Origin of the sequence: Pseudomonas graminis, from assembly GCF_013201545.1 — a bacterium.
GTDB lineage: Bacteria > Pseudomonadota > Gammaproteobacteria > Pseudomonadales > Pseudomonadaceae > Aquipseudomonas.
This window is the reverse complement of the sequence record NZ_CP053746.1, coordinates 4,616,198-4,731,540: the sequence shown is the minus strand read 5'-3', so window position 1 is coordinate 4,731,540 and position 115,343 is coordinate 4,616,198. Positions and strand designations below refer to the sequence as shown.

Here is a 115,343-nt window from a genome sequence, read left to right as displayed (position 1 = left end):
GCGACGGGTAAGGCCTTTGGATTTTTCTGTCATTCAGGGCTCCTGCAAAACCACGCCCCCACAGGCCATTGGGGAATGGTCCGTGCCGGGACTATGCTCTGCGTTCTTTATCACGGGTATTGCCGCGCATACGATGTGCACGGCAAGTGGCTCATGGCGGGGTGTGACATTGGGTCTCTGGCAGGCCAGCGCGCGAATGGCGCACGCTAGGCGGGGAATTGCCGCAACTGATCATCATCTTTTCACGCCACCTGCCATGGTAGATGTGTTGCGAGTTATTGCCACGGCTGATTTGCGCAAATGACTGTTACCGATTGCGTAACAGTCAGGCCATGCTCACGCAACAATGGGCCTTCAATGGGCCTCCGCGGAGCCTCGTTCGTATCGTTAAACCGCGTCATCTGAACAGGCCCGCCAGAACTGAGGCGCGCGTGTTCCTGGCCTGCGCGTAATCGCGCAACGGCGTGAATCTGACAGAATCTTCATGAAGGGGAGCCCGTCCCCAGAGCCACTTATTGGTATGGTGCACGCCATTTGCGTCCTGCATCTTCACGCGGGGCGCTGACTGTGCCGTTCATCTTTTCACCGAGTAGCGACAGAAATGCCCGATCCCATACCCTTAAAAGACCACGAGAAGGAAACCCGGCTGGTCAACAAACGCCTGATCGCCTGCGCCGTTTTCGTGGCCATGCTCAGCGTCGCGCTGGTGTGCCGCATGTACTTCCTGCAAGTCACCGAATTCGCCTACCACTCCACCATCTCCGAAAACAACCGCGTCCACGTGCTACCGATTCCGCCGGAGCGCGGGCTGATCTTCGACCGTAACGGCGTGATCCTCGCCGACAACCGGCCCAGCTTTAACCTGACCATGACCCGCGAGCGCGCAGGGGACTGGCACGCGGTAATCGACGAGCTGATGCAGATCCTCAACCTGCCAGACGAGGACCGGATCATCTTCGACAAGGCGATGAAGAACTCGCCCCACCGCTTTGTGCCGGTAACCCTGCTCTATGAGCTGACCGAGGAGCAGATCGCGCTGCTGGCGGTCAACCAGTTCCGCCTGCCGGGGCTGGACGTCGAGGCGCAGTTCGTTCGCCATTACCCGCTGGCGGAACACTTCGCCCATTCCATCGGCTACGTCGGCCGAATCAACGAGAAGGAAGCGACCCAGCTCGACCAGGTCGAATACCGCGGCACACAGTCCATCGGCAAGACCGGCGTCGAGCGGTTCTACGAAAGCGAGCTGCACGGCCATGTCGGCTATGAAGAAGTGGAAACCAACGCCCAGGGCCGCGTGTTGCGGGTGCTCAAGCACACCGATCCGGTGGCGGGCAAAAACATCACCTTGAGCCTGGACATCAAGCTGCAAGAGGCGGCGGAACACGCGCTGGGGGATCGTCGCGGCTCGGTGGTCGCCATTGATCCGGCCACCGGCGAGGTCCTGGCGATGGTCAGCAAGCCGAGTTTCGACCCGAACCTGTTCGTCACCGGCATCAGCTTCAAGGAGTATTCCGCGCTACGTGATTCCGTCGACCGGCCGCTGTTCAACCGCGTGCTGCGCGGGTTGTACGCGCCGGGCTCGACGATCAAGCCGGAGGTGGCGATTGCCGGCCTGGACAGCGGCGTGATCACGCCGTCGACGCGGGTATTTGACCCGGGCTATTTCCAGCTGCCGGATTTCGATCACAAGTACCGCAACTGGAACCACAGCGGCGATGGCTGGGTGGACCTTTACGCGGCAATCATGCGCTCCAACGACACCTACTTTTATGACCTGGCGCACAAGCTGGGCATCGACCGACTGCACGATTACCTGACCATGTTCGGCATCGGCCAGAAGGTCTCCCTGGACATGTTCGAAGAATCGGCGGGCCTGATGCCGTCGAAAGAATGGAAGCGCATCACCCGCCGTCAGGCCTGGTTCCCGGGGGAAACGGTGATCCTCGGCATCGGCCAGGGCTACATGCAGGTCACGCCGCTGCAACTGGCGCAGGCAACGACGCTGATCGCCAGCAAAGGTGTGTGGCACCGCCCGCACCTGGCCAAGGAGATCGGCGGCGTGGCGCCGGTGGACGAGCATCCGATGCCGAACATCGTGCTGCGTGATTCCCACGAATGGGATCAGGTCAACACTGGCATGCAAGCGGTGATGCACGACCCGCGCGGTATCGCCCGCGCGGCCGCGCAAGGTGCGCAATACCGCATCGCCGGCAAGAGCGGCACCGCGCAGGTGGTGGCGATCAAGCAGGGCGAACGCTACAACCGCAACAAGACCCTGGAACGGCACCGGGACAACGCTTTGTTCGTCGGTTTTGCGCCGGCGGCCAGTCCCAAGATCGTCGTCGCGGTGATGATCGAGAACGGCGAGGCGGGCGGTCGCGTGGCCGGTCCCGTGGTGCGGGAAATCCTTGATGCCTGGCTGCTGGATCAGGACGGCCATCTGAAACAGCAATACGCCACGCCGAGTGTCACGCCGATCAATCCGAAGGTGCAGATCGCCGCGCCGAACAAGCCTGCGGGCCAGCCGCCGGTGTGAGGTGTCCTCACTGTACCGTTCGGCAGGAGCGCCACCCCCCGGTCCCTCCCTGGAGGTTTGCGATGTCCTTGATGTGGGCTGACATTCCGCCATCGAAAGGGCGACACTTGACCTGTGGGAGCGAGCTTGCTCGCGAAGCCTTTGGCGCGGGCACTGCAAGCACAGCATGCCCCACGAATCCTTAGAAGCACTGAACTGTCCCCGGCGCAACAGGTCGATTTGAGACCACGCGTGGGGTCTGTTTCGGCCTCGCGCGCCAATTCGACTCGACAAGGAATTTGCCCCATGTCCAGCAGAACCATCGCCGACTACCTCGCCCAAACCCTCGCCGCAGCCGGCGTCTCGAAGATCTGGGGCGTCAGCGGCGACAGCCTGAACGGGCTGACCGACAGCCTCCAGCGCCTGGGCAAAATCAAGTGGATGCACACCCGCCACGAAGAAGTCGCGGCGTTCGCGGCCGGTGCGGAAGCAGCGTCCACCGGCAAGCTGGCGGTGTGCGCGGGCAGTTGCGGTCCGGGCAACCTGCATTTGATCAACGGCCTGTATGACTGCCACCGCAGCGGTGTGCCGGTTCTCGCTATCGCCGCGCAGATTCCATCTTCCGAGATCGGCCTGAACTACTTCCAGGAAACCCACCCCACCGACTTGTTCAAGGAGTGCAGCCACTTCGTCGAAACCGTCAGCACCCCTGAGCAGCTTCCGCGGGTGCTGGAGCGGGCGATGCGCGCGGCCATCAGCCAGCGCGGCGTCGCGGTAATCGTGGTGTCCGGTGACGTCGCCCTGAGCGCAGCACCGGACATCAAGCCAGAATGGGTCGATCACGCCCCGGCGCGGGTCATCCCGGCGGAAGCCGACCTGCAACGTCTGGTGGACCTGCTGGACAAATCCAAGGCCGTGACCATTCTCGCGGGCGCCGGCTGTGCCGAGGCCCACGATCAGGTGGTCGCGCTGGCCGAGAAACTCTCGGCGCCGGTGGTTCACGCCCTGCGCGGCAAGCAGTACATCGAATACGCCAACCCCTTCGACGTGGGCATGACCGGGCTGATCGGCTTCAGCTCCGGCTACCACGCGATGATGGCCTGCGACACCCTGGTGATCCTCGGCAGCAGCTTCCCGTACCGCAATTTCTACCCGGAAAAAGCCAAGGTCATTCAGATCGATATCGACCCGACCGCCATCGGCCGTCGCGTGCCGGTGGCCCTCGGTCTGGCCGGCGGCATTGCAGAGACCCTCGACGCCGTACTGCCGCGCCTCAAGCCCCACATCGACCGCAAATTCCTCGACAAAGCGCTGGATCACTACGCCAAGTCCCGCGAAGAACTCGACGAACTGGCCACGCCATCGGGCCATGGCGAGCCGATTCACCCGCAGTACCTGACACGCTTGGTCGACGCCTACGCCGATCCGGACGCGATCTTCACCGTCGATGTCGGCACCCCGACGTTGTGGGCCGCGCGTTACCTGACCATGAACGGCAAGCGCTCGCTGCTGGGCTCCTTCAACCACGGCTCCATGGCCAACGCCATGCCCCAGGCCCTGGGCGCGAAAGCGGCCTTCCCGCAACGGCAAGTGGTGGCGCTGTGCGGTGACGGCGGCTTGTCGATGCTGATGGGCGACCTGCTGTCGATCCGTCAGTTGAACCTGCCGGTCAAGCTGGTGGTGTTCAACAACAGCTCGTTGGGTTTTGTGGCGATGGAAATGCAGGCGGGTGGTTACGTGCCCCACGACACTGACTTCGACAGCACCAATTTTGCCAACATCGCCATTGGCGCGGGCATTCTGGGGATTCGCGTGGAGGACTCGGCAGACCTGCCGAATGCGCTGAAGAAAGCCTTCGAGCATCCGGGACCGGTGGTGGTGGATGTGGTGACCGCGAAACAGGAGCTGGGTATGCCCCCGAAAATCAAACTCGCCCAGGCGAAAGGCTTCAGCCTGTTCATGCTTAAGGCGGTAATGAACGGTAAAGCGGACATGGTGCTGGAACTGGCGAAGACCAATTTGCGCTGATCGATGTAGGTCATGGGGCCGCTGATACATCGCACCCATGGCGGGAACGCATAGCCCTGTAGGACCGGCTTCAGCCGGGAAGGCGTCAGTCGATACACCGAACATCGAGGGTGTTCACGCTGGCCTCTTCCCGGCTTAAGCCGGTCCTGCCAATTGACCGGTTTACCCCTGTAGGACCGGCTTTAGCCGGGAAGACGCCAGCTGTTGCCCCCAATATTTTCAACCCGCCATAGCCTCATTTTTGCCCCCCAATCGGGCATTTTCCCTCACCCTCGCACCACCCTGAATCACCAAAATCCCCCGCCAGAAATCTCTTAAAATAATCATTGTGCCATCTCGAGACAGGATGTTATGTTGCTAACATCCTGTTGCAAAATGACCGTCGGATAACATTATCCCGGTCCACGCAACCCGGCTCCACCAGCGGAATTCCCATGGAAAAGCGTCCCTTCCTCGATGCACTGGAACAGCGGTTCAGCGACCTGACGCCCACCGGCAAACGCATCGCCGGGTACCTGCTGGCCAATCCGCAGAAGCTGCCGTTCGAGACCGCTGACAGCATCGCCCAGCAGACCGGTACCACCGGCATTTCTGTCGGGCGGTTTCTGCGCTCGCTGGGCTATCGCAACATTGACGATGTTAAACAGAGCCTGCGCGGTGACAGCGCCAGTCCGTGGGTGATCACTGATCGACTCGGCGCTTTTCGCGAAGAAAACACCCAGGGCGATGCACTGGAACGTTCGATGAACCGCGAGCTGGAAGCCATCCAGCGGGTCTACGCGCTGGCTCGGAGCGAAACCTTCGCCCATATCGTTGATCGGCTGCACAGCGCCGACGCCGTATTCATCGTCGGCATCCAGACCACCCGCGGCATCCTCAACGCGTTTTTCAGTCATCTGGAGTACATCCGGCCCAAGGTCTATTACGTCGACGGCTTGTCCGGCACCTACGCCGAATCACTGAACTCGCAATTTGAAAACCCCTACGCCGTAATTGCCGACTTTCGCACCTATTCCGCCGTCACGCGGATCTTCTGCGAAGTCGCCCATCAGCAGAACGTCGGGCTGGCCTTCATCACCGATTTTCACTGCCCGTGGGCGCGGGATTACCCGAGCGACCTGCTGCAGCTGGACGCCGACGTGGGGCAATTCTGGGATTCCCTCGCGCCGCTGACGTGCCTGTTCAATTTGATGGTGTCGGCGGTGGCCGAGCGCTATGGCGATCGCCTCGACCAGAGGCTGGCGAAGAACCGCGAGCTGCAACAACTGTTTGGCCAGTTTGAATAGATAAGGACTCCCGGCTAAAGCCGGCTTCACAAGGGCAACAGCTTCCCGGCTGAAGCCGGTTCTACGGGAGTAAGCCGGGCCCGCTAAATGACTCGCGCTTTTAGTAGGACCGGCTTCAGCCGGGAAGCTCCACCCCCTCAACGCATGATGAATGAACACGCTGATCTGGAGTGTCGTTACGTGAATAGCCCCCTCGTCGAAGTCGACGCCCACGCGCTGCAGGTCGAGGTCGACTTGATCTACGCCGGTGTCGACAACCTCGCCGGCAAGCGGATTTACCAGGACCCACGCTGCCTGCTGCATCGCGACGCCGAGCGCTGTCTGCGCAAGGCCAGCGCCCTGGCGCGCCAGGCCGGGTTGCGCCTGCGCATCTTCGACGCCTATCGCCCGGGGTACGCGCAGTACCTGCTCTGGCAGGCGCTGCCCAATCCGGAATACGTGCGCGATCCCGGCCTGGGCTCCCACCACACCCGAGGCGTGGCAGTGGACCTGACCCTGATCGATGCCAGCGGCCAGCCCCTCGACATGGGCACCAGTTTCGATGACATGCGCGAGCAGTCCCATCAGTTCTTCGCCGACCTGCCCGCCGACATACAGCGCAATCGCCTGCTGTTGCTGGGGATCATGCTGGCGGCAGGCTTTACCTACATCGACAGCGAGTGGTGGCATTACGAACTGCCGGACGCCGAGAACTACCCGCTGATCGACGACGGCTCAATCCAGCCCGCCACCTGAACACGCGAGACGCAAGACGCAAGACGCAAGACAAGACAGGACACACGAACAACCGACCGGGACAACCACGAATCCCGGCTGAATCTGGCGCCACCCGACCTCGCAAGGGCAGGGTGCGCCATTTCGCAGGCCTGACGCCTGTGAGCTTGAACTGCCCGGTATAGCTTCAATAACAAACCTGACGAACTTTCAAACATCGAACGATCAAGGAACCGGCATGAAATCAATCGTTACCCCCCGCACCCTGGCGATGGCAGTCCTCTGCACTGCGATGGGCCTCGGCGCCTGGCAATCTGCCAGCGCAGCCGTGGCCCAGGACACCCTGATGATCGGCAAACCCTCCGACCCGCAGACCCTCGACCCGGCCGTGACCATCGACAACAACGACTGGACCGTGACCTACCCGGCGTACCAGCGGCTGGTGACCTACAAGGTCGAAAACGGCAAGGGCAGCACCGAAGTGGCAGGGGAGCTGGCCAGCAGCTGGACCACCTCGGCGGACAACCTGACCTGGGAATTCAAGCTCAAGCCTGGCAACAAATTCGATGACGGTGCCGAGGTCAACGCCGAAGCGGTGAAGTTCTCCTTTGACCGGGTGATGAAGCTCAAGCAGGGCCCGTCCGGCGCCTTCCCCGAGGACATGGCCGTGTCGGTGGTCGATCCGCTGACCGTGCGCTTCACCCTGAAAGCGCCGTACGCGCCGTTCCTCTCCACGCTGGCCCACAACGGCGCGGCGATCATCAACCCGGACGTGGCGAAGAAAACCGAAGGCGCGGACGCCTACCTGTCCAACCACACCGCAGGTTCCGGGGCGTTCAAGCTGGTCAACTGGCAGAAAGGCCAGGCCCTGACCATGGAGCAGAACAGCTACTACGCCGGCCCCAAGCCGACCCTGAAAAAGGTCGTGGTGAAGATCATCGGCGAGGCGTCCGTGCGGCGTTTACAGCTGGAACACGGTGATCTGGACATCATCGAAGACATGCCCGAAGACCAGCTCGAAGCGCTGGCGAAAAAATCGGGCATCGTTGTCGGCGATTACCCGTCGCTGCGGGTGACGCTGCTGTACCTCAACACCCAGAAAGCGCCGATGAACAACCCGGATGCGCGGCGGGCCATCGTCGAATCCCTGGATTACGACGGCATCATCAACGGCATCCTGAAAGGCAAGGCCAAGCCACTCAATGGCCCGATCCCCCAGGGCATGTGGGCCTATGACGAGAAGCTGCCGGCGTTCAAGCAGGACATGGACAAAGCCAAGGCCGATCTGGCGAAAGTGTCGCCGAAGGTCAGCAACCTGACGTTCATGTACTCCGACAAGGACCCGAACTGGGAGCCGATTGGTCTGACCCTGCAAGCCGGTCTGCAACCGCTGGGCGTGAACCTCAAGCTGGAGAAACTCGCCAACGCCAGCATGCGTGAGCGCCTGGGCACCGGTGACTTCGACATCGCCATTGGCTCGTGGAGCCCGGACTTCGCCGACCCCTACATGTTCATGAACTTCTTCTTCGACTCGAAGCTGAAGGGCCTGGCCGGTAACCGTTCCTTCTACGACAACCCGGCGGTGGACAAACTGATTCGCGAATCGGCGACCACCAACGACATGGCCAAGCGCACCGATCTGTACCAGCAGGCGCAGAAGATCGTGCTCAACGACAGCGTCTACGCCTACCTCTATCAGAAGGCCTACACCTTGCCGATGAGCGAGAAGGTCAAGGGCTACGTGTTCAACCCGATGCTGGAACAGGTGTTCAACGTCGGCACGATCACCAAGTAAGCGCTGCATCCCGTAAATCGCTGTGACTCACAGGGCCCTGCAAGGGAGGCGGGGCCCGGTGAAGCAGCGCTGTGTCCGCGAGCTGTTTCGCGTTATTGATCGACTGCGTGACCGAGGTGCCCCATGGCCTTCCTGAATATGCTGCGCAAACGCCTGGGCGGCCTGCTGCTGGTGGTGTTCGGCGTTTCTCTGATTACCTTTTCCATCTCGCACCTGATTCCGGGCGACCCCGCGCGACTGATCGCCGGGGACCGCGCCACCGACGCCATCGTCGAAAACATCCGCCATCAGTTGGGGCTGGATCTGCCGCTGTATCAACAATACGGCCGCTACATGCTTGACCTGCTGCACGGCGACCTGGGCACGTCGATTCGCACCCATCGCCCGGTGCTCGAAGATTTGCAGGCGTTCTTCCCGGCCACGCTGGAACTGGCGCTGGCGGCGCTGACCCTGTCGATTCTGGTGGGCGTGCCGTTGGGCGTGCTTTCGGCGGTGTACCACAACCGCTTCATCGACCAGGTCGCGCGAACCCTGGCGGTGACCGGGATTTCGACCCCGGCGTTCTGGCTGGGGCTGGGCCTGATCGTGCTGTTTTACGGTCACCTGAACTGGCTGCCCGGCAGCGGGCGCCTGGATGAAGGCCTGGACCCGCCCCGGACCGTCACCGGTTTTTACCTGATCGATACGCTGCTGGCGGGCGACACCGGGCTGTTCTTCAACGCCGTGCAGCACTTGATTCTGCCGGCCATCACCTTGGGCTTCGTCAACCTGGGCGTGGTGGCGCGGCAGATTCGCTCGGCGATGCTCGACCAGCTCGGCGAAGATTACATCCGTACCGCTCGCGCCTACGGCCTGTCGAAATGGGCAGTGATTCTGCGCCACGCCTTGCCCAACGCGCTGATTCCCTCGGTGACGGTATTGGGACTGACCCTGGGCGATCTGCTCTACGGCGCGGTGCTCACGGAAACCGTGTTCGCCTGGCCGGGCATGGGCGCGTACGTGGTCAAGTCGATCCAGTCGCTGGATTTCCCGGCAGTGATGGGGTTCGCGATCATGGTTTCCTTCATTTATGTGCTGCTGAACATGGCGATCGATCTGCTGTACCGCCTGATCGATCCGCGCATTGGCGAGGTCAACTGACATGACGACTCCGATCACCGCGCCCGCCGTGGCGCCACTGCCGGCCGCCTCGCGTTGGCTGGACAAATGGGCGTATCTGGCCCATCAGATTCGCCGCAGTCCACTGACCATGGCCGGGCTGCTGATTACCGTGATGGTGCTGCTGGTGATGGCCTTTGCGCCTTGGCTCGCGTCCCATGATCCCAACGCGCTGAACCTCACTCAGCGTCTGGCCGCGCCGTCCGCCGCCCATTGGTTCGGCACCGACGAAGTGGGTCGCGATCTTTTCAGCCGCGTGCTGTACGGCAGCCGGCAATCCGTCGGCGTCGGCCTGTTCGTGGCGTTCGCTTCGTGCTTTGCCGGCGGCTTGCTGGGCTGTATATCCGGGATCATCGGCGGGCGTTTCGACGGGCTGATCATGCGCCTGATGGACATCATGTTGTCGGTGCCGTCGCTGGTGCTGATCATGGCCCTGGCTGCGGCGCTGGGCCCGAGCCTGTTCAACGCCATGCTGGCGATCACGCTGGTGCGGATTCCGTTCTACGTACGGCTGGCCCGTGGGCAGGCCCTGAGCATCCGCCAGATGGGTTACGTCAAGGCGGCCGAAACATTCGGCGCCGGACGATGGCACATGGTCATCTGGCACGTGGCGCGCAATGCCATGCCGCCATTGCTGGTGCAGCTGAGCCTGGACATCGGCAGCGCCATCCTCATGGCCTCGGCCCTGGGCTTCATTGGCCTGGGCGCGCAACAGCCGACGGCAGAGTGGGGCGCCATGGTCGCGACCGGGCGCAACTACATCCTCGATCAATGGTGGTACTCGACCTTTCCCGGCGTGGCGATTCTGATCACCGCCACCGGTTTCAACCTTTTGGGCGACGGCGTGCGTGACTTGCTCGACCCACGGCAGCGGGGGAAATGACCATGCAGGCTTCCGTTCAACAACCTCTGCCCGAGCAGGCCCCGGTGCTGGTCATCGACGACCTGCGCATCGAATTTCCGGCCTACAGAAGCACGGTCAACGCGCTCAATGGGGTGTCGCTGCACGTCAATCCCGGCGAGATCGTCGGGGTGATCGGCGAGTCCGGTTCGGGCAAGTCGGTCACCGCGATGCTCAGCCTGCGCCTGCTGCCGGAGCGCTCTTACGAAGTGAAAAGTGGCAGCCTGAGTATTCTCGGCCGCGACATGCTCACCGCCAAAGAGAAGGACCTGTTGAGTGTGCGTGGCCGCGACGCCGCCATGATCTTTCAGGAGCCCATGACCGCGCTCAATCCGACCCGCCGCATCGGTCGGCAGATGCTCGACGTGATCATCCATCACCAGCGCCTGAGCAAGGCGGACGCCAGGGCCAAAGCCATCGCGTTGCTGCGGGACATGCACATCGCCGACCCCGAGCAGGTGATGAACAGTTACCCTTTCGAACTTTCCGGCGGCATGCGTCAGCGGGTGATGATCGCTCTGGCGTTCTCCTGCGACCCGCAGTTGCTGATCGCCGACGAGCCGACCACCGCGCTGGACGTCACCGTGCAGCGGCAAGTGCTGTTGCTGCTGCGGGAAAAGGCCCGTGCGCGGGGCACGGCGATTTTGCTGATCACCCACGACATGGCGCTGGTGTCGCAGTTCTGCGATCGGGTCTACGTGATGTACACCGGCGCAGTGGTGGAGCAGGGCGTCACCGCGCAGGTGATGGCCGACCCGCGACACCCGTACACCCAGGGTTTGCTCAGCGGGTTACCGGAGATGGTCGAGCCGGGCCAGGACCTGAAGACCATTCCCGGGCAGGTGCCCAATCTCTCGGCGCTGCCAGAGGGCTGCACCTTTCTTGATCGCTGCGCCTTCGCCACGGCCCAATGCCTGCAGCGCCCGCCGATGCAGATCATCGATGCCGCCGCAGACCGCAAAAGCGCCTGCTGGTTGAGCGCGCCGTTACACATCACCGCACAGGAGTCGCGGCCATGACCCTTCCAGCTCTGCAGACATTGCCCGGCCAAAACCCGACCATCCTCGGCCTGCAAGACGTGCGCGTGCATTACCCCATGGGCAAGGACTGGCTCGGTCGCCCGAAAGCCCTGGCCCATGCCCTGAACGGTATTGATCTGCAGGTCCGCGCCGGCGAAACCCTCGGCGTGGTCGGTGAATCCGGCTGCGGCAAAAGCACCCTGGCGCAGTTGTTGATGGGCTTGATCAAGCCGACCTCGGGCCGGCTTGACTGGGTCTATAACAGCGACAAAGAACGCAGCAGCAACGTGCAGATCGTGTTTCAGGACCCGCAGTCGTCCCTCGACCCGAGGCTACCGGTGTGGAAAGTGATCACCGAGCCGTTGTTCGTGCAGCGATCGGCGCCGCGTCAGGAAATGCGTGGCATCGCGGAGAAGGTGGCGGCCCAGGTGGGTATTCGCACGGAATACCTTGATCGCTTTCCCCATCAGTTTTCCGGCGGGCAGCGTCAGCGGATCGCCATTGCCCGGGCGTTGTCGTCCAACCCGGACATCATCGTGCTCGATGAGCCGACGTCGGCACTGGATATTTCGGTGCAGGCGCAGATCCTCAACTTGTTGGCGGAGCTGCAGCGCAGCCGGGACCTGACGTACATTTTGATTTCCCACAATGTGTCGGTGGTGCGGCATATGGCCGACCGGGTGGCGGTGATGTACCTGGGGCAGATTGTGGAGTTGGGTACGGCGGCGGAGGTGCTGGAGCGACCGCGTCATCCGTATACGCAGCTGTTGCTGGAGGCGGTGCCGCGTCTGGGGGGGGCGGTGGACGACGCTCAGGTGTCGGCGCCGACCGAGCTGCCGGGCAATCGGACGTTGCCGACGGGGTGTTTTTTCCGGGATCGTTGTCCGAAGGCAACCTCGGGTTGCGAGCGGCCGCAGGCGTTGTTGCCGGCGAGGGGGGCGGTGGCGGGGGAGCGGGTGCGGTGTCATCTGGAGTCGTGATGATGCGTGCTGCGCAGGGAGATCAAGAGCATCTGCCTGACGGCAGATCAATATCTTTAAGATCCCAAGCATCTGCCTGGGGGCAGACTGTTTCGCCTTCGGCGAGTTACTTGATAAAGCCCCGCTCTCGATTTTAAAGAGCAGCCAAGGGCTTGTGCTCCTGGTTGGGCCCCTCCTGCGTCTGGGTTCCTTCACTCCGGTCTCGCTCCGTGGGCCCGCGCCGAACGGACATCCATGTCCTGACGGCGCTCTCGCCGCATCCCTGCGGCTCGGCCCACTCCGCGAGACCTGCGTTCAGCCTGCACCTAAGTCGCGATTGGCGGTGTCTAGGCGTTATGTGTATGAAGATCAAGATCAAAAGCTTCCCGGCTGAAGCCGGTCCTACATCGCGCGCGGTCTGTTAGTGGGACCGGCTTTAGCCGGGAAGGGGCAGGTGTGGGCAACGGGGTTGTTTCGAGCTGACACCCGGACGTCCGATCGTTCCCACGCTCTGCGTGGGAACGCATTCCCTGACGCTCCGCGTCATATGGCTGCGCGAACACGTCGGCAATTCATCGCGCCCATATTCGACGTCTGTTAGTTAAGCCGTATATAAACAACGGTCTTTATTGGATCCACTACTTGAACTAACGTCCCGCAATTGTATTGAAGTTCAACTATTTCTCCTCCTAAAGAACAGCACTCAATTTTCATCGGTAACCGGCCCTAAACTCCCTGGGTTTGCAGCCGAAACATCTTTCAGGCCGTGCCTTCTCTTTCCTGCTGCACCCGTGCAAAGCGCAGCGCACCTATCGGCATCGCACTCTTGTCGCTGTCATCTCTGTTATGGACACACGCATATGATCAAACGTCTGGGTTTCAGCAGAAAAATCCTGCTGGCCGCTGCACTCATCGTGGTAGTTGCTTTCTCGTGTTTCATTCTGGTGAACGATTATCGCCAGCGCGAAACCCTGAAAAACAGTGTCGCCTCCGAACTTCAACAGTTGGGCAGTCTGACCACGCAAAACATTCAAACCTGGCTCGACAGCCGCACGCAGTTGCTCAACTCCATGGCTCAGCAGATCGCTGTGGACGGTCCGGCGCTCGGCAGTTTGCAGCGTGCGATCGGTTTGCCGGTCTACCCGGACAATTTCCAGCTCAGTTATTTCGGGAGCAAGGACGGGGTGATGTTTTCCGTGCCTGCGGGTAATCGTGCGGCGGACTATGACCCGCGAGCCCGTGGCTGGTACAAGGCGGCGGATGCGGCTCAGGGCATTATCGTGACCGAGCCGTACATCGCCGCGTCGTCGGGCAAGCTGGTGGTGACGCTGGCCACACCGGTGCGCCAGCAGGGGCAGATGATCGGCGTCGCGGGCGCGGACATTTCCCTGGACGCGATCAGCAAGACCATCAACTCGCTGAGCTTTGGCGGCCATGGCTATGCGTACATCGTCAGCGCCGACGGCAAGATTCTGATTCACCCGGACAGCAAGCTGATCCTCAAGAACGTCAGCGAGGCCTATCCGAACGGTGCGCCGACCATAGCGCCGGGCGTGGCGGAAATCGAGTCCGGCGGCAAGGCGCAGATCATCTCGTTCACCAAGGTGGAGGGGCTGTCGTCGGCGAGCTGGTACGTGGCGCTGGTGCTCGACCGCGACGCGGCCTACTCAATGCTCAGCGAATTCCGCTCTTCGGCGATTCTCGCCATGGTCATTGCTGTGGCGATCATCATGGTGTTGCTGGGGCTGTTGATCCGCGTGCTGATGCAGCCGTTGCACCAGATGGGCCGGGCGATGCAGGACATTGCCGACGGGGAGGGTGACCTGACCATGCGTCTCGCTATCGTGTCCCAGGATGAGTTCGGCGCGCTGGCGCAGTCGTTCAACCGCTTTCTGGAGCGTATTCACGGCTCGATCCGCGAAGTGGCGTCGACCGCCGGGCAACTGGGTGAAGTCGCGGCCCGTGTGGTCGGGGCCTCGAACTCGTCGATGGGGAATTCCGATCAGCAGACCAGCCGCACCAGCAGCGTGGCCGCCGCGATCAACCAGCTCGGCGCCGCCGCCCAGGAAATCGCGCAGAACGCCGCGCTGGCGTCGCAGCATTCCAGCGAAGCCACGCAGTTGGCCAGTGAAGGTCAGGGCGTTGTCAGCCAGACCATCAAGGCGATGAACCAGCTGTCCGAGAAGATCAGCGAGTCGTGCGCCAATATCGAAACGCTGAACAACAAGACTGCAAACATCGGTCAGATTCTGGAAGTGATCACCGGCATTTCCCAGCAGACCAACTTGCTCGCGCTCAACGCCGCCATTGAAGCGGCGCGGGCAGGGGAAGCGGGGCGTGGTTTTGCGGTGGTGGCAGACGAGGTGAGGAACCTGGCGCACCGCACCCAGGATTCGGCGCAGCAGGTGCAGGGCATGATCGAGGAGTTGCAGGTCGGCGCCCGTGATGCGGTGATCAACATGACCGAGAGTCAGCGCCAGAGCGAGAACAGTGTGACCATCGCCAATCAGGCCGGCGAACGCCTCAACAGCGTGACCCGCCGGATCAGTGAGATCGACGGGATGAACCAGTCGGTGGCGACCGCGACCGAGGAGCAGACGGCGGTGGTGGAGTCGATCAATGTCGACATTACGGAGATCAATACGCTGAATCAGGAAGGGGTCGATAACCTGAAATCGACGCTCGATGCCTGTGCTCATCTGGAGCACCAGACGGCGCGGCTGCAGCATTTGGTGGGGACGTTCAGGATCTAAATGGCTGATCAAGATCAAGGGCGTCGGCCTAACGGCCTCTGTTTCGCCTTCGGCGAGTTACTTGGAAAAGCACCCCAAGTAACCAAGGGTGCCTGCTCCTGGTTGGGCCCGACTTCGTCGGGTTCCTTCACTCCGGTCCCGCTCCGTGGGCCCGCCGCCATCCGCCATCCATGGCGGGGGGCGGCTCTCGCGGCATCCATGCCGCTCGGCCCACTCCGCGAGACCTGCGTTCAGCCTGCACCCAAGTCGCGATTGGCGGTGACTGAACTATTTGTGTTTGAAGATCAGGATCAAAAGCAGATCAAAAGCTTCCCGGCTAAAGCCGGTCCCACTAGGTACGAGGTGATCGTTCCCTACGCTCCGCGTGGGAATGCATCCCCTGACGCTCCGCGTCACAGGTCTCACTGACGGGATGCGGTGATCTTGTGGGACCGGCTTCAGCCGGGAAGAGGCCAGTCTTTACGCCCTCAATCCCGCAGCGTGACATCCAACGCTTTCCAGGCTAAAGCCAGTCCCACTCACTGCATCGGGCTGTGCCAACGGACCAACGGCACGAATTATTTATTTCAGCCCTGCCAGAACCCTTCCCATCCCGCCTTCAACATCCGCGCAACTTGTCTAGCCCGCACAGCCGCTAGACCGCCCTTTAACGTCCTGATGTCCACAAAACCCCCGAAAAATCCCGCATCAAACCGTCTCCGAAGTGAAACGCCGCCGTCATCGTCGATTCATGGAACTGCCACAGGCTGCCCCTAATGTCACTCGCACCGAACGCGGCCATGGACGGTCGTGCGGCTGATCATTCACCCCCGGCAGGACGCTGGAATCACAAGACCAGAGAAGCCCATGACCGCAGCCATCCACGTCGACCGCCTGAACAAGACATTCGTCCGCAAGACCGCTTTGGTTGACCTTGCATTGTCTATACAACACGGGGAAATGGTGGCGCTGATCGGCGCTTCCGGTTCCGGCAAATCCACCCTGTTGCGCCATCTGGCCGGGCTGGCCTGCTGTGATCGCAGCAACGGCGGCAGCGTTCAGGTGCTGGGCCGGGAAGTGCAGGCTTCGGGCCGGCTCAACGGCAAGGTGCGCCGTTTGCGTGCCGACATCGGCTACATCTTTCAGCAGTTCAATCTGGTCAATCGCCTCAGCGTCCTCGACAACGTCCTGCTCGGTTGCCTCGGTCGCATGCCGCGTTGGCGCGGCAGTCTCGGGCTGTTCAATGCCGAGGAAAAAGCCCGCGCCATGGCCAACCTCGACCGCGTCGGCCTCGCCGATCTGGCGCCGCAGCGGGCCTCGACGCTGTCCGGCGGCCAGCAGCAGCGTGTGGCCATTGCTCGTGCGCTGACCCAGCAGGCCGAAGTCATTCTGGCTGACGAGCCTATTGCCTCCCTCGACCCCGAGTCCGCGCGCAAGGTCATGGAAATCCTCGCCGACATCAATCGCCGGGACGGCAAGACCGTTGTCGTCACCCTGCATCAGGTGGATTACGCCGTACGTTATTGCCCGCGTGCCGTGGCACTGAAGGGCGGGCGTATTCACTTCGACGGCAACGGCAGCGAGCTCAACGGCCAGTTCCTCAATGACTTGTACGGCGCCGACGCTGACACCAGCCTGATGTTCGACGGCACGGCACGGGACAGCGAACGACCGTCGCGGCTGATGATGGCCCGCGCCTGACTCAGGTGGCGGCACCGGTAACAAAACCACTCAACCCCACACCCAAAACCAGCTCCGGGAGTTCCCCATGTTGAACCGTATCGGGCGCGTGTTCGCGTCTGCCGCTGTCGTCGCCGGTTGCCTGATGGGCACTGCGCAGGCCGATGACAACGTCATCAACTTCGGCATCATGTCCACCGAGTCGTCGCAGAACCTGAAGAGCGTCTGGCAGCCGTTCATCGACGACATGACCAAAAAGACCGGGCTGAAAGTCAACGCCACCTTCGCTTCCGACTACGCCGGCCTGATCCAGGGCATGCGCTTCAACAAGGTCGACGTGGCCTGGCTCGGCAACAAGGCCGCCATTGAAGCGGTGGACCGTTCCGGCGGCGAAATCTTCGCCCAGACCGCTGCCGCCAACGGCGCGCCCGGCTACTGGAGCGTGATCATTGCGCGCAAGGACAGCCCGATCAATTCAGTCGAGGACATGCTCAAGCACGCCAAGGAACTGACCTTCGGCAACGGCGACCCGAATTCCACCTCGGGCTATCTGGTGCCGGGTTACTACGTGTTCGCCCAGAACCACGTCGACGCCGCCACCGCCTTCAAACGCACGCTGAACTCCAGCCACGAAGTCAACGCCCTCAGCGTGGCCAAAGGGCAACTGGACGTCGCCACCTTCAACACTGAGAGCTGGGACCGCCTGGAAGTCACCCAGCCGGACAAGGCTGCGATGCTCAAGGTGATCTGGAAATCGCCACTGATCCCGGCCGACCCGATGGTCTGGCGCAAGGGCCTGTCCGACGCGGACAAGAACAAGATCCGCGATTTCTTCGCCAACTACGGCGACACCGACGAAGAAAAGGCCGTGCTGAAAAACATGCAGATGGGCAAGTTCCTCAAGTCCTCGGATGACCAACTGCTGACCATCCGCCAGCTCGAGCTGTTCAAGCAGAAGACCGAAACCACCGCCAGCACCACCCTCAGCGCTGAAGAAAAGGCCACCCGCCTGAAAGACATCGACGCCGGGCTGACCAAGCTGCAGGACCGTATTTCCGAGCTGGAAAAACAAGGCACCGCCAAGGCGGGTTGATGCACGGGGCGCGCTGCAGCTCGAGGGCCCAGCGCGCCAGTCATGACGCTTCACCCGATCGCAACTGGATTCTTTATGACCACTCACGCTGCTTACATCCAGGCCGCTGGCAAGCGCAGCTGGCCGCAATACCTGGGCTGGGGCCTGTTCCTGGCGATGATGGCCTGGGCCTGGCACGGCGCGGAAATGAACCCGCTGGCGCTGTACCGTGACTCCGGCAACATGGCGACCTTCGCCGCCGACTTCTTCCCGCCCGATTTTCACGAATGGCGCGCGTACCTCAAGGAAATGATCGTCACGGTGCAGATCGCCCTCTGGGGCACGCTGCTGGCGATCGTCTGCTCGGTGCCGCTGGGCATCCTTTGCGCCGACAACATCACGCCGTGGTGGATTCATCAACCGCTGCGCCGGGTCATGGATTCGTTCCGCTCGATCAACGAAATGGTCTTCGCCATGCTCTTCGTGGTGGCGGTCGGCCTCGGCCCATTCGCCGGCGTGCTGGCGTTGTGGATCAGCACCACCGGCGTGCTCGCCAAGCTGTTCGCCGAAGCGGTGGAAGCGATTGATCCAGGCCCGGTCGAAGGCGTTCGAGCCACCGGCGCCAGTGCCTTGCAGGAAGTGATCTTCGGGGTCATCCCGCAGGTGATGCCGCTGTGGATTTCCTACGCGCTGTACCGATTCGAATCCAACGTGCGCTCGGCGACGGTGGTGGGGATGGTCGGTGCCGGCGGGATCGGCGTGATCCTCTGGGAAAACATCCGCGCCTTCCAGTTCACCCAGACCTGCTCGGTGCTGCTGGTGATCATCGTGGTGGTGAGCGTCATCGACATATTCTCCCAGCGCCTGCGCAAGCAGTTCATCTAATGACCACGACAGGAGAGGGTGCGAACCCTTTTTTTTAGCCATGCAGTTGTCTAGACAATCCGAACCGCTTCACCGAGAACCCATGTACCTCGAACTGGCGCAAACCCTGCGCCGTGAACTTGACCGCTACACCGCCGGCGAATACCTGCCCGCCGAAGTGCAGCTGGCCGCGCGCTTCGAGGTCAACCGGCATACGGTTCGCCGGGCCATCGACGAACTGGTCCGCGAAGGCAGCCTGCTGCGCCGCCAGGGCAAAGGCACCCAGGTGCTGGGCCGGCCGCTGGTGTACCCGGTTGCTGCCGGCAGTGCCTACAGCGAATCCCTTGCCGCGCTCGGCCACGGCGTCGAGGCGGTGCTGCTGCAACGCCGGCATTGCACGGCAACGGTGGAGGAGGCCGCGCATCTGGGCCTCGAACCCCACGCGCCGCTGATCGAACTGCAAACCCTGCGGCGCCTCGACGGCCAGCCGGTCTGCCTGATTCGTCACCGCTACTGCGCCACCCGCGCGTCGTTGATCGCCGACTACGTCAGCGGCTCGGTGCGCCAGTTCCTCACCGAACGGCAGTTGCCGTTGACCCGCACCTTCAGCCTGATCGGCGCGCGCCTGCCCAGTCGCGAAGAAGCCAGTGTGCTGCTGATGCCGCGTCATCTGCCGGCGCTGACGGTGCTCACCCTTTCCCATGATGCGCACGGAAACCCGGTGGAGATTGCCCATTCCACCAGCCGCTCCGACCGCTTCCAGTATCAGATCGTCACCTGACGGAGATGCCCTTGATGACTGCGACACCCGTTTCCTCCACCGCGCCCGACGCTGCAGCCCCCGAACTGTCCGCCCGCCAGCACTGGATCGGCGTGCTCTCGCGCAGCCGCCGCGCCGAACTGCAGGCCCACGAAGCCGCCTTGCGTGACGCCGACTACCAACTGATTCGCGCGCCGGAAATCGGCATGACCCTGGTGCGTGGTCGCATGGGCGGCAGCGGTGCGCCGTTCAACGTCGGCGAGATGACCGTGACCCGTTGCGTGGTGCGCCTGGCCGACGGCCGCACCGGCTTCAGCTACCTGGCCGGGCGTGACAAGGCCCACGCCGAACTCGCCGCTCTGGCCGACGCCCATTTGCAGGGCGCCCAACAGGCCCACTGGATCAGCGACCTGATCGACCCGCTGGCCCGCGCGCAAGACCTGCGCCGGGCCCAACAACAAGCCGAAACCGCCGCGACCAAAGTGGACTTCTTCACCCTGGTCAGAGGAGAAAACTGATGAGCACCTCTCTCGCAACTGAATCCTTGCCCGCGTCCTTGCTGCAGCCGGCATTCACCGATCCGGTGCTGGATGCCCAGCGCAGTTTTCGCGCCGCCCTCAAGGCGCTGGCCGGCCCCGGTGTAGCGCAAAGCCTGCTCGCCACGCAAACCCCGCCGCACCTCGAAGGCCTCGCTGCGGCCAGCCACGCCCTGTGCCTGGCCTTGCTGGACATCGACACGCCGCTGTGGCTCGCGCCCACGTTCGACACCCAGGCCATTCGCGCCAACCTGACCTTCCATTGTGGTTGCCCGATCGTCAGCGATCGGCAGAACGCCCGCTTCGCGCTGCTCGACGACAGCCAGTTGCACGACCTCAGCGGTTTCGACCTGGGCAATGATCGCTACCCCGACCAGTCCTGCACACTGCTGGTCCAGTTGCCGAGTCTGCAGGGTGGCACGCAACTGGCCTGGCGCGGGCCGGGCATCGAAAGCAAAAACCACGTCAGCCTGCCGTTGCAGGAAGCGTTCTGGCAGGAGCGGGAATCGCGCAATGACTTCCCCCGCGGGATCGACGTGTTCTTCGTCGCCGGCAGCGAATTGCTCGGTTTGCCGCGCAGTACTCAAGTGCTGTTCAAGTCCCAGCCTTCGAGTCTTCAACCCTCAAGAGGAGCGGCCTGATGTACGTTGCCGTCAAAGGTGGCGAACAGGCCATCGACAATGCCCACAAACTGCTGGCGAAACAGCGCCGGGGCGACCCCTCGGTTGCCGAGCTGGGCGTGGAACAGATCCGTCAGCAATTGCCCCTGGCCGTCGCCCGGGTGATGACCGAAGGCTCGCTGTACGATGCCGAACTCGCGGCGCTGGCGATCAAGCAGTCGGCCGGCGATCTGGTGGAAGCGATCTTCCTGCTGCGCGCCTACCGCACCACGCTGACGCGCTTCAGCGCCAGCCTGCCCATCGACACCTCGGACATGCAGCTCAACCGGCGACTGTCGGCCACGTTCAAGGACGTGCCGGGCGGGCAGCTGTTGGGACCGACCTTCGATTACACCCATCGCTTGCTGGATTTCACCTTACTGGCTGAAGGCGAATTCCCTGGCCCTGAAAGTCAGGCCGACGCGGCGGTCCAGGACTGTCCGCGGGTGTTGGGATTGCTGGCGAAAGAAGGCCTGATCAAGGAAGAACAGGACACCGGCGCGCCGGTCGCCGACATCACCCGTGAGCCGCTGGAGTACCCGGCCAGCCGCGCCGAGCGCCTGCAAGCGCTGGCCCGGGGCGACGAAGGTTTTCTGTTGGCACTGGGCTATTCGACTCAGCGTGGCTACGGCCGCAATCATCCGTTTGCCGGCGAGATTCGCGTCGGTGAAGTGGAGGTGTGGATCGAGCCGGAAGAGCTGGGCTTCCCGATCTCCATCGGCGCCATCGAAGTGACCGAGTGCGAGATGGTCAACCAGTTCGTCGGGTCCGCCACCGAGCTGCCGCAATTCACGCGCGGTTACGGCCTGGCCTTCGGGCACGCCGAACGCAAAGCCATGGGCATGGCGCTAGTGGACCGCTCGTTGCGCGCCGGTGAGTACAGCGAGGAGATCGTCTCGCCGGCGCAGCAGGAAGAGTTCGTGCTCGCCCACTGCGACAACGTCGAAGCCGCCGGTTTCGTCTCGCACCTGAAACTGCCGCACTACGTGGACTTCCAGGCCGAACTGGAACTGATCCGCAAACTGCGCACGCCCTCCAGGGAGCAGGCCCAATGAATGCCGCCACGCCGCCACGCCCACAGCCTTTACCATCGACGCCGAGAGATGAGGCGTACAACTTCGCCTATCTGGACGAACAGACCAAACGGATGATCCGTCGCGGCCTGCTCAAGGCCGTGGCCATTCCCGGCTATCAAGTGCCCTTCGGTGGCCGCGAAATGCCGCTGCCCTATGGCTGGGGCACCGGCGGGATGCAACTGACCGCCGCGATCCTTGGCGCCGAAGACGTGCTCAAAGTCATCGATCAGGGCGCCGACGACACCACCAACGCCGTGTCGATCCGCCGCTTCTTCGCCCGCACCGCCGGTGTCGCCACCACCGAACGCACTCCCGAGGCGACGATCATCCAGACCCGTCACCGCATCCCGGAAACGCCGCTGCACGCCGACCAGATCATGGTCTATCAGGTGCCGATCCCCGAGCCGCTGCGCTTCATCGAACCGTCGGAGACCGAGACCCGCACCATGCACGCGCTGAATGATTACGGCGTCATGCACGTCAAGCTTTACGAGGACATCGCCACCTTCGGCCACATCGCCACGGCCTACGCCTACCCGGTGACAGTCGACGAGCGCTACGTCATGGACCCGTCGCCGATCCCCAAATTCGACAACCCGAAACTGGACATGAGCCCGGCGCTCATGCTGTTCGGCGCCGGTCGCGAGAAGCGTCTGTATGCGGTGCCGCCGTTCACCCGCGTCACCAGCCTGGATTTCGAGGATCACCCTTTTAGAGTGCAGAAGTGGGAACACAATTGCGCCATTTGCGGCAGCCAGGATTCGTTTCTCGACGAGCTGATCCTCGACGATCAGGGCACCCAGAGCTTCGTCTGCTCGGACACCGACTACTGCGCGCAACGGGTCAGTCAGGGGAGGGCCGTCCAATGAACGCTGCTCAACGGATCAACCGTGAAGCAATCACTGATTGCACCCAGCCGCTGCTGAAGGTGCGTGGCCTGACCAAGCTGTACGGCCCGGAGAAAGGCTGCCAGGAGGTCAGTTTCGAGCTCTATCCCGGCGAGGTGCTGGGCATCGTCGGCGAGTCAGGCTCGGGCAAGTCGACGCTGCTGTCCCTGCTCAGCGGCCGTTGCGCGCCCGACCGCGGCGTCATCGATTACCGCCTCGCCGACACCCACAAAAGCGCCGGCCAATGGCTGGATCTGTACAGCGCCAGCGAGGCCGAGCGCCGCACCTTGCTGCGCACCGAGTGGGGCTTCGTTGAGCAGAACCCTCGGGACGGCCTGCGCATGGCGGTATCGGCCGGCGCCAATATCGGTGAGCGGCTGATGGCCCAGGGCGTGCGCAATTATCAGGCGCTGCGGGCGGCCGGGCTGGACTGGCTCAATCAGGTGGAGATCGACCCGGCCCGCATCGACGACCTGCCGCGGACCTTTTCCGGCGGCATGCAACAACGTTTGCAGATCGCCCGAAATCTGGTGTCCGGCCCAAGGCTGGTGTTTATGGACGAACCCACCGGCGGCCTCGACGTGTCGGTGCAGGCGCGTTTGCTGGACCTGATGCGCGGGCTGGTGCGCGAGCTGGACCTGGCGGTGGTGATCGTCACCCACGACCTGGCCGTCGCCCGCTTGCTTGCCGACAGGCTGATGGTCATGCGCCGTTCTCACGTGGTGGAAACCGGCTTGACCGATCAGATCCTCGACGACCCGCAACATCCGTACTCGCAGCTGCTGGTGTCTTCAGTGCTGCAGCCATGATCCGACTTTCGGGATGCCTTCAATGAACACGCTGATCGAGGTCCGTGACCTCTCGAAAACCTTCACCCTGCACCAGCAGAGCGGCGTCGTGCTCAACGTGCTGCGCGGCCTGAATTTCTCCGTCGGCGGCGGCGAATGCCTGGTGCTCCACGGTCATTCCGGCGCGGGCAAAAGCACGCTGCTGCGCACCTTGTACGGCAACTACCTGCCGGCCGGCGGCAGCATTCGCGTGCAGCACCAGGGCGAGTGGATCGAGCTGGTCGGCGCTGCGCCGCGCGAGGTGTTGCAAGTGCGCCAGCACACCCTCGGCTACGTCAGCCAGTTTCTGCGGGTGATTCCCCGCGTCGCCACCGTCGACGTGGTCATGGAACCGGCCCTGGCCCGTGGCTGGAAACGCGAGGACGCCCAGGCCCGCGCCGAGCATCTGCTCGCCCGGCTGAACATTCCCCAACGGCTGTGGCAGCTGGCGCCGGGGACGTTTTCCGGCGGCGAGCAGCAGCGCGTCAACATCGCCCGCGGCTTCATGGTGCCGTGGCCGGTGATGCTGCTGGACGAGCCTACCGCTTCGCTGGACGACGGCAATCGCCAGGTGGTCCTTGAATTGATCCATGAAGCGAAAAGCGCCGGCGCTGCGGTGATTGGCATCTTCCACGACCGACTGGCCCGGGAAGCGGTGTCCGACCGCCACCTGGACATGACCCCGCCAGATGTCGACCTGCAACCCTCGATGGCCTCAAGCCCGAAGGAGACCGAACAATGCTGAACGAACAGATCCTGACCCACGCCAAGATCGTCACCGCCGAGCGCGTCTTCACCGGTACCCTGGTGCTGCGCGACGGGTTGATCAGCGAGGTGGACGACCGCCTCAGCCAGTTGCCCCAGGCGCAGAACCTCAACGGCGATTACCTGCTGCCGGGGCTGGTCGAGCTGCACACCGATAACCTGGAAAAACACCTGAGCCCGCGCCCCGGTGTGGACTGGCCGTCGGCCTCGGCGGTGATGAGCCACGACGCGCAAATCATCGCGGCGGGCATCACCACCGTGTTCGACGCGCTGTCCATCGGCGACGTCAATCCCAAGGGCAAGCGCATGCAGCAACTGCCGGGCATGGTCGACGCGATCGCCAAGGCCAACGCCGCCGACATGACCCGCGCCGAGCACCGCCTGCACCTGCGCTGCGAGGTCTGCCACCCCGACACCCTCAGCGTGTTCCGCGACCTGGTCGAGCAACCGCTGGTGCAGCTGGTGTCGGTGATGGACCATTCGCCGGGCCAGCGCCAGTTCGCCCTGGAATCCAAGTACCGTGAGTACTACATAGGCAAGTACCACCTGAGCAGCGAGCAAATGGACGCCTTCATCGTCGAGCAGGTCGCCAATTCGAAGACTTACAGCGACCGTTATCGCCGGGCCATCGTCGACATCTGCCTGCCCCGTGGGTTGTCGGTGGCCAGCCACGACGACGCCACCCTGGCTCACGTGGAAGAGTCGGCGGGTTACGGCATGAGCATCGCCGAGTTCCCGACCACCCTCGAAGCCGCACAGGGCTGCCGGCGTATGGGTATGAGTGTGTTGATGGGCGCCCCTAACATCGTTCGCGGCGGCTCGCACTCGGGCAACATTGCGGCGGCGACATTGGCCGAAGAAGGGCTACTGGATATTCTCTCCAGCGATTACTATCCGGCCAGCCTGTTGCAGGCGGCATTCACCCTGGGCGCCCAGTTGGATGCAGCGGATGACTCGGCAGGCGCCGGGCTGGCGCGTGCCGTGACCACGGTGAGCCTGGCACCGGCCCGTTCGGCGGGCTTGCACGATCGCGGCGAGATTCGCGTCGGCCTGCGCGCCGACCTGATCCACGCCCGGGCTATCGGCACACTGCCAATCATTCAACAAGTCTGGCGACAAGCGAAGAGGGTGTTCTGATGGCAGGCAGGTTGATCTATCTCATCGGGCCGTCGGGTTCGGGCAAGGACAGCCTGCTGGACGCGGCCCGCGAGGCGTTGGCTGCGCGGGACTGCCGCATCGTGCGTCGGGTCATCACCCGTTCGGCGGAAGCCAAGGGCGAAGCGGCCCAGGCCGTCAGCGTCGAGGGCTTCGAGGCGCTGCAGGCCCAGGGTGCGTTTGCCTTGAGCTGGTCCGCCAACGGCCTGCATTACGGCATCCCGAAAGAGATCGATCAATGGCTGGCCGACGGGCACGACGTCCTGGTCAACGGTTCGCGCGGGCACCTGCCCCAGGCGCGGTTGCGTTATCCGTCGCTGTGGGTTGTGCTTCTGACCGTGGATCAGGGGGTGTTGCGGGAGCGCTTGCTCAGTCGGGCGCGCGAGTCGGCCGAAGACATCGAAACCCGGCTGGCGCGCAACGCGCAATTCGCTGACGACCTGCAGGTGAGCGATCCGTCGCTGATCGTCCTCGACAACTCCGGCGCCCTGGAGCAGACGGTCGCCCGACTGTTGCAGCGACTGGAGCGCGCCCCCGCATGCGCCTGACCCTGTTGGGCACGGGGGATGCGCGGCAAGTGCCGGTTTACGGCTGCGAATGCGCGGCCTGTCGCGCCGCCCATGCCGACAAACGCCTGCGCCGCCGCCCGAGCTGCGCGCTGGTGGAGCTGGGGGAACAACGCTGGCTGATCGACAGCGGCTTGCCCGACCTGACTGAACGCTTCCCGCCGCGCAGCCTAAGCGGCATCCTGCAAACCCACTACCACGCCGATCACGCCCAAGGCCTGCTGCACCTGCGCTGGGGCCAGGGTCTGGTGATCCCGGTGCATGGCCCGGTGGACCCGGAAGGGTTGTCGGACCTGTACAAGCACCCCGGCATACTGGATTTCAGCCAGCCGTTCATGCCCTTCGAAAGCCGGTCGATGGGCGAACTGCAAGTCACCGCGCTGCCGCTGCTGCATTCCAAGCCAACGCTGGGTTATCTGCTGGAAGGCGGAGGGCGGCGCATCGCCTATCTCACCGACACCGTCGGCTTGCCCCACGACACCCAGAGCTTTTTGCAGCGCGAGGCACTCGACGTGCTGGTCCTGGATTGCTCCATGCCGCCCCAGCCGCAAACGCCGCGCAACCACAATGATGTGAATGTGGCGCGGCAGATCATTGAAGCGCTCAAGCCCGCGCAAGCGTTGCTGACCCATGTCGGGCATACGCTGGATGCGTGGCTGATGGAGCATGCCGCTGAACTGCCCGACCATGTTCGGGTGGCGCGGGACGCCATGGAGGTCTGACCGGGGCGCGGGGGCTGACTTTTGGCGAGTCATCCTATGACCTCCTGTCGCTCAGGTCGCTTAAACGCCTGTCCGGCTTCAACTTTTGCCTGTCACGGCCGTTGCAAATGTAGCCCTACATTTCCTTCGGAGCTTGACCATGTCTTTGATTCCCCGCCGTATTGCTGGACGAATGACCCTGGGGATCCTGACATTGCTGATTCTCACGGCGGTGGCGATTTTCGCGGTCATGACCCTGGGCGGCAAACCCCAACTGGTGGCCGCCGGCACCGAGTCGGCGGAGCAGTCAGCCAGCGCCATTACCCGTCAGTTGGCGCTGCCACTGAGTCGCATCGAGGGGACCGCTGCTGCCATGGCGCTGCTGGCGGAGACACTGCCCCACGAAGAAACCCTGTACATGAGCAATTTCCCCGGGCTGATCGACAGCCAGGGGGATTCCGCCATCGCCGGTGGCGGCGTGTGGCCGGAGCCCAACGCCTTTGCCGCAGGCACCGAGCGGCGCAGTTTTTTCTGGGCACGGGACACCAGCAACCGACTGGACTTCTCTGACGAATACAACCAGGCCAAAACGCCGCCTTATCAGGCTGAGTCCTGGTACACCGGGGCCAAGTCTTCACCGGCAGGGCATTGCGTCTGGTCCGACGCCTATCAGGACCCGGTCAGCGGCGTGGCAATGACCACCTGCAGCGTCCCTTATCGGGCCCAGGGCGCGTTCGCCGGTGTGGCGACCATCGACCTGAAGCTTGACGGTCTGGCGGCCTTCCTCAAAGACAAAGGCGGCGTCACCGACGGCTACGCATTTGCGGTCGATCCTTCGGGGAATCTGCTGTATTTCCCCGATGCGAAAGGCACCAAGGGCCTGTTGACCATTACCGGATTGAGCCAGGAGCAACCCTGGTTGAAGCCGGTGGCTGATCAGCTCGCGAGCAACACCTCGGCCCTCTCGACCCTGAGGATTGAGCACGACGGTCGGCTCAACGGCCCGGCCTACGTCACCCTGGCGACCATGGCCGGCACCGGATGGCGCATTGGCCTGGTAACCCCGGAAGCCCGCGTCGTCGGCCTGGCCGACCGCCTCACCGGACAAATTCTGCTGTTCCTGTTGCCGCTGTTGGGCATGCTGCTGGGTCTGGCCTGGCTGGCAGGCAAGCGGCTATTGGCGCAACTGGAGGAAACCACCGCGCAGATATCGAGTCTGGGCCAGGGCGGTCAGATCGATACTCAACTTGCGATTTTGCGCGCCGACGAGATAGGCGCGCTGCGTGAGTCGGTCAACCGCTACGCCGGTTCGCTGCGCGACATGCTGCACCGCATCGCCGAGGAGTCGGTGTCTCTGGAACGCCAGGCCAACGAGCTGGCGCAGTTGTCCCAAGGCGTCGCCGAGCGGGCCGAATCCCAGCGCCAGGACAACACCTTGCTGGCGACTGCGATCACCGAGATGTCGGCCAGTGCCAACGAAGTCGCCCAGAACACCACGGACTGCTCCGACACCGCCCGCCGTTCCCTGGGCGATGCGCAGAAAAGCCAGGATCAGGTCAACAGCAACAGCCAGTCCATCGAAGTACTGGCAACGGACATTGCCGGCGCGGCGGGCGCCATCACCCAGTTGGGCGATGACATCGAGCGCGTGGGCAGCGTGCTGGAAGTGATCAAGTCGATCTCCCAGCAGACCAACCTGCTGGCCCTGAACGCCGCCATCGAAGCGGCGCGGGCAGGCGAGCAGGGGCGTGGTTTTGCGGTGGTGGCGGATGAGGTGCGCACACTGGCCGGGAGAACCCAGGCCTCGGCGAACGAAATTCAAGAGATGATCTCGCAACTGCGTCAGGCCTCCAGTGCGGCGGTGTCGACCATGCAGAACGGCGCCCAGCGCACCCGAGAATCGGTGCAGCAAGCGGTCAATGTCGCCGCCACACTGGGCACCACCGTCTTCAGCTTTGATGACATCGTCCAGCGCGCCCATCAGATCGCCGTGGCCGCCCAGGAGCAAAGCCATGTCACCCATGAAATCAACGAACTGGCTGTGCGCATCCACGCCTCCAGCGAACAAGGCGCCCGGGACGCCGGCACCCTGCGCGAGCTGGGCAAAGGCATGCAGTCGATCTCCGGTCGCCTGGGTGCATTGAGCCGCGGTGGCAACCAGGCCTGAGGCGCCTGTCTCAGGCCTCATCACCGGTGGCCATACCGGCGTCTTCCCGGCTAAAGCCGGTCCTACATGTGTATGCGGTCAGTAGGACCGGCTTCAACCTGGGATGGACGCGGAGCGTCCCGGGATGCATACCCACGCGGAGCGTGGGCACGATCAGACAGTGAGGGTGCGTGCATTCAGCGGAAATGGTGATGGCCACACCGGCCTCTTCCCGGCTAAAGCCGGTCCCACTAACACACCGCGTGCGGTCAGCGATCCTGTGGGACCGGCTTCAGCCGGGAAGCTCTTGATCTGCTTTTGATCTTGATCTTCATACACAAAAGGCTCAGTCACCGCCAATCGCGACTTGGGTGCAGGCTGAACGCAGGTCTCGCGCAGTGGGCCGAGCCGCATGGATGCGGCGAGAGCGCCGTCAGGGCATGGATGCCCGTTCGGCGCGGGCCCACGGAGCGAGACCGGAGTGAAGGAACCCTGACGAAGGAAGGGCCAAACCAGGAGCAGGCACCCTTGGTTACTTGGGGTGCTTTTCCAAGTAACTCGCCGAAGGCGAAATAGTCTGCCCCCAGGCAGACGCCCTTGATCTTGATCTGGCTCTAGATCTCGATTTGGCTTCAAGCCTGGCCGCGGCAATTAAGCACATATCTCCAATCCAGCCGCGCCACAAACGACTACGCTCAACCTTCCCCCCGCATCCACTCCAGAGGACCGCATCCCATGACCACCCTGACCCTCAAAGACGGCACCGAATTCTTCTACAAAGACTGGGGCGCCGGCCAACCGATCGTCTTCTCCCACGGCTGGCCCCTCGACGGCGACGCATGGGATGCACAAATGCTCTTCCTCGGCCAGCACGGCTACCGCGTCATCGCCCACGACCGCCGCGGCCACGGGCGCTCCGGCCAGACCTGGGAAGGCAACGACATGGACACCTACGCCGACGACCTCGCCCAACTGTTCGAAGCCCTGGACCTCAAAGACGCCATCATGATCGGCCACTCCACCGGTGGTGGCGAAGTCGCCCGCTACATCGGCCGTCACGGCACCGCCCGCGTTGCCAAAGCCGTCCTGATCGGCGCCGTGCCACCGATCATGCTCAAAACCGACGCCAACCCCGAAGGCCTGCCCATGGAAGTCTTCGACGGCATCCGCGCCGGCTTCACCGCCGACCGCTCGCAGTTCTTCAAGGACCTCGCCGTGCCGTTCTTCGGCTTCAACCGCGACGGCGTGAAAACCTCCCAGGGCGCCATCGACTCGTTCTGGTCCATTGGCATGCTCGGCAGCGTCAAAGCAGAGTTCGACTGCATCAAGGCGTTCTCGGAAACCGACTTTACCGAAGACCTGAAAAAGATCGACGTGCCAACCCTGATCCTCCACGGCGATGACGACCAGATCGTTCCGATCGTCGCGTCCGGCTATAAGAGTCACGAATTGGTCAAAGGCTCGACACTGCACGTGGTCAAGGGCGGCGCTCACGGCATGTGCAACGTGCAGCCGGAAGAGATCAACGAGATTCTGCTGGGCTTCATCAAGGGCTGATCAGCCTGTTCAACAGAGGCTGGCGGTCTCAAGCTGGAGGCTGCCAGGCTTCTCATCAACGCCAGGTCAGCTCATGAACAAGGGCGTATTCAGCCGCCCGTCATGTTCATGAAGCGCACCACCTGCACATCATCGTTGAGCTCGAAGTTGTGCTTCCACGGCTTCAGCTGCATGGCGCTGACGATGGCTTTCTCCAGCTTTTCCGGCTGACCCGGATTGGCCCGCAGCACGGCTTTCAAATCAGCCGAATGCTCATTGCCGAGACACAGCAGCAGACGACCTTCCACCGTGACCCGAACCCGATTGCAGGTCGCGCAGAAGTTGTGGCTGTGGGGCGAAATGAAGCCGATGCGGATGTGCGGTGCTTCCGCCACGCGCCAGTAGCGCGAAGGCCCGGACGTGGTTTCGGTCGAATGCACCAGGGTGTAACGCTCGGCGATGCGTTCACGCACCTGCTCGCTGGAGTAGAACGACTCGGCGCGGCTGTGCTCGCTGATCGTGCCCAGGGGCATTTCTTCGATGAACGTGATATCGACCCCACGATCAATCGCAAAGGCCACCAGATCATTGATCTCGTGGTCGTTGCGGCCCTGCATGACCACGCAGTTGAGCTTGGTGCGCTCGAAGCCGGCCGCGTTGGCGGCGTCGATCCCGGCAATGACCTTGCTCAGCTCACCCGTGCGGGTCAATTCCTTGAAGCGAGCCGGGTCGAGGCTGTCGAGGCTGATGTTGAGGCGCTTGAGGCCGGCTTCAAACAGCGGCACAGCGAGTTTGTCGAGCTGCGAGCCGTTGGTGGTCATGCACAGTTCGCGCAGGCCGGGCAGGGCAGCGATGCTGCGCACCAGCCCGACGATGCCGGAGCGCACCAGTGGCTCGCCGCCGGTCAGACGAATTTTTCGGGTGCCCAGCGCGACGAAGCGCTCAGCCAGCTGGTGGATTTCTTCGAGGGAGAGAATCTGCTGACGCGGCAGGAACGTCATGTCCTCCGCCATGCAATACACACAGCGAAAATCGCAGCGATCGGTCACCGACATGCGTACGTAATCGACCTTGCGTGAATAGCTGTCCATCAGGACTCGATCTGACATTGATTACTCTCGACAGCGTGAAGCGTGGCAGAAACAGGGTGCGCGATTCGCGATCCGAAGCGCGCGGCTGCAGCGTTAAATCTTGCTACCGGTCTGCTGCTCGATGGCCGCAGCAGTGACGCCGGTTGCCGAAGCCTGAATGGCTTTCGAATAGGACACGTAATACGCGAGCCCGACAAAAATTGCACCCCCCACGGCGTTACCCAGGAACACCGCAACGAAGTTTTCAACGAATTCGGTCCAGCTCAGGGCATCGGCAAAGATCGCCGCCGGGATCACGAACATGTTGGCGACCACGTGCTGGAAGCCGATGGCAACAAAGGCCATGATCGGGAACCACATGCCGAGGATCTTGCCGGTCACGTCTTTGCTCGCATACGACAACCAGACCGCCAGGCACACCAGCCAGTTGCAGCCGATGCCGGAAATAAACGCCTGAGCGAAGTCGGCGCTGACCTTGGCCTTGGCGATGGCCAGGGTTTTTGCCAGGTACGCGCCTTCCGTCAGGCCCAGCACATGGCCGAAGAAGTAGGCGACGAACAGCGCGCCCAGCAGATTCGCCAAGGTCACCAGCGCCCAGTTGCGCGCCACCGCCGACAGCGAAATACGCCCGGCGAACATGGCGGTCGGCAGGCTCATCATGTTGCCGGTCAGCAACTCACCGCCGGCCAGGATGACGAGAATCAGACCAATCGGGAACACCGCCGCGCCCATCAGGTTGCCCAGTGACGCCCAAGGCGCCGGGATCATGGTGCTGACGTGGATGTCCAGCAGAAAGCCCAGGGCGATGAACGCGCCGGCGAGAAAGCCCAGCACCAGAATTGCCGGGGTCGGCAGGTGGGACTTCTTCACGCCGGCTTCAATGGTGATTTCGGCGATCTGCTGCGGTGTATTGATGGACATAGGCTTTCAGGCTCGCAAGCGATGAACCGTGCCGCGGCTCAACGAGCCGTGACGCGTAAACAAAGGAGGGGTCAAGCATCCGGGCTTGGTGCGCGGGGTGTCAGCCGACACGGCGCCGATCCCTGATGGGCACGCTGCTGCGACGTTAAACCGCAGGGCAGTCAGCGCCCAAAAGACCTGATCAATTCGTGAGCACGCTACCGATCAGGGTGTTAAGCGTCCAATCGCTTGTTCCGATAGCATCATCGACGCTGTCTATCACAAGGTTTTCAGGCAACGGGGCCATCCCTCTGGAATTAAAGCGGCATCGTCCCTGGTCAGTCTTTGCTGGCCCGAGCGATGCTGCGTTCGTATCGCTCCAGCAACGGTTGAATACTGATGCCGTGCAGCAGGATGCTCAACGCCACCACGGACAACGTCAGGCTGATGGTGGTGTGAACGGCCTCAGCGGGGAGGCCATGGGTCAACGCATAGCAAAGGTAGTACAACGTGCCGATGCCGCGAATGCCGAACCAGCCGACCAGTGCCTTTTGCGGCCGGCTTAGCAGTTTGCCACTGATCAGCAGCCAGACGCTCAACGGCCTGATTACGCAGAACAACGCCAAGCCCAGGCCAACGGCGCGCCAGTCCCAGTAAGTGGCGAGGGCCGCGCCAAGGAGGGTGATCAACAGCACCTCCATTGCGCGCTCTACCAGACTGCCGAAGACCATCATGTCGCCCATCATCACGCCGGCCGCCAGTTGGCTGTCGGAGAGTGAATCGCGATCGCCCATGATCGCCGACTCCGGGTCGCTGTGGGTGTGGCCCACCACCGGGATCGCCACATGCTCCGACGGCACCTCAGACTGGGTGGCGTTGGACTCGGCATGACGCATGCCGATGCCCGCCGCGAATACCGCCAGAAATCCGTAAGCGCCAAGGCCTTCGGCGCTGACGTAGGCAATGGCAATCAGCGCCAGGGCGAGGAAGTCGTTGGGCGACAACGTGCTGTCGGCGTTCTTGATGCGCAGGTAGATCATCAGGTGGCCCACGCCTCGGCCCAGGCCGTAACCGAGCATCAGCCCGACCGGCACGCCCCAGATGATATTTTTCAGCAGCCAGCCCTGGGTCCAGTCGAAATCCGAAAAACCGTGGGTGATGAACATCAGGGCGAAAATCACGAAGGGGAACGCAGTGCCGTCATTAAGCCCGGCCTCTCCGGACAGGCCGAAGCGCACCCGGTCCAGGTCCTGGGCGCTGTTGACCTGCACCAGGCCGGCCAGCACCGGGTCGGTAGGCGAGAGCATGGCGCCGAGCAACAACGAGATCGGCCATGACAGGCCGAACAAGTAATGGGCGGTCAGGCTGACACCGGCAATGGTCGCCAGCATCACCGGTCCGGCCAGCAGGTACGCCGAATACCAGCCGCTACGGTGCAGGGGCAGGCGCAGCTTGATGCCGGTGTTGAACAGGGAAAACAGCACGGCGATTTCGGTGAGGCGTTCGAGCCAGTGGCGGGCGTCGCGCACGTCGAGCTGCGCAATGTCCAGGCCCCAGGGGCCAATCGCGGCGCCAAACGCCAGACACACCGCCGACGTGGTGACCGGCAGCCAGCGCAGGTAAGAAGAAGTCAGTGCCAGCAGCATCAGCAGGACACCGAAGACGGTCATGCAAAGAATGAAGCTCATGCGAATTCGTCATCAGTCAAAGGGCGGGAATGACTGTGTGACTGTAGTAGGCAGGGATAGTTGAAACAAATGTGGGATGGATTCGCGACCGGCGCGGGACCCCGGATGCCCGGGGCATGGTTGGGCCCACTGGCTGCAGGCGATCGCCTTGTGGGACCGGCTTTAGCCGGGAAGAGGCCAGCGCATACCCCATCCATTTTTCGGTGTGGCATCCGACGCCTTCCCGGCTAAAGCCGGGCCCACTTAAATCGCGCCTACCGCTCGATCGACCGGCTCCACCGGGCGTTCCATTCCGGGCGGACCTGGTTGACCTGGTCCCAATCAATGGTCACCGCGGTTTCCAGGTATTTGTTCATGGCTTCCACCTGACCGCGAGTCTTGTCGGTGGTCGGGGTTTTCGGGTTGGACGGGATCTGGTCGCCCATTTCCAGCGCCGGCGCCTGGGCTTCCGGGGTCAGCAGGAAGGCCGCGAGCTTTTGCGCCAGTTCCGGCTGGTCGTTGTTGGCGATGGTGCATTCGGCCACGTTCAACACCACAGCGCCTTCCTTCGGCGGCGCGTATTCCACCGGCACGCCCTTGAGCTTGAGCGCGGTGACCTGGGTCGGCGTCAGCGGGAACAGCGCCGCTTCGCCGGTCTGCACCATCTCCGAGATCTTCGCCGAGCTGGCGATGTACTCCAGCACGTTCGGCCCGACGGTCTTCGGCCACGCCTTGAAACCCGGCTCGACGTTGGTTTCGTTGCCACCCTGCAGCCGGTTGAACATCAGAAAACCATGCAGCCCGAACGTGGAGGAGGCCAGCGACTGGAACACCAGCTTCTCCTTATACTTGGGGTCCGCCATGTCAGCCCAGGACGTCGGCGCGCTCCAGCCGTTGTCCTTGAACATCCGGGTGTTGTAGGCCAGCCCGGTGACACCCAGGCTGACGGCCACGGCTTCTTCCTTGATCTTGCCCTTGGCCGGAATGTCCGCCAGGCTCGCGCTCGGGTTCAACTTGCCGCACAGGCCCATGGAAATGGCCCGGTACATGATGCCGTCGTCGAGGAACATCACGTGCATCTGTGGGTTGTCCTTGCTGGCCTGCGCCTTGGCGAGGATGTCCGAGGACGTGCCCGGCACAATCACCACCTTGACGTTGTTGGCCTTCTCGAACGCTGGCAGCACGTGGTCGGCGTACAACCGCTCCATGGTGCCTCCGTTCATGCCCAGATACAGCGTCGGTTCGGCCTGTACGGGCATCGAAGCAAGAAACATAGCGAACGGCAGGCAAGACAAGCCGGTCTGGGCAACACGTTTCATGTGAATCATGGGTTCGACCTTCCTCTGAGCAATGGAATGACGTTATCGGTGCCGGACGGCACGACGATGGCAGGCGATGAAGTGTGCGATGGCGATTGAAAGCGGGTAATCGAGAACGGGCTCAGATCAATGTTCGAAGCCCCGGCACCGACGATCTGCGCCAGGGCCTCGCCCGCCGCCGGGCCAATCTGAAACCCCGAGCCGGCAAAACCGAAACCGTGCAGAAGGCCGGGTTGGGTCGAACTGGGCCCCAGGACCGGCTCGCGGTCGGGCAAATAACCTTCGGTGCCGCTCCAGGTGCGAATGGCCTGGGCACCGGCCAGCGGCGGATACAGTTCAACGGCGTTGCGCAGGATCTCCAGAATCGCCGCCTGACCGGGCCGCGCAGTGGCCGGGTCCAACGGAAATCCCTGGCCGCCGCCCAGCACGCAATTGCCCCGCGCCACCTGTCGGGCATAAATCCCGCCGCCCTCGACGCCGGTGCTGACGTCCATGAACATCGGCAGCGGTTCGGTCACCAGCATCGCCGGATGGCCCGCGCGCATGGGCACCGGTTCGCCGAACTGCCGGGCCAGCTGAGCCGCCCACGCCCCGGCGCAATTGAGCAGCCACGGCGCGCGAAAGCTCAGGCCGCCGGCGGTCTTCACCAGAAAAGACTGCCCGTTATGGCTGACCTCGCTGACGTGGGCCTGCTCGAAGGTCTGGGCACCGGCGCGGCGTGCGGCAGCGGCGAATGCCGGCGAGACGAGGCGCGGATTGGCATGGCCGTCGTCGGCACATAACGAAGCCCCTACGGCCACATCGCCAGCCCATGGGAAGCGCGCGCGCAACTGGGCGTGATCGAGCAGCTGCAATTCCATTCCGAACCCGCGAGACGCCTCCTCATACGCGACCAGCGCGGCCATGTCTTTGTGGCTGCGCGCGAGCTTGAGATGCCCGGAGCGCACGTATTCGCCGTCAGTGCCGATGAACGCGCGTAGGTCTCCCCAGATTTCATGGGCGCGCTGGGACAGCGGCAGTTGCGACAACGGCCGACCCTGGCGCCGCACGCCGCCATAATTGACGCCGCTTGAGTGGGAGCCGAAAAAGTCCCTTTCCAGCAGCGCCACGCGTTTGCCGCTCAGGGCGAGGAACAGCGCCGCCGACGCACCGACAATCCCGCCGCCCATCACCACCGCATCCACTTCAACGGGCTGGCTCATTGTTCTGCCTCCACGCCAAACGGCAACGGCTTGATCGGCGCCTGCCCGCGCAGGCGACCGACGCTGGCGATGTCCCGCCCTGACGCCTGAGCGACGATTTCCGTCGCGGCCAGCCCGCACATGCGCCCCTGACAGCGGCCCATGCCGACCCGGCACATGGCCTTGACCCGGTTGATTTCCCAATGACCCTCGGCCACGGCCTGACGGATGTCGCCGGCGCTGACTTCCTCGCAGCGGCACACGGTCAGGCTGTCCGGCGCCTTGGCCGCCCAGTCTTCGGGGAAGGGGAACGCGGTTTCCAGTCCCTGGCGAAAGCGCTGGATGGCTTCCAGTTGCCGCTGCAATTCAACGCTGCGGGCGCGGTCGACGGGGTGACCCATGTCGCCCAACAAGGTCAGCGCCGCCAGTTCGCCAGCCATTTCCGCAGCGTCGGCGCCCATGATCCCGGCGCCATCACCGGCCAGATAAACCCCGTCGACGCTGCTGCGGCCGGCGGCGTCGCGGGTGGGCAGCCAGGCACGATTCAATGGGCTCCAGCTGAACGTGCAGCCCAGCAGATCGGCCAATTGGGTTTCACTGCGCAGGGCGTGGGCGAAAGCGACGGCGTCACAGGCGAGGTTTTTGAGCTGATTGCCCTGTTGCCAGCTGACCCCGCTAACCCGGTGCTCGCCCTGAATGTCATGCAGATGAACGCCCTGATGCACCCGGATGCCGTGGGCGGTCAGCCAGGCGCGGTAATAAAGCCCCTTGGCCAGCGTCGACGGTTGCCCGAGCAGCGCGGGCAGGGCGCGGGTCTGGGCGGAAAACGGCGAGCTGTCGAGCACCGCCGCCACCGTCGCGCCGGCTTTGGCGTATTGATACGCCACCAGATACAACAGCGGCCCGCTGCCGGCGAAGACCACGCGCTGACCGATGGCGCAGCCCTGAAACTTCAGCGCGATCTGGGCTGCGCCGAGGCTGTAGACGCCGGGCAACGTCCAGCCTGGCACCGGCAAGATCCGGTCGGTGGCGCCGGTGGCAACGATCAGGTGCTTGAACGGCACTTGGGCCGCGCGGCCATTGCAGAGGGTGTCGAGGGTGCGGGCCTCGGCGTTCCACACCAGCGTCTCGGGGCGGTAGTCGATCTCGCGTTGCAACTGATCGAGGGTGGCGTGAACCGACGCGGCTTTGCCTGCTTCGAAACCGTACAGCGCCTTCGCCGACCGCTTGAAGTTCTCCGGCTGGCGGCGATAGACCTGACCGCCGCCGCGCAGGCTTTCATCCAGCAGGCAAGGGCGCAGGCCGTGGGCAAGCAGCGTCTGCGCCGCGCGAATCCCGGCTGGGCCGGCGCCGACGATAACGGTGTTCATGGCTTGAAGGGTCGGCGCATTCATACGCTGCGCCCCGGTTCGCGACTCACGTACACGCCGGCTTCGAGCATCGTCGAACAGGCGCGCACCCGGCGACCGTCGCCCAGTTTCACCCAGCAGTCCTGACACGCGCCCATCAGGCAGAAACCGGCCCGGGGCTCACCGCTGAAGTCGCTGCCGCGCAGCGAGTCCTCCGCCGTCAGTACCGCCGTGAGCAAGGTATCGCCCTGCAAACCACTGGCCGGCTGGCCGTCGAGGGTAAAGGCGACCACGGCGCGATCGCGTTCGGCCAGTCGTTTCAGCAATGCCATGGCGCGCGCTCCCTGAGACAGATGTCAATGGATGAAAGATTCATCAATGCCTCCCCACCAGCACACGGTCCAGGCCATACACCCGGTCGAGAATGATCATAGTCGCCGCCGTAAGGGCGATGACCAGCGCCGAGACCGCCGCCATCATCGGGTCGATGGATTCGGTGGCGTACACGTACATGCGCACCGGCAGGGTCTGGGTCGACGGCGAGGTGACGAAGATCGACAGCGTCACTTCGTCGAAGCTGTTGATGAATGCCAGCAGCCAGCCTCCGGCGACGCCGGGCAGGATCATCGGCAGGGTGATCAGACGAAACAGCGTGAAGCGGCTGGCACCGAGGGATTCGGCCGCTTGCTCGGCGCTGCGGTCCATGCCGATGGAGGCGGCGATCACCAGGCGCAGCACGTACGGCGTGATCACCACCACGTGGGCGAACATCAGCCAGACAAAACTGCCGTTCACCCCCATCAGCGCGAACAGGCGCAGCATTGCCACCCCCAGCACCAGATGGGGAATGATGATCGGCGACAGGAACAGGCCGTTGAGAAAGTCGCGGCCGGGAAAGCGGTAGCGGGTGATCGCCAATGCCGCCGGCACGGCAATCAACGTCGCCAGGGTGGCCGCGACCACCGCCAGAATCAGGCTGTTGTAGAACGACTGAATGAAGTCGGCGCGCTCGAACACCGCCCTGAACCAGCGCAGGGAAAACCCGTGCCACGGCAGGCTCAAGGTGTTTTCCGGGGTAAACGCCACCAGGCAGACCACCACCAGCGGCGCGAGCATGAAAACCACCACCAGGGCATGAAACGACAGGGCCAGAGGACCGTTTTTGGACATGGCTCATTCCCCCAGGGATTTTTTGTAGCGGCCTTCGACCAGCCGGTTCCACGACAGCATGACCAACAGGTTGATCAGCAGCAGCGCCACGGCAATCGCCGCGCCCATGGGCCAGTTGAGTTCCGAGAGGTATTGGTCGTAGACGACGGTGGCGACCATCTTCAGGCGGCGCCCGCCGAGCAGGCCGGGGATGGCGAACGAACTGGCCGACAGGCCGAAGACGATCAACGTGCCTGACAGCACGCCCGGCATCACCTGGGGCAACACCACCATCCGCATGACTTGTGCCTGGGTGGCACCAAGGGACAGCGCGGCCTGTTCGGCGGAGGCGTCGAGTTTCTGCAGCGAGGTCCACACCGGGATGATCATGAACGGCAGCATCACGTGGACCAGCGCCAGAATCACCGCGAACGGCGTGTACAGCATTTTGATCGGACGCCCGCCAAGGGCCTGGATCGCCTGATTGATCAAACCGTCGGCGCCCAGCAGCAGGCTCCAGCCGAACGCCCGCACCACCACCGAAATCAGCAGCGGCGTGAGGATCAGGATCAGGAAAATGGAACGCCACGGGGTGCCCATGCGGCTGAGAATGTAGGCCTCGGGCACGCCGATCACCACGCACAGCAGGGTCACCAGCGCGCTGATCCAGAAGGTCCGCAGGAAGATCTCGTAGAAGTAGGCATCGGTGACCAGATTGGCGTATTGGGCCAGGGTCCATTCACCGCCCTTGACCCCGACTTCGTAGTCGAACACGTTGAACGACAGTACCAGCGTCAAGGCCAATGGCAGCACCAGCAGGCCGAAGAACAACGCCAGGGCCGGGGCCGACAGCAGATAACCGCGTCCGGTGTCGCGCAGCACACTCATGCCGGCACCTCGTCGACGCTGAGCACGCGCAGCAGATCCGACGGCCAGTCCAGCCCCACCGCGAAGCCTTCGTTCATCGGCGCGTCGCCATCATTGCGGCGCACCACGGTGATTTCGCCGATGGGCGTTTCGATGCGGTACAGCCACTGGCTGCCGAGGAAGTAGCGCATGACCACGCGTCCTTGCAGACGGCCGGTCCCCGCAGGCACCAGGTCGATTTTCTCCGGGCGCAGGCTCAGCACCAGTTGGCCGTCGCCGGGCTGATGGCGCACCTGGGGGGCGCCGCTGGCATCGCGATCGCCGCGCAGCAGATTGGCCTTGCCGACGAAGCCGGAGATGAAACGCGTACGCGGGTGTTCGTAGAGGTGGTAGGGCTCGTCGATCTGGGTGATGCGCCCGGCCTGCATGACCACGACGCGGTCGCTGATGGACAGCGCTTCGGCCTGGTCGTGGGTGACCATTAGGGTGGTGATGCCGACTTCGCGCTGGATGCGCCGGATCTCGAACTGCATTTCTTCGCGCAGGTTGGCGTCGAGGTTGGACAGCGGTTCGTCCAGCAGCAACACCGGCGGCTCGATCACCAGCGCCCGTGCCAGAGCGACCCGCTGACGCTGGCCGCCGGACAGCTCGCGGGGGTAACGCTCGGCATGGGGCGTGAGGCGCACCAGCTCCAGTACCCGGGAGACGCGATGCTCGATGTCGGCGGCGGAGACTTTGCGCATCTTCAGGCCGAAGGCGACGTTGTCGCGCACGGTCATGTGCGGGAACAGCGCATAGGACTGGAACACCACCCCAAGCCCGCGACTGGCCGGCTTGGCGTGGGTGATGTCGCGGCCGTCCAGCAAGATGCGGCCGGCGCTGACATCAACGAAGCCGGCGATCATTTGCAGGGTGGTGGTTTTGCCGCAGCCGGAGGGGCCGAGCAGGGAGACGAACTCGCCTTGCTCCACCGAAAGGTCAGTGGCCACGACGGCATCGACGGGGCCGTAGCGCTTGCACAGTGCCTGGAGCTGAAGAAAAGCCATGGCTGCGTTCCACCTTTTTTCGTGCGCACCGGAGGCACGCTTTTTTATGGGCAGATGCGAAGAGAAGTGCTGCGGGTGGTCGTGGACGCTGGCGCTCGATCACTGTCGGCTGCCGCTGTTATTCAAATCGCCCTGTGGACTGATCCTAGGCCCAAGAATAGGATGCGCTCAACGAGCAATTTCATTGAGTGAGTAGTTTTTTCGGATTCATTCATTCAGCGAAAATAGATTGGGAAACGCGCTACATGGATTTCACTGAGCGGAATGGCGTCGAGAAAGAAACGGGTGTCGGGGCGGTCTCTCGCCTGTTTGCCGTGCTGCGGGCGCTGGGCGATTGTCCCGATGGCAGTGAGCGCGTGACGCAACTGGCGCAGAAGGTCGGCCTGTCGCAACCGACCACCCACCGCTTGCTGCGCAGCCTGATGGACGAAGGCATGGTTGAGCAGGACCTGCGCAGCAAGCGCTATCGACTGAGCCTGGAGTTCTTTGCCTTGGCGGCGCGCGCCGGGCAGTCCGGCAACCTGCGGGACGTGGTGCGGCCGAGCCTGTTGCGGTTATCGGCCTCGTTGGGAGATTCGTTGTTTCTGCTGGCGCGTAGTGGTTTCGACGCGGTGTGCCTTGACCGCAGCGAAGGTCCATACCCGATCCGCACCTTCACCGGCGACATCGGCGGCCGCGTGGCGCTGGGCGTGGGGCAGGGCAGTCTGGCCATCCTGGCGTATCTGCCGGAAGAAGAACGCGAGACCGTGATCCGCTACAACCTGCCGCGCCTGCGGGATTTCCACCTCTACGACGAAGTGATGCTGCGCTCGGAAATCGACACGGTGCGGCGTACTGGCTACGCCGCGCGCAACACCGGCGTGCTGGAAGGCATGGCAGGGTTGGCGGTGCCGATTCTCGACCGCGACGGCCGGGCGGTGGCGGCGTTGAGCGTGGCGACCATCAGTGATCGTCTCAGTGCAGATCGCATGCCCACGGTGGTGGACATGCTCAAGCGCGAGGCAACGGCGATCAGCCAGAAGATAAATCCCTTCGATCCGGTGCTGCGCCGCCCCTCCCAGGTGTTCGGTCAGCGGGAGTGATCGCTGCTTCCTGAGCACTCATCTGAATCCCGTTTAGCGCGTTTCGACAACCGTTTGACGGGGCTGAAAGGCAGATCGTTGACGCTTTCCAACCGCCCGTCGGCTGCGCCGGGCTCTCCTTCAAGAAGCCCTGCGCGGGGTCGAATCAATCTGTGTAGGCGCCTCGCTTTCGGATCGATCCGACGCGATGGCACAGGGATGTGGCAAGCCGCAAAAACTCCGGGTGATCCTCGGAGCAGGTTGTCCTCCCTTTTGAGATCCCCGTATGTCGAAATCCCTGAGATTGCAGATCCTCGCGCTGCTCAGCGGCAGCCTCGTGCTGGTCGTGCTGATTGCCCTTGCGTGTTTCCAGTTCCTCTCCAGCAACGTACACGCCTACCGCGGTCTGCTTGAAGGGCCTTTGCACGCCTCGCAACTGGTCGATCAGGCCAACCTGCAATTCAAGGTTCAGGTGCAGGAGTGGAAGAACGTGCTGTTGCGCGGCAAGCAGCCGGCCGACCGCGATAAATTCTGGGCGCAGTTCGAGGACCAGGAGCGTCAGGTGCAGGACACGCTTGGGCAACTGAGCGCCGTGAATGGCCTGGACAGCACGACCAAGACCCAGATCGATGCCCTGCGCACCGAGCACCGCACGTTGGGTGCCGCGTATCGCAAGGGCCGTGATGCTTATATCGCCTCCGGTGGTGATCCGGTCGCCGGTGACATGGCCGTGAAAGGCGTCGACCGCGCGGCCAGCGAGCAGATGACCGGCCTGGTGGCCGGCCTGCGCAAACAGAGTGACGAACAGTCGAAAATCCTCAGCAGCACGGCCGACCAGACCATCCTGATCGGCACGCTGGTCATGCTTGCCTCGGCGTTGCTGGTGGGCGTGCTGACGCTGTGGGTGGTCAACCGCAACATCGTCGCGCCGATCAGCATGCTCATCGAATACGTTGCGCAGTTGAGTCAGGGCAAGTTCAGCGACCGTGTCAGCATCACCCGCCAGGATGAACTCGGGCGTCTGGCCGTTGCGGCCAATACCCTGAGGGATTTCCTCGCCGACACCTTTACCCGCCTCAAGCGCAGCACCACCGACCTGGACAGCGCCGGCGGCGAACTGAAAGCGATCGCCGCGCTGATGGCCCAGGGCACCCATGAGCAATTCGAGCGTACCGATCAGGTGGCGACGGCGATGACAGAGATGTCTGCCACCGCCCAGGAAGTCGCACGCCATGCCGCTCAGGCGGCTCAGGCCGCTGACGAAGCGGACCGCAGCTCTCAGGAAGGCAGCAAGGTGATGGGCGCGACCATCACCGCCATTACCCAGATGCGCACCGAAATCAGCAATACCGCTGACGTCATTCGCCGTCTGGAAGCCGACAGCGGCCGGATCGGCAAGGTACTGGAAGTGATTCGCGGCATCGCCGAGCAGACCAACCTGCTGGCGCTGAACGCGGCCATCGAAGCGGCCCGTGCCGGCGATGCCGGGCGCGGTTTTGCGGTGGTCGCCGATGAAGTGCGCACGCTGGCCCAGCGCACCGCGGCCTCGACGGCGGAAATCAACCAGATCATCAGCTCGGTGCAGACCGGCGCGGTGGACGCTGCCCAGGCGATTGAAAGCGGCCAGGCCCGCAGCCAGGAAAGCGTCGATCAGGTAGCGCTGGCAGGCTCCTCGCTGGAACGCATTACCTCGGCCGTCGAAGCCATCCGCGACATGAACCGGCAGATCGCGACGGCGGCGGAAGAGCAGACGTCCGTGGCCGAAGACATCTCCCGCAACCTGACCGAGATCACCGCCATTGCCACCACCAATCAGGACAATGTCCAGCGCACCCAGACCGCGAGTCAGAATCTGCATGTGTTGTCGGTGGGCTTGAATGACGTGATCTCGCGGTTGAGTGCCTAGCGCTCAACCACGTTGTCACTGCTGAAGCGCGCTCCTACAGGTTCGTGCGGGTTCTCACCATCCGGGCCGGACGCAGATCAACTGTAGGAGCAATCGGAGGTTACGACGGTCGCGAATGCGGTAGGTCTGTCACACCACCATTGCCTGACCCAACGCATTCGCCAGCAAGCCGGCTCCTGCTGAGATCGCGTCGTGCGGTCACCTTTCAGCCCTGGCGAAACACCAACGCTTTCAAGCCACCCCCTTCCTCGGCATCGGCGAATTCGGGCGGGTTTTCCAACCGCTCGACAAACCGCAATCCTGGCGCTTCGCGGGTCACGCCTTCGATGAGAAAGTCAGCGCCCAGCAACGGGTCGTTCATGCAGGCCAGCACAGTGCCTTCCGGCGTCAACAGCTCCGGCAGCTGACGCAGCACCCGCTGGTAATCCTTGGTCAGCAAAAAACTGCCTTTCTGAAACGACGGCGGATCGATGATCACCAGGTCATACGGCCCGGTGCTTTTCACCTTGCCCCAGGACTTGAACAGTTCGTGGCCGAGAAACGTCACCTTGCTCAGGTCATGGCCATTAAGCCGGTGATTGTCGCGGCCGCGACTCAGCGCCGCCCGGGACATGTCCAGATTGACCACAAAATCAGCGCCCCCTTCGATCGCCGCCACCGAGAACCCGCACGTGTAGGCGAACAGGTTCAGCACCCGTTTGCCCGCCGCATTGGCCCGCACCCAATCGCGCCCGTAACGCATGTCGAGGAACAACCCGGTGTTCTGTTTTTTGCCGAAGTCCACGAGGTAACGCAGGCCGCCCTCGGTCAGGGTCCATTCCTCAAGCACCTCGCCCAGCAGCGCTTCAGTGTGGCTGTCCGGCAGATAACGGTGCTGCAGCAACAGCGTATGGGCGCGGGATTGCTGCCAGGCGGGTGACTTGATCAGCGTGAACAACCGCTGCTTCAGGGCCTCCAGCTCATCGGCGGCCGGTGCCTTGAACAGCGACACCAGCACCACACCCTGCATCCAGTCGACGGTCAGCTGTTCCAGCCCGGGCCAGCGTCGGCCACGGCCGTGAAACAGCCGGCGTGTTTCGGCGGGCGCGTCGGCGAGGGCGGTGTGAAGGTGGGAGTCGAGCAGGTCGAGGGCGTCGGCATTCATCGGTGGCGGGCAGGTCGGCAGTGGGAAAGGGCGGCATTCTAGACCAATCGCCGGGCCAGCGTTCGGCGCCCCGGCGCTGGAAGTGAACGCGCAAGAAAATGCCCCGAGCCGGGTTGGACAGGCCGACCGCTTCACGGGCAAGCTTCGCTCCCTCCGCGTTCTGATCTGGAAGAGGAAATGCCATGGCCGACAAATTAATCGTGCGCGACGCCCGTGAGTCCGACATGCCCGCTGTGCAAGCGATCTACGCCCATCATGTGACTCACGGCACTGCCAGCTTCGAGCTGGAACCGCCGACGCTTGCGCAAATGCTGCAGCGCCGCGCCGACATCTGCGCCAACGGATTGCCGTATCTGGTCGCCGAGCGCGAAGGTGAAGTGGTGGGTTACGGTTATGCGACGCTGTACCGGCCGCGGCCGGCCTATCGCTTCACGGTGGAAGATTCGGTTTACGTGCGCGAAGGCATGGCCGGGTTCGGGATTGGTCACGCGTTGCTGGCGGCGGTCATCCAGCAGTGCACCGAATCGGGCCGACGGCAGATGGTGGCGATCATCGGCAACAGCGAAAACGTCGCATCGATTCGGCTCCATGCGCGACTGGGCTTCCGCCAGGTCGGCGTATTTGAGTCCGTCGGCTTCAAGCACGGCCGCTGGCTGGACACGGTGATCATGCAGCGGGAATTGGGGGAGGGCGCGAGCACCATCCCCGACCGTTGATCCGGTCGATCAGGTAGCCGCCGCGCCATGCAGATGATCATCCGCCACGCGCTCGCCGGTTTCCGGCACCGCCAGCCATAGCAGCGCAAACGCCACGGCGGCAATCGCCGCCAACGTCAGAAACGCCGCGCTGTAGCCCGCCTCGCGTACGACCAGTCCGGCCAGGCCGTTGCTCAGCGCCGCGCCCAGGCCGAACACGGTCGAAATAGCCCCGAGGCTGACATTGAAGCGCCCGGTGCCGCGGGTCAGGTCCTTGACCACCAGCGGCAGCAGCGCGCCAAACGCCCCGGCGCCGATGCCGTCGAGCAATTGCACGCCCACCAGCCAGTAGGGGTTATCCGACATGACATACAGCACGCCCCGCAGCGGCAGAAAAATGAAGCCCGCCAGCAACAGGGGTTTACGCCCCCACACGTCGGCCTTGGCGCCCACCAGCCAGGCCACCGGCACCATCACCAGCTGCGCGGCGACGATGCAGGCCGAGGTCAGCGGCGTGGCGAGGTTGACGTCGATTTGCGAGAGTTTCTGACTCACCAGCGGCAGCATCGCCGCATTGGCCAGATGAAACAGCCCGCAGCAAATAGCGAACATCAACAGGGGCCGGTTGTGCAGCAATGCTGCCCAGCCGCTGGGTTGATCGTGGGCCTGGACGTGGGCGGGGTCAAAGCCGCGGGCGACGTCATGATCGATCGCCGACGCATCGACGAATGCCACGGCGACAATGCTCGCCAGGGCCATGAATGCCATCAGGTAGAACACCGCAATCGGCCCGAACAGCCATGAAAAGATGCCGGCCAGCAGTGCGGCGCAGGCATTGCCGGCGTGATTCCAGGTTTCGTTGCGTCCGGTCCGGCGGGTAAAGGCTTTCGGCCCGGTGATCCCCAGGGAAATGGCCGCGATGGCCGGGGCGAACACGGAGCCGGCAATGGCGCTGATGCTCTGGGTGATCGCCACCCAGGTAAACGAGTGAATGAACGGCAGCACCAGGCAGCCGGCCGTCACCAGCAATGCCGCCACAATGACAACGAGCCGCTTGCTGCGGGTGCGGTCAATCAGCGCACCCGCCGGGGTTTGCGTGACCAGCGCGGCAATGCCGGCGAGGGTCATGACCAGCCCGATGCTCGCCGGGTCCCACTTATGGACGGCCAGCAAATAGATCGCGAGATACGGCCCAAGGCCGTCGCGCACATCCGCCAGAAAGAAGTTCAGACCGTCCAGAGAACGGTTGTTGCGCTGATCGGATGGGTTGCTCAAGGTCGGCCTCACTCTGGGGATGCGCAAGCGAAACGGCTGCGGCATTGCTAAATGACCCGGCGCCGTGGCAATGGTTCTTTACTCGGTTTTCTGGACGGTTTCTTCGCGCCGTTCACGCCCACTGTTGCGTCGCAGGTAACGGACTTTCTCGTCACGGCATTTGAATCGGCGCCGGTGCAGGCATAAGCTTCGCGCCATTGATATCGCCGGACGTGTTGGCTCCGGCGATCTCCCGGATATTCTTGACTCAGGAACCGCCATGTCCAGTCTGTTTCCCGCTGCCCGTCCACGCCGTCTGCGCAGCAACGAAAACCTTCGCTCGCTGTTTCAGGAAAGCGAATTCACCCTGAATGATCTGGTGTTGCCGATCTTCGTCGAAGAAGAAATCGACGACTTCGTGCCCATTAACAGCATGCCCGGCGTGCAGCGCATCCCCGAGTCAAAGCTGGCCCAGGAAGTCGAGCGCTATGCCCGCGCCGGCATCAAGTCGGTGATGACTTTCGGCGTGTCCCACCACCTGGACGCCACCGGCAGCGACACCTGGCAGGAAAACGGCCTGGTCTCGCGGATCTCGCGGACCATCAAGTCCGCCGTGCCGGAAATGATCGTGATGTCTGACACCTGCTTCTGCGAGTACACCGACCACGGCCATTGCGGCGTGATGCACGGCGGCCATGTCGACAATGACGCGACCATTGAAAACCTTGGCAAGCAGGCGGTGATGGCAGCCCGTGCCGGCGCTGACGTGATTGCCCCATCAGCCGCGATGGACGGCCAGGTAAAGGCCATCCGTGCCGCCCTCGACGCCGCCGGTTTCACCCAGACGCCGATCATGGCGTACTCGACCAAGTTCGCCTCGGCGCTGTACGGCCCGTTCCGCGAAGCCGGCGGCTCGGCCCTGAAGGGTGACCGCAAAACCTACCAAATGAACCCGATGAACCGCCGCGAAGCCCTGCGCGAATCGCTGCTGGACGAGGCTGAAGGCGCCGATGCGCTGATGGTCAAGCCGGCTGGCGCGTACCTGGACATCATCCGCGACATCCGCGAAGCCTCGAACCTGCCACTGGCGGCGTATCAGGTCAGCGGCGAGTACGCGATGATCAAGTTCGGCGCCCAGGCCGGCGCCATCGACGAACACCGCGTCGTGCGCGAAACCCTCGGCGCGATCAAACGCGCGGGTGCGGATCTGATCTTCACGTACTTTGCGATGGATTTGGCGCTCAGCGGGATCTGATTTCCGCTTATTGGAGATAGTGTGGAAGCAGCTCGCGGTTTTGGAACATGCTGCGGACCTGTGGGAGTGACCGGGTGTTATGTGGGTCACAGTTCCGGGACACGCCGCAGATTTTGTGGGAGTGAGCTTGCTCACGAATTGGCCGTCACATTCCGCAGAGGTCTGTCGGCTGAAGCACCCTTCGCGAGCAAGCTCGCTCCCACATTAATCGCATCCCGGCAGTCCCGTTTGGGTCCTTCCAAACTCACGCCGCCGTTCTGCCCGGTGCCTCAGGCTGCACATGGGCAGCCTGCCACGCATCCAGCCCGCCGATGAGCGCTTTGCCCCGGGTCAGGCCGTGGGCGTGGAGCTTTTCCGCCAGCAATGCCGCCGACAGCTCATTCGGGCAGGCGCAATAGAACACCATGTCGACATCCCCCAGGCGCTCGATCCACGGCGCGATGGGTTCCTCGAGACTGATCGACACCGCTCCCGGTATGCCTTCGACAACGGCCGCATGAAAACTCGGCCGCACGTCGATGACCACCGGCGCATCCACGGTGTCGCGCAGGGCCAGCAGCTCGGGAACAGTGATGCGCGGTATTCGTGCCGTGCGCGCCTTGAGCCGACGCCGCTTGGAGTACTTCCAGCCAATGAACAGCCCCAGCACCGCCAGTACGCTGACGATGGCGACCGGGATGTAGCCGCTCAGCCAGTCGAGCATGGGGATCAGCGCGTCACTGAACAGCATGCCCAACAGCAGCGCCGAACCCGCCCAGATAAATGAACCGGCCAGGGAATAGCGCACGAACACCCCGATCGGCGTGGCGTTCATGCCGGCCACGGTGGTGACCAAGGCGCCCGCGCCGGGCAGGAATTTCGACAGTAGCATTGCCCTGGGCCCAACACGCTCGTAGACGGTCAGCCCCTGACGAATGCAGGTGTCCTGGGACAGGGAAATCTTGCAGATGGTCTTGAGCAGCACGCCGCCATAACGCTTGCCGGCCCAATACCACAGCCCATCGGCGATCAGGCAGGCGACCATCGCCACCAGCACCCCGGCGCCCAACAGCGGCTTGCTCTGCATGGCCAGCGCCCCGGTCACGATCAGGGTCGGGTAGGCCGGCACCGGCAAGCCGATCTGCTCCAGCAGCACGTTGACGAACACCAGCAACAGCCCGTGGCTTTCATTCAGCTGCTGCAGTTCGTTCATGGCGGTGCCTGTTCGGAAGGTTCAGGGAGTGAAAAAGCGGTGGCCGTACCGTCGCCGAACAGCGCTTTTGTGTCAACGCTGAATGGCTTTGGCCGGGGAACGTTTCATAGGCCGCGTCGATGGCAGCGATTGCCATGGCTGATTTCCGTCCAGCCGCCTTGCGCTCTAAAATCGACCCCTCAGCAATCAACAGACCTTAGGGAGCAATTCATGGCTATTGAAATCGGAATCAACGAGCAGGACCGTGCAGAGATCGTTGAAGGACTGTCGCGACTGCTTTCCGACACCTACGTGCTGTACCTGAAAACCCACAACTTCCACTGGAACGTGACCGGCCCGATGTTCCGCACGCTGCACCTGCTGTTCGAAGAGCAATACACCGAACTGGCGACGGCGGTGGACTCCGTTGCCGAACGCATTCGAGCCCTGGGCTTCCCGGCGCCAGGCACTTATTCCACCTATGCGCGGTTGTCGTCGATCAAGGAAGAGCCGGGCGTGCCTGTGGCGACTGACATGATCCAGCAACTGGTTGAAGGGCAGGAGGCGGTGGTACGCACCGCGCGCGAACTGTTTCCGCTGCTGGAAAAGGTCAGCGACGAGCCGACTGCCGACCTGCTGACCCAGCGCATGCAAGTCCACGAAAAAGCCGCGTGGATGCTGCGCTCGCTGCTGGAGGGTGACGGGTTCATCGGCTGACATCCCCGTTGCGGCCGAATGCCAATTCCCGGCTGAAGCCGGTCCCACTAAGGCGCCGCGGTCAGTTGTGTAACTGCGATCATGGTAGGACTGGCTTTAGCCGGGAAGGCGTCGGAGGCCACACCGCAAGATTTAGGGTGCCCACACTAGCCTATTCCCGGCTAAAGCCGGTCCCACTAGGGCGCTGCGGTTACCCGTAGATACTCTGTTCCCGATCAAGCTTTTTGCAGATGTTTTTCGCTGAAAAGCTTGGCCGTATTGAAGTCTTCGCCGCTGCGCATGCAAGCCCACAAACCTGTCAGGTATTTACGCATCACCGCGCAGATCGCTTGCATCTTACGTTTGCCTCGGCCCACCAGAGCCTCGTAAAAACCCTTCACATAGGGATCGCAGCGGATCGCAGTCAGCGCTGGCATGTACATTGAACAGCGTAAGTAAGCGTTGCCGCATTTGCTGAGCCTGCCAGGCTTGTCGATGCTCGTTCCAGACTGAGTCAGCCGTACATCCAGCCCTGCATGGCGGCTTACCTGGCCTGACTTCAAGGTCGTTGGCAGGGTCGCCATTTCGGCAAGCGCGGCCAGCGTGGAGACCTCGCCCATGCCGGGGGCCGCCAGCATATTATCGAACTGACCTTGCAGCACCGGACAGCTGGCAACCAGATCCAGTCCAGCCTTTCTGAAGCGTTCAATACGCTTGTCAAAGGCTGCGATGGCCTCTTCTTCGTCTTCGATCAGCAGTGCCGAGGACGTGTCAGTCGCCTTAAGCGCGTGCAACTCATTTTTCGCCTGGGTACGGTGGTCGACCAAACGATTGATGTGCCGGCCGATAGCCCGCAGCTCAAGCTGGGCGGAAGTTGGCGGAGTCCACAAGCTAGGCGTCATACGCTCGCCATATTCGGCAAGCAACTGGGCATCGATTGCATCCGTCTTGCTGTGCTGAAGCTTCAGCCTGGCAAAATTACGGGAGCTTTTCGGGTTAATCACCGACACCGGCAAACCCGCTGCACTCAGCTCTATCGCCAGATCCAGGTAATAGATACCGGTGGCTTCCATGACAACGCTGAGCGGTTTGAGGGCCAGGAGTTTCTTGACGGCAGCCTTGCGGCCTTTAGGTGTTTGAGCAATTACCCACGCGCCGGCTGATCGACCCTTATCGCGCCATCCCATAGCCGTCGTGCGTGAACCAACATCAAGACCGACGTGAATAGCCATGGCTTTCATCTCCAGAAAAACTGGGTAATGATGGCTCTGGTTCCCCTGACCTCGAACTTCATGCCGCTGCAACCTTGTAATGCGAAGTCCGACTTGTCGGCTTCTCGATACTCTACGTGGTGGGCAATGAGGCGGGGGGACCTCTCTACGGACAAGGTCAGGATTAACGTCTGCCTTAGGGACCGATCGGTCTCCCCCAGAACACATCTTTTTGGTTATGCATCCAGAAGACTAGCGAGTCTGAGCGGGTGTGTGAGAAACATACAAGGACCGGCTTCAGCCGGGAAGGCGTCAGAGGCCACACCGCAAGATTTAGGGTGCTCACACTGGCCCATTCCCGGCTAAAGCCAGTCCCACAGAAACACGGCGTCCACCGTTGCAACCCTTTAACTCATCGCTTCTGCAACCATCCCAGAAAATTATTCTTCTTGATCACCGCCGGTTTGCGCATCAGCACATGCTGGGTGCCTTGCTGGCGGACCGCTTGCAGCTTGTTCAACGCCATGACGATTTCAACGCGCTGTTCCATGGCCTGCCGGGTGGCGGTTTTGTCGATGCGGTAAACGACGCAGGAGGTGAGGGCGGTGAAGCGCGCCTGGGACGGCGTGTCGGCCAGCACACTCTGTTCACCCATCACTTCGCCCGGGCCCATGCGCCCGGCTTCCACCATCTCGTTGCCGTCCTTGACGCTCGCCGACACCACGCCTGTGGCAATCACCAGCAAGCCGTCGGTGATCTCATCGACTTCGATGATCGTCTGCCCGGCGGTGTATTCCCGAGCGACCATGCTCTGAGCCAGGTGGTCCTTTTCTTCGGCGGTGCTGGTGCGGAACACCTTGACCTCGTCCAGCAACGCCCGCGGCCGAGACATCGCTTCGGCGGTGGTTTCCGACTGCCAGGCGATGCCCGCCGCTTCCAGATGCCGATAGGCCAGATCGAACAGCAGATTGCGCACATCGCTCTTGTTGTTCAGGTCGCTGATGAACCCGGTGACCGCGTATTCAATGGTGGTGGGGCTGGTTTCCTTGACCACTGCGCGAGGCTTGGGCGTCTGCAGCAGAGCGCTGCAGCCCTGCAGCGCACGCTCCAGCGCATCAAGTACCCGGCGCGGGCGAATGTGCGGCGACATCATGATGTTGATCGACACGCCATGAATATGGACCGGTCGGCTCAAATTGACGATCTTGGCTTTGGCCGCCACGGAATTGGGAATGACCACCATGGTGCCGACGCCCGTGAGCAAATGCGTGGCGCGCCAGTCGATGTCCATGACTTTGCCTTCCATGCCGTCGATGGAGATCGAGTCGTCGACCTGATACGGCTTGGTGGTGTTGAGGATGATCCCGGAGAACACGTCGCTCAGCGTGCTCTGCAGGGCCAGGCCGACGATGATCGCCATCGCCCCGGACGTCGCCAGCAGCCCCTTGACCGGGAGCTGCAGCACATAACCCGCCGCGGCCACGATGGCGATCAGGAAAATCACCGCGCCGATGACTTCCTGCAACAGCCGACCACTGTGGCCCACGCGACTGGTCAGCGCCAGACCCAGAACCACGGTGAGGGTACGTGCGGCGTAGAGCCACCAGACGATCGCCAGCGCCGTGGCGCCGAATTGGAGGGCGCTGTCGTCAGGCCAGGCCGGCGCTTCCAGCGGGCTCACCCCGGCATTGATGATCACCAGGCTGTAGGCGACGAATGCCGCCAGCCGCGTGGCGATGCGCGCCAGCCGGTTGCGGTCGGCCAGCAAGTGCCAGGCCAGCGCGTCGGCGAGCAACAGAAGCAGGCTCCACGCCAGCGAATAGTGAGGGACGACGGTCGACATGAAAGATATCCGCAGGAAAAGTGCAGGGGCTAACGTGCAGGGCCTGGCTGGCCCGCGCGAATGCGCGCGCTCAATGTAGGCATGACCATGGACGATGTCTATAACCGATGGGGCCTGGTGATCCTGCAAAAAAAACGCGTTGCTTCAAGCACAATGCTTCAAGACCATTACCCACGGACAGCGCAGTATCGGACGCCTCTCTTTCTCCGATTCGAGGCATCTCCATGCGCTCATCCGTTCTCCCGCTCGCCCGTTCCGTCGCTCTCGGAGTCGCCTTGTGCTCTGGTCTGGCCTTCGCTCAAGCGCCCGCCCAGCAGAAAACCCAGGTGCCCGGTTATTTCCGTCTGGCTGTCGGCGACTACGAAGTCACGGCGCTGTTCGACGGCTACAACGACCTGTCGCCCAAGCTGCTCAAGGGCATGAAGCCTGAAGCAATCCGCGCCTTGCTGGCCCGCCGCGACATCGACACGCCGGGCGTGCAGACCGCGTTCAACGCGTTCCTGATCAACACCGGCGAGCACCTGATCCTCGTCGACACCGGCGCCGGCCAATGCATCGGCGAGACGGCGGGCATGCTTTCGCAGAACATCAGGGCCGCCGGGTATCAGCCGGATCAGGTCGACACCATTCTGCTGACCCACATGCACCTGGATCACGTCTGCGGCCTGGTCGACGCCGAAAAGAAACCGGTGTTCGCCAATGCCACGGTGTACGCCGCCAAACCCGAAGCCGATTACTGGCTGGACCCCACCGCCATCGGCCGGGTGCCGGAGCAGGCCAAGGCCTACTTCAGGATCGCCCAGGAGTCCACCGCACCCTACGTCGCCGCAGGCCGGTTCAAGACCTTCGCCCCGGGCCAGTCGCCGGTGCCGGAAGTCAGCACAGCGCTGGAGGCGGGGCACACGCCGGGCAGCACGACGTACCAATTCAGCTCCAGAGGCCAGACCATTCTGTTCATCGGCGACCTGATCCACAGCCTGGCCGTGCAGTTTGATCACCCGGCGGTGAGCATCGCTTTCGACGAGAACAGCCAGAAGGCCATCGCCAGCCGTGATCAAGTATTCACCGAGGCGGCCAGCAAGAAGATCTGGGTGGCCGCCGCGCACCTGCCATTCCCCGGCACCGGTCACATCGTCGCCATCGACAAGCACTTCCAGTGGGTGCCGGTCGAGTACGGCCCGTATCAACGCGCGGCCCATGTGCCGTTGCTGGAATAGTCTGAGTTGCGGGCGCCGAGGCGGCTGCAACTTTGAGCACAGCCGTACAAGTCTCGGTGGATTTAAGGGCTAGTCTGAGCAGAGGCCGGCCGGCGAGAAATCAGGGGGGTGACATGAGGCGTGGGACGCTTTACCGGGCAGCATCGTTGATCGTCGTCGCCGGCCTGATCGTCTGCGCGGCAATGCTGTGGCGCCCCTCGATCGACCCGCTGGCTCAGGCGCCGGCGGTCGATGAGGCCAGCGCCCGCCGTGGCGCGCGGGTGGCGGAGCAGGGCGATTGCGCGGTCTGCCACACGCGCCCCGGCGGTGCGTACATGGCAGGTGGGCTGCCACTGGTGACGCCCTTCGGTACGTTGTACACCACCAACATCACCCCCGACCGCGACACGGGCATAGGCAGCTGGCCGCCTGAAGCATTTGTCCGCGCCATGCGTCACGGCGTTTCCCGCGACGGCCACTTTCTCTATCCGGCGTTTCCCTACGTCCACTACAGCAAGATGTCCGATGGCGACATCAGCGACGTATACGCCTACCTCATGAGCGTCGATCCGGTCTCGGCCCGTGCGCCGGAAAACCACATGATGTTCCCGATGAATTTCCGCCCGCTAGTGTCATTCTGGAACCTGCTTTTTTTGCGTGACGATCGCCTGACCGACCTGCCGGATCGCTCGGCGCAATGGAATCGCGGGCGCTATCTGGTCGAAGGCGCGGGGCATTGTTCGTCCTGCCACACGCCGCTCAACTTCATCGGTGGGGAGAAGGGCAGTGAGCATCTGGGTGGCGGTCTGGTGGACGGCTGGAATGCACCGGCCCTGACCGGTATGGCACAGCGCAGCAACCCGTGGACCGCCGAGCAGTTGGTCACCTACCTGCGTGCCGGCGTCGCCGGACATCACGGCGCAGCGGCCGGGCCAATGCTGCCGGTCAGCCTGAGTCTGGCGCAACTGCCTGAAGCGGACGCTCAAGCCATCGCCGATTACCTCCTCAGCCTGGACAGCAACAGCCTGGACAGCAACACGCCGTCATCCGGTCCGGACTGCGAGGCAACAGGCGCAGCGTCAGCAGGTGCTGCGAGCCGTGTATCGGCGCCGGCGTTGGCTCAGGGCGAAGCGCTTTTCGCCGGGGCCTGCGCGGGCTGTCACGGCGGCGGGGCGCCCATGCGCACGATCGACGGACGGCCGGGCCTGAGCGTGGTGTCGGCGGCTACCGCAAGCGACCCGCGAAACCTGATCAAGACGATTCTCGATGGCATCCCGATGTCAGACCGGGCGCCCAGTCATTACATGCCGCCGTTCGCCGACACCCTCGACGACGCGCACATCGCCGCGCTCGCCGGTTATCTGCGCAATCAGGCGTGTGGCGCCGCGCCGTGGCGCGATCTGCAACAAACGGTCAACACGCTTCGTCAGGAGGGTCAGTCGAAATGATCACGCTGAACGTCAATGGCACGGATCATTCGCTGGACATCGATCCGGACATGCCACTGCTCTACGCGCTGCGCAATTACCTGCAACTCAACGGTGCCAAATATGGCTGCGGCCTTGGGCAGTGTGGCGCCTGCACGGTGATGGTCGAAGGCAAACCGGTCTTTTCCTGTCTGCTGCCTTCGGGCGCCGCCACAGGCCGGGCGGTCAAAACCGTCGAAGGCCTGGGCAGTGCCGACAAGCCCGGGCCGTTGCAACAAGCGTTTATCGACAACCAGGCCGCGCAGTGCGGTTATTGCATCGCCGGCATGATCATGCGCGCCCAGGCGCTGATCGATACCGTCGCAGCGCCCACCGACGAGCAGATACGTACGCATATGGCGCCGAACCTGTGCCGCTGTGGCACGCACCTGCGGATTTTCGCCGCGATCAAGGCCACGCTGGCGGCCAGGGTGAACCCATGAAGCACGGCGAGGAGAGGGTCGACCAGGGCCGGCGGGCGTTCATCATCAACGGCGCGCTGGTGGTGGGGTTCGCGATGGTGCCGGGGGCGGGGCGCGCATTTGCCGACACCGAGGTCGACACCCTGGGCACACAGGTGCTGGCGCCGGATCTGCCTGGCAGCCTGCGCACCAATCCGTTCCTGGACGCCTGGATTCGGATCGACGAGCAGAACGTCATCACCGTCTACACGGGCAAGGTGGAGTTGGGCACCGGTGTGAAGACGGCTTTGCTGCAAGTGGCGGCAGAACGCCTTGAGGTCGCGCCGCAGCTGATTCATTTTCTGACGGCCGACACCGCGCTTACCCCCAACGAAGGCTACACCGCCGGCAGCCACACGATGTTCGACAGCGGCACAGCGTTGTTCAATGCCGCCGCACAGGTTCGCCAACTGCTGCTTGAATCCGCCGCGCGGCAATGGGGGAGCACGGTCGAGCAGCTCAGCACAAAGGACGCCGTGATCCAGGGGCCCGCCAACCAATCGATGACTTACGCCCAGGCGCTCGTCGGCGTTCAGTTGCACCGCTATGCCAGCGCCCGTTCACCGGCCATGGCGCCCGACCGCTTCACCCGGATCGGCCACTCGTTGCCGCGCGTCGACATCCCCTCCAAGGTCAGCGGCGGTGCCAGTTATGTCCAGGACATGCGCTTGCCCGGCATGCTTCACGCCCGGGTCATTCGGCCGCCGCGCCGCGGCTGCCGGCTCGAAGCAATCGACCCGTCCGCCATCGACAACGTGGGCGGAGGGGTCAGACTGGTGCGCAATGGCAGCTACCTCGCTGTGGTCGCCGATGACGAATGGCAGGCGATCAAGGCCATGCGCAAGGGCTATGAACTGGCACGCTGGTCCGAAGGGGATGCGCTGCCTGATTCAGGCAATATCCATCAGTTGCTGACCGAGCTGCCGTCGAAACGCTACCCGATCCGTAATACCGGCGGGGCGGTGCTCAGTCCTTCGCTCAGTCCGGTGCATCGTTGGAAAGCGACGGTGACCAAGCAGTACTTGATGCACGGCTCCATCGGCCCGTCGTGCTCGGTGGCCTGGTTCAACGAAGGCATCTTGACCGTCTGGACCCACACCCAGGGGGTTTACCCGCTGCGGGCCGGCATCGCCGAGATGCTCGGCCTGCCGCTGGAAAAGGTGCGCTGTATCCATGCCGAAGGCTCGGGCTGCTACGGCCACAATGGCGCTGACGATGCAGCGGCGGATGCAGCGTTGATCGCCATGGCGCTGCCGGGCAAGCCGATTCGCGTGCAATGGATGCGCGAGCAGGAACATCTCTGGGAGCCATACAGCTCGGCGATGCGCGTCGAGCTGGATGTCGCGGCGGATGCCGGCGGGCGCCTGGGCCTCTGGAACACCGAGCTGTGGACCACGCCGCACAACGAGCGGATCGTCAACGCCGGGCGTCTGATGCCGGCGTGGCTGTTGGCGAAGCCGTTCGCGCCGGCGCCTTCGGTGCCGATTGCCCAGCCCGAGGGGGATGGCGACCGCAACGTGATCCCGCTGTATGACGTCGCCAGCAGTCGGATCAACATGACGTTTGTCACGCAGATGCCGTTTCGCAGCTCGGCGATGCGCTCGCTGGGCGCTCACGTCAACGTCTTCGGTATCGAGTCCGCCATGGACGAGTTGGCCGTGCAAGCCGGCGTCGACCCGGTCGAATTTCGTTTGCGCAATCTCAGCGATCCGCGGGCCCGGGCGGTGATCGAGAAGGTCGCTGCGGCGTTTCAGTGGCCGGCCAAAGCCAGTGGGCCCGGCAGCGCCATCGGCTTTGCCTTCGCCCGCTACAAAAACATCATGGGCTACTGCGCGATCGCGGTGCAGGTGCATGTCCAGCGACAGACCGGCGAGGTGGTCATCGATCGGGTCGTCACGGCGGTAGATGTCGGTCAGGTGGTCAGCCCGGACGGGCTGCGCAATCAGGTCGAGGGCGGGATCGTCCAGTCGGCCAGCTGGACGCTGTACGAGCAGGTCGATTATGACCCTGCCGGCGTGCGCAGCTATGACTGGAGCGGCTACCCGATTCTGCGCTTCCCGGCCTTGCCCCGGCAGGTCGAGGTGCACGTGCTCGACCAGCCCGGCCAGGCGTTTCTTGGCGCCGCCGAGATTGTGCAGGGTCCTATGGCCGCCGCGCTGGGTAATGCCCTGTCAAATGCCACGGGCAAACGGCTGCTGTCCCTGCCATTGGCGCGCAGCGGCTGGCACCGCGCGCTGTAAAGGCATTAGGCAATAAAAACGCCCCGGTCTAAAAGCCGGGGCGTTTTTTTTCAGGGGCGTTTTTGTCGAGGCCAGGTAGCAGGCGCTACGGCTGACGCCACCGGCGCCAAGGCGCTGCCTGCGCGGCAAGAAGATGCGTTGAACGCAAAAGCCTTTTGCGTCCAGCGCAAAGCTGCAGTCATGTTTATGCCGAATCCGCCGCCTATACTTCGGGCGCCACTAGCGCGGCGATCCTCCGGGCAGTGCTCAAGGCTGCGGTCTTGAGCCCTTGCAGCTCAAGGTATGCCGCTTGTGGTTAACCCGTGGGGTCACTATCCCTACAGCTAATATCGGCGATTGTTTTTAACTGGTTAGATGAGCGCTTGTTAAAAATGGATAGCTGCGGTGAACGTCTCCGGGATTCAACCTCGCCCGGATGATGGTCAGCGAATCAGGGCCTGCGACTCCACTTCCAAGGACTGCATGAAATGATAAGTCTCGGTCAGACGATGATTTCCCGCGAGCACAGAGACGTGTTCAAGGACGGCGTCGCCATGCGCATTGGCACCCGCGCTTTCGACATACTCGACATCTTGCTGCGTCATCAGGGTCAGTTGGTCAGCAAGGAACTGATCCTTCAGAGTGTCTGGCCGGACACCGTGGTTGAAGAGAACAACCTGCAAGTGCATATCTCCGCGCTGCGCAAAGCGTTGGGCAACGACCGTGAGCGGATCCGTACTGTGCCTGGCCGCGGCTATGTGCTACTGGGCGGGGAAAGCGTCGATGCCCACAACCCTCCGCACAACCATGCTCGCACGCCGTCCATGCTGCACGGCATCAGTTGCCATCACCGCCTGCCGGCCCGCATCGCTTTGCTCGGGCGCCAGGCGTTGCTGGATGAAGTCAGCAACGCTCTGGCCGAGGGCTGCGCGCTGGTCACGCTGATCGGCCCGGGCGGCGTGGGCAAAACCGCCCTGGCCGCCGAATTGGGCCAGACCCTGCTGGACGCCGGCACAACCCCCGTGTACTTCGTGCCGCTGGCGCAACTGCAATGCGCCGAGCTGCTGCTGGAAGCGTTTGCCAGCGCGGTCGGCGTGGACTGCAGCGGTGGTGATCCGGACCTGCAAGGGCTGATCCGCTGTCTGCAGCAGCAGCCGGGGCTGATCATTCTGGACAACTGCGAGCATCTGGTCGAAAGCGTCGCCAGCCTGCTGGAGGTGATTCTGCGCGGAGCACCGGCGGTGCGCGCGGTTGCCACCAGCCGCGAGCCGTTGCGCATCGCCGGCGAGCGCAGCCTGCAGGTGCCGCCCCTGGACGTCCCTGAGCTCAATGCCTCCCGAGAGACCATTCTGCGCAGCGCGTCGGCGCAGTTGTTTCTGCGTCAGTGGCGTGCGCTGGACAGCCATCTGACGGCTGACGGCAAGGCCGAGCTGGACGATTACAGCGTCGAGCTGGTGGGCGAAATCTGCCGCCGGCTCGACGGTATGCCGCTGGCACTGGAAATGGCCGCCGCCCGGGCGTGTGCCCTGGGGCTTTATCAACTGGTGGCGAGCCTGGACGGCAGCCTGCACATGCTCTCGGCGTCATTGCGCACCGCGCCGCCACGTCAGCAAACGCTGCAGGCATCGCTGGCTTGGAGCCTGCGTTTGCTCGGTCGCGAAGAGCGCACCGTGCTGCGGCGGCTGGCGGAGCTGGACGGTCGCTTTACGCTGGAACGTGCCTGCGACGCCTTGCAGCGAACCCGTTTGCCGCGGGCCTGCATCATGGATTGCATCGTGCGTCTGGCCACCAAGTCGCTGCTGATGGTCAGTGCCCAGGGACCCTTCCGTTTCTATCGAATGCTCGGTACAACCCGCGCCTGCCTGCTGATCGCAAGCGCCCACGACACCGCCTCGACGGAGACCCACGCGCCGCGTGCGCAGGATTACGACGCACCGTCGGCCCTGGCGACGCTGCAAAGCATCAGGGCTGTGCCGGCCGGGCCCGACGGGTATCATGCGCGGCATCAAAGAGCATTGGCCATTGGCCGTTAACAGGTCCGTTGCTGCGACGAAATCCTTTATGAGCCTTTCATGAACGTGAACCCCAAGGTCTATGTGGTGGACGACGACGCTGCCATCCGCACTTCCTTACAGCGGCTGTTGCATTCGGCAGACATCGCCTGCGAAGTGTTCGACAGCGCCCAGGCGTTTCTCGACCGCCCCCTGAGCCAGGGTCCCATCTGCTTGCTGCTGGATGTCAATCTGGCCCAGGGCACAGGCTTCGATCTGCAACAGACCTTGCTGGATCGCGGCCAGACCTTCCCGATCATTTTCATGACCGGTTACGGCACCATCGCCATGTCCGTGCGCGCTATCAAGGCCGGCGCCCGGGAGTTCCTGACCAAACCCTTCGAACCGGAGCAGCTGCTGGATCTGGTGCGTGAAGCGCTGACCAGTGACGCGGCAAACATGGACGAGCGCTGCCTGACCGCCTGCGTGAAAGCGCGTTTCGACAGCCTCACGCCGAGGGAACGGCAAGTCATGGCGCTGCTGATCACCGGCAAGATGAATAAACAGATTGCCGGTGAATTGGGAACCAGCGAAGTGACTGCAAAGGTGCATAAAAAGCACGTCCTGACAAAGATGGATGCGCGCAATGTCATTGAGCTGGTGAAGATGAGTGATCGGCTGGGTTGCCTGGCGAAATGACCGTTGATATGGCTGGTGTTCAGAGTGGGACTGGCTTTAGCCGGGAAGAGGCCGGTTTGAGCGACCTTAGATTTGCGGTGTGATGCCTGATGCCTTCCCGGCTGAAGCCGGTCCCACTGGAGAAATCCGGTGCTTTTAGTGGGACTGGCTTTCGCCGGGAAATCGCTTAAGGGAAGGGGGGCCAACAAAGGGGTTTCATGAGCAGCGTTTTTCACGGGCCATACACGGCTATCTCCAGCGCCGGGGCATTCGGGCCCTTGTGGCTGGAGCGGCTCGTCTGGCAGTTGCTGTTTGTCGATGGGGAAGTCGCCCATTACCGGGTCACGCTGACCCAGGAGGATCGCCACTGGCGCATCGTTCGTCCTGCTCCCGACGCCTCGATCGCTGCAGTCCGCCGTCTTGAACACGAATTCTCACTGGCGCCCCGGCTGATGCCGCAATGGGCCGTGCAGCCGGTGGCGCTGCTGTCGGGGCCGGAAGGCACGTTGATGGTGCTGGAGGATGCCAGCGGCGTGGCGCTTCATGATCAGCCCGAGCCGCTGTCCATCGAAGGCTTTTTGCAGCGGGCCATCGCTGCCGCTGCCGCCGTATCAGGCGCTCACGAAGCAGGCCTGCTGCACCGCGATATCAAACCATGCAACCTGATCCAGGACGCAGACGGCGTGGTCCGGCTCAGCGGTTTCGGCCTGAGCGTCGATGTTCAGTTGGCGTCGCAGCTGCCGGTATTCGACGCCATTTGTGGCTCCCTCGGCTACATGGCGCCCGAACAGTCGCGCCGGATTCAGCGTCAGGCTGACCAGCGCAGCGACCTTTACGCGCTGGGCATGACCCTTTATGAATGGCTGGCCGGGCGATTGCCCTTCGAGGCCACCGATGCGGTGGAATGGGTGTATTGCCACGTTGCGCGAATACCGCCGCCGCTGAGCCAGCACCGCGGTGACGTCCCTGAGCCGTTGGCCGGTCTGGTGCATCGTTTGATCGCTAAAAACCCGGATGACCGTTACCAAAGCGCGGCGGCCCTGCACCGGGATTTGAACGAAATGCTGCGTCAGTGGCAGGAACTGCGGGACATTCCGGATCTTCAGCCTCACCTGTCCAATGGCCAACATGACGCTTCTATCCGCACGCCTTCCCACGATTCGACCCTTGCGTTGCGTGATCTGAAGGCGTGGTCGGCGCGCACATCGATCAACCTGAGCGGACGTGATGCCCTGGACCTGTCCTCCGTCATGAAATCCGCCCACGCGCTGCGCGACGAGAGTGAGCAGGACCGGCTGATCGAAACGCTGTTGCGCAACACCATCGTTCACGCCGGTGCGCAACGGGCTTTGCTGTTGTTGGTGAAGGACGAGGCGCCGGTGATTCGCGCAATCGGCCAGAGCGGCGCCGAGGGCTTGCACATCGAGTTGGCGGACCGGGCCCCAGACAAACAGCATCTGCCGCTGTCGGTCCTGTACCGGGTGATGCGCACACGCCAGCGCTTGGTGATGGACGATGTCTGCGGCGATGCCTACTTCGGTGCCGATGAATACGTGCGCCAGCATGGGGTGCGCTCGGCATTGTGCGTGCCGCTGGTTAAGCAGAGCAGGGTGCTCGGCGTGTTGTACCTGGAAAACAACCTCGCGCCCGGCGTGTTCACGCTCTGTCGCACCGAAGTGCTGGAACTGCTCGCCAGCCAGGCGGCGATTTCCCTGGAAACCGTCCGCCTGCATCAGGAACTGGAGCAGGAAAACGCGCGGCGCCGGGATGTCGAGATCGCCCTGCGCGGTGCTCGGGCTCGGCTGGCCAGCGTCGCCCAGGCCACGGTGATGGGTGAGCTGGCAGCGTCCATTGCCCACGAAATCAATCAGCCGCTGGCGTCGATGGTGTCCAATGCCGCCGCCGGCATCCGCTGGCTCAATCGCGAAAACCCGCAGGTGGACGAAGCCTTGTCCGGGCTGCGCGACATCGTTGCCCAGGGCCGGCGCGCGGGGGAGATTGTCAACGCGCTGCAGAGTCTGGCGCGGCAGGGGCCCCACCACCGGCGACAGCTGCTGATCAATGACGTGATTCGTCATGTGGTGGCGCTGACCGGTGTCGAAGTCGAACAGCAGCGGGTTTTGATGACCACTCATCTGACCTGTTCACCGTTGCGGGTCTGCGCCTCCAGCGTGCAACTGCAGCAAGTGGTGCTGAACCTGATCCTCAATGCGCTGGACGCCATGAGCGCAGGCGATCACGTGCTGCGACGGCTGTCTATCACCAGCGAAGTGGTGGGCCGCGATTACGTGGTTGTCAGCGTTGAAGACAGCGGCCGCGGCATCGAACCTGTGGACCTGCATCAGTTGTTCAACGCGTTTTTCACCACCAAGGACAAAGGCATGGGCATGGGACTGGCGATCTGTCAGTCGATCATCACTGCCCACGGCGGCCACCTCTACGCCATGCCGGCCCGCTTCGGCGGTGCGACCTTCGTGTTCACCTTGCCCGTCGTCGAGTAGCGCCGACGACTCATCGAAGTCCAGGCTGTTCAATACGGCCATGTCGAAGCAAGCAGTCGTTCGCAAAAGCCGCCCGCGTGCATACGATGGGCGTGAAACGACAGCACGTCGGCGTTGGTCGTGCCCAGCGTGGAGTGCGGGCGATGCAGCTGCCCCATCGCCATGACATGCAGAAACTTGAATTTGAAACCGGGTTCCCGGGGGTAAGCGGCCAACACCCGCGCCTGGGCGGCGGGGCTGAAGCACTGGCAATGCGCGCCGGTCAAATCGGTTTCGACCGCGGCGCAGAGCAGGGCGGTCAACGGCGGTTTGTGCTGCGGGATGCCCGGCGTGGTGTGCAGCGCGATGGCGTCCCAGACCTGGGCGATGTCATCCCACGACCGGCCATGCCCGCGCAGGAACTGGGCGGCGGCGTTGGCGCTGTCGACTTCAAACCGCAGTTGTGACTGGGCGTACAGCCGGGTGATGCCGATGCGCAGAAACAGTGCGGCGGTGTACAAGAGGTCGGTATCGAAACGCAGGCCGCGACTGTGCCCCAACAGGCTGGCGAAGACGAACGTGCGGCAGGCCGCGTTCAGCAGCAGGTCGGACTGGTGATCACGCATCAGGTCGGTTGCCGCTAGGGCCATCGCACCGTCGGGGATCAAAATTCCGGCCACGTATCGGGTGGTCACATGCAGTCCCTCGCAGCGAACCGAATCTTTGGAGCTGGCACGGTATCGCGCTGGCCAATGGCCGTCCTTGGTGCTGCCTTAAACGTTCTGAAAGCGGCTTGCGCGCACCGCGACGAAGCATGTCGTCGTACGACTTTTCAGAACGATTAATACCGGGAGAAGGACTTTAAGAACGCTGCTGTAGAGACTTCGCTCACCGCCAACTGTGAAGCTGGAGCGCCTGACATGACTGCATTCAACCCCTTGCTGAACCCCGAATCCGTTCTCGAACGCGTCGCGCTGTCGCCGTGGCAGGAGCGTCGGGCCAAGGACTTGATGTCCAGCCAGATGGACAAAGGGCTGTCCATCGCCCGCATCGCTGCGGAATGTTCGCTGTCGCGCAGTCACTTCTCCCGCGCGTTCAAGAAGAACACCGGGCTTTCCCCTCGCGACTGGTTCTTGCAGATGCGCCTGGACAAGGCCCGGGCGTTGCTTGGCGAGTCAGTGCTGACCATCTCGCAGATCAGCCTGGATTGCGGTTTCGCCGACCAGTCGCATTTCACCCGGGTGTTCAGTCGAGTGGTAGGGCTGACCCCGTGCAGCTGGCGCCGGACCATGGCCCTCTTGCCAGCCAAGGGGCGTTTGGCCCAGCGCGCGCACGCCTGTTGAGGGCCGCTGTCCCGAGCCATCGTCGGGCGCGACAGCACCGATGTTCAAGACACGGCCTCGGCAGCTGTGTATACCTGCGCCGGTCTGGCATAGTCAGGCCTCCCGATAATGCCCACTCCGGAATCGCTGAATGAACCGCAACGACCTGCGCCGCGTCGACATGAACCTGCTGGTGATCTTCGAAGCGTTGATGTTCGAGCGCAACCTCACGCGGGTAGCGGAAAAGCTGTTCATGGGCCAGCCAGCGATCAGTGCGGCACTGGCCAGATTGCGCGACCTGTTCGACGACCCCTTGCTGCTGCGCAACGGCCGCGCCATGGAGCCCACCGCCCGGGCCCTTGCGATCCTCAAGGAACTGCAACCGGCGCTGGACACCATCTCCGGGGCGGTGAGTCGGGCGAAGGAATTCGATCCGGCGACCAGCTGCGACATTTTCCGCATTGGCTTGTCGGACGACGCCGAGTTCGGCCTGTTCCCGCCGTTGCTCAACCGTCTGCGTGAAGAAGCGCCGGGCATCATCGTGGTGGTGCGCCGGGCGAACTTCCTGCTGATGCCGGCGTTGCTGGCGTCGGGGGAGATTTCCGTGGGCATCAGCTACACCACTGAACTGCCGGCCAACGCCAAGCGCAAGAAGCTGCGCGACATCGGCGTCAAGGTATTGCGCGGCGACAAACGCCCGGAGCCGTTGACGCTGGACGAATTCTGCCAGCGGCCGCACACCATGGTGTCGTTCTCGGGTGACCTGAGCGGCAACATCGATATCGATCTGGCGAAAGTCGGGCGGGCGAGGAGGGTGGTGGTGGCGGTGCCGCAGTTCAGCGGATTGCGTGCGCTGCTGGCGGGCACCGAGCTGATCGCGACGGTCCCGGACTACGCTGCCTGCGCCCTGATTGAGGGGTGCGCATTGCGAGCAGAGGATCCGCCCTTTCCGATCGAGCCTGCCGAGTTGTCGATGGTCTGGGCGGGCGTGCACGATAACGACCCGGCGGAGCGGTGGCTGCGCTCGCGGATTACTGAGTTCATGTCTCAGGAGACGCGGCCTTTGCCGTAGTGCAAGGTCTTTAAGATTAAGATCAAGATCAAGATCAAGATCCAAGGCGTCTGCCTGGGGGCAGACTGTTTCGCCTTCGGCGAGTTACTTGGAAAAGCACCCCAAGTAACCAAGGGTGCTTGCTCCTGGTTGGGCCCTTCGTTCCTCAGGGTTCCTTCACTCCGGTCTCGCTCCGTGGGCCCGCCGCCATCCGCCATCCATGGCGGGGGGCGGCTCTCGCGGCATCCATGCCGCTCGGCCCACGGAGCGAGACCTGCGTTCAGCCTGCCCAAGTCGCGTTTGGCGGTGACTGAGCCTTTTGTGTATGAAGATCAAAAGCAGATCACTAGCAGATCACTAGCAGATCACAGGCTTCCCGGCTGAAGCCGGTCCTACAGTCGGAGGCGATTCCACAGGGTATACGCAATGCTTTTAGTGGGACCGGCTTTAGCCGGGAAGAGGCCAGCTCAGGCGCCGACATTTTTGCTGATAGCACCCCCTCCCTGTGGGAGCGAGCTTGCTCGCGAATCCTCTATTAAAAACACCAGATATCCGATGGATGTACCGGCCCTTCGTGAGCAAGCTCACTCCTACAAGTCCTTCGCTTGATCTGCACTTGATCTGCACTTGATCTGCACTTGATCTGCACTTGATCTGCTTTTGATCTTTAAACACAAAACTCCCAGACGACGCCAATCGCGACTTGGGTGCAGGCCGAACGCAGACGACGCGCAGTGGGACGAGCCGCATGGATGCGGCGAGAGCGCCGTTGCGGACATGGATGTCCGTTCGGCGCGCGCCCACGGAGCGTCGTCGAAGTGAGGGTATTCCGACGAAGGAGGAACCCAACCAGGAGCAAGCACCCTTGGTTACTTGGGGTGCTTTTCCAAGTAACTCGCCGAAGGCGAAACCGAGGCCGTTAGGCCGACGCTGTTGATCTTAAAAAGCGCGACCCTCAAAAGCACGTCTGTTCAATACCCACCCCCTTCGCCCCGCCACACTGAATTCATCGGCCACGTACTCCGGCACCTCGGCAAACGTGGCCCACGCAATGAATGGTGTGTGATGACCTACCCAACCCACAACGACCGCGCACAAGACCTCGGGCTGCTATTCCTCAGATCCGCCGGCGCACTGTTCCTGCTGTTCGTCCACGGCCTGCCCAAACTGCTCGACTTCAACACCCAGCTGACCCTCATCGAAGACCCGTTTCACCTCGGCGCCACCCTCACCCTGAGCATGGCCATCTTCGCCGAAGTCCTTTGCCCCCTGCTGATTCTGACCGGCGTACTGGCGCGACTGGCGTGCCTGCCTATTCTCATCCTGCTGCTGGTCGCGCTCATCGTGGTACACAGCGAGTGGAGCGTCGAACAGGGCCAGTTCGGCTGGTTATTACTGATTATCTTCACCAGTGTGCTGATCGCCGGACCCGGTCGTCTGGCGCTCAACCATGGTTTGCCTGGAGCGCTTCGCTATGCCTGATTACGCCACGACCGCCGACTCTGTCCCGACGTCGAAACTGTCCGCCGACGAGATCGTCACCCTGGTGGTCAAGCACCGGATCAAGGCCGGGCTGGAAGCCCAATACGAAGCCTGGCTGCGGCGCATCGTCGCCATGGCGGCCAGCTACCCCGGGCATCTGGGCGTGGACGTCATACGCGGCAAGGCCGACGGCTTGCACATGTTTACCTGCGTGTTGCGCTTCTGTTCGACCGACGCCATGCAGCGCTGGATGGACTCTTCTCACCGCCGCGAGCTCGTCGCCGAAGCAGCGCCCATGCTGGCCGACGGCGATTTCACCGAGGTCAACCCGCACAATGAATTCTGGTTCATCCCCGCCGCTGAAAGCCCGCCGCCACGCTGGAAACAGGCCTGCGTGACCTTTCTGGTCATCTGCCCGCTGACCCTGCTGGTCCCGCTGGTCTGGGGACCGGTGTTCCGCCTGTACCCGCTGTTGGCCCATTACATCATCAGCACCGCACTGGTCACCGTGACCATCGTCCTGCTGGTGGTCTACGTGCTGATGCCCCGCGCGACGCGGCTGTTTGCACCCTGGCTGAATGCCCGGCCCGCGCCGGTGGCCGGAGCCGATCATGAAGGATGATGACGCCGATCAACCGTCTTCCAGCGACCGTCGCCGTTTCGTCGCCAAGGGCTCGCTGCTCGGCGCTGCCGCCGCACTGTTTTCTTCCATGCCTGCCACCGGCCTTGCTGTCGGGGCATCTAAAACGTCTGCCAACGGAGGCGCGATGAACGTCGATCTGATTCTCTTCAATGGTAATTTCCACACGGTTGACCAGGAAAAACCCAAGGCCAGCGCCGTGGCCATCAGCGGCGGGAAATTCGTCGCCGTGGGCAGCGACGCGGAGATCATGGCCCAGCGCGGCGCGGCCACGCAGGTCATCGACATGCACAAGCGCACGGTGATCCCGGGCCTCAATGACTCGCACTTGCACCTGATCCGTGGCGGGCTCAATTACAACCTCGAACTTCGCTGGGAAGGCGTGCCGTCGCTCGCCGACGCGCTGCGCATGCTCAAGGCCCAGGCTGATCGCACACCCACGCCGCAATGGGTGCGCGTGGTCGGTGGCTGGAACGAATTCCAGTTTGCCGAAAAACGCATGCCAACCCTCGAAGAACTCAACCAGGCTGCGCCCGACACCCCGGTGTTCGTCCTCCACCTGTACGACCGCGCGCTGCTCAACCGCGCCGCGCTGCGTGTGGCCGGCTACACCCGCGACACGCCGAACCCGCCGGGTGGCGAGATTGTCCGCGACAGCAACGGCGACCCGACCGGCATGCTGGTGGCCAAGCCCAACGCGATGATTCTCTACTCGACCCTGGCCAAGGGGCCGAAGCTGCCGCTGGAGTATCAGGTCAACTCTACGCGCCAGTTCATGCGCGAGCTGAACCGCCTGGGCCTGACCAGCGCCATCGACGCCGGCGGCGGCTACCAGAACTACCCGGACGATTACGCCGTGATCACGCAACTGGCCGAGGCCAAACAGCTGACCGTGCGCATCGCCTACAACCTGTTCACCCAGAAGCCCAAGGAAGAGCTGGAAGACTTCAAGCACTGGACCAACACTGTCACGCTGCATCAGGGCGACGACTTCCTGCGTCACAACGGCGCCGGCGAGATGCTGACCTTCTCGGCCGCGGATTTCGAAGACTTCCTCGAACCGCGCCCCGATTTGCCCGCGGGCATGGAGCAGGACCTCGAGCCGGTGGTGCGTCACCTGGTCGAGCACCGCTGGCCGTTCCGCCTGCACGCCACCTATGACGAATCGATCTCGCGCATGCTCGACGTGTTCGAGAAGGTCAATCGCGACATTCCGTTCAACGGCATCCCGTGGTTCTTCGACCACTGCGAAACCATCACGCCGAAGAACATCGAGCGGGTCAAGGCGCTGGGCGGCGGCATCGCCATTCAGGACCGCATGGCCTTCCAGGGCGAGTATTTCGTCGAGCGCTACGGTGCCAAGGCCGGCGAGCACACGCCACCGATCAAACGCATGCTGGCCGAAGGCGTGCCGGTGGGTGCCGGGACCGACGCCACCCGCGTGTCGAGCTACAACCCGTGGACCTCGCTGTACTGGATGGTCAGCGGTCGCACCGTCGGCGGCCTGGAGCTGTACCCGGAAGGCTTGTCCCGGGAAACCGCGCTGGAACTGTTCACCCGTGGCAGCGCCTGGTTTTCGTCCGAGCAGGGCAAAAAGGGCCAGATCAAAGTCGGCCAGCTGGCGGACGTGGTGGCGTTGTCCCAGGACTTCTTCAGCGTGCCGGAAGAGTCGATCAAGTGGATCGAATCGGTGCTGACCATCGTTGACGGCAAAGTGGTGTACGGCGCCGGCGAGTTCGACGATCTGGCACCGCCGAGCGTGCCGGTGCTGCCGGACTGGTCACCGGTTTCCAAGGTTCCGGGCCACTGGCGCCCGGGGGCACCTATGGCCGCGGCGGTTCACCAGTGCAGCGGCCCTTGCGGCGTACATGCCCACAGCCACGATAAAGCGCGCCAGTCGAAAGTACCGGTCAGCGACTTCCAGGGTTTCTGGGGTGCGTTTGGCTGCTCGTGCTTCGCCTTCTGATCGGCGCCTGAAGAGAGCAATTGAAAAGAGCATGAAAGGCCTCGTCGGCACTGACCGACGGGGCTCACCGTCAGCGTGATGCGCTGGCTCCCGTACTCATCCGTCACCCACTCAATGGAGTCAATCATGACCGTTCCCTACAAGCGCTTGAACAAAGATGATGCCGTGGTTCTGCTGGTCGATCACCAGACCGGCCTGATCTCGCTGGTGCAGGACTTCACGCCGAACGAGTTCAAGAACAACGTGCTGGCCCTGGCCGACTGCGCCAAGTTCTTCAACCTGCCGACCATCCTCACCACCAGCTTCGAAACCGGCCCGAACGGCCCGCTGGTGCCCGAGCTCAAGGCGATGTTCCCGGACGCGCCTTACATTGCCCGTCCTGGCCAGATCAACGCCTGGGACAACGAAGATTTCGTCAAGGCAATCAAGGCCACCGGCCGCAAGCAGATCATCATCGCCGGCGTCGTGACTGACGTCTGCGTGGCGTTCCCGACTCTGTGCGCGCTGGAAGAAGGTTTCGACGTGTTCGTGGTCACCGATGCGTCGGGCACCTTCAATGACGTGGTGCAAAAAGCCGCGTGGGCGCGCATGACCGCCGCCGGTGCACAGTTGATGAACTGGTTCTCGGTGGCCTGCGAGCTGCAGGGCGACTGGCGCAACGACATGGAAGGCCTGGCAAATCTGTTGTCCCAGCGCATTCCGAACTACCGCAACCTGATGAACAGCTATTCGGCCTTCACCGCCAAGTAACACCTCTGCGCCGCGTTTTTGCGGCGCACACCCTCCCGAATCAGCGATAACCGTGACAAGATTGCTCGCGGTTAACGCTTATCAAAGAGGGCGCGGCCCCGCAACGCCACTCAGCGTTGGCGGATCGGCCGCTGCCCCACGTCTGGAGAAAACATCATGGCTCAAGCATCTGCATCCGTTCGCATCCCGGTCTCGGCCGACAAGGTCTGGGCGCTGACCGGAGGCTTCCTGTCGCTGAACGATTGGCTGCCCTTCATCAAGACAAGCGAGTCGCAGGAAGGCGGGCGCGTGCGTCATCTGATCACCGACGACGGCGCTGAAATCACCGAGCGTCTGGAGACTTACGACAACAAGGCGCGCACCTACAGCTATTCCATCGACAAAGGGCCGTTTCCAATCAGTTCGTATCTGGCAACGCTGAAAATCAAAGAAGACGGCGCCAATGGGGCGTTGGTGGATTGGTCAGGGGTTTTCACCGCCGACGGTGTTTCCGATGCGGAAGTCGAGGCGTTGTTCAAGGGCATTTACGAGGGTGGTCTTGAGGCGCTGAAGGCCAATTTCTAAGTCGTTGAAAATGTAGGCCGCCGATCATCGCGGGACCGCCAGGCCATTGCGGCCTGGCATTTCGGTGCCGTGCTTGAATCGTTGTCGCGTCAGGCGTTTAAGGCCTTAGATATGCTCGGACACTGTCGCTGCATTGATCAGGTCGTACAGGGCAAATGCGCGGTTGACCAGGAAAACGGTCACAGCGGTAAGGGCAACGGCATTGATGATGTGCAGGGTCATGGTCATGGTCCTTGTAGTGGTTCCGTGTCGGGTCTGGAATGACGCGATGGTACGCGAGCCCTGTCGAAGCTGAAGACAATAGGCTTCATGGTCTACATCACCGGCAATGATGGGGCAGGGTGCTGGAAGGGCAAAACCGGGTGACGGGGTGAACTATTGCCGCGCGATCCGGGTCGGCTCTACACACTTATCAGCCTGGAGCCTGCCATGCAGCCTTATGTCATTTGCCACATGATGTCCTCCCTCGACGGCCACGCCCTCACCGACGGCTGGGATCGCGCGTTCAAGAAGGACGCCGGTGATTTGTACGAGAAGCTCGCCCAGACCTTCGCGTTCGACGCGTGGATCTGCGGGCGCGTGACCATGCAGGAAATCGCCCACGACGAGGGCTATCCCAAGGGCCTCGCCACTGGTCCTATCGAGCGCAGCCACTATTTTGCTGACCGCAACGCCACGGCCTACGCGGTGTCCATCGACCCTCAGGGCAAGGTCGGCTGGAAGAAGAATCAGGCGCTGGATTCCCACGTCGTGGAAGTGCTGACCGAAGGCGTGTCGGATGACTACCTGGCGTACCTGCAGTCGATTCAGGTGTCTTACATTTTCGCGGGGAAGACCGAGATCGACCTGCAGCAGGTGGTGCAGATCCTGTCGAGCGAGCTGGGCTGCAAGCGCTTGATCGTCGAGGGTGGCCCTCACGTCAGTGGGTCGTTCGTCAACGCCGGGCTGGTCGATGAAGTCAGTGTGCTGATCCTGCCGCTGATCGACGGGCGGGGCGAGCACCCGGCGTCGTTCGAGGTGTCAACCGAGGCCTGGAAGCAACCGGCTCACTTGAAATTGACCTCGGCGCAGGTTCAGGACGGCGGCGCTGTCTGGCTGCGCTACACCAAGGCTTGACCCTGGCGCGGAGCGGGGCGGACGCAGTTCCGCTTCATCCAGAGAACAAAACCGTCGGAAACGAAAAAGGCCAGCTAAGCGCTGGCCTTTTCGTTTACTTCTGTCTGGCTCCACGACCTGGACTCGAACCAGGGACCCAGTGATTAACAGTCACTTGCTCTACCAACTGAGCTATCGCGGAATGCGCGCTATCTTACTGATTGGAAAAGGGAAGTCAAGCGCGCGTGTTAAAAAAGTTGTCGGATAGGCTCGCCTACCAGATGCATAGCGTTATCGACCTTCCGGCCAGCGAGTCACGTGTGGGAGCGGGTGCGGTGTCCAGCAAGTGAGGCAGACCTGAATCAATAGCGCCAGGTCAACGACGCGGTCAGGTTGCGCGGGGCGCCGTAGTTGCTGGCCGTACCGCTGTACAGCGACGTCAGGTATTTGCGGTCGGTGACGTTGTTGAAGTTCAGCGCCGTACTCCAGTTGCTGTCGATGTCGTAGCTGGTCATCAGGTCGACCAGCGCGTAGGCGTTCTGGCGGATGACGCTGTAGTTGTCGTTCTGAATCCCGCTCTGCCAGCTGACCCGGGTGCCGATTCTGGCCTGGGGCAGGCTTGGCAGCCGGTAGCTGGCCATGCCGCGAAAGGCGTGGGTGGGCACATAACGGCGGGCCTTGTCACCGTCATCGTTTTCGATGTGCACGTAGGTGTAGCCCGCCAGCAGGTCAAGACCCGGCAGCGCTTCGCCCGACGCTTCCAGCTCGATGCCGTGGCTTTTGTAATCATCGGTGAAGTAGCGGAACTGCGAGCCCACCTCGACGAAGTCCGCCGACTGGACGTTGCTCTGTTTGGTCTTGAACACGGCGGCGGTCAGGTTCAGGCGATCGTCCATCACGCTGCCTTTGATGCCGGCTTCCAGGCTCTTGCCTTCCAGCGGCGCGAGCACTTTGCCGTCGACGCCGACCGTGCCGTATTGCGGATTGAAAATCTCCGTCCAGCTGGTGTAGACGCTCCACTGCGGGGTCAGGTCGTAGACCAGACCGGTGTACGGCGTGACCTTGCCGTGCTCGCGCTGTGAGTGATCGGTGCCATAGCTCTCGCCCGTGCCGTCGACGCTGAGCATGCGCGCACCGGCGATCCAGTGCAGATCGTCCGCCAGGCTGAAGCGCGCGCCGGCGAACAGGCTTTTCTGCCGGTCCTCGAAATTCTGGGTGTTGATGTCGCTGGTGTAGTCAAACTGCGGCGTCGGCGTGTTGCCGGCAAGAATGCCGGCGAACGAGGTATTAAAGTAGCCGGCTTCGTCGGCGTCGTATTCCCGTGCCTTCTGGTGAGTGCGGCCGTAGGCGGCGCCGAAGGTCAGCTCATGGTCGCGACCGAACAGGCTGAACGGGCCGGACACCTTGGCTTCGCCCAGCAACTGGTGGGCCTTGCTGCTGGTGTGGGCGGCGAACACCGAGGCGTCGTCATCGGTGACGCTTGAGACGTACAGCATGTTGGTGTCCTGGTATTCGGTAATACCGGTGCCGGTGAGCGTGGCATTCCAGCCGTTGCCGAAGTCGTGCTTCCATTCTGCGAACGCGCGCTGGGTGTGCATGTTCCAGTAGGTCCACGGCTGGCCGACGTTGGACGAGCGGCTGCTGTAATGGATCGGGTTGTTATTGATGTCGACCAGCGGCAGGTCGCCCCAGGTGCTGCCGTTGGAATCGCTGTTGTGTTGGGTGAAGCCCACGGTCAGGGTGTCGGCATCGGACAGGTCAAAGGCGAGCAGGCCAGCAGCGACGTTTTTCTCGTGGCTGTAGCGGTCCATCCACGAATTGCCTTTGTCGTGGGCATAGATGAAGCGGCCGCGCACGTTGCCGGTGTCGGTCAATGGCCCCGACACGTCGACGTCAATGCGACGGTTGTCCCATGAGCCCACGCTGGTGTCGATTTGCGCCTGAAAATCGCGGGTCGGTCTTTTGCGGATGAAGTTGACTGTGGCTGACGGGTTGCCGGTGCCGCTCATCAAACCGTTGGCGCCGTGGAGCACGTCGATCTGCTCGAACTCGGCCATGTCCAGGTCACCGATCATGATGGTCTGGGCGAAGGGCATGCCCATGCCGTCATACTCGAAACTGCCGATGTCGAACCCGCGGGAGGTGAACTCCGTGCGGTCGCTTTCGCTTTGCTCGACGGTCACCGACGGCGCCGAGCGCAGCGCGTCCTTGACCCCGTTCATTTTGAAATCGTTCATCTGCGCGCGGGTGATGGTCGTAATCGCCTGAGGCGTCTGCTTGTTGGTCAGCCCCAGCTTGGTGGTGCTCGAAGACGGCTTGCCCTGATAGCCCACGCTTTGCCCGTCATCCTGTGCGGCGGTGTCCTGGATCTGCATCGCGGGCAAGGTGACGTCGTCGGCTGCGTTGGCGGCAGACATGGCGGTGACGACACCGGCCAGGAGAAAGGTGGCGGGGAGGCGAGGGATCACGGTCGAAGTTCCTGAAGACGCGGTGGGAGCGCGATTCTGAATCAAGATGCGAATCATTACCAGATATGACTAACGGGATTTTCACATTTTTTTCACGGGCTGAAGGCTCTGGAATGGGCTCTTACCGGCTCAGGGCGGTCATGCGATGAAGGCCTCCTCACTCGGCGGCGCCCGGATGGACCCGAGCGTGGGACCGTTTTAGCCGGCAGGGCGTCAGCGCTTAACGACGCAGGGGATGGCTGGCACGAGGACAGATTGATTGACCGTGACGCGCTGTCAATCAATCAGTCCCCTCTAACGGCTCAGGGAATCAGCTTTCTGGCCCGCATGTCTTCCAGGTGCGCCAGCAGCACTTCATCCGAACGCAGCGTCATGCCCGAGAATCCTGCCTGCCGGGCTTTGGTAACGTCAAAGATGGCATCTTTTTCGACGTGGAAAATGAAGTCGCCGAACGAGCCCAGCGCGATTCGGTCCGGGTCGGGTTCGGCCAGCCCTTCGCGTCGCGCCAGGCTTTCCCACACGGGACGCAGCGCGCCGAGGCGCTGGGAAAGGGAAATCGGTTGCGGCTCGCCGACGTCGAGCCCGAACCACTCGGCCAGTTTTGGCCAGACGTGGCTCCAGCGAAACACGTCCCCATTGGTCAGGTTGAAGGCGCCGTTCATGTCGTTGACTGCGGCCCAGACCGCCGCCTTGCCAATCAGCTCAGCGGAGGTCACGTTCACCAGGACATTGCGGTAAGCGATGTCGGAGCCTGGAAACTGCATCGCCGTGCCGGTCTCGCGGCACAGTGTGCCGTACAGACCGATGAGATTGCCGAGGTTCATCGCCGAACCCGTGGAATGGCCGATGACGATGTCGGGGCGCAACGCTGTCCATTGGACGCCTTGCGCTTCGAGGCTTCTCACGAAGTCCTCGTGGCGGAAGTAGAGGTTGGGCGGGAAGTGGCGGCTGTCATTCTCACGGGCAGGGGTTTTATAGACGCCCAGTTGCGCGCCGTAAATTTTGCCGCCCTGAACGATGGTGATGCGCTTCAGACTCGCGCCTGAATCGCGCAGGGCGGCAACCAGATTCTCCAGCATTGCGGCATTTTCATCGGCTTCGACGCCCGGATCGCTGTCGGGCTTGAGGGCGCTGTAGAAGAGGTGGGTCACGGGCTTCAGGCTGGCTTTCGAGGCGTCGAGGGTCTCGGGCTTCAGCAGATCAGCAGTCAGGTGTGGAAAGCGACTTGGTGCGGTCGTCGATCTGCCGACGGTGGACACTTGCCAGCCGGCGTCGGCGAAACTTTCTACTACCGCTTTACCGATAACCCCGCTGGCGCCGGCGACGAGTAAGTGCTGTTCAGGCATGGGTAGGTTCTCCTCTGGACAATCAGTGGGCGCGCCGCAGGTAAGCAGCGCAGTCAAAGGGCAGACCGTGGCGGTTTCGGTCCGTGCATTCTTTTGCGGGGTGGAGAGACAGCCGTTCTGCGATGCGCTCATGGTGGAGGCTGGGTTGAAGGGTGCCCGATGGAGCGGCCTTGGCCCGGAAGTCATCCAATAACGCAGTGCAAATCTACGCTGCTGAAACTTGACATTGCGTCCATGGATGCAAATGAAGTAGGGTTGCGTCTGTAGATAATGTAACCGCTGTGACCAAGAGGTAATTTCATGACCATCGCCCTTCCAGCGCGACAACTTTCGAAGTCCGAATGCGTGGTCGGTTTGCGGGCGGCGTTGCGGGTGCTGGACAAATGGAAAGCCACCAGCGAGCAAGCCTGTCAGATCCTGCGCATTTCCCGAAGCACGTACACCCGCGCTCGCCAGGACGACGCGCAGTGGTCGGTGGCACTGGATCAGGACCAGATGCAGCGGGTCAGCTTCGTGCTGAACATTCACGCCGCCCTGCGAACCCTGTTTGATAATCCCGACAACGCCTACGGTTTCCCGTCGATGGAAAACCACAACGAGTTCTTCAATGGCAGAAAGCCCCTGGACGTCATGGCCCAGGGCGACATGATCGCGCTATACGAAACCTTCCGTCGCATCGATACCCTCCGGGGCGCCCAATGGTGACGCCGGACGCGCTCCCCGCACTCGCCGGTGAGACGCAGCAGGCCTATCGCCTGGTCAATTCCAAATTCCCTCCCATCGAGCTGTTCAGCGACGTTGCCGATGCCGCCGAGTTCGAGACGCTGTATCGAATTCAGGCGCTGACCAACCCGCGCCTGCAAAACGAAGTCGGCCGCATCGAGCTGATTCCCCTGGCCGAGATCCCGTTCGGCATCCCCGGGTGTTCTTATGCGGTTGCACCCTTTACCCATGTCAATCCGGCGGGCTCGCGCTTCAGCAGCGGCGAGTTCGGCGTGCTGTATTTGGCTGACACCGTCGACACGGCCATTGCTGAAGTGCGTCATCATCAGCAGTTGTACTGGTCGCGGGTCGCGGCGCTGAAGTACGAGCGCTTCGTGTTCCGCTGCCTGAGTTGCAGCTTCAGCGAGGAGGGCAGCGTCGACGCTACTTCAATCCCGCTCTCCGACCCCATTTATGCACCCGACGACTACGCGCAGTCCCACGTGCTGGGCAGGGCCGCGAAGCAGGCCGGGATGGCCGGGCTGCGTTACCACTCGGTGCGGTCGCCAGGCAATGTCTGCTGGGCATTGCTGACCCCGCGCCACGTCACGTCCATTGTGCAGAGCGCTCACTACGAGATGATCTGGAGCGGCGAGGTCATCGGCACCAATCAGCTATCCAACGCCTGACGCTGGTCGATGCGCACGCCGCGCAAAACATCGAACTCAACCGCCTCTTGAGAAGTCACTCCAGCAATGGATATCGAGGAGCGGTCATGGGCAAGAACATCACAGCACTGGAATTGGGCATCGACCTCGTCGAGGGCGGTGAGGCGGCGCTGTTCAAATGGTTGCTGGCCAGTTTCCTGATGGGCAAGCGCATTCGGGCCCAGGCGGCGGTGCAGACCTATCACGTCATCGTCGACAGGCACGGCCGCGACACGCCGCGCAAGCTGGCCGGGTGCACCCATCGGGAACTGGTGAGGATGCTGGGCGAGGGCGGTTACGCGCGTTACGACGAATCCACGGCCGTGCGCCTCTTGGCGCTGGCATCCAGGCTGATTAACGAATATGGCGGCACTGTCACCGCGATCGTTGCTGCCAGCGCCGACCGTGGCGAGTTCGAAAAGCGCCTGCAGGCGTTCGACGGCATCGGGCCGAAGACTGCAGAAATCTTCATGGGCGAAGCCGGGGAGGTGCTGTTTTGAACGATACAGTTTTGACGGGTGCTGTGTTCGACGGCGCTGTCCCGCAAGCGCCTGGCAGAATCTTCGTGGGCTGCGCCGGCTGGAGTCTGGGCCGCGAGTATGCGTCGGCATTTCCGAGCGACGGCACTCACTTGCAGCGCTATGCCCGGCAATTCAATACCGCGGAAATCAACAGCTCGTTCTATCGCCCCCACCGACCGCAGACCTACGCCCGCTGGGCTGAGTCAGTACCGGCGGATTTCCGCTTTTCGGTGAAAATCCCCAAGCTCATTTCCCACGAACAGCGCCTGCACGACAGCGCCCGGGCGCTGGATGAATTCCTCGGTCAATGTGGGGAGCTGGGCGAACGGCTCGGCTGCCTGTTGCTGCAGTTGCCACCGTCGCTGGCGTTCGAGCCACGGGTGGCCGAGGCCTTTTTCATCCAGCTGCGCGAGCGCTTTGAAGGCCATGTGGTCATTGAACCGCGCCATGAAAGCTGGGTGCAGGGCGAGTCGATGCTTATTCACTATCGCATCGCGCAAGCAACGGTCGACCCGTCGAGGCTCAGCAACGACAGCCAACTTTCAGGCTGGCCGGGGATGCGTTACTGGCGACTGCACGGCGCGCCGCGCATCTATTACAGCGCCTATGAAGAAGATTATTTGATTCGTCTGGCCGTCGAGTTGAAGGCTAAGGCGCAAAGCGGTGCGCCGACGTGGTGTATTTTCGATAACACCGCCAGCGGCGCCGCAACGGGCGACGCCTTAAAGCTGATGGAGTTGCTCGGTCTGCAGCCGTCCGGACTTACGCAACAGGATTGACGCCGGGACGCCCGAACCGTCATTTATCCGGCGGATTACCCCGCTCGCCGGCTGGCGCAGCATTTAGTTGGCGCGCGAGTTGTTTACTGTCATAGCACGATGCCACAATCCGCCCCATCCAATGCCAGGGTCGGGCGAATTCGATGTACCTCCATGATTCTCAACCGGCGCGCGAGGCCCTGATACGGGGCCAGGTGCGTAACGATCGTTTGCAGTTGCTTTTCCGTCAGAGTTTTTTCTCGGTGTTCGGCAGTGCTCTGGCGGCGATTATGCTCTCCTGGATTTGCTGGGAGCGCCTCGAACATTCGTTGATTCTCTGGTGGCTAGGGTTGCTGGGCGCCTCGACCACCCTGCGCCTGATCATGTTGACCACCTATTTCCGGATGCCGGAAACCGCCCGGACGCCGGAGCGCTGGGAACCCGTTTACTGGATCACGCTGGTACTGTCCGCTGGCATCTGGGGCGGTGGTGCGCTGGCACTGATGCAAGCCGGCGATCTGCTGATCCAGACACTGGTGCTGCTATTCGCGGTGGGCATGACGGTGAGCGCGGTGTCCTGCTATTCCGCGTACCGCTCGATGACCCTGGTGTCGATTGCGCTGGTGCTGTTGCCGTGCTCGCTCTGGCTGCTGTTTCAGCCCCAGACCGCGCAGCAGGGCATGGCTGCCGCGTCGCTGATCTTTGCCACTTTCGTGGTCAGTGCGACGCGCAAATTGTGCCGGGCGATGGAGCGGGCATTTCGCCTCAGCCGCGAAATGGAACATGCCCATGGCATCGCTGACCACGCCGCACAGACCGACGAACTGACCGGAGTGAAAAACCGCCGGGCTTTTTTCCATCGGGCCGAGCGCGCCTACGACACCTGCAAGCGCAGCCGGCTGCCGCTGTGCGCGCTGATGCTGGACATCGATCACTTCAAGCGCATCAACGATTGCCACGGCCATCAGGCCGGCGATGACGTGTTGCGGCAGATCGGCCGGGTCATTTGCCAATCCGTGCGGGAAGGCGACGTTTGCGGACGCCTGGGCGGCGAAGAATTTGCGCTGGTGCTGGCCAACACCACGCTCGAAGCGGCCCATGCCATCGCCGAAAAGCTCCGTCAGGCCATCGCCGACATTACCTGCCAGCACGACGAAGGGGTTACCGCCAGCCTCGGTGTCGCCGCGCTGAGCGACACCGATCAGGACGTACACGCCTTGCTCGGCCTGGCGGACAAGGCGCTGTTTCGGGCGAAGGCATCGGGTCGCAACCAGACGGCGGTGGCCTAGGGGCATCTCTGAAACGAGCGCGGACAGTTTTCGTGTCACTCGGACGTGACATGTGTCTCGACGCTTCATTCGGCGGCGGCTGTGGCGTAGTGTGTCCAGCCTGTTTGGCACGAAGACCGACTGGAAGAGGTAAATGAGATGACCCTGCAAAACCGCCTGGACAACCTGTACCCGCGCGCCGACGAGATCCCTGAGCCGTTCCGCGCAGGTCCCGCCATCGAGCAGCGCGATTATCTGGTCAATGGCGAACTGCACCAATGGCACGGGCCGTTGGCGCCGGTGTTGAGCCCGGTCTCGCTGCAGACCGACACAGGCCTTGAGTCCGTGGTGCTGGGCAGCACGCCGCTGATGGATGCCGACACGGCAATGACCGCGCTGGACGCTGCCGTCAAAGCCTACGATCGGGGCCAGGGCGCCTGGCCCACAATGCGCGTGGCCGATCGCATCCATCACGTCGAGACCTTCCTCAAGCTGATGCGCGAGCAGCGCGACGCGGTGGTCACGCTACTGATGTGGGAAATCGGCAAAAACCTCAAGGACTCGCAGAAAGAATTCGACCGCACCTGCGATTACATCGTCGACACCATCAACGCCCTCAAGGAACTCGACCGCCGTTCCAGCCGCTTCGAGCTGGAGCAGGACACCCTCGGCCAGATCCGCCGTGTGCCGCTGGGTGTGACCCTGTGCATGGGCCCTTACAACTATCCGCTGAACGAGACCTTCACCACGCTGATTCCGGCCCTGATCATGGGCAATACCGTGGTGTTCAAACCGGCCAAGTTTGGCGTCCTGCTGATTCGTCCGTTGCTCGAAGCGTTCCGCGACAGCTTCCCGGCCGGGGTTATCAACGTGATCTACGGCAGCGGCCGCGAGACGGTCAGCGCGCTGATGGCCAGCGGCAAGATCGACGTGTTCGCGTTCATCGGCACCAACAAGGCCGCCAGCGCCCTGAAAAAACTCCACCCCAAGCCGCACCGTCTGCGCGCCGCCCTGGGCCTGGACGCCAAAAACCCGGGCATCGTGCTGCCGGATGTGAACCTGGACAATGCGGTGACGGAAGCCATTACCGGCTCGCTGTCGTTCAACGGTCAGCGTTGCACGGCGTTGAAGATCCTGTTCGTGCACGAAAACGTCGTCGGCAGTTTCCTCGAGAAGTTCGAAGAAAAACTCGCTCAGCTCAAACCTGGCATGCCGTGGGAACCGGGCGTCTCGCTGACGCCATTGCCGGAGCCGGGCAAGACCGAGTACCTGCAAGGCTTGGTGGACGATGCTGTGGGCAAGGGCGCCAAAGTGGTCAATGAGGGCGGCGGCACGACCCACGGGCAGTTTTTCTACCCGGCCGTGTTGTACCCGGTGACGCCGGACATGCGTGTGTATCACGAAGAACAGTTCGGGCCCGTGGTGCCGGTAGTGGCGTACCGCGATCTGGAGACGGTGATCGAGTACGTGCTGGATTCCGATTTCGGCCAGCAGTTGAGCATCTTCGGCAACGATTCCAAACAGGTCGGGCGTCTGGTCGATGCGTTCGCCAATCAGGTGGGGCGGATCAACATCAATGCGCAGTGCCAGCGCGGCCCGGACAGCTTCCCGTTCAACGGCCGCAAGAATTCGGCTGAAGGCACGCTGTCGGTGCACGATGCGCTGCGCGTGTTCTCGATCCGTACCCTGGTGGCGACCAAGTTCCAGGAGAGCAACAAGGCACTCATCAGCGACATCATCCATAACCGTGAGTCGACGTTCCTGACCACCGATTACATTTTCTGATTCATTGCTCGACGTCACCGCAAGCCTGTTGAACAGTTGATGCTGTTCAACCGCTTGCGGTTTCTTATATCTGTACTTCAAAACCCGCCACCACTGTATGGCGCAGGCTGTTTAATTCTGCAGCTGTTCCGCTCTCCGGGATCATTTTGTAGGAAAGTTTCTAGACTTCCGTAGGACAGCTCTCGACCTGTCTTTGTGGGTAGAGTTTTTATTCGTAGGGGATTAGCCTTGCCGCTTCCCGAATGCGATGAAAACTTCATCAGCCCATTCGCTGCTCACACTTGTTAAAACTTGACCGCTTGGGTCCTGGACGCTCGACTGATAAAAAGGCCCTGCGGTCCAGATAATCCCCTTTGTGACGTGTGGCATTTTCGACGGAGGAGTTATGGCTTCAAACAGCTTTCAAAATGAAGTGCCCAAAGCCCGGGTCAATATAAAACTCGATTTGCACACGGGTGGTGCGCAGAAGAAGGTCGAGTTGCCACTCAAATTAATGGTGTTGGGGGATTACAGCAATGGCCGGGAAGACCGAGCTTTGTCCGAACGCACCAAAATCAATATCAACAAGAATAATTTCGACAGTGTGCTGGCTGAATTCGCTCCGGCATTGAAACTGACCGTTGAAAATACCTTTGCCGACGACGGTTCCGATGCCTCCGTGGATTTAAACTTTCAAAAAATGAAAGACTTCGAACCGGAACAGGTAGCAAGACAAATACCGTCATTGCGCGCGTTATTGGCGACCCGCAATCTGCTGCGCGATCTCAAATCAAACCTGCTCGACAATGCGACCTTCCGTCATGAACTTGAACGCATCGTCAAAGACGAGACGCTCAGTGACGAGTTGCGCGCCGAGCTGGCAGTACTCGCCGCACCCACAGCGGATTAATCAACCGGGTCTCTAGCAGGTATCAAACATGTCCTCGAAGCACTCTTCCGCAGTCTCAGGCGGTGGCACCGTTTTGTCCGAAGAAAGCCCCGGCGTGTATAACACGCTGTTTTCAAAAATTAACCTCAACCCGGTTTCAGCGTTGGGCGATATCGAGGCGTTTCAGAACAACGAAGCGCTGTCGGAGATTTCCGCCGATGAGCGCGTAACCGCAGCCGTCAGCGTATTCCTCAACCTCCTCAAAGGCTCGTCGCGCAAGGTCCAGCGCCTCGACAAGACCCTGCTTGACGAACACATCGCCTCGCTGGACGCGCAGATCAGCCGCCAGCTCGACGCCGTCATGCACCATCCGGACTTTCAGCGGGTGGAATCCACATGGCGCGGCGTTAAATCGCTGATCGACCAGACCGATTTCCGGCAAAACGTGCGCATCGAGTTGCTGGACATCAGCAAGGACCATCTGGTCCAGGATTTCGAAGACGCCCCTGAAATCGCTCAAAGCGGTCTGTACATGCACACCTATACCCAGGAGTACGACACGCCTGGCGGTGAACCCATTGCCGCAGCTGTTTCCAGTTACGAGTTTGATCGCAGCCCGCAAGATATCGCGCTGCTTCGCAACATATCGAAAGTCGCGGCGGCAGCGCACATGCCGTTCATTGGTTCGGTAGGGCCGGCATTCTTCGGCAAGGAAACCATGGAAGAAGTCGCTGCCATCAAAGACATCGGCAATTATTTTGATCGCGCCGAATACATCAAATGGAAGTCCTTCCGCGACACCGATGATTCCCTTATATCGGGTTGACCATGCCCCGGGTATTGGGACGACTGCCCTATGGCCCGGACACCATTCCTGTGCGCAGTTTCAATTATGTGGAAAGTGTCAAAGGCACCGATCACAGTAAATATTTGTGGACCAATGCGTCATTTGCCTTCGCTGCCAATATGGTGAAGAGTTTTGTCGCCAATGGCTGGTGTGTGCAGATTCGCGGACCGCAGTCCGGGGGGCGGTGTCGGACTTGCCTATTCATTTATATGACCTTGGCACCGGCAGTCAGGTGAAGATCCCTTCGGAAGTGATGATTCCGGAAACCCGGGAGTTTGAATTCGCCAATCTGGGGTTTATTCCGCTCTCGTATTACAAGAACCGCGATTACGCCTGTTTCTTTTCCGCCAATTCGACACAAAAGCCTGCGTTATATGACACCGCCGATGCCACGGCCAACAGCCGGATCAACTCTCGCCTGCCTTATATCTTTCTGCTGTCGCGCATTGCGCATTATTTGAAATTGATTCAGCGGGAGAACATCGGCACCACCAAAGACCGGCGGCTGCTGGAACTGGAATTGAATAAGTGGATCAGCGGGCTGGTCACCGAAATGACCGACCCCGGGGACGACTTGCAGGCCTCGCACCCGCTGCGTGATGCACGGGTGACGGTGGAAGACATCGACGACAACCCGGGTTTCTTCCGCGTGAAGTTGTACGCCGTGCCGCATTTCCAGGTGGAAGGCATGGACGTGAACCTCTCGCTGGTTTCCCAGATGCCCAAAGCCAAATCCTGACGTCGGCCATAGGTGAGCAGAACATGAAAATCGACCGACCTCTCTGGGCTGCCGGGGCGCTACTGTCCCAGCAGCAATTCCAGCAGCAAGCGCGCTGGGAAGCCTGGACCAACGAATGCATCGCTTACCTGTCGCGGGTTCATCCGTGGGGTGTGCAGACGGCGACCTTCGATGGTGAGGCGCTGCGGCTCGGCAAACTCAAGGCATCCGCTCTGCGCGTCCGCATGCCCGACGGCACGCTGATCGATACCGACAGCGTCGATCGGCTGCCCGCCGCGCTGTCCCTCGAACAGATTCAGATCGAGCCGGGGCAGGGCGCGACGGTGGTGTTGTGCCTGCCGCTGGAGCAGGCCAACGGTGGTAATTGTCTGTTTGAAGACGCTCGCGCTGACCGGCCGGTGCGTTACCGCCAGGATTGGCGACAGGTGCAGGATCTGTATGGCGACGATCAACAGTCGATCGGCGTGCTCGATCACATGCTGAGCCTGCGTCTTGCCAGCGATGACAACGCTAATTACCTGACCTGTCCGGTCGCCCGGCTGGTGCGTGACGGCCAGGGCCGGGCGTGCCTGGACGAGGCGTTCGTGCCGCCGCTGTTGAGCTTCGCCGGGCACCCCGGTTTGCAGGTCCAACTGGACAATCTGCTGACTCAACTGGCCTCCAAGCGACAACGCTTGATGGGCATGCGCCGTGAGAGTAACCAGCGCATGGCCGACTTCGCGGTGGCCGATGTTTCGTTGTTCTGGCTGCTCAATGCGCTGAACACCTATCAACCCGTGCTTGCTGATTTCAAGGCCAGCCCGGCGCGCCATCCCGAGCAGGTCTATCAGGAACTGGTGAAGCTGGCGGGCGCGCTGCTGACGTTCTCCCTCGAACACGACGTTGACGCCATTCCGGTGTACCGCCACGAAGACCTGGAAACCGTATTCCCGCCGTTGATGCAGATGATCTCGACGTTGCTGGAAGCCAGTCTGCCGTCGCGGGTGATCGCCCTGGAGCTGGAGCGGGTGATCCCGGGTCGCTGGCAAGTGACGTTCAATGATCCGCGCCTGCGTGAAGCCGACGCCGCCGACTTTTACCTCTCGGTGCGCTGCCGCGAGGCCCCGGCGCAACTGCAGGCGCAGTTTCCGCGGCTGTGCAAGGTCGGCACCCCGGACGACGTCGATCAGTTGATCAATGCCGCGCTGGACGGTGTTCCGTTGCAGCCGCTGAGTCATGTGCCGGCGGCGATTCCGCTGCGTCTCGAGAACCAGTATTTCGCCCTCGACTTTGCCCATCCGAGCGGTCAGGCCGTGCTCGCCGAAGGAGTCTGCGCGTTCTACGTGCCGGCGACGCTGCCGGACGTCAAGCTTGAGCTGTTTGCGGTGTTGCGCTCATGAGCCGGTCGATGAAAAGCCAGGCGGCTGCGCAGCCCGTCGATGTCGATCAACTGCTTCAGGACAGTTACCTGCTGGTGGTCGAGTTGCGCCATGGCGCGTCATCTCCAGACAGCGATGCGCTCTGGAACCTGTGCACCCGGCAGGTGGTGATGGTACGCGACGGGCTGACGCAAGCCGGTGTCAGCCAGCGCCATGTTGATTTCATTAGCCACGCCCAATGTGCACTGCTGGATGAAACCGTGCTGATCCACGCCGGTGCCAGTGCCCGCGCCAAATGGACCCACGAACCGCTTCAGGCGCATTACTTCGGACGTCATCAGGCGGGGCAATTTCTTTACGAAGAAATGCGTGAGGTGTTGAACGAACCGGCTCCGGACCCGAGCGTGCTGAGGGTGTATCAACGCGTGCTGATGCTGGGCTTTCTCGGTCGCTACAAGGCGCCCGACCACCCTGAGCGTCAGCAGTTGATGGCCGAGTTGACCAGCCGGGTTGCGCCGGTGAGCCTGGATCAGGCGCTGCCGACGTGGATCGACGCACGGGGCCGCAAGCCCTTGCCGGCATGGATGCGCGCCCCGTTGCTGCACCTGTTCGCGGCCGGTCTGATGCTGGCGGGCCTCTGGTGGCTGCTGGATTCGCATCTGGCGGCGCTGGTCGCCTCCCTTGTGACCGAGCGGGTGTGACGCGCCCATGACACTCAAGTTGATGCGCGCACTGGCCCTGTGGTCGGGATGCCTGGCGCTGATGGTGATCAGCGTGTTGCCCCTGAGCCTGTCCGCTCAAGCGCTGGCGGCCTTTGGCGCCCTGATTCTGGTGACCGGAAGCTGGCTGCTGGCGAAGCGACGTTCTTCCCGACTCGGTGGTTCGCTGACACTGGATGAGTGCCGGGCCTTGCCCGGCGGTGAATACCGGCTGCCCGTAGTGCTGGTGTGCGGGCAGGGATCGTCGGCGCTTTTTGCTGCTGATCGAGGTGTCGATCTGGCGGAGCAAACCGCATTGCGAACGACAGCGAGCGGGTGTTACGTCAGCGTGCCGAGCATTGAGCGATTGCCTGGTATGGCCGCTGCTCTGCTGGCCGCCCGTCCGCAATGGCGCGCGCAGATGAGCGTCATGTTTGTCATGAATCCAGCCCAACACGCTGGCAGCACGGAACTGGAAGGCCAGCTTCGTGCGCTGACCCACCAGCTTTCGGTGATCCGCAGGCGCGCGCTGACCCTGCCGCTGTGGGTGGTGAGCTATCAGCAAGCGTCCCAGGATGCGCGCGATGTGGGTGCGACCGGCTTCAGCCGGGAAGAGGGCGGTGCGAACGGGGAATCCGTCTGGTTCAGTTGGGAAAATGGCCAGCCCTCGGCGCGGGTACGACACAACGGCACCTGCGTCAGCGTTGAGGACTGGCAGAGACAAGAGCCCGCCGCTCTCACTGACCGCATGCAGCTCGCCGTGCAGATGCACGCCCACGCCGCATGGCTGGAACAATGTGTTGTCCCGCATTTCACACACCCCGGTCGCCATCGCGCGCCGTTGCCGGTGACCTACGCGATCTGCCGCGTACCGCGTTTGCCGGAACAGGTTTCGGGCAGCGTCTGGCAGCACTGGATACAGGCAAAGACCGGGCTGTTGCCGACTCTTCTTGCAGGGCATGCGGGTGGTGTTTTGCCTGTGCCGGACGCTTTGCTGGAACTGCTGCCCCGGCACACCGGCAACAGCGCAACGCGGCGCGCCGGTGTCATCGGCATCTGGCTGGCGGTCTTCGCTGCCGTCGTCGCCATGTCGAGCTCGGCCCGGCAAAACACCTTGCTGATCCGCCAGGTCGGCGACGACCTGCGCCGCTACGCCTCGATCAACGAAACCGCCCGTGACGATCAGCAGGCCAGGGCCTTGCGCGAAGCGGCGTTGACCGTCCTGCACGACGACGTCCGGCGGCTGGATGACTACTACCGCTACGGCGAACCACGGTCGTTGGGCCTCGGCCTTTATCGCGCCGAACAACTGCGCATCAGGGTCTGGCACGCCATCGGCCGTTACCGGGCGCCAACCCAGAGTGTGCAAGCGTCCGGGCCGGTGCGTCTGGACACGCTGTCGCTGTTCAACATCGGCAGCGCCGAACTCAAGGCGGAGTCGACCCAAGTGCTGATCAACGCGCTTGTCGGCATCAAGGCCAGACCCGGCTGGTTGATCGTCGTTACCGGGCACACCGACGCCACCGGCAGCGCCGAGCAGAACCTGCGCCTGTCCCGCGACCGCGCCGCTTCAGTGCGCGACTGGATGCAGCGCATGGGCGGCATCCCCGGCAGTTGCTTTGCCGTGCAGGGCTATGGCGCCAGTCAACCGATTGCCAGCAATGACACCGAACAAGGGCGCAGGGCCAACCGCCGCGTCGACATCCGTCTGGTGCCGGAAGAGGGGGCCTGCGGGTCGCTTTCTGCCGGGGCCGGGCCGGCTACCCCCGTCGCATTTCGCGGCACTCGATAACCCAAGCAAGGAGTTTCACATGGCAATTCCCGTTTACCTCTGGCTCAAAGATGACGGCGGCGCTGACATCAAAGGCTCGGTCAACGTGCAGTCCCGGGAAGGCAGCGTCGAAGTGGTCGCCCAGGACCATAGCGTCTACATCCCCACCGACAACAACACCGGCAAATTGACCGGCGCCCGGGTGCACACGCCGTTCCTGTTCACCAAGGAAATCGATGCCAGCAGCCCGTACCTGTACAAGGCCGTCGGCACCGGCCAGACGCTGAAAAGCGCCGAGTTCAAGTGGTACCGCATCGACGACGCGGGCCAGGAAGTCGAGTACTTCAACACCCTGCTGGAGAACGTCAAGGTGGTCCGCGTCGCGCCGAAAATGCACGACGTCAAGGACCCGGCCAAGGAGAAGCACAACCATCTGGAGATGGTCGAGCTGCGCTACGAGAAGGTCACCTGGACCTACAAGGACGGCAACATCATCCACTCCGACTCGTGGAACGAACGCCAGACCGCCTGACGCTGCACGGCCGGCAGACAGGCAGCTTTTGCACGCCTGTCTGCCGGCTGCGGTGTGTTGGGTTGAGCGCCCGGTCGCGGGCGCTCCGCCAAGCACATCTGCACGGCACGTTTCCCCAGAAAAAACAGCGAGGCGCCGACCGCTCAACGGTCTCGTCGACGCTCCTTACTCCATCCGTTCAAGGACGATGACCCATGGCACAGAGCTCCTCCCGTTTGCTACGCCGCCTCAACCCTTTCTGCGCCCAGGCCCTGAGTGCGGCCGCGACGCTGTGCCAAAGCCGGGGCCACGGCCACATCACCATCGAGCACTGGCTGCTGAAACTGCTGGGGCAGGGCGACGGCGATCTGGTGCTGATCGGCCGGCGTTACGAGTGGCACATCGAAGCGCTGTGGACCGGCTTGCTCGACCACCTCGATCGCCTGCCGCGCAGTGTCCAGGCCAAGCCGCAGCTGTGTGACAAGTTGCAGCGGCTGATCAAGAACGCCTGGGTACACGCTTCGCTGGACGAGGACAACGAGCAACTGCGCTCGGCCCACGTTCTGGCGGCGCTGATCGAGACCCCCGACCTGCTGGCGTGCGTGGAAGCCTGGCCGTTGCTCAGCCTTAGCGAGGTGCAGTTGCGTCACTTGCTGCCGTTTCTGGACGAGCATTCCGATGAGCGCGCGGGTTCGAGGCCTGGGCCGGGGCTGGACCTTGGGCCGGATCGTGCTGCGGTGCAGAAGTCGTCCGCGGATTCAGCGGCGGAAAACCCTGTACTGGCCAGGTTCACCCAGGACATCACCGACAAGGCGCGCAACGGCGAGATCGACCCCGTGCTGGGCCGTGACGACGAGATCCGTCAGGTCATCGACATCTTGAGCCGCCGACGCAAGAACAACCCGATTCTGGTGGGCGAACCCGGCGTTGGCAAAACCGCGCTGGTCGAAGGGCTGGCCCTGCGCATCGCCGAAGGCAACGTGCCCGCCAGCCTCAAACCGGTCAGCGTGCGCACGCTGGATCTTGGCCTGTTGCAAGCCGGCGCGGGAGTGAAAGGCGAGTTCGAGCAACGCCTCAAAGACGTGATCGAGGCCGTGCAGCAAGCCGAGCATCCGGTACTGCTGTTCATCGACGAAGCCCACACGCTGATCGGCGCGGGCAATCAGGCCGGAGGCGCCGACGCCGCCAATCTGCTCAAGCCCGCCTTGGCCCGAGGTGAACTGCGCACCATCGCCGCAACCACCTGGAGCGAATACAAGCAGTACTTCGAGCGCGATCCGGCGCTGGAGCGGCGCTTCCAGACGGTCAAGGTCGACGAGCCGGATGACGCCACGGCGATGATCATGCTGCGCGGGTTGAAGGCCCGCTACGCCAGCCATCACGGCGTGCACATCGAGGACGCCGCGATACAGGCGGCGGTGGTGCTGTCGCGCCGCTATCTGCCCGGTCGGCAGTTGCCGGACAAAGCCGTCGACCTGCTCGACACCGCCAGTGCCCGGGTGCGCATGAGCCTGGACTGCGAGCCCCAGGCGCTGATCGCGAGCAAGGCCCGGCGGTCCGCGCTGGAGCAGGAACGCCAGGCGCTGCAAGACGATCGGCGCATCAACGGGCGCAACGCCGATGAACGTCTGGCGGCCATCGCCAAGCAGCTTTTGTCCCTGAGCCATGCACTGGCGCGACTGCAGGACCAGCACGCCCACGAACTCGATCTCGCGCAGACATTGCTCGCCGCCCGCCATGCCGAAGTCTTCGACGCCGACACCTGCGCGGATCTACAGGCGCAGCTCAAGGCGGTTCAGGGCGATGCACCGCTGTTGTCGCTGGACGTGGACGATCGCAGCGTCGCCCAAGTGATCGCCGACTGGACCGGCGTGCCCCTGAGCAGCCTGCTCAAGGACGAACAGGCCAGCCTGCTGACGCTGGAGCAATCCCTGGCCGCGCGGGTGATCGGTCAGGACCGCGCGTTGACGGCGATGGCCCAGCGCCTGCGCGCCGCCAAGACCGGCCTGACCGAAGAAGACTCACCGCTGGGGGTCTTCCTGCTGGTCGGCAGCAGCGGAATCGGCAAGACCGAAACCGCCCTGGCGCTGGCCGACACCCTGTTTGGCGGCGAGAAATCGCTGATCACCCTGAACCTCTCCGAGTACCAGGAAGCCCATACCGTCAGCCAGCTGAAAGGCGCGCCGCCGGGTTACGTCGGCTACGGACAAGGGGGCGTGCTCACCGAAGCGGTGCTTCAGCGACCCTACAGCGTCGTGCTGCTGGACGAAGTGGAAAAGGCACACCGCGACGTGATCAACCTGTTTTATCAGGTCTTCGATCGGGGCTTCATGCGCGACGGCGAAGGGCGCGAAATCGACTTCCGCAACACCGTCATCGTCATGACTTCCAACCTGGGCAGCGACCTGTTGCAGGACCACCTGCTGGCGAACCCCGATGCACTCGACGGGGAGGTCCACGAGCAACTGCGACCGGTGCTGCGCGAGCACTTCCAGCCCGCGTTGCTGGCGCGGTTTCAGACGTTGATTTATCGACCGCTGCAGGCGCCGGCGCTTAAACGCATCGTCGCAATCAAGCTGGGCAAAGTGGCGGGACGGTTACGCCGGCATTACGGGCTCGACTGCCGGATTGACCAGCGCCTGCATGACGCGCTGGTGGAGGCCTGCCTGCTCCCCGACAGCGGCGCGCGGAACATCGACAGCCTGCTCAATCAACAGATTTTGCCGGTGCTGAGTCAGCAGCTATTAAAGCGCCAGGCGGCGCGATTGGCCACGCGGGGCGTGGTGCTTGGGCACTGCGAGGAGGAGGGCATCACCCTTGAGTTCGTCGATTCCTCTGCTTCGGTGGAGGGCGAATGATGAACGATGCCACCGGGATTTTTTTCGACCATAGCCGTCACAAATTCGTCGTTCATAACCTGCCTGTCGCGCTGGATGTGCTGGCGTTTGAGGGCGAGGAGCAGCTGAGTCAGCCCTTTCATTACCGCGTTGAATTCACCTCGGTTGAACGGGATATCGGCGCAGAGCGGATGCTCGGGCAGGACGCGCAGTTCAGTCTGCATGCTGCGGCCCACACGTTGCCGATGGCTATTCCTGGTTTGCCGGCGCCTAAGGTTGAGGCGCTGCGGACGCTGCATGGGGTGGTCACCGGGTTCAAGCGGCTGTCCGGTTCCGCTGACGAGGCGCGCTATGAAGTGACGCTGGAGCCGCGCTTGGCGTTGCTGGCGCGTGGGCGGCAATTTCGGATTTATCAGCACCAGTCCGTGCCGCAAATTGTCGAGAGCATCTTGCGCACGCGGCATGATTTTGAGGGGCAGGACTTTCTGTTCACGCTGGTGCGGGACTACCCGAAGCGCGAGCAGGTGATGCAGTACGGCGAGAGCGATCTGGCGTTTATCTCGCGCTTATTAGCCGAGGTGGGGATCTGGTATCGCTTTAGCAACAATGAACGATTGGGCATTGCGGTCGTCGAGTTTCATGATGATCAGCGTCATTACGTCAGGCCTCGGGTGAGCTTGCCGTTTCGGCCTCAATCCGGGTTGGGCAGCAATAGTCAGGATGGGGTTTGGGGGCTGCAGGTCAGTAATGAAGTGGTGGAGCAGAGCGTTCACTTTCGGGCGTATCACCACCGGGAAGCGAGTGCCTGGCTGGATGGCGATGTCGATCAGACGCGAGGTGACACCACGACCTATGGTGAGGCGTATCACTATGCTGAGCCGTTCAAGGCCTTGGGCCACAAGCTGGATCAGGATGAGGATCTGCTGGGGGAGAGCGGATTTTTCTATGGTCGGCTGCGGCATGAGCGGTATCTGAATGATCAGACTCGGCTGAGCGGTATAAGCAGCAGTGCTTCGTTGGGATTGGCGGAGGTGCTGCAGATTTCCGGTGGGGCGCCGCAGGCGTTTGAGCCGGGTGCGGTCATTACAGGACTGCAGCTGCGCGCTGCGCGGGATCGCAGTTTTGAGTTGAGCTTTGAAGCGATTCCGTATTCCGAGAGCGTGTGTTTTCGGCCGCCGTTGCTGGCGAAACCGCAAATTGCCGGAACCGTGCCGGCCCGGGTCACCAGCTCGCTGGCCAACGATCCCTATAGCCACATCGACCGCGAAGGCCGCTACAAGGTCAACTTTCTGTTTGACCGCGACAGCTGGGAGCTGGGCGAAGAAAGCCTGTGGCTCAGATTGGCCCGTCCGTATGCCGGGGATACCCACGGCCTGCACCTGCCACTGATCTGCGGCACCGAAGTAGCCATCGCGTTTGAGCAGGGCGACCCGGACCGGCCCTACATCGCCCATGCGCTTCACGACAGTAGACATCCCGACCATGTGACGCTGCTGCGCAGCGACTACAAACGCAACGTGCTGCGCACCCCGGCCAATAACAAGCTGCGCATGGAGGACGATCGCGGCAAGGAACACATCAAACTCAGCACCGAGCACAGCGGCAAGAGCCAGCTGAACCTTGGGCATCTGGTCGATAACGAGAAGGATAAGCGCGGCGAAGGGTTTGAATTGCGCACGGATGGCTGGGGCGCGGTTCGGGCCGGGCGTGGGGTGTTTATCAGTGCGGATGAACAGACCAGAGCCCACGGTCAGCAGCTCGATATGGACGCTGCAATCGAGCAGCTTGAAAGCGCATTGTCGCTGGCCCGCTCCATGGCTCAAGCCGCACGAAGTGCCCAGGCCATTGCCGCCGATACGAGCGGCCACGAACAACTCACTGCGGCCCTGACCAACCTGGCCGAGCCCGGGCTTTTGCTGCATGCGCCGGCCGGCATCGGCGTGGTCAGTCCCGAGGCTGTTTTGCTGTCCTCCGGCCGTGACAGCGTTGCCATCACGTCGTCGCGCTCCACCAACATCAGTGCAGGCCACGACATCACCGGCACGGCTGAGGGTGCGATCAGCCTGTGCGCTGTGACCAAAGGCCTCGATCTAAAAGCCGTGGATGGGGATATGCAGCTCCACGCCTACGGCGGCGCGATGCACGCGTTGGCGAATGACCAGATAAAAATTGAAAGCCTGGACGGCCGTGTCGAGATCAGTGCGCCCGAAGAAATCGTCTTCAGCTGCGGCGGCGCGTTCATCCGCATCAAGGATGGCGAAATCGAGCTGGGCGCGCCGGGGAACATCCATCACCGGGCCGCGTACGTGCTAAAGGGCGGTGCCACCACGCTGACCACCCCGGCGACGCCGATACCGCCGGGCTATGCCGCGGGCTACACCCTCAGCGACGCGGTCAAGGGTTACGCCCCCTTCGTCCGTTACCTGATCACCACCCAGGAGGGCGAGCGGTTCCCCGGCGTGACCGATAAGGACGGCAGAACCATCCCGGTTCACACGCTGTTGCCCGGGAACGTGGTGATCGAGTTCCCCAATGACAAGCCCGATGAGCAGTGACCACCGCTCAGGTGCCCCGTCGCCCGGATGGGTTGCGGTCTGCATCGCTACGGCTACCGACACCGCGCCTGCCGCCAAGCAATCGGCCGCGACGATCTATCACCGCATCAAATCTTCAATCAGGAAGGACCCGGCATGAAAGACAGACAGCACCAGACGGACATTTTTTGCACCTACAAGCCTGTGGCCATCGGCCCGCAGAAAACCCATTGGGTTGAATTTCAACTGGTGGATGAGCTCGGCGAGCCGCTGGCCAATCTGCCGTGGCGGGCGACCAATCAGGCGGTGCGGGAAGGCTGCGTTGCTGAATATTCGGGGAGCACCGATGCCCAGGGTGTCATTCGACTTGAAGACCTTCACCCGCTCGACGTAACACTGCTAATGCCGGCGGCGCCGTTGGCTGAAGTCCTGCAACAGCGGCGGTTGCGGGCTGTGCGGCCTGAGCCCGAACGGCCAAGTGCAAGTGACAGCAAGCCTCTGTACGGAAAGCAGCGTCCCGGGTTTTCACCGGTGGAAAAGCAGGCGATTGAGCAGGGGCATGCCTATCACTATCTGCGAATAGGGCAGTTGTGTGATGAGCTGCCGGCGTTCAACCCCCCGTGGCCAGAGCTGGATCCGCCGCCGGCTTATCATTTCCCCGACGCTGAGTTTTCAGGGTTTACGGTGCAATACGAAGCGCTGAACTGCCGGCATGTATTGGAAGTTTGCCCACTGCGTGCATGGTCGTTGGTGTTGCATCATCAGCCTGAGTACAGCCTGGCGAATGCCTACAACTTGGGGCTGATGAGTATTCTGTCGTACAGCAACCGCGCGGAAACTTTGTACGGCTCGCCTCAGGAATTTTTCGCACAGCAGTGCCTTGATCTGTCGCGAACTCCCAAGGTATGGGACGGGGGGAAAAATTGGCCCTGTCTGGTGACTGACGTACCGTTCGATGATCGTTACCAGCGGTGCGAAGTATTTAACACCGCAACAGCAGACGTCCCTGAAGGCGATACCCAACTTTTCTACGTCAGAAATTCCACTCAGATGATGGTCGCGTGGCGGGGGACTGACTTTGATCGGATAAGCGTCCCTGACCTACGCACGGACCTGACCTTCCGCCCCGTCAAGCCTGAGCTAACGCCTGCATGCGCGCCTTCGGTTCCATGCGCGGATCTCGCACTTGACGGTCGTATGCATCTCGGATTCAGTGAGGCATACAGGGTCGTGCCGAGACTCTTTCCCTTCCGCTTTAAGGAAGATCTCCCGAGCCGTCTCGAAGGACGGAAGTTATACGTTTGTGGGCATAGTCTTGGCGGCGCTTTGGGATTGATCCACTCAGCGACACTTAAGGACCAGAATCCGCTGTTGTACACCTACGGAATGCCCCGTACGTTCACCCTCAATGCGATACGTGGTTTGAACGAACTCTGGCACTACCGTCATGTAAATGACACTGACACCATTCCCAGTGTTCCACCTGAGGCGGACCTCGATAACCAACTTTACAACCTATATGGCCCCTTAGGTACAACGTTGGGTTTTACATGGTCGATGGGCCAGACCCTCATGAACAATCTCATTAAATCCGGCGATCCGTACGGCCACCACGGCGAGATTGCCATGCTTTATCGCGTAGAACAGCACACGCAGAAGCGTGGCTCTTCCTACCCCGCATATCGAAGCAAAGATGGTCTCGGAGCGCCTTATTACAACACCATAAAAACGCGACTACCCGAGCGGCCAAACTTGTATCTAGTGCCAAGTCTCGACATGACAGCAAGTGAAAATAGCGAACAGTCACAGCTCCAGTTCATGAAAAGTATGAATGCCGAAATGCGTGAACAATATTTTCCACCTTACAAAAACCCCAAGCCGGGAGGGCTGCTGGGTATAGGTAACCACATGATGGGCGAATATATGGCGCACATAACCCGCCGACTACTTACAGCGATTAAACCTAATTGGAAACCGCTGCTTGCTGCACCGTCCGAGTTCGAGCGTTTCAAGAAACAGATGGAAGAGCATGGCAGCACTTCGCCGAAAGATGAACATAAGCGTAATCGCTGGTTCCTGCTGATGCACGAGGAAGTCGATGCGGCATTGAAGGAGACACGGCAGTTGGATGGTGGAGTCGAAGCGCTCGAACGCCTTGATTCCATTGCACGTGTGCGGGGATGAGCTAATGAGCCATTTAGCGGTTCAATTTAAAGCTTCTCTGCTGTGTAGTGCGCTGTCAATCTCGGTGAGCGGCTGTGCAACGGACCGTAGCCTGTCACCACTACCAGACGGGGAAAAGGTGACGTTTACGATCAAGGTTCCAGCAGAATTAAAACCATACGATATGCGTGTTATGTATCGATCGGCTAAATGCCAGCGTGTTGGTCATGATGCAAGCGGCAAACCTGAAATGCTGGACGGGCACAGTTCTTTTGAGACCGTCTTCCAGCCAGGTCAACCAGAAAATATGTATAAAGCGACGCTTTTTGTTAATGGTGGCGGGCCGTGCGAATGGCGTTTAAGTAATGTGATGTTCGGAGTGACCTACCGTGACCCCGGTCGCTTTGGCGAAAATGTTCTAGTTGGCGGGGGAGGCGGAGTAATAGTCGTATTCGATCATAACAATCCACAGCTTAGTTTGGGGGGGCGTGTGGCAGTTGAGGGTTCAGAGTTGAAAATCGTCAAGGATTACTATCTTTGGCTAAACGAGAGATATACCGGAGGATATGTAAAGCGTGCCAGCTTGTCGGGATACGGAAGCGGTTATCTTACATATGAAGCGAGGCAAGCAAGAAATGTTTATTTTGAACCGGTGTTTCATCCAGAGTTTGTGGTGACGTCTGTAGCGCCAAAAAAACACGCAGTCGGAGACTTCATTAAATTTTTTTATCCGGATGGGACAGTCGAGTCCGATCCGGAAGGAAGGCCCAACTTTAAAAAAATGCAGGAAATCCGCCTGAAAGCGGAAGCAAAAAAATGAAGCGGGTCACTGTTGCTCAAAGCATGTGTCGAAAGGGCAGGATGACCAATTTGAAGTTGTTAGTGGGAGTCATGATTTTAATGCTTTCGATGAGCGGCTGTGCAACGGATCGCACTATGTCACCAGCGCCGGAGGGTGAAAAGGTCTCCTTTAGTATTAAATTGCCCGAAGGCTTGGAGGCGAAGCCTATGCGCGTAATGTATCGGTCTGCCATATGTCGGCACGTAACCCATGATGCACACGGGCGCCGTGAAACTTTGGATAGGTATAACGGTTTCGATCTAACGTTAAGGCGAATTAAGAATGATCTGTATGAGGCTGAGCTATATGTCGACGGCGGTGGCCCTTGCAGATGGCGTCTGAGCAATGTGGATCTAGGCGTTCAATATAGCGTACCCACTCCATTCGGAGTTGATGCGACACCTGGGTGGGGCGGTGGATTGATAGTCGTATTTGATTCGAACAACCCTCAGCGTCAAATCTCCAGCCCGATTACCGTGAAAGACGCAGTGTTGAATGTTATAGAAAATTACTATCCTCTGGTGAGCGAGCGCTTCATCAATGGCTACGCCAAGCAGGTTAGTCTTGTCGGCGTCGATGGAGGCGATTTGACGTATACCGCGCCGCATGTCCGAAAAGTCTATTCTGAGCCAGTGCTGCATGGGGATTACGTAGTGAGGTCCATTGCCCCTAAGAAAAATGTAAAAGGCGACTTTCCTAAGTTTTATTATCCGGATGGAACCGTTCAGTCCCATTGGCGATCGGAGGCTGACTTTAAGAAAATGCAGGAAATCCGCCTGAAAGCGGAAGCAAGTAAATGAAATCGCTTACCGCGCCACCCCCTGTAGTGGGAAAAACTCCATGAATAACACCAAATCATTTTCGAAGACTTCGGTTTTGTGCTTTGTATTGCTCACCTTCCTCAGCGGCTGCGCAAAAGACTATAGTATGAATCCACCGCCAGATGGTGAGACAGTCGAAATCGTTATAAAGATGCCTGAAGAGCTGGAGCCACAGCCTCTGCGAGTCATGTATCGCTCGGCTATATGCCGCAGAGTTGTCCATGATGGCGATGGGCGGGCAGAGTCGCTGGAAGGCCGCAGAGGGTATGATTCGGCATTAATGAAACGTGGAGCCACAAGTTTCTATGAGGCAGAATTATTTATCAATGGCGGGGGTCCATGCAAATGGCGTCTTAGCAACGTCATAGTCGGCATAAAATACCGTATTCCAGGTGGTTTTGGGGAGGGTGTAACGTCCGGCACTGGTGGCACGGTTATAATAAAATTCGATGAAAAAAACGCGCCAATAAGTGTTGGCGGCGTTAGAGCAGTCGTTGGCCCGGACCTGAGAATAGTTAAGGATTACTATCCATGGATTAGCGAAAAATTCATCGATGGTTACGCCAAGCGTGCGAATCTGTCTAGCGAAGGCGGAGGTTATCTTACTTACGAAGCTCGAGAGGTACGTAACATATATTTTGAGCCGGTACTGCACTCAGACGTGGTTGTGACATCTGTGTCGCCAAAGAAACACGTCATTGGAGACTTCATAAAATTCTACTACCCCGATGGCTCTGTGGAATCCGATTGGCGAGCGCGGCCTAACTTTGAAAAAATGCAAAAGATTCGTTTGGCGGCGGAGGCAAAAAAATGAAGCCGCTCACTATGCCGCATAGTCCTAAAGAACCTTATATGAAACACGCCATGCTATTCGCAAAGCCAGCGATTTTATCTTTTGCGCTGCTCGCTCTCTTAAGCGGTTGCGTAAAAGACTATAAAGTTCTGACGCCACCGCCCGACAGCGAAAAGGTAAAAATTGTTATAAAAGTGCCTGCAGAGCTTGAGCCCAAAACATTGCGTGCCAAGTACGAGTCGACCAGGTGTCGAATGGTTGTGGACTTACCCACCGTGAGCCGTATGCAGTTTCCAGGATCAAACTTTAAAAATTCGAAGTTCACGAGGCGGGGAGAAACAGATTTCTACGAGGCGGAGGTGTTCGTTGATGGGGGTGGTGAATGTGAATGGCAACTAGACAACCTCGAGTTTGGAGTCGTGTATCGTATTCCTAATCGTTTTGCAAAAGAAGTAACGGCTTATTTTGGCGGGACAGTTGTAGTCAAGTTCGACGGGCAGCACGCGCCCTTCAATACGGTTGATCAGTTTATCGAAGGGCCGGACCTGACAATCGTAAAGGACTACTATCCATGGGTAAGGGAAGCCTATGAGCTCGGTTACTATGATAAGACCGTGAATCTGGCCAAGGAGTATGAAAGTTATCGTACCTACAGAGCCCGGAATGCAAGAAACATATATTTTGAGCCAGTGCTGCATTCAGATCTTGTCGTGACGTCGACTTCACCGAAGAAACGCAGCGTTGACGAAATCGTAACGACAACATTTCGCTATCCCGACGGAACGGAAGAATCCAACTCTGAGTTAGAGCCAGACTTTAAGAAAATGCAGAAAATTCGCTTGAAGACGGAGGCGAAATAATGAAATTTATCAGCGCCGCGAGATGTCTTCAGGACGATCAGCCGAATCAGAAAGCATCAAGCTTCAGCGCTTTACTCATAAGTATCACGTTGTTGGCATCGCTCAGTGGTTGCGCACTTGACTACGAACTCCATCCGGACACGGAGGGGGAGAGAGTCACGATGACAATTAAAGTATCGGAAGGGTTAGTCCCGCCGCCCATGGCCGTGGGTTATCTATCTACGATCTGCGAAAACGTTTATGAGGGGCCTGATGTATTCGGCAATATCAGGGAGCAGCGCGTAGCCTTCAAGCGGCGCGGGGAGAGCAATTCCTATGACGCCGATTTTGCTGTTGTCGGTGGCGGGATGTGTCGGTGGCGCGTGGCTTACGTGAAGTTCGGTGTACGTCCTCAATGGCCTGAGCGCTTTGGCGAAGGTGCGGTAGTGGGAACGGGAGGTGATGTCCTGGTCGTGTTTCAGCATAACAATCCGGATTTTCCGTCTGAAGGGGTTAAAAACGTGGAGGGCACCCATCTTGATATCAAGAATAATTACTACCCATGGTTAAAAGATGTCCTAAAGAAGGATTACGCCACGAGGCTTAATCTAGTGGGTGAAGCGGTGCCTTACCAGACTTACCTGGCTCCCCGGGTGCGAAACATAAGCATTGAGGCAGTGCTTCACGCAAATTATGTCGTGACGTCAGAACAGCCAGAGTTCAAAGGCACCGGAATTCACCCTGCCTTTGTTTATCCAGACGGGACTTCGGGCCCAGATGACAGCGATACGCCAGATTTTCCCACGCTTGAGGCCATTCGTTTAAAGGCTGAAGCCAACCGATGAGGACATCAAACGACCTAAGTTGCCAAGCCTGATCTTTATATCGGCCATCAGATCGGTGATTACAGGTCCGTATCGTTAACACTTGGCACTTTTGACAACCACGCACAACGCATCAGCTCGTCCAGGCATCCGCTCGCGCGGAATTAACACACGGCTTCATCAATTCATTAACAAAGGATCTTTCAATGTCACAAGGATTCGTATTGTTGGGTGACAAGACCACCCACGGGGGAGCGGTAATTTCCGCGTCGTCCACTCATATCACCCAGGGCAAAGCAGTGGCTTTGGTGGGGGATATGGTCATGTGTCCCATACCGGGACATGGCGTTAATCCCATTATTGAGGGTTGTGTCGGCTCGTTGGAGGAAGGCCGTGCGCTGGTGGTCGATGGTTGCCACTCGCTGTGCGGTTGCCAGGTCATTTCCAGCGCACCTGACTGGGCGGTGGATTGAAGATGGGGTGGCAACGTGAATACGTGCAAGCAGGGCTCGCACCCAAACCGCCTTCACCGGTTCGCTGGCTGCTGATCGTGGTTTTAGCGGGGGCAGCGGCTGTGCTGATGTTCCTGCTCTACGTCGTGGTGCCTGAATTGCAGGCGTTAAACGTATGGGCGCTCACCGCCTCGCCGTTGGTGGTGGCGATTCTCGCGCTGGCGGCGCGGGGGCACGCCTACGGTGGCGCTCTGGATGAGTACAGGCTGCTGCAGGAGCGGTCCCGGCTGGCACAGGTCGCCTGGGCGCAGTGGGGTCAGCGTTACATGGCAGTCATGGGCGGTCTGACTCTTTTGCCCGAGCATTTGTCTGCCGTGGCGATGATGAGATCGGGACAGATGCCTGTCCCACACTCAGGCAAAGCGCGCCGCATCGTTGGCCTGCCGAAGGGCCAAAAGGGCCGGGCCATGGCAGGTCTTGCGCAATTGATGGGCTCGCTGTCGACAGTACTGGCGCCGCTGCCACCGAGTGAAAAGCTCAGTGTCGCTGTTCTGACCGACGCGCCACAGGATGAGCATCCAGCATTGGCCAAAGCCTGCCAGCAGCACCTGGCCGATCTCACCCCGTCATCCACCCTCACCGGCGTCCACGTAACAAGCCAGCTCTCCTTCGCCTGGATGGAAGAAACACTTAAAACCCCACGGGACGCCGTCGAGCTCATCCTTATCGTCCAGGCCCAGGGCAAAGACGCTTACTCCGACGGACTGGCCGCCCTCCTGCTGTGCCCCGACACAGTCGCCAAAGCCCACAAGCTCCCAATCGCCGCGCGCCTGTTGCGCCCGATGCCCCTCGACGTCAATTCCCTGGAAACCGACTTCACCACTTTCCTCCAGATTCAGGCCAAAGCTCGCGATGCAACGGGCGTGCTGGCCGACCTCGCCGACTGGCAACCGGAAACCACCCCATTACTGGCGGCAGCGGCGCGCGAGGGTGCAGCGCTGTCGGTGGACCGCCGCTGGATTCTGGAACCCGTAAACGGCGTGCCGGGCCCCTGCGGCCACTGGCTACTGGCAGCGCTGGGCATCGAGATGACCAGACTTGCGCAGCAACCCTTGTTGCTACTGAGCAGCGAAGGCACAGGCTGCTGGATCAATACCGTCACACCGGGAGAAATCGCATGAAATCCTTGATCGGCAATGGCTGGCGTCGCGCGGGTGGCGCGGTATGGCTGGTCGCCTTCGCAGCGGCGCTGGGTTGGCTTGTTTACGCCTATGGCGCAAGGGTTGGACTGACGGAGAGACATCAGCAAATCACGGCGTTTCTGTTGCTGGCGGTGATCGCGCTGTTGGTGCAAACCATTCCTCGTGCGCTGGCGCTGATGAAGGCTCGCCGCAGCGTTGAGCGGCAGAAGGGCGACGGCGTGTTCCCACCGCAGGAATCGTCATCCAACCCTGAAACCAAGAAACTCCCGGGCGTCGCTGAACTCAAGGAGCACCTCCACCACCAATACTCCACCTTCCAGCGCACCCGCACCCGTTTCATTCTCGTCGTCGGCGAGCCCAAGCAGATCGAAGCCATCGCCCCAGGCCTGGCCGACGCCCAGTGGCTCGAAGGCCAGAACACCGTGCTGCTCTGGGGCGGCAGCCCGCAATCCGAACTTCCCGAAGCCGCCAGCCGCTGGCACGCGGTAATTCATCGGCGGGGTCTGGACGGCGTGGTCTGGGCCCTTGATAAGCAGCAAAGCGCGAACGCCGCGACAATGGCCGGTGGCGTCGCCGGTTTGCAGCAACTGGCGCGAACCCTGGGCTGGCAGTTGCCGCTGCACTTGTGGGAGGTCTGCGAGAGCGAATGGACGCAGCAAAAGCGCGCACGCGGGCCTGCCGGGTTGTTGTTGCCTCGGCGTCTTGACGGCGTACAGCTGGAGACGATGTTGGCCCCGATCGACGATTCGTTGCGTCAGGTGGGCCTGGCCGAGATCAAGGCCTACCGTGACCATGACTTCCTCTGCCGGTTGTCCTCCACCCTGAAAGCAGAGGGCATCGCGCGCTGGCGTCAGGCGCTGATGCCATTGCTCGGCAAGTTCGCGCGGGGCGTGCCCTTGCGCGGGCTGTGGTTCAGTTTGCCGGCGCCACCGACCGAGTCCAACGGCAATCTGTGGCTGCCGGGTCCGGCGTGGGACGGCGTGCTCGAGGACACACCTCGCGACGTCCGGCGCTTGAATTGGCCCGTCACGCGCATCAGCTACGCACTGGCCCTGGGTGCCGCGTTGATCTGGGCGACTGGCCTGCTGCTGTCGTTTTCTACCCACCGCACGCAGATCCTCGACATCCAGTCATCGCTCGCGGCCGTCCAACCTTCGGGCGACGGCGATGAGCAGTTGCTGGCCCTCAACGCCTTGATCCTCGAAATGGGCAGGCTGAAGGACCGCGCGCGGCGTGGCGAGCCGTGGTACCAGCGCTTCGGGCTAAGTCAGAACGACGCGTTGCTTGCGGCGATGTGGCCGCGCTATGTGGAGGCCAACAACCGGCTGATGCGCGACCCGGCGGCGGAGAACCTCAAGCGTCAGCTCGCGTCCTTGGCGGCATCGCCCGCCGACAGTTCGCGGCGGGCGAAGGGCGCGCACAACGCGTACGTGCAGCTAAAGGCCTACCTGATGATGGCGCGGCCGGAGAAGGTTGACGCCGCGTTTCTGGTGAAGGCCTTGGGTCATGCCGAGCCGACGCGCATGGGTGTGTCGCCGGGATTATGGAAAGGGCTGTCGCCCTCACTGTGGCAGTTCTACGCCGAGCAGTTGAAGGCCAATCCGCAGTGGCGGATCGAGTCGGATAACGCACTGGTGGCCCAGGCGCGGCAGGTCTTGCTGGTGCAACTGGGCCAGCGCAATGGCGAGGCCAGCCTGTATCAGCAAGTGCTGGGGGCTGCCGCGACCCACTTTCCCGATCTCGGGGTTGAGCAGATGGTCGATGACAAAGAGGCGTGGCCGCTGTTTTTCACCGAGGCCAGTGTGCCGGGCGTGTTCACGCGGCAGGCGTGGGAAGGGCAGGTGAGCCAGGCGATCGATGACATCGTCGCTGCCCGCCGCGAGCAGATCGACTGGGTGCTCAGCGATCGCGAAAACAGCGCCGTTGCCGACACCTCGCCCGAGCAGCTCAGAGCTCGCCTGACCGAGCGCTACTTCCATGACTACTCGGGCGCCTGGCTGGCGTTTCTCAACAGCGTGCAGTGGCGACGGGCCGACAGCCTGGCCGACGTCATCGACCAACTGACGCTGATGAGCGACGTCCGTCAGTCACCGTTGATTGCGCTGATGAACACCTTGGCGTGGCAGGGCCAGGCCGGCAATCGCAGTCAAGGGCTGAAGGACTCGCTAGTGCAGTCGGCGCAGAAGCTGATGGGCGGCGAACGCTCGATGCCGGTGCCTGCCATCAGCCAGCTGCTCGACACGCCGGCTGGGCCGCTGGATCCGACCTTCGGCCCGCTGCTGGGGTTGTTGGGCAAAGACCCGCAAGGCAAGGGCGGCGACGACGATCTCAGCCTGCAAGCGTTTCTGACCCGCGTGACCCGGGTGCGCCTGAAGTTGCAGCAGGTCAGTCACGCCGCCGATCCCCAGGGCATGACCCAGGCCATGGCGCAGACGGTGTTTCAGGGCAAGAACATCGACCTTACCGACACCCGCGCCTACGGCGAGCTGCTGGCGGCCAGTCTGGGCGAGGAGTGGGACGGAGTGGCCCACGCGCTATTCGTGCAGCCGCTGGATCAGGCCTGGCGCAAGGTGCTCGAGCCCTCGGCGGCCGCCCTGAACCGGCAGTGGCAGCAGGCGGTGGTTGATGAATGGGACAAGGCGTTTCTCGGCCGTTACCCCTTTGCCGCCACCGGCAGCGACGCCTCGTTGCCGATGCTGGGTAAGATGATCCGCGCCGATTCCGGGCGCATCGAGCAGTTCCTGCAGCGCGAACTGAACGGCGTGTTGCGCAAGGACGGCGGCCGCTGGGGGGTGGACCCGGCCCACGGTCAGGGCCTGCTGATCAACCCCAAGTTTCTCGCGGCGGTGAACCAGCTCAGCCACCTGGCCGACGTGCTCTACACCGACGGCGGCATGGGCATCAACTTCGAGCTCCAGGGCAAGGCGGTGCGCGACGTGGTGCAGACCAGCTTCGTGCTCAATGGCGCGCGGCATCAGTACTTCAATCAGAAAGAGAGCTGGCAACGCTTCGCCTGGCCCGGCAGCAGTGATTACCCCGGCGCCAGCCTGACGTGGACCAGCGTGCGGAGCGGCGAGCGTTTGTATGGCGACTTTCAGGGCGCCTGGGGGCTGATCCGTTTGCTGGACGCCGCCACCGTCACTGCGCTGGACGACAGTGACAGCCGCTACCGCATCAGTATTGCGGCGCCGGATGGCCTGGACCTGACCTGGCACATGCGCACTGAACTCGGCGCAGGGCCGATGAGCCTGCTCGCGCTGCGAAATTTCAAACTGCCGCGCCAGATATTCCTCAACGGCATCGCCAGCGCACAAAATGCATCGCGCGCCGAGGTGATGGAATGAGCCTGCAAGCGTTGGTCGCCACGACGCTGGGTGAGCGCGACGGGGTGGCCTTCGCCAGGGGCTACGCTGAACACTGGGCAGCGTGGCTGGCGCCGATCAGTGCTGAATCAGTAGTGGGTCAGGACCCGGGCTATGACGATGATTTCCAGAGCATGCGCGAGGAGGTCAACAAGCTGTCCGGAGCGGACGCCGATCGGGTCATCGTGCTGGCGGAAAAACTGCTCAAAGGCACCTGCAAGGACCTGCGCGTGCTCACCTATTACCTCTGGGCGCGTCTGCAGCGGGACGGCGAAGCCGGATTGGCGGAAGGCTTGAATCTGCTGGCTGGAATGGTTGATCGCTACAGCGCCGATGTGCTGCCTGCACGGCCCAACAGTCGCAAGGTGGCGCTGGAGTGGCTCGCCAGCGCCAAGGTGCTGGACAGCCTGAGGCTGTACCCGGAAGTGGTAAAGGCCGAGGCCGAACGTACGGTGGCCGCACTCGTCTGGCTGAATCAGGTGCTGGAAGGCTGGCCCGCCGAGCAGCGGCCGAACTTGGGCGCGCTGTACTCGGCGCTGTCTGCACGGCTGGCCCAGGCCGGCGGAATCGAGGCCGTAGTGCCGCAGTTCAGCGCCAGCCATGACTCTGCAACCCGAGAAGCCACCAGCCACGGCGCCAACCATGGCGCTGGTCCGAACGCCATCCGCTCGGGCCGTGACCTGCTGGACAACGGCCGCGCGCTGGCCAGCTATCTGCGCGAACAACCCCAGGGCTGGCTGGCCGCCCATCGGCTGATGAAAAGCCTGCGCTGGGACACCGTGCACCAGTCGCCGCCCCAGGATGCCAATGGTCGTACGCGACTGGCACCGCCGCGATCTGAATACCGCGCGCAACTCAAACGGCTTTACCTGCAACAGAGCTGGAGCGAGTTGCTCGATCAGGTCGAGCGCATGTTCGCCGAGGGCGTGAACCATTTCTGGCTCGACCTGCAGTGGCTTCTGTATCAGGCGCTGAGCCGCCAACCCGCACCATTCGAGGGCTGGGCGCGGATCGTCAAGGAAGATTTGGGCCTGCTCCTCGACCGCCTGCCGGGCCTTGAAACGTTGTGTTGGGACGACGGCTCGGCCTTTGCCGACGAGACCACCCGCGAGTGGATCGAGCAGCACGTGCGCACCCAGGCCGCTTCTGCCTGGCTGCCTACGTCGACCGCGTCCATTGCAGACGAAGCCGAGATTCTGGCCCTCGAAAGCGAGGCGCTGGCCCAGGCCGACCGCGACGGCGTCGAGGTGGCACTGGCCTGGCTCGACACGCGTCCCGAGATTCACAGCGGTCGGCAGCGCTGGTTGCTGCGCCTGCTCATGGCGCGGGTCGCCGAGCAGTACGGCAAAAGCGAGCTGGCGTTGCACCTGCTGGGTGAACTGGACGCGACCGGCCAGCGCCATGGGCTCGCTGAGTGGGAGCCGGCGCGGGTGTTTGAAGTGAAGGCGCGGTTGCTCAAGTTGCTGCGCATCAAAGCCCAGCGCAGTGACGCTGACAAGGCCGCGCTGGGCAAACGCATGGAGCCGCTGCTGGCGGCGCTGGTGGCCATGGACCCGGTGCGCGCGGCAGTGCTGTGCGGCTGAAACTCAAAAAAACAGGAGGTTTGCATGAATGAGGACAATCTGACCCTGCGTTATTTCGATGCGGAAATGCGCTACCTGCGCGAGGCCGGCAAGGAGTTCGCCCAAGCGTTTCCCGACCGTGCCGCCTCGCTGAATCTGGACAAGCCCGGCGCCCACGATCCCTACGTCGAGCGGTTGTTCGAAGGTTTCGCGTTCCTCATGGGACGGCTGCGGGAAAAGCTCGACGATGACCTGCCGGAGCTGACCGAAGGCCTGGTCAGCCTGCTGTGGCCCCATTACCTGCGCACGATCCCGTCGCTGTCGATCGTCGAGTTGCAGCCCGACGTGCACCAGATGAAGCAGAGCGAGCAGATCGCGACCGGCTTTGAAGTCCAGTCGCAACCCATCGGCCCCCAGCGCACGCGCTGCAGTTACACCACCACTCAGGACCTGACCCTGCGCCCGTTGGCCCTGGATTCGGTGCGCCTGGCCCAGGAGCCGGACGGCCGCTCGGTGATCCGCCTGCGTTTTTCCTGCGGTGCCCTGAGCAACTGGGGCCAACTGGATTTGCGCCGCATCCCGCTGTACCTCAACGCCACGCCGGCGGTGGCCAATGCGCTGCACCACGCACTGACCCTGGGCACCCAGGCGCTCTATGTGCGTCAGCCCGGCGACGCGCAACGTCAACCGCTGCAAGGACGTTTTGGCCCCAAGGGCTTCGGCGATGACGACCGGCTCTGGCCCAAGGGGGACAGCGCCTTCAGTGGGTATCAGTTGCTGCTGGAGTACTTCAGTTTTCGCGAGAAATTCATGTTCGTGACCCTGTACGGCCTCGAAAACATGAGCATCGCGCCCGACGCGCCGTGGTTCGAACTCGAGGCCGTGCTGAGCACCGCCTGGCCCCATGGGTTTGCCCTCAGTGCCGAGCACATTCGCCTGCACGCCGTGCCAGTCATCAACCTGTTCCCGCTGGAGGCCGACCCGCTGTCCCTGGACCCGTTGCAGACCGACTATCTATTGCGGCCCATGCGCCTGCAGGACGGCCACACCGAAATCTATTCGGTCGACCGGGTGACGGCCTCCCGCGACTCGGGGCGGGAAGAGTACGTGCCGTTTTCCAGCTTCCGGCACAAGGGCGGCATGCTCCGCGACGAGGCGCCCGAACGTTATTTCCACACCCGCCTCAAGCGCGGCGCGAACGGGCTGCATGACACCTGGCTGATACTGGGCGGCGAGGGCGCCGATGTTGATCGGCTGGCCGAGCGCCCGTGCCTGTCCCTTCGGCTCACCGGTACCAACGGACAGTTGCCGAGAAAAGCCCTGCAAAGCACGATCCTCGACATGCCCCTGCACGCGACCCAGGCCGGTCTGCGGGTGCGCAACCTGTGCGCGCCGACCCTGCCGTGCTATCCGCCGAGCCGCGACCGTTTTCACTGGCGGGTGTTGAGCCACCTGGGCTCGAACTTCCTGCCGATGCTCGACAACGCCGAAGTGCTGCGCGGCACCCTGGCGCTGTACGACTGGACCGGCAGCGAGCTGAATCGCCGGCGTCTGGAAGCCATCGTCGAGGTGCGTCATCACCTCATCCAGCGCTTCGAAAAAGGGTTTTTGCTGCGCGGCGTGGACATCGAAGTGACCCTCGACGCCAACGGTTTTGCTGGCGAGGGCGACATCTGCCTGTTTGGCGAAATGCTCAACCGGTTCTTCGCGCTGTACGCCGACATCCATCTGTTCACCCAGATCACCCTGATCCTGCAACCGACCGGGAGGAGCCTGCGATGGAGCGAAAACCACAGCCAGCGGATTCCCGGTTAAGGCTTATCGAATGGCTCGATGCGGTGCAGGGGCGGGTGGCGGAAGCAAGCGTTTATCGCTTCTGCCAGTTACTGGAATGTGCCGCGCCGGAGCAGCCGCCGTTGGGCAGTTCGGAGGATCCGGCCGACGACCTGGTGCGTTTTCGCCCCGATCCCGGCATGGGTTTTCCGGCCAGTGAACTCAAAGCGCTGGAGTGGCCGACGACTGATGAGGGGCTGCCGGCGACCGTGCGCACCCGCTTGCTCGGCCTCTATGGCGTGGACTCGCCACTGCCCACCCGTTACCTCGACGACATCGCGCAAAAGCGGGAAGGCCACGAGGCGCTGGAAGGGTTTCTCGACATCTTCAACCATCGGGTCTTCACCCAGTTCTACCGGATCTGGCGCAAGTATTCTTACCCGGCCTCGTTCGCGCCGGCTGGCGCCGACCCCACCTCCCAGTGCCTGTTCGGGCTGATCGGGCTTGGCATCCCCGGCACCGCGAAACGCATCGCCACGCCGCTGTCGCGTTTTCTGGCCCTGCTCGGCGTGATGCGTTTGCCGACCCGCAACGCCGAGGGCATCACGGCGCTGGTGCATTTGTTGGCGTCTCGCACTCAGGCGTCGATCAAGCCGCACTGGCCGCGAAGCATTGCGTTGGACTCTCCAGCCAGCCTGTCCTCAACGCGGCCGGTGAGCCTGTCCCAGGGCACGCCGATGGGCAGCATCGGTCGCGACGTCAACAGCGAACTGATGCTCACGCTGTTCACCGCCGACCACGACGAGGCGCGGGAATGGTTGCCCGGCGGCGGCTTGCTCAGCGACCTGCGGGTGCTGTTGCAGGTGTACCTCGGTTGGCGCTGTACGGCACGGTTGCGTCTGTCGCTGCCGATCGATTGCCTGCCGGTGTCAGCACTGAGCGGACGGGGCGTGCTGCTGGGCATGACCGCGGGACTCGCGTTGAAAGGCCGCGCTGCCGGGAGAACCGACACCATCACTATTCATCTGGGCCGTTATCAGGGGCTCCAGGTTAATCCTAAGGAAAGAGAACCCGCCCATGTCGACTATTACTTTTGTTAAAGCGTTGCCCGTCATCGCCCTCGTGCTCCTCACCAGCGGCTGCGGGGTGACGCAACGCGTGTCCGAGTCCACCGCGTCGATGACCCAGGCAATCTTCTACAAACAGGTCAAAACGCTGCGCCTGGACTTCGACGGCCGCCTGGCCCTGAACACGGAAGGCACGGACATGCGCGGGTTGTCGGTGCCGGTGATGGTGCGGGTGTATCAACTGCGCGACGGCCAGTCGGTGAACAAGGCCACCTACGACGATCTGCTGCGCGACGCCGACCGCCTGCTCGGCGCTGAGCTGTTGGAACAGCGATCGCTGGTGATCAAGCCCGGGGAGGGCGCGCAACTGGATGTGCCGCTGAACGAAAACGCCGGGGCGATCGCCGTCGTCGCCTTGTTCCGCGAACCCGATCTACAGCGCAATGACTGGCGCTTGCTGCTTAAGCGTGACGAACTCGACCCGGACCGGCCTCGGGTTATCGAGCTGGGCGAAAGCCGGCTGACGCTGCGCCCCCTGGCCGAGGGTTGAGCCATGGGCGAGCTCAACCCCTCGCTGTACGAAACCCTGCTGCAGAATTTCAGCGGCGAGCTCGACCTGTCCCGGGTGGGGGAAGACGACCAATACGTGCTCTCGGTGCTGGACAATGTGCAACGCGTGCTCAACAGCCGCGCGGGCACCCTCGCGCATTTGCCCGACTACGGCCTGCCGGACATGGGCGCTGTGCTCGAAGGCTTGCCGTCTGCCGCCCATGGACTGATGCGGACCATCGCCGACACGCTGCTCAAGTACGAGCCGCGCCTGTTGTCGCTGCACATCGAACTGTTGCCGCAGACCCAGCCCGGCCATCTGGTCTACGCCCTCGATGCCACCCTTGAAGGGAACCGCACCGCGACGTTCGGCACGACGTTGAGCCCGGAGGGAAGGGCAGTGGTGCGTCACCTCAAGCGCCATGATGTGCGGGCCCTGCCTTGAGGCCGACAGGAAGTTCGATGACCAAGGGTTTCGCCATGGAGATCAAGGCCGGCGGCGATCCACGCGCGTTGCCTGACTACCAGGCGTTGTGCGTTGAGATGGCCAGACTCGCTCATTCGGCCTGCCCGGATGTGGATTGGCGAGCCATCGAGCACTGCTGCCACGCCTTGTTTGCGAGCAATGGCGCGGACCTGCAAACGGCGGCGGCCTACGCCCTGGCGCGCAGTCATCTGGCCGGGCTGGACGGGATGTTTGAAGGCGTGGTGGTGCTGGACACCCTCTTGCACGCAGATGCCAAACCATGGCCCCGAGGGCTATCGGCGCAGACGGCAATCGTTGGCCAGTTGTTCGGCCAGTGGCAGGCCGTGCTGCGGGGACTGGAGATCAATCTCTGTGATCTGGCGGGCCTCCGTCTGTTGGGCTCGCAGCTTGAGCACCTGCGTCAGATGCCGGTTGCTCAACGCCTGGAATTCATCATTGCGCTGGAAAGGTTGCACCAGCAGATCGGACAGCTCGCGTCACGTATCGAGCGCGATGCTCAAGCCGCTGAAGTTGTCGGGCAGCAGGCAATGCCAGATCCAACGCTCCCCGTCTCAATTCACTCCCTGGTGCATTGCACAACCCAAAGCAACCCGCCGGGCATGCAGCCGAAGGCCGCGCACAACATCCCGCGGATCAAGAGGCGCCGAGCGTCATGGATCGGCTGGCTCGTCGCCGCGCTGTTCGTCCTGATCGTCGTCCTGGCCGCAGCGTTTTAGTGTGCGCTGCCATCCTGTTTCGCGGCGCCGTTCGCGCAGAGAACGTACCGCCCAGCCGAACGTCGGCATTTACCCGCCAGCCATATTTACAGCCGGGCACTGTCTCCATTAGTGTGCGCGCATCATCTGCCTCAACACTGCGGCTGCCGCATGTTCAGGCACGTCCGCTCAGATCGGACACTTTCGCCCTTGGTTGAAATCACCCCTGCGTTGCGCGACCCTTGCGTCCCGGCCTCCTTTACCAGTGTCCTTCAGCAATTGCGAACGGCTACCGCCGTCCAGCACACGACACTCGAAGCCCGATTGCCACTGACCCACCCTCAGCTTGATCTCGGCACCTACAAACGGATCATCGCGGCCTACTACGGCTTTCATCTGCCCTTGCAACAATCGATTGAGCGCTTTCTGGCGCCCCAGGCCGTCGACCCTGCGCGGCAGAAAATCCCGGCGCTGATCAAGGATCTGCACGCCCTCGGCCTGGACGACCTGCAGATCCAGGCCTTGCCGCTGTGCACTGAACTGCCCGCCATCGACAGCGTCGCGCAGTTGCTCGGCGTGATGTACGTGATGGAGGGGGCGACGCTGGGGGGGCAAGTCCTGCGTCGGATCATCGCGGAAAGACTGGGCGTCGACGCCGACAGCGGTGGCGAGTTTCTGGACGTGTACGGCCGAGAGACCGGGCGTTTGTGGAAAGCCTTCCTCAAACAGTTGGCCGAGTTTGACAATCCGCTGTCCAACACCGAGGTGGTGCAATCGGCCCGCCTCACCTTCGAATCCTTTCAAACCTGGCTGGAGCGGGCGGGAGTGCTGAACGATGCTTAACGACATGCAGACCATGGACGACCTGCTGGATAACTGCGCCAACGAACCGATTCGTATCCCGGGCGCCATTCAGCCCCACGGCGCTCTGTTGACCCTGCTCGAAACCGACTGGACCGTGCAACAGGCCAGCGCCAACGCCTGGCAGATGTTGAACATCGGCAGTGACGTGCAGCCCGGTGATCCACTGGTGCGCTGGCTGGGCGAGGCGCAGACGGAAGCCTTGCGCGACGCCGTTCAGGACGCGGATCTGCACAGCCTTGATCCGTTGCCGATGCAGTTTGCCGGGCAGGCATTCGATGGCCTGTTGCATCGCCATGACGGCCTGTTGTTTCTGGAGCTTGAGCCCGTCGCCACACAAGCATCGATGCAGGGATTGGGGCCGCGCCTCACGCGCACCTTGCGTCGCCTGCAATCGGCCAAATCGCTGGACGATCTGTACGCCATCAGCGTCTCGGAAATCCGTGCGCTGACCGGCTACGACCGGGTCATGATCTATCGCTTTGAAGAGGAGGGTCACGGGCAGGTCATTGCCGAGTCGGCGACGGCCGACCTGGACGCCTACCTGGGGCTGTTCTTCCCCGCCACCGACATCCCGCAGCAGGCCCGCGAGCTGTATCGCCTGAACTGGCTGCGCATCATCCCCGACGCCGCGTATGTGCCGGCGCCTCTGGTCCCGGCCCTGCGGCCCGATACCGGCGAGCCGCTGGACATGAGCCACTCGGTGCTGCGCAGCGTGTCGCCGATCCATTGTCAGTACATGCATAACATGGGCGTGCGCTCATCGATGAGCATTTCCCTGCTCAAGGATGAACGCCTCTGGGGCCTGATCAGTTGCGGCAATCGCGAGCCGCTGCAGGTTCCCCACACGCTGCGCTCGGCCTGCCAGACCATCGGACAAGTGCTGTCGATGCAAATCAGCCTGCTGGAAGATCAGCAGACTCAGCGCCAGCGACTGGCCAAACATCACATGCTGGATAGGCTGTCCAGGGCGATGAACGAGTCCGCGGACGACGTCTACAACGGGCTGCTTGAAAACTCCCAGGCGCTGCTGACACTGGTCGACGCCCACGGGGCGGCGGTGATCATCGACGGTCAGGTACACCTGGTCGGCCAGTGCCCGAGCACCGAGCAAGTGAGCGCGTTGCAGCAATGGCTGCAGAACCGCCCCGGATCGGTGTTCGAGACGTCCAGCCTCGGCGCCGTGTTCCCCGACGCGCAAGCGTATCAACGCGTGGCCAGCGGACTGCTGGCGTTCAGCTTGCCCAAGCCGGTGGCCAATGGGGTGCTGTGGTTTCGCGCCGAAGTCCGGGGCAGCGTGGAGTGGAGCGGCAACCCGCAACAGGCCAAACGGGTCGTCAATGACCGCCTGCAGCCACGGGAATCCTTTGCCCTGTGGGAGCAGCAGGTTGAGGGTAAGGCCAGAGCCTGGAGCGCCGGCGAGGTCTACGCGGTGTCCGACCTGCGTCGCTCGGCGCTGGAGGCAGACCTGTCACGGCAGGTGCTGCGTGAAAAAGAGGCGGTGCGTGCCCGCGATGAGCTGGTAGCCGTGGTGTCCCACGACCTGCGCAGCCCGCTGACGGTTATCGTTATGCAGTGCGGCATGATGCAGCGGGTGATCAACGCCGACGCCACTGCGTCTACCAAACGACTCAACTCTGCCGTCGACATCCTGCAGCGCGCATCTTCGCGGATGACCAGCCTGCTGGAGGATTTGCTCGATACGTCAAAGATCGAAGCCGGCCGCTACTTCATCGACGCCGAGCGGCTGGAAGTCAGCCAGTTGTTCGAAGACGCCTGGTCATTGCTCACGCCACTGGCGCTGAGCAAATTTATCGACCTGACGTTCCACGCCGAGCCCGACCTGACGATTTTCGCCGACCCGGAGCGCATGTTTCAGGTGCTCTCCAATCTGGTGGGCAATGCGATCAAATTCACCCCCAAGGCCGGCAGTGTGAAGGTCACGGCGGCAGGTGAGGGTGACCATGTGGTGTTCACCGTGGTGGACACCGGGGAGGGTATTCGCAGCGACCAGTTGCCCCACGTGTTCGAGCGCTACTGGCGCAGACGTGAAGGCAATCCGAGCGGGACGGGTCTAGGGCTCTACATCTCCCAAGGGATCGTCAGGGTTCACGGTGGCGAACTGACGGCCTCTAGTGAAGAGGGGGTCGGCAGCGAATTCCGCTTCACGGTGCCGCGCGCGTCCATGGCGTCCTGACCCTGCTGCGACCGCATTGGCGGCAGGGGGGTTATTCCTGGCTGGAATCCCCCGCATGAAAAACATGAATTTTATTTATGGCCGTCAGCCCTCTACCGTGTGCGTATCCCGTTCACGGTAGAGCCGTTATGACCACGCCCTCTCACCCTCAGCCATCCCTCGTCGAAGAACACTGGAAGCGCAACCTGGCGGTCTGCGTGTTCGGCGCGTTCACCACCATCGTGGCGATGACGTTGCTGCTGCCGTTTCTGCCGCTGTATGTCGAGCACCTGGGCGTCACCGATCCGGCCGCCATCGTGCAGTGGTCGGGGGTGGCGTTTGGTGCGACCTTTCTGTCTGCCGCGCTGACCGCGCCGCTCTGGGGGCGGCTGGGCGATCGCTACGGGCGCAAGTTGATGCTGATCCGTGCCAGCCTGGGCATGGCGGTGGCGATGTCGCTGATCGGCCTGGCAGAGGATATATATCAGTTAGTCGGGCTGCGTTTGTTGGCGGGGTTGCTCGGCGGCTATGCCTCCGGCGCGACCATTCTGGTGGCGACGCAGACGCCCAAGGCGCGCACCGGCTGGGCGCTGGGCATGCTCTCTTCGGGAATCATGGCCGGTAATCTGACCGGGCCGTTGATTGGCGGGCTGTT

Annotated in this window: 95 protein-coding genes, 1 tRNA gene and 3 pseudogenes (2 of these 99 running past the window's edge); 79 read left to right on the top strand and 20 right to left on the bottom strand. The window is 62.3% G+C overall.

Annotated elements, in window-relative coordinates; translation table 11 throughout:
* A protein-coding gene (locus FX982_RS21185; RefSeq protein WP_172612442.1) for a gluconate 2-dehydrogenase subunit 3 family protein crosses the window boundary here: on the bottom strand, positions 1-33 show its beginning. It extends 714 nt beyond the left edge of the window; only the first 33 of its 747 coding nucleotides appear in the window; its start codon is at positions 31-33; its stop codon lies off the left edge, out of view.
* Positions 34-601: 568 nt separating this feature from the next.
* On the opposite strand from FX982_RS21185, the gene mrdA reads away from it, so the two are divergent.
* The 27 genes and pseudogenes from mrdA (at position 602) to FX982_RS21060 (ending at position 30,358) form a co-directional block, all read left to right on the top strand.
* Positions 602-2,536, top strand: a complete 1,935-nt coding sequence (gene mrdA, locus FX982_RS21180) for a penicillin-binding protein 2 (RefSeq protein ID WP_172612441.1) — start codon at positions 602-604, stop codon at positions 2,534-2,536.
* A 285-nt stretch (positions 2,537-2,821) separates the two neighbouring features.
* Complete coding sequence (gene poxB, locus FX982_RS21175) at positions 2,822-4,543, top strand: ubiquinone-dependent pyruvate dehydrogenase (protein WP_172612440.1); 1,722 nt, start codon at positions 2,822-2,824, stop codon at positions 4,541-4,543.
* Positions 4,544-4,977: 434 nt separating this feature from the next.
* Positions 4,978-5,829: a MurR/RpiR family transcriptional regulator gene (locus FX982_RS21170; protein ID WP_172612439.1), complete on the top strand. Its 852-nt coding sequence runs from the start codon at positions 4,978-4,980 to the stop codon at positions 5,827-5,829.
* A 180-nt stretch (positions 5,830-6,009) separates the two neighbouring features.
* On the top strand, positions 6,010-6,564 hold the full coding sequence (gene ddpX, locus FX982_RS21165) for a D-alanyl-D-alanine dipeptidase (protein WP_254074841.1): 555 nt from the start codon (positions 6,010-6,012) through the stop codon (positions 6,562-6,564).
* 217 nt (positions 6,565-6,781) lie between these two features.
* Complete coding sequence (locus FX982_RS21160) at positions 6,782-8,338, top strand: ABC transporter substrate-binding protein (protein ID WP_172612436.1); 1,557 nt, start codon at positions 6,782-6,784, stop codon at positions 8,336-8,338.
* Positions 8,339-8,461: 123 nt separating this feature from the next.
* Complete coding sequence (locus tag FX982_RS21155; RefSeq protein ID WP_172612435.1) at positions 8,462-9,478, top strand: ABC transporter permease; 1,017 nt, start codon at positions 8,462-8,464, stop codon at positions 9,476-9,478.
* A gap of 1 nt (position 9,479) precedes the next feature.
* Positions 9,480-10,379, top strand: a complete 900-nt coding sequence (ddpC, locus tag FX982_RS21150) for a D,D-dipeptide ABC transporter permease (protein WP_172612433.1) — start codon at positions 9,480-9,482, stop codon at positions 10,377-10,379.
* 2 nt (positions 10,380-10,381) lie between these two features.
* Complete coding sequence (locus FX982_RS21145) at positions 10,382-11,416, top strand: ABC transporter ATP-binding protein (RefSeq protein WP_438826290.1); 1,035 nt, start codon at positions 10,382-10,384, stop codon at positions 11,414-11,416.
* Positions 11,413-12,396 carry an oligopeptide/dipeptide ABC transporter ATP-binding protein gene (locus tag FX982_RS21140; protein ID WP_172612429.1) on the top strand — a complete coding sequence of 328 codons (984 nt, stop codon included), beginning with the start codon at positions 11,413-11,415 and terminating at the stop codon, positions 12,394-12,396. Before FX982_RS21145 ends, FX982_RS21140 begins: the two co-directional genes overlap by 4 nt.
* 839 nt (positions 12,397-13,235) lie before the next feature.
* Positions 13,236-14,222: pseudogene (locus tag FX982_RS24945) on the top strand (cache domain-containing protein); the annotation flags it as partial.
* On the top strand, positions 14,205-15,128 hold the full coding sequence (locus tag FX982_RS24940) for a methyl-accepting chemotaxis protein (protein WP_438826347.1): 924 nt from the start codon (positions 14,205-14,207) through the stop codon (positions 15,126-15,128). The pseudogene FX982_RS24945 and the gene FX982_RS24940, both read left to right, overlap by 18 nt.
* An 846-nt stretch (positions 15,129-15,974) precedes the next feature.
* Positions 15,975-16,808 carry a phosphonate ABC transporter ATP-binding protein gene (phnC, locus tag FX982_RS21130; RefSeq protein ID WP_172612425.1) on the top strand — a complete coding sequence of 278 codons (834 nt, stop codon included), beginning with the start codon at positions 15,975-15,977 and terminating at the stop codon, positions 16,806-16,808.
* Positions 16,809-16,875: 67 nt separating this feature from the next.
* Positions 16,876-17,880, top strand: a complete 1,005-nt coding sequence (gene phnD / locus FX982_RS21125; RefSeq protein ID WP_172612424.1) for a phosphonate ABC transporter substrate-binding protein — start codon at positions 16,876-16,878, stop codon at positions 17,878-17,880.
* A gap of 75 nt (positions 17,881-17,955) precedes the next feature.
* A complete protein-coding gene (gene phnE / locus FX982_RS21120) occupies positions 17,956-18,744 on the top strand; it encodes a phosphonate ABC transporter, permease protein PhnE (RefSeq protein WP_122535792.1) in 789 nt (262 codons plus the stop codon).
* 40 nt (positions 18,745-18,784) lie between these two features.
* Positions 18,785-19,504 carry a phosphonate metabolism transcriptional regulator PhnF gene (gene phnF / locus FX982_RS21115; protein WP_172612422.1) on the top strand — a complete coding sequence of 240 codons (720 nt, stop codon included), beginning with the start codon at positions 18,785-18,787 and terminating at the stop codon, positions 19,502-19,504.
* A gap of 14 nt (positions 19,505-19,518) precedes the next feature.
* Positions 19,519-20,001: a phosphonate C-P lyase system protein PhnG gene (phnG, locus tag FX982_RS21110; RefSeq protein WP_172612420.1), complete on the top strand. Its 483-nt coding sequence runs from the start codon at positions 19,519-19,521 to the stop codon at positions 19,999-20,001.
* Positions 20,002-20,027: 26 nt separating this feature from the next.
* On the top strand, positions 20,028-20,660 hold the full coding sequence (gene phnH / locus FX982_RS21105) for a phosphonate C-P lyase system protein PhnH (RefSeq protein WP_172613130.1): 633 nt from the start codon (positions 20,028-20,030) through the stop codon (positions 20,658-20,660).
* Positions 20,660-21,733, top strand: a complete 1,074-nt coding sequence (locus FX982_RS21100; RefSeq protein WP_172612418.1) for a carbon-phosphorus lyase complex subunit PhnI — start codon at positions 20,660-20,662, stop codon at positions 21,731-21,733. The genes phnH and FX982_RS21100 overlap by 1 nt, the downstream gene beginning before the upstream one ends.
* Positions 21,730-22,623 (top strand): alpha-D-ribose 1-methylphosphonate 5-phosphate C-P-lyase PhnJ, encoded by an 894-nt coding sequence (locus tag FX982_RS21095; protein ID WP_172612417.1) that lies wholly within the window; start codon positions 21,730-21,732, stop codon positions 22,621-22,623. Before FX982_RS21100 ends, FX982_RS21095 begins: the two co-directional genes overlap by 4 nt.
* Positions 22,620-23,450, top strand: coding sequence for a phosphonate C-P lyase system protein PhnK (gene phnK / locus FX982_RS21090; protein ID WP_172612415.1), 831 nt, complete (start codon positions 22,620-22,622; stop codon positions 23,448-23,450). The genes FX982_RS21095 and phnK overlap by 4 nt, the downstream gene beginning before the upstream one ends.
* A 22-nt stretch (positions 23,451-23,472) precedes the next feature.
* Entirely contained in the window at positions 23,473-24,213 is a 741-nt protein-coding gene (gene phnL / locus FX982_RS21085; protein WP_172612413.1) for a phosphonate C-P lyase system protein PhnL, read from the top strand.
* Positions 24,207-25,370: an alpha-D-ribose 1-methylphosphonate 5-triphosphate diphosphatase gene (locus FX982_RS21080; protein ID WP_172612412.1), complete on the top strand. Its 1,164-nt coding sequence runs from the start codon at positions 24,207-24,209 to the stop codon at positions 25,368-25,370. Before phnL ends, FX982_RS21080 begins: the two co-directional genes overlap by 7 nt.
* A complete protein-coding gene (phnN, locus tag FX982_RS21075) occupies positions 25,370-25,936 on the top strand; it encodes a phosphonate metabolism protein/1,5-bisphosphokinase (PRPP-forming) PhnN (protein ID WP_172612410.1) in 567 nt (188 codons plus the stop codon). The genes FX982_RS21080 and phnN overlap by 1 nt, the downstream gene beginning before the upstream one ends.
* Complete coding sequence (gene phnP / locus FX982_RS21070) at positions 25,927-26,676, top strand: phosphonate metabolism protein PhnP (protein WP_172612408.1); 750 nt, start codon at positions 25,927-25,929, stop codon at positions 26,674-26,676. Before phnN ends, phnP begins: the two co-directional genes overlap by 10 nt.
* A gap of 139 nt (positions 26,677-26,815) precedes the next feature.
* Positions 26,816-27,916, top strand: a pseudogene (locus FX982_RS24935) (PDC sensor domain-containing protein); the annotation flags it as partial.
* Between the two features lie 60 nt (positions 27,917-27,976).
* The gene (locus tag FX982_RS24930) at positions 27,977-28,822 is read left to right on the top strand and encodes a methyl-accepting chemotaxis protein (protein WP_438826346.1); all 846 of its coding nucleotides are present in this window, start codon (positions 27,977-27,979) and stop codon (positions 28,820-28,822) included.
* A gap of 714 nt (positions 28,823-29,536) precedes the next feature.
* Positions 29,537-30,358, top strand: coding sequence for an alpha/beta fold hydrolase (locus tag FX982_RS21060; protein WP_172612405.1), 822 nt, complete (start codon positions 29,537-29,539; stop codon positions 30,356-30,358).
* Positions 30,359-30,447: 89 nt separating this feature from the next.
* Here FX982_RS21060 and moaA read toward each other — a convergent pair whose 3' ends face one another.
* From moaA to FX982_RS21010, 10 genes are all read right to left on the bottom strand, one after another.
* Complete coding sequence (moaA, locus tag FX982_RS21055; protein ID WP_172612403.1) at positions 30,448-31,446, bottom strand: GTP 3',8-cyclase MoaA; 999 nt, start codon at positions 31,444-31,446, stop codon at positions 30,448-30,450.
* 75 nt (positions 31,447-31,521) lie between these two features.
* Positions 31,522-32,349 (bottom strand): formate/nitrite transporter family protein, encoded by an 828-nt coding sequence (locus FX982_RS21050; protein WP_172612401.1) that lies wholly within the window; start codon positions 32,347-32,349, stop codon positions 31,522-31,524.
* A 317-nt stretch (positions 32,350-32,666) separates the two neighbouring features.
* Positions 32,667-34,016, bottom strand: coding sequence for a cation:proton antiporter (locus tag FX982_RS21045; RefSeq protein WP_172612399.1), 1,350 nt, complete (start codon positions 34,014-34,016; stop codon positions 32,667-32,669).
* Positions 34,017-34,270: 254 nt separating this feature from the next.
* Positions 34,271-35,323, bottom strand: a complete 1,053-nt coding sequence (locus tag FX982_RS21040; RefSeq protein WP_172612397.1) for an ABC transporter substrate-binding protein — start codon at positions 35,321-35,323, stop codon at positions 34,271-34,273.
* Positions 35,320-36,516 carry an NAD(P)/FAD-dependent oxidoreductase gene (locus FX982_RS21035; protein WP_172612396.1) on the bottom strand — a complete coding sequence of 399 codons (1,197 nt, stop codon included), beginning with the start codon at positions 36,514-36,516 and terminating at the stop codon, positions 35,320-35,322. Before FX982_RS21035 ends, FX982_RS21040 begins: the two co-directional genes overlap by 4 nt.
* The gene (locus FX982_RS21030; protein ID WP_254074840.1) at positions 36,513-37,889 is read right to left on the bottom strand and encodes an NAD(P)/FAD-dependent oxidoreductase; all 1,377 of its coding nucleotides are present in this window, start codon (positions 37,887-37,889) and stop codon (positions 36,513-36,515) included. The genes FX982_RS21035 and FX982_RS21030 overlap by 4 nt, the downstream gene beginning before the upstream one ends.
* Positions 37,886-38,176 (bottom strand): (2Fe-2S)-binding protein, encoded by a 291-nt coding sequence (locus FX982_RS21025; protein ID WP_172612394.1) that lies wholly within the window; start codon positions 38,174-38,176, stop codon positions 37,886-37,888. Before FX982_RS21025 ends, FX982_RS21030 begins: the two co-directional genes overlap by 4 nt.
* 43 nt (positions 38,177-38,219) lie before the next feature.
* Positions 38,220-39,014 carry an ABC transporter permease gene (locus FX982_RS21020; protein ID WP_037010374.1) on the bottom strand — a complete coding sequence of 265 codons (795 nt, stop codon included), beginning with the start codon at positions 39,012-39,014 and terminating at the stop codon, positions 38,220-38,222.
* Positions 39,015-39,017: 3 nt separating this feature from the next.
* Complete coding sequence (locus FX982_RS21015; RefSeq protein ID WP_172612393.1) at positions 39,018-39,881, bottom strand: ABC transporter permease; 864 nt, start codon at positions 39,879-39,881, stop codon at positions 39,018-39,020.
* On the bottom strand, positions 39,878-40,906 hold the full coding sequence (locus FX982_RS21010) for an ABC transporter ATP-binding protein (protein WP_172612391.1): 1,029 nt from the start codon (positions 40,904-40,906) through the stop codon (positions 39,878-39,880). Before FX982_RS21010 ends, FX982_RS21015 begins: the two co-directional genes overlap by 4 nt.
* A 245-nt stretch (positions 40,907-41,151) precedes the next feature.
* Between FX982_RS21010 and FX982_RS21005 the strand changes: the two genes are divergently transcribed.
* Positions 41,152-41,988 carry an IclR family transcriptional regulator gene (locus FX982_RS21005; RefSeq protein ID WP_172612390.1) on the top strand — a complete coding sequence of 279 codons (837 nt, stop codon included), beginning with the start codon at positions 41,152-41,154 and terminating at the stop codon, positions 41,986-41,988.
* 265 nt (positions 41,989-42,253) lie between these two features.
* A complete protein-coding gene (locus tag FX982_RS21000) occupies positions 42,254-43,873 on the top strand; it encodes a methyl-accepting chemotaxis protein (protein WP_172612388.1) in 1,620 nt (539 codons plus the stop codon).
* A 205-nt stretch (positions 43,874-44,078) separates the two neighbouring features.
* Here FX982_RS21000 and FX982_RS20995 read toward each other — a convergent pair whose 3' ends face one another.
* Positions 44,079-45,017, bottom strand: a complete 939-nt coding sequence (locus FX982_RS20995) for a class I SAM-dependent methyltransferase (RefSeq protein ID WP_172612387.1) — start codon at positions 45,015-45,017, stop codon at positions 44,079-44,081.
* A gap of 182 nt (positions 45,018-45,199) precedes the next feature.
* On the opposite strand from FX982_RS20995, the gene FX982_RS20990 reads away from it, so the two are divergent.
* Positions 45,200-45,733, top strand: coding sequence for a GNAT family N-acetyltransferase (locus FX982_RS20990; protein WP_172612385.1), 534 nt, complete (start codon positions 45,200-45,202; stop codon positions 45,731-45,733).
* 9 nt (positions 45,734-45,742) lie between these two features.
* Here FX982_RS20990 and FX982_RS20985 read toward each other — a convergent pair whose 3' ends face one another.
* Entirely contained in the window at positions 45,743-46,987 is a 1,245-nt protein-coding gene (locus FX982_RS20985; RefSeq protein WP_172612383.1) for an MFS transporter, read from the bottom strand.
* A 259-nt stretch (positions 46,988-47,246) separates the two neighbouring features.
* Between FX982_RS20985 and hemB the strand changes: the two genes are divergently transcribed.
* Positions 47,247-48,221: a porphobilinogen synthase gene (hemB, locus tag FX982_RS20980; protein WP_172612382.1), complete on the top strand. Its 975-nt coding sequence runs from the start codon at positions 47,247-47,249 to the stop codon at positions 48,219-48,221.
* A gap of 244 nt (positions 48,222-48,465) precedes the next feature.
* Here hemB and FX982_RS20975 read toward each other — a convergent pair whose 3' ends face one another.
* Positions 48,466-49,413, bottom strand: coding sequence for a VTT domain-containing protein (locus FX982_RS20975; protein WP_172612380.1), 948 nt, complete (start codon positions 49,411-49,413; stop codon positions 48,466-48,468).
* Between the two features lie 210 nt (positions 49,414-49,623).
* Between FX982_RS20975 and FX982_RS20970 the strand changes: the two genes are divergently transcribed.
* Complete coding sequence (locus FX982_RS20970; protein WP_172612378.1) at positions 49,624-50,109, top strand: Dps family protein; 486 nt, start codon at positions 49,624-49,626, stop codon at positions 50,107-50,109.
* 215 nt (positions 50,110-50,324) lie between these two features.
* On the opposite strand, the gene FX982_RS20965 is transcribed toward FX982_RS20970, so the two are convergent.
* Together FX982_RS20965 and FX982_RS20960 are read right to left on the bottom strand one after the other, a co-directional pair.
* Entirely contained in the window at positions 50,325-51,320 is a 996-nt protein-coding gene (locus FX982_RS20965) for an IS110 family transposase (protein WP_172610027.1), read from the bottom strand.
* A gap of 391 nt (positions 51,321-51,711) precedes the next feature.
* A complete protein-coding gene (locus FX982_RS20960) occupies positions 51,712-53,142 on the bottom strand; it encodes a mechanosensitive ion channel family protein (RefSeq protein ID WP_172612376.1) in 1,431 nt (476 codons plus the stop codon).
* Between the two features lie 224 nt (positions 53,143-53,366).
* Between FX982_RS20960 and FX982_RS20955 the strand changes: the two genes are divergently transcribed.
* The 7 genes from FX982_RS20955 to FX982_RS20925 all read left to right on the top strand — a co-directional run bounded on the left by FX982_RS20955 (position 53,367) and on the right by FX982_RS20925 (position 63,654).
* A complete protein-coding gene (locus FX982_RS20955) occupies positions 53,367-54,359 on the top strand; it encodes an MBL fold metallo-hydrolase (protein ID WP_172612374.1) in 993 nt (330 codons plus the stop codon).
* Positions 54,360-54,472: 113 nt separating this feature from the next.
* Positions 54,473-55,786: a c-type cytochrome gene (locus FX982_RS20950; protein WP_172612373.1), complete on the top strand. Its 1,314-nt coding sequence runs from the start codon at positions 54,473-54,475 to the stop codon at positions 55,784-55,786.
* Complete coding sequence (locus FX982_RS20945; RefSeq protein ID WP_172612371.1) at positions 55,783-56,247, top strand: (2Fe-2S)-binding protein; 465 nt, start codon at positions 55,783-55,785, stop codon at positions 56,245-56,247. The genes FX982_RS20950 and FX982_RS20945 overlap by 4 nt, the downstream gene beginning before the upstream one ends.
* Positions 56,244-58,505, top strand: coding sequence for a xanthine dehydrogenase family protein molybdopterin-binding subunit (locus FX982_RS20940; RefSeq protein ID WP_172612369.1), 2,262 nt, complete (start codon positions 56,244-56,246; stop codon positions 58,503-58,505). The genes FX982_RS20945 and FX982_RS20940 overlap by 4 nt, the downstream gene beginning before the upstream one ends.
* 467 nt (positions 58,506-58,972) lie before the next feature.
* Complete coding sequence (locus tag FX982_RS20935; RefSeq protein ID WP_172612368.1) at positions 58,973-60,517, top strand: ATP-binding protein; 1,545 nt, start codon at positions 58,973-58,975, stop codon at positions 60,515-60,517.
* A 39-nt stretch (positions 60,518-60,556) separates the two neighbouring features.
* Complete coding sequence (locus FX982_RS20930; protein WP_205483191.1) at positions 60,557-61,174, top strand: response regulator transcription factor; 618 nt, start codon at positions 60,557-60,559, stop codon at positions 61,172-61,174.
* A gap of 197 nt (positions 61,175-61,371) precedes the next feature.
* A complete protein-coding gene (locus FX982_RS20925) occupies positions 61,372-63,654 on the top strand; it encodes an ATP-binding protein (RefSeq protein ID WP_172612366.1) in 2,283 nt (760 codons plus the stop codon).
* A 29-nt stretch (positions 63,655-63,683) separates the two neighbouring features.
* Here FX982_RS20925 and FX982_RS20920 read toward each other — a convergent pair whose 3' ends face one another.
* On the bottom strand, positions 63,684-64,328 hold the full coding sequence (locus FX982_RS20920; protein ID WP_172612364.1) for a phosphohydrolase: 645 nt from the start codon (positions 64,326-64,328) through the stop codon (positions 63,684-63,686).
* A gap of 225 nt (positions 64,329-64,553) precedes the next feature.
* Between FX982_RS20920 and FX982_RS20915 the strand changes: the two genes are divergently transcribed.
* The 8 genes from FX982_RS20915 to FX982_RS20880 all read left to right on the top strand — a co-directional run bounded on the left by FX982_RS20915 (position 64,554) and on the right by FX982_RS20880 (position 72,524).
* Positions 64,554-64,976 (top strand): helix-turn-helix domain-containing protein, encoded by a 423-nt coding sequence (locus FX982_RS20915; protein WP_172612363.1) that lies wholly within the window; start codon positions 64,554-64,556, stop codon positions 64,974-64,976.
* Between the two features lie 130 nt (positions 64,977-65,106).
* Positions 65,107-66,027, top strand: coding sequence for a LysR family transcriptional regulator (locus FX982_RS20910; protein WP_122535825.1), 921 nt, complete (start codon positions 65,107-65,109; stop codon positions 66,025-66,027).
* 1,044 nt (positions 66,028-67,071) lie between these two features.
* Entirely contained in the window at positions 67,072-67,488 is a 417-nt protein-coding gene (locus tag FX982_RS20905) for a DoxX family protein (protein WP_122536253.1), read from the top strand.
* Positions 67,481-68,110, top strand: coding sequence for an antibiotic biosynthesis monooxygenase (locus FX982_RS20900; RefSeq protein WP_172612362.1), 630 nt, complete (start codon positions 67,481-67,483; stop codon positions 68,108-68,110). Before FX982_RS20905 ends, FX982_RS20900 begins: the two co-directional genes overlap by 8 nt.
* A 145-nt stretch (positions 68,111-68,255) precedes the next feature.
* Positions 68,256-70,094: an amidohydrolase gene (locus FX982_RS20895; protein ID WP_122536313.1), complete on the top strand. Its 1,839-nt coding sequence runs from the start codon at positions 68,256-68,258 to the stop codon at positions 70,092-70,094.
* 126 nt (positions 70,095-70,220) lie between these two features.
* Positions 70,221-70,844 (top strand): isochorismate family cysteine hydrolase YcaC, encoded by a 624-nt coding sequence (gene ycaC / locus FX982_RS20890; protein WP_037010340.1) that lies wholly within the window; start codon positions 70,221-70,223, stop codon positions 70,842-70,844.
* Between the two features lie 156 nt (positions 70,845-71,000).
* Positions 71,001-71,408 (top strand): SRPBCC family protein, encoded by a 408-nt coding sequence (locus tag FX982_RS20885; protein ID WP_172612361.1) that lies wholly within the window; start codon positions 71,001-71,003, stop codon positions 71,406-71,408.
* A gap of 429 nt (positions 71,409-71,837) precedes the next feature.
* The gene (locus FX982_RS20880) at positions 71,838-72,524 is read left to right on the top strand and encodes a RibD family protein (RefSeq protein ID WP_172612360.1); all 687 of its coding nucleotides are present in this window, start codon (positions 71,838-71,840) and stop codon (positions 72,522-72,524) included.
* A 105-nt stretch (positions 72,525-72,629) separates the two neighbouring features.
* Here the strand turns inward: FX982_RS20880 and FX982_RS20875 are convergent.
* From FX982_RS20875 to FX982_RS20865, 3 genes are all read right to left on the bottom strand, one after another.
* A tRNA-Asn gene (locus FX982_RS20875) sits at positions 72,630-72,705 on the bottom strand.
* A gap of 160 nt (positions 72,706-72,865) precedes the next feature.
* Positions 72,866-74,920 (bottom strand): TonB-dependent siderophore receptor, encoded by a 2,055-nt coding sequence (locus FX982_RS20870; RefSeq protein WP_172613127.1) that lies wholly within the window; start codon positions 74,918-74,920, stop codon positions 72,866-72,868.
* Positions 74,921-75,273: 353 nt separating this feature from the next.
* Positions 75,274-76,317 carry an SDR family oxidoreductase gene (locus FX982_RS20865; protein ID WP_172612359.1) on the bottom strand — a complete coding sequence of 348 codons (1,044 nt, stop codon included), beginning with the start codon at positions 76,315-76,317 and terminating at the stop codon, positions 75,274-75,276.
* A 300-nt stretch (positions 76,318-76,617) separates the two neighbouring features.
* Between FX982_RS20865 and FX982_RS20860 the strand changes: the two genes are divergently transcribed.
* The 32 genes and pseudogenes from FX982_RS20860 to FX982_RS20705 all read left to right on the top strand — a co-directional run.
* The gene (locus FX982_RS20860) at positions 76,618-77,022 is read left to right on the top strand and encodes an antitoxin Xre-like helix-turn-helix domain-containing protein (RefSeq protein ID WP_172612358.1); all 405 of its coding nucleotides are present in this window, start codon (positions 76,618-76,620) and stop codon (positions 77,020-77,022) included.
* Complete coding sequence (locus tag FX982_RS20855; RefSeq protein WP_172612357.1) at positions 77,016-77,708, top strand: RES family NAD+ phosphorylase; 693 nt, start codon at positions 77,016-77,018, stop codon at positions 77,706-77,708. The genes FX982_RS20860 and FX982_RS20855 overlap by 7 nt, the downstream gene beginning before the upstream one ends.
* A gap of 86 nt (positions 77,709-77,794) precedes the next feature.
* On the top strand, positions 77,795-78,226 hold the full coding sequence (locus FX982_RS20850; RefSeq protein ID WP_122625453.1) for a DNA methylase: 432 nt from the start codon (positions 77,795-77,797) through the stop codon (positions 78,224-78,226).
* Positions 78,227-78,285: 59 nt separating this feature from the next.
* Complete coding sequence (locus FX982_RS20845; protein WP_172613126.1) at positions 78,286-79,026, top strand: DUF72 domain-containing protein; 741 nt, start codon at positions 78,286-78,288, stop codon at positions 79,024-79,026.
* Positions 79,027-79,169: 143 nt separating this feature from the next.
* Complete coding sequence (locus FX982_RS20840; RefSeq protein WP_172612356.1) at positions 79,170-80,294, top strand: GGDEF domain-containing protein; 1,125 nt, start codon at positions 79,170-79,172, stop codon at positions 80,292-80,294.
* A 138-nt stretch (positions 80,295-80,432) separates the two neighbouring features.
* Positions 80,433-82,058: an NADP-dependent glyceraldehyde-3-phosphate dehydrogenase gene (locus FX982_RS20835; protein ID WP_172612355.1), complete on the top strand. Its 1,626-nt coding sequence runs from the start codon at positions 80,433-80,435 to the stop codon at positions 82,056-82,058.
* Between the two features lie 385 nt (positions 82,059-82,443).
* Entirely contained in the window at positions 82,444-82,947 is a 504-nt protein-coding gene (gene tssB, locus FX982_RS20830) for a type VI secretion system contractile sheath small subunit (RefSeq protein WP_172612354.1), read from the top strand.
* A 28-nt stretch (positions 82,948-82,975) separates the two neighbouring features.
* Positions 82,976-84,512 (top strand): annotated as a pseudogene (gene tssC, locus FX982_RS20825) (type VI secretion system contractile sheath large subunit).
* A 23-nt stretch (positions 84,513-84,535) separates the two neighbouring features.
* A complete protein-coding gene (tssK, locus tag FX982_RS20820; RefSeq protein WP_172612353.1) occupies positions 84,536-85,891 on the top strand; it encodes a type VI secretion system baseplate subunit TssK in 1,356 nt (451 codons plus the stop codon).
* 8 nt (positions 85,892-85,899) lie between these two features.
* On the top strand, positions 85,900-86,571 hold the full coding sequence (gene tssL, locus FX982_RS20815; RefSeq protein WP_172612352.1) for a type VI secretion system protein TssL, short form: 672 nt from the start codon (positions 85,900-85,902) through the stop codon (positions 86,569-86,571).
* A 7-nt stretch (positions 86,572-86,578) separates the two neighbouring features.
* Positions 86,579-88,360, top strand: a complete 1,782-nt coding sequence (locus FX982_RS20810; protein ID WP_172612351.1) for an OmpA family protein — start codon at positions 86,579-86,581, stop codon at positions 88,358-88,360.
* A 19-nt stretch (positions 88,361-88,379) separates the two neighbouring features.
* Positions 88,380-88,871: an Hcp family type VI secretion system effector gene (locus tag FX982_RS20805; protein WP_065991578.1), complete on the top strand. Its 492-nt coding sequence runs from the start codon at positions 88,380-88,382 to the stop codon at positions 88,869-88,871.
* 194 nt (positions 88,872-89,065) lie between these two features.
* On the top strand, positions 89,066-91,708 hold the full coding sequence (gene tssH, locus FX982_RS20800) for a type VI secretion system ATPase TssH (protein ID WP_172612350.1): 2,643 nt from the start codon (positions 89,066-89,068) through the stop codon (positions 91,706-91,708).
* Complete coding sequence (locus FX982_RS20795; protein WP_438826345.1) at positions 91,708-94,242, top strand: type VI secretion system Vgr family protein; 2,535 nt, start codon at positions 91,708-91,710, stop codon at positions 94,240-94,242. The genes tssH and FX982_RS20795 overlap by 1 nt, the downstream gene beginning before the upstream one ends.
* Positions 94,243-94,377: 135 nt before the next feature.
* Positions 94,378-96,405: a lipase family protein gene (locus tag FX982_RS20790; RefSeq protein WP_172612348.1), complete on the top strand. Its 2,028-nt coding sequence runs from the start codon at positions 94,378-94,380 to the stop codon at positions 96,403-96,405.
* Between the two features lie 4 nt (positions 96,406-96,409).
* Positions 96,410-97,204, top strand: coding sequence for a hypothetical protein (locus FX982_RS20785; protein WP_172612347.1), 795 nt, complete (start codon positions 96,410-96,412; stop codon positions 97,202-97,204).
* Positions 97,205-97,245: 41 nt separating this feature from the next.
* Positions 97,246-98,025, top strand: coding sequence for a hypothetical protein (locus FX982_RS20780; RefSeq protein WP_172612346.1), 780 nt, complete (start codon positions 97,246-97,248; stop codon positions 98,023-98,025).
* A gap of 40 nt (positions 98,026-98,065) precedes the next feature.
* Complete coding sequence (locus FX982_RS20775; RefSeq protein ID WP_172612345.1) at positions 98,066-98,860, top strand: hypothetical protein; 795 nt, start codon at positions 98,066-98,068, stop codon at positions 98,858-98,860.
* Positions 98,857-99,699: a hypothetical protein gene (locus FX982_RS20770; RefSeq protein WP_172612344.1), complete on the top strand. Its 843-nt coding sequence runs from the start codon at positions 98,857-98,859 to the stop codon at positions 99,697-99,699. Before FX982_RS20775 ends, FX982_RS20770 begins: the two co-directional genes overlap by 4 nt.
* On the top strand, positions 99,699-100,523 hold the full coding sequence (locus FX982_RS20765; protein WP_172612343.1) for a hypothetical protein: 825 nt from the start codon (positions 99,699-99,701) through the stop codon (positions 100,521-100,523). Before FX982_RS20770 ends, FX982_RS20765 begins: the two co-directional genes overlap by 1 nt.
* Before the next feature lie 185 nt (positions 100,524-100,708).
* Positions 100,709-100,975, top strand: coding sequence for a PAAR domain-containing protein (locus FX982_RS20760; RefSeq protein WP_172612342.1), 267 nt, complete (start codon positions 100,709-100,711; stop codon positions 100,973-100,975).
* A gap of 2 nt (positions 100,976-100,977) precedes the next feature.
* A complete protein-coding gene (locus tag FX982_RS20755; protein WP_172612341.1) occupies positions 100,978-102,135 on the top strand; it encodes a hypothetical protein in 1,158 nt (385 codons plus the stop codon).
* A 197-nt stretch (positions 102,136-102,332) separates the two neighbouring features.
* On the top strand, positions 102,333-105,500 hold the full coding sequence (locus FX982_RS20750) for an ImcF-related family protein (protein WP_438826344.1): 3,168 nt from the start codon (positions 102,333-102,335) through the stop codon (positions 105,498-105,500).
* Positions 105,497-107,101, top strand: coding sequence for a type VI secretion system protein TssA (gene tssA / locus FX982_RS20745; RefSeq protein WP_172612339.1), 1,605 nt, complete (start codon positions 105,497-105,499; stop codon positions 107,099-107,101). Before FX982_RS20750 ends, tssA begins: the two co-directional genes overlap by 4 nt.
* A 24-nt stretch (positions 107,102-107,125) precedes the next feature.
* Entirely contained in the window at positions 107,126-108,895 is a 1,770-nt protein-coding gene (gene tssF, locus FX982_RS20740) for a type VI secretion system baseplate subunit TssF (RefSeq protein WP_172612338.1), read from the top strand.
* Positions 108,859-109,953: a type VI secretion system baseplate subunit TssG gene (gene tssG / locus FX982_RS20735; protein WP_172612337.1), complete on the top strand. Its 1,095-nt coding sequence runs from the start codon at positions 108,859-108,861 to the stop codon at positions 109,951-109,953. Before tssF ends, tssG begins: the two co-directional genes overlap by 37 nt.
* Complete coding sequence (tssJ, locus tag FX982_RS20730; RefSeq protein ID WP_172612336.1) at positions 109,931-110,470, top strand: type VI secretion system lipoprotein TssJ; 540 nt, start codon at positions 109,931-109,933, stop codon at positions 110,468-110,470. Before tssG ends, tssJ begins: the two co-directional genes overlap by 23 nt.
* A 3-nt stretch (positions 110,471-110,473) precedes the next feature.
* Positions 110,474-110,914 (top strand): type VI secretion system baseplate subunit TssE, encoded by a 441-nt coding sequence (gene tssE / locus FX982_RS20725; RefSeq protein ID WP_172612335.1) that lies wholly within the window; start codon positions 110,474-110,476, stop codon positions 110,912-110,914.
* A 17-nt stretch (positions 110,915-110,931) separates the two neighbouring features.
* The gene (locus FX982_RS20720) at positions 110,932-111,672 is read left to right on the top strand and encodes a type VI secretion system ImpA family N-terminal domain-containing protein (protein WP_172612334.1); all 741 of its coding nucleotides are present in this window, start codon (positions 110,932-110,934) and stop codon (positions 111,670-111,672) included.
* 189 nt (positions 111,673-111,861) lie between these two features.
* Positions 111,862-112,494 (top strand): biliverdin-producing heme oxygenase, encoded by a 633-nt coding sequence (locus FX982_RS20715; protein WP_254074839.1) that lies wholly within the window; start codon positions 111,862-111,864, stop codon positions 112,492-112,494.
* Positions 112,487-114,709 (top strand): ATP-binding protein, encoded by a 2,223-nt coding sequence (locus tag FX982_RS20710; RefSeq protein ID WP_172612332.1) that lies wholly within the window; start codon positions 112,487-112,489, stop codon positions 114,707-114,709. The genes FX982_RS20715 and FX982_RS20710 overlap by 8 nt, the downstream gene beginning before the upstream one ends.
* 128 nt (positions 114,710-114,837) lie before the next feature.
* Positions 114,838-115,343: the 5' end (the start) of an MFS transporter gene (locus FX982_RS20705; protein ID WP_172612331.1), read on the top strand. Its footprint extends 751 nt past the window's final position; 506 of the gene's 1,257 nt are visible here — the first part of the coding sequence; the start codon lies at positions 114,838-114,840; its stop codon lies beyond the right edge, outside the window.

Coding starts and splice junctions, on each gene's coding strand:
- FX982_RS20855 (WP_172612357.1), top strand. CDS start 77,016: ATGGTGACGCCGGACGCGCTCCCCGCACTCGCCGGTGAGACGCAGCAG.
- FX982_RS20995 (WP_172612387.1), bottom strand. CDS start 45,017: ATGAATGCCGACGCCCTCGACCTGCTCGACTCCCACCTTCACACCGCC.
- FX982_RS24940 (WP_438826347.1), top strand. CDS start 14,205: ATGCGTCTCGCTATCGTGTCCCAGGATGAGTTCGGCGCGCTGGCGCAG.
- FX982_RS21060 (WP_172612405.1), top strand. CDS start 29,537: ATGACCACCCTGACCCTCAAAGACGGCACCGAATTCTTCTACAAAGAC.
- FX982_RS20790 (WP_172612348.1), top strand. CDS start 94,378: ATGAAAGACAGACAGCACCAGACGGACATTTTTTGCACCTACAAGCCT.
- tssF (WP_172612338.1), top strand. CDS start 107,126: ATGAATGAGGACAATCTGACCCTGCGTTATTTCGATGCGGAAATGCGC.
- FX982_RS21155 (WP_172612435.1), top strand. CDS start 8,462: ATGGCCTTCCTGAATATGCTGCGCAAACGCCTGGGCGGCCTGCTGCTG.
- FX982_RS20810 (WP_172612351.1), top strand. CDS start 86,579: ATGACACTCAAGTTGATGCGCGCACTGGCCCTGTGGTCGGGATGCCTG.
- FX982_RS20710 (WP_172612332.1), top strand. CDS start 112,487: ATGCTTAACGACATGCAGACCATGGACGACCTGCTGGATAACTGCGCC.
- FX982_RS20780 (WP_172612346.1), top strand. CDS start 97,246: ATGACCAATTTGAAGTTGTTAGTGGGAGTCATGATTTTAATGCTTTCG.
- phnN (WP_172612410.1), top strand. CDS start 25,370: ATGGCAGGCAGGTTGATCTATCTCATCGGGCCGTCGGGTTCGGGCAAG.
- FX982_RS21095 (WP_172612417.1), top strand. CDS start 21,730: ATGAATGCCGCCACGCCGCCACGCCCACAGCCTTTACCATCGACGCCG.
- phnC (WP_172612425.1), top strand. CDS start 15,975: ATGACCGCAGCCATCCACGTCGACCGCCTGAACAAGACATTCGTCCGC.
- FX982_RS20860 (WP_172612358.1), top strand. CDS start 76,618: ATGACCATCGCCCTTCCAGCGCGACAACTTTCGAAGTCCGAATGCGTG.
- FX982_RS20955 (WP_172612374.1), top strand. CDS start 53,367: ATGCGCTCATCCGTTCTCCCGCTCGCCCGTTCCGTCGCTCTCGGAGTC.
- FX982_RS20795 (WP_438826345.1), top strand. CDS start 91,708: ATGAACGATGCCACCGGGATTTTTTTCGACCATAGCCGTCACAAATTC.
- tssK (WP_172612353.1), top strand. CDS start 84,536: ATGAAAATCGACCGACCTCTCTGGGCTGCCGGGGCGCTACTGTCCCAG.
- FX982_RS20805 (WP_065991578.1), top strand. CDS start 88,380: ATGGCAATTCCCGTTTACCTCTGGCTCAAAGATGACGGCGGCGCTGAC.
- FX982_RS21015 (WP_172612393.1), bottom strand. CDS start 39,881: ATGAGTGTGCTGCGCGACACCGGACGCGGTTATCTGCTGTCGGCCCCG.
- tssG (WP_172612337.1), top strand. CDS start 108,859: ATGGAGCGAAAACCACAGCCAGCGGATTCCCGGTTAAGGCTTATCGAA.
- phnL (WP_172612413.1), top strand. CDS start 23,473: ATGAACACGCTGATCGAGGTCCGTGACCTCTCGAAAACCTTCACCCTG.
- FX982_RS20975 (WP_172612380.1), bottom strand. CDS start 49,413: ATGAACGAACTGCAGCAGCTGAATGAAAGCCACGGGCTGTTGCTGGTG.
- ddpC (WP_172612433.1), top strand. CDS start 9,480: ATGACGACTCCGATCACCGCGCCCGCCGTGGCGCCACTGCCGGCCGCC.
- tssE (WP_172612335.1), top strand. CDS start 110,474: ATGGGCGAGCTCAACCCCTCGCTGTACGAAACCCTGCTGCAGAATTTC.
- FX982_RS21160 (WP_172612436.1), top strand. CDS start 6,782: ATGAAATCAATCGTTACCCCCCGCACCCTGGCGATGGCAGTCCTCTGC.
- phnF (WP_172612422.1), top strand. CDS start 18,785: ATGCAGTTGTCTAGACAATCCGAACCGCTTCACCGAGAACCCATGTAC.
- FX982_RS20965 (WP_172610027.1), bottom strand. CDS start 51,320: ATGGCTATTCACGTCGGTCTTGATGTTGGTTCACGCACGACGGCTATG.
- FX982_RS20880 (WP_172612360.1), top strand. CDS start 71,838: ATGCAGCCTTATGTCATTTGCCACATGATGTCCTCCCTCGACGGCCAC.
- FX982_RS20915 (WP_172612363.1), top strand. CDS start 64,554: ATGACTGCATTCAACCCCTTGCTGAACCCCGAATCCGTTCTCGAACGC.
- FX982_RS20900 (WP_172612362.1), top strand. CDS start 67,481: ATGCCTGATTACGCCACGACCGCCGACTCTGTCCCGACGTCGAAACTG.
- FX982_RS21050 (WP_172612401.1), bottom strand. CDS start 32,349: ATGTCCATCAATACACCGCAGCAGATCGCCGAAATCACCATTGAAGCC.
- phnE (WP_122535792.1), top strand. CDS start 17,956: ATGACCACTCACGCTGCTTACATCCAGGCCGCTGGCAAGCGCAGCTGG.
- FX982_RS20885 (WP_172612361.1), top strand. CDS start 71,001: ATGGCTCAAGCATCTGCATCCGTTCGCATCCCGGTCTCGGCCGACAAG.
- FX982_RS20775 (WP_172612345.1), top strand. CDS start 98,066: ATGAATAACACCAAATCATTTTCGAAGACTTCGGTTTTGTGCTTTGTA.
- FX982_RS20960 (WP_172612376.1), bottom strand. CDS start 53,142: ATGTCGACCGTCGTCCCTCACTATTCGCTGGCGTGGAGCCTGCTTCTG.
- FX982_RS20870 (WP_172613127.1), bottom strand. CDS start 74,920: ATGTCTGCCGCCAACGCAGCCGACGACGTCACCTTGCCCGCGATGCAG.
- FX982_RS21080 (WP_172612412.1), top strand. CDS start 24,207: ATGCTGAACGAACAGATCCTGACCCACGCCAAGATCGTCACCGCCGAG.
- phnD (WP_172612424.1), top strand. CDS start 16,876: ATGTTGAACCGTATCGGGCGCGTGTTCGCGTCTGCCGCTGTCGTCGCC.
- FX982_RS21100 (WP_172612418.1), top strand. CDS start 20,660: ATGTACGTTGCCGTCAAAGGTGGCGAACAGGCCATCGACAATGCCCAC.
- FX982_RS20785 (WP_172612347.1), top strand. CDS start 96,410: ATGAGCCATTTAGCGGTTCAATTTAAAGCTTCTCTGCTGTGTAGTGCG.
- FX982_RS20990 (WP_172612385.1), top strand. CDS start 45,200: ATGGCCGACAAATTAATCGTGCGCGACGCCCGTGAGTCCGACATGCCC.
- FX982_RS20760 (WP_172612342.1), top strand. CDS start 100,709: ATGTCACAAGGATTCGTATTGTTGGGTGACAAGACCACCCACGGGGGA.
- FX982_RS20910 (WP_122535825.1), top strand. CDS start 65,107: ATGAACCGCAACGACCTGCGCCGCGTCGACATGAACCTGCTGGTGATC.
- FX982_RS20720 (WP_172612334.1), top strand. CDS start 110,932: ATGACCAAGGGTTTCGCCATGGAGATCAAGGCCGGCGGCGATCCACGC.
- FX982_RS20935 (WP_172612368.1), top strand. CDS start 58,973: ATGATAAGTCTCGGTCAGACGATGATTTCCCGCGAGCACAGAGACGTG.
- FX982_RS21005 (WP_172612390.1), top strand. CDS start 41,152: ATGGATTTCACTGAGCGGAATGGCGTCGAGAAAGAAACGGGTGTCGGG.
- moaA (WP_172612403.1), bottom strand. CDS start 31,446: ATGTCAGATCGAGTCCTGATGGACAGCTATTCACGCAAGGTCGATTAC.
- FX982_RS21020 (WP_037010374.1), bottom strand. CDS start 39,014: ATGTCCAAAAACGGTCCTCTGGCCCTGTCGTTTCATGCCCTGGTGGTG.
- FX982_RS21140 (WP_172612429.1), top strand. CDS start 11,413: ATGACCCTTCCAGCTCTGCAGACATTGCCCGGCCAAAACCCGACCATC.
- phnK (WP_172612415.1), top strand. CDS start 22,620: ATGAACGCTGCTCAACGGATCAACCGTGAAGCAATCACTGATTGCACC.
- FX982_RS20925 (WP_172612366.1), top strand. CDS start 61,372: ATGAGCAGCGTTTTTCACGGGCCATACACGGCTATCTCCAGCGCCGGG.
- FX982_RS20770 (WP_172612344.1), top strand. CDS start 98,857: ATGAAGCCGCTCACTATGCCGCATAGTCCTAAAGAACCTTATATGAAA.
- FX982_RS20930 (WP_205483191.1), top strand. CDS start 60,557: ATGAACGTGAACCCCAAGGTCTATGTGGTGGACGACGACGCTGCCATC.
- phnP (WP_172612408.1), top strand. CDS start 25,927: ATGCGCCTGACCCTGTTGGGCACGGGGGATGCGCGGCAAGTGCCGGTT.
- FX982_RS21025 (WP_172612394.1), bottom strand. CDS start 38,176: ATGGCATTGCTGAAACGACTGGCCGAACGCGATCGCGCCGTGGTCGCC.
- ycaC (WP_037010340.1), top strand. CDS start 70,221: ATGACCGTTCCCTACAAGCGCTTGAACAAAGATGATGCCGTGGTTCTG.
- FX982_RS20850 (WP_122625453.1), top strand. CDS start 77,795: ATGGGCAAGAACATCACAGCACTGGAATTGGGCATCGACCTCGTCGAG.
- FX982_RS21000 (WP_172612388.1), top strand. CDS start 42,254: ATGTCGAAATCCCTGAGATTGCAGATCCTCGCGCTGCTCAGCGGCAGC.
- FX982_RS21030 (WP_254074840.1), bottom strand. CDS start 37,889: ATGAATGCGCCGACCCTTCAAGCCATGAACACCGTTATCGTCGGCGCC.
- FX982_RS20865 (WP_172612359.1), bottom strand. CDS start 76,317: ATGCCTGAACAGCACTTACTCGTCGCCGGCGCCAGCGGGGTTATCGGT.
- hemB (WP_172612382.1), top strand. CDS start 47,247: ATGTCCAGTCTGTTTCCCGCTGCCCGTCCACGCCGTCTGCGCAGCAAC.
- FX982_RS20970 (WP_172612378.1), top strand. CDS start 49,624: ATGGCTATTGAAATCGGAATCAACGAGCAGGACCGTGCAGAGATCGTT.
- tssA (WP_172612339.1), top strand. CDS start 105,497: ATGAGCCTGCAAGCGTTGGTCGCCACGACGCTGGGTGAGCGCGACGGG.
- FX982_RS20840 (WP_172612356.1), top strand. CDS start 79,170: ATGTACCTCCATGATTCTCAACCGGCGCGCGAGGCCCTGATACGGGGC.
- tssB (WP_172612354.1), top strand. CDS start 82,444: ATGGCTTCAAACAGCTTTCAAAATGAAGTGCCCAAAGCCCGGGTCAAT.
- FX982_RS20950 (WP_172612373.1), top strand. CDS start 54,473: ATGAGGCGTGGGACGCTTTACCGGGCAGCATCGTTGATCGTCGTCGCC.
- FX982_RS20750 (WP_438826344.1), top strand. CDS start 102,333: ATGAAGGCTCGCCGCAGCGTTGAGCGGCAGAAGGGCGACGGCGTGTTC.
- FX982_RS20895 (WP_122536313.1), top strand. CDS start 68,256: ATGAACGTCGATCTGATTCTCTTCAATGGTAATTTCCACACGGTTGAC.
- mrdA (WP_172612441.1), top strand. CDS start 602: ATGCCCGATCCCATACCCTTAAAAGACCACGAGAAGGAAACCCGGCTG.
- FX982_RS24930 (WP_438826346.1), top strand. CDS start 27,977: ATGCTGCACCGCATCGCCGAGGAGTCGGTGTCTCTGGAACGCCAGGCC.
- FX982_RS21170 (WP_172612439.1), top strand. CDS start 4,978: ATGGAAAAGCGTCCCTTCCTCGATGCACTGGAACAGCGGTTCAGCGAC.
- FX982_RS21040 (WP_172612397.1), bottom strand. CDS start 35,323: ATGATTCACATGAAACGTGTTGCCCAGACCGGCTTGTCTTGCCTGCCG.
- FX982_RS20945 (WP_172612371.1), top strand. CDS start 55,783: ATGATCACGCTGAACGTCAATGGCACGGATCATTCGCTGGACATCGAT.
- FX982_RS20835 (WP_172612355.1), top strand. CDS start 80,433: ATGACCCTGCAAAACCGCCTGGACAACCTGTACCCGCGCGCCGACGAG.
- FX982_RS20940 (WP_172612369.1), top strand. CDS start 56,244: ATGAAGCACGGCGAGGAGAGGGTCGACCAGGGCCGGCGGGCGTTCATC.
- phnG (WP_172612420.1), top strand. CDS start 19,519: ATGACTGCGACACCCGTTTCCTCCACCGCGCCCGACGCTGCAGCCCCC.
- FX982_RS21045 (WP_172612399.1), bottom strand. CDS start 34,016: ATGAGCTTCATTCTTTGCATGACCGTCTTCGGTGTCCTGCTGATGCTG.
- tssJ (WP_172612336.1), top strand. CDS start 109,931: ATGTCGACTATTACTTTTGTTAAAGCGTTGCCCGTCATCGCCCTCGTG.
- tssH (WP_172612350.1), top strand. CDS start 89,066: ATGGCACAGAGCTCCTCCCGTTTGCTACGCCGCCTCAACCCTTTCTGC.
- FX982_RS20905 (WP_122536253.1), top strand. CDS start 67,072: ATGACCTACCCAACCCACAACGACCGCGCACAAGACCTCGGGCTGCTA.
- FX982_RS21145 (WP_438826290.1), top strand. CDS start 10,382: ATGCAGGCTTCCGTTCAACAACCTCTGCCCGAGCAGGCCCCGGTGCTG.
- FX982_RS20755 (WP_172612341.1), top strand. CDS start 100,978: ATGGGGTGGCAACGTGAATACGTGCAAGCAGGGCTCGCACCCAAACCG.
- tssL (WP_172612352.1), top strand. CDS start 85,900: ATGAAAAGCCAGGCGGCTGCGCAGCCCGTCGATGTCGATCAACTGCTT.
- FX982_RS21010 (WP_172612391.1), bottom strand. CDS start 40,906: ATGGCTTTTCTTCAGCTCCAGGCACTGTGCAAGCGCTACGGCCCCGTC.
- poxB (WP_172612440.1), top strand. CDS start 2,822: ATGTCCAGCAGAACCATCGCCGACTACCTCGCCCAAACCCTCGCCGCA.
- FX982_RS20765 (WP_172612343.1), top strand. CDS start 99,699: ATGAAATTTATCAGCGCCGCGAGATGTCTTCAGGACGATCAGCCGAAT.
- FX982_RS21035 (WP_172612396.1), bottom strand. CDS start 36,516: ATGAGCCAGCCCGTTGAAGTGGATGCGGTGGTGATGGGCGGCGGGATT.